This is a genomic window from Pigmentiphaga kullae, from assembly GCF_004216695.1.
In the GTDB taxonomy this organism is placed as follows: Bacteria; Pseudomonadota; Gammaproteobacteria; order Burkholderiales; family Burkholderiaceae_B; genus Pigmentiphaga; species Pigmentiphaga kullae.
Genome location: NZ_SGXC01000001.1, coordinates 1,339,770 through 1,451,734, shown reverse-complemented (window position 1 = coordinate 1,451,734; position 111,965 = coordinate 1,339,770). Strand labels below are relative to the sequence as shown.

General features: G+C 68.7%; 110 protein-coding genes and 1 tRNA gene (2 of these 111 cut by a window edge). 48 read left to right on the top strand and 63 right to left on the bottom strand.

Annotation, left to right across the window (positions count from 1 at the left end):
* From EV675_RS07145 to EV675_RS07130, 4 genes are all read left to right on the top strand, one after another.
* On the top strand, positions 1–679 hold the 3' portion of the coding sequence (locus tag EV675_RS07145) for an alpha/beta fold hydrolase (protein ID WP_130356621.1). It extends 110 nt beyond the left edge of the window; the window shows 679 of its 789 coding nt (coding positions 111–789); the start codon falls outside the window, past its left edge; the stop codon is at positions 677–679.
* Positions 680–751: 72 nt separating this feature from the next.
* Entirely contained in the window at positions 752–1,732 is a 981-nt protein-coding gene (locus tag EV675_RS07140; protein WP_130356620.1) for a tripartite tricarboxylate transporter substrate binding protein, read from the top strand.
* Between the two features lie 95 nt (positions 1,733–1,827).
* Positions 1,828–2,727, top strand: coding sequence for a LysR family transcriptional regulator (locus EV675_RS07135; protein WP_130356619.1), 900 nt, complete (start codon positions 1,828–1,830; stop codon positions 2,725–2,727).
* 183 nt (positions 2,728–2,910) lie between these two features.
* Positions 2,911–3,921, top strand: a complete 1,011-nt coding sequence (locus EV675_RS07130) for an Abi family protein (RefSeq protein ID WP_130356618.1) — start codon at positions 2,911–2,913, stop codon at positions 3,919–3,921.
* Positions 3,922–3,927: 6 nt separating this feature from the next.
* On the opposite strand, the gene EV675_RS07125 is transcribed toward EV675_RS07130, so the two are convergent.
* Positions 3,928–5,394, bottom strand: coding sequence for a 2-hydroxymuconic semialdehyde dehydrogenase (locus tag EV675_RS07125; RefSeq protein ID WP_130356617.1), 1,467 nt, complete (start codon positions 5,392–5,394; stop codon positions 3,928–3,930).
* A gap of 21 nt (positions 5,395–5,415) precedes the next feature.
* On the bottom strand, positions 5,416–6,624 hold the full coding sequence (locus tag EV675_RS07120) for an FAD-dependent oxidoreductase (RefSeq protein ID WP_130356616.1): 1,209 nt from the start codon (positions 6,622–6,624) through the stop codon (positions 5,416–5,418).
* 258 nt (positions 6,625–6,882) lie between these two features.
* Between EV675_RS07120 and EV675_RS07115 the strand changes: the two genes are divergently transcribed.
* Complete coding sequence (locus EV675_RS07115) at positions 6,883–8,586, top strand: thiamine pyrophosphate-requiring protein (RefSeq protein ID WP_130356615.1); 1,704 nt, start codon at positions 6,883–6,885, stop codon at positions 8,584–8,586.
* A gap of 14 nt (positions 8,587–8,600) precedes the next feature.
* On the opposite strand, the gene EV675_RS07110 is transcribed toward EV675_RS07115, so the two are convergent.
* From EV675_RS07110 to EV675_RS07085, 6 genes are all read right to left on the bottom strand, one after another.
* Complete coding sequence (locus tag EV675_RS07110) at positions 8,601–10,181, bottom strand: gamma-glutamyltransferase family protein (protein ID WP_130356614.1); 1,581 nt, start codon at positions 10,179–10,181, stop codon at positions 8,601–8,603.
* 14 nt (positions 10,182–10,195) lie between these two features.
* Positions 10,196–11,896, bottom strand: coding sequence for an amidohydrolase (locus EV675_RS07105; protein ID WP_130356613.1), 1,701 nt, complete (start codon positions 11,894–11,896; stop codon positions 10,196–10,198).
* Entirely contained in the window at positions 11,893–12,840 is a 948-nt protein-coding gene (locus tag EV675_RS07100; RefSeq protein ID WP_165404478.1) for a Bug family tripartite tricarboxylate transporter substrate binding protein, read from the bottom strand. The genes EV675_RS07105 and EV675_RS07100 overlap by 4 nt, the downstream gene beginning before the upstream one ends.
* Positions 12,841–12,899: 59 nt before the next feature.
* Positions 12,900–13,811 (bottom strand): Bug family tripartite tricarboxylate transporter substrate binding protein, encoded by a 912-nt coding sequence (locus EV675_RS07095; RefSeq protein WP_165404477.1) that lies wholly within the window; start codon positions 13,809–13,811, stop codon positions 12,900–12,902.
* A 282-nt stretch (positions 13,812–14,093) separates the two neighbouring features.
* The gene (locus EV675_RS07090) at positions 14,094–14,966 is read right to left on the bottom strand and encodes an MOSC domain-containing protein (RefSeq protein WP_130356610.1); all 873 of its coding nucleotides are present in this window, start codon (positions 14,964–14,966) and stop codon (positions 14,094–14,096) included.
* A 24-nt stretch (positions 14,967–14,990) separates the two neighbouring features.
* Positions 14,991–17,408, bottom strand: a complete 2,418-nt coding sequence (locus tag EV675_RS07085) for an AsmA family protein (RefSeq protein WP_130356609.1) — start codon at positions 17,406–17,408, stop codon at positions 14,991–14,993.
* A gap of 117 nt (positions 17,409–17,525) precedes the next feature.
* On the opposite strand from EV675_RS07085, the gene EV675_RS07080 reads away from it, so the two are divergent.
* Both EV675_RS07080 and EV675_RS07075 read left to right on the top strand, forming a co-directional pair.
* A complete protein-coding gene (locus EV675_RS07080; RefSeq protein WP_130356608.1) occupies positions 17,526–18,407 on the top strand; it encodes a pirin family protein in 882 nt (293 codons plus the stop codon).
* A 121-nt stretch (positions 18,408–18,528) separates the two neighbouring features.
* Positions 18,529–19,506, top strand: coding sequence for a Bug family tripartite tricarboxylate transporter substrate binding protein (locus EV675_RS07075; protein WP_130356607.1), 978 nt, complete (start codon positions 18,529–18,531; stop codon positions 19,504–19,506).
* A gap of 1 nt (position 19,507) precedes the next feature.
* Here the strand turns inward: EV675_RS07075 and EV675_RS07070 are convergent, their stop codons facing one another.
* On the bottom strand, positions 19,508–20,356 hold the full coding sequence (locus EV675_RS07070; RefSeq protein ID WP_130356606.1) for an AraC family transcriptional regulator: 849 nt from the start codon (positions 20,354–20,356) through the stop codon (positions 19,508–19,510).
* 131 nt (positions 20,357–20,487) lie between these two features.
* Here EV675_RS07070 and EV675_RS07065 point away from each other — a divergent pair, with 131 nt between their 5' ends.
* On the top strand, positions 20,488–20,844 hold the full coding sequence (locus EV675_RS07065; RefSeq protein ID WP_242621352.1) for a nucleotide pyrophosphohydrolase: 357 nt from the start codon (positions 20,488–20,490) through the stop codon (positions 20,842–20,844).
* A gap of 12 nt (positions 20,845–20,856) precedes the next feature.
* Positions 20,857–21,906 (top strand): adenosine deaminase, encoded by a 1,050-nt coding sequence (locus EV675_RS07060; protein ID WP_130356605.1) that lies wholly within the window; start codon positions 20,857–20,859, stop codon positions 21,904–21,906.
* Between the two features lies 1 nt (position 21,907).
* Here EV675_RS07060 and EV675_RS07055 read toward each other — a convergent pair whose 3' ends face one another.
* On the bottom strand, positions 21,908–22,414 hold the full coding sequence (locus EV675_RS07055; RefSeq protein WP_130356604.1) for a PRC-barrel domain-containing protein: 507 nt from the start codon (positions 22,412–22,414) through the stop codon (positions 21,908–21,910).
* A gap of 234 nt (positions 22,415–22,648) precedes the next feature.
* Here EV675_RS07055 and EV675_RS07050 point away from each other — a divergent pair, with 234 nt between their 5' ends.
* The 4 genes from EV675_RS07050 to EV675_RS07035 are packed head-to-tail and all read left to right on the top strand — an operon-like array spanning position 22,649 to position 26,047.
* The gene (locus tag EV675_RS07050) at positions 22,649–23,827 is read left to right on the top strand and encodes a 4-hydroxybenzoate 3-monooxygenase (RefSeq protein WP_130357938.1); all 1,179 of its coding nucleotides are present in this window, start codon (positions 22,649–22,651) and stop codon (positions 23,825–23,827) included.
* Between the two features lie 26 nt (positions 23,828–23,853).
* The gene (locus EV675_RS07045) at positions 23,854–24,219 is read left to right on the top strand and encodes a protocatechuate 3,4-dioxygenase (protein ID WP_130356603.1); all 366 of its coding nucleotides are present in this window, start codon (positions 23,854–23,856) and stop codon (positions 24,217–24,219) included.
* Positions 24,219–25,073 (top strand): class III extradiol dioxygenase family protein, encoded by an 855-nt coding sequence (locus EV675_RS07040; protein ID WP_130356602.1) that lies wholly within the window; start codon positions 24,219–24,221, stop codon positions 25,071–25,073. The genes EV675_RS07045 and EV675_RS07040 overlap by 1 nt, the downstream gene beginning before the upstream one ends.
* Positions 25,070–26,047, top strand: coding sequence for a Bug family tripartite tricarboxylate transporter substrate binding protein (locus EV675_RS07035; RefSeq protein ID WP_130356601.1), 978 nt, complete (start codon positions 25,070–25,072; stop codon positions 26,045–26,047). Before EV675_RS07040 ends, EV675_RS07035 begins: the two co-directional genes overlap by 4 nt.
* 32 nt (positions 26,048–26,079) lie before the next feature.
* On the opposite strand, the gene EV675_RS07030 is transcribed toward EV675_RS07035, so the two are convergent.
* The 6 genes from EV675_RS07030 to EV675_RS07005 form a co-directional block, all read right to left on the bottom strand.
* Complete coding sequence (locus EV675_RS07030; RefSeq protein WP_130356600.1) at positions 26,080–26,988, bottom strand: LysR substrate-binding domain-containing protein; 909 nt, start codon at positions 26,986–26,988, stop codon at positions 26,080–26,082.
* 51 nt (positions 26,989–27,039) lie between these two features.
* Positions 27,040–27,903 (bottom strand): isocitrate lyase/PEP mutase family protein, encoded by an 864-nt coding sequence (locus EV675_RS07025; RefSeq protein WP_130356599.1) that lies wholly within the window; start codon positions 27,901–27,903, stop codon positions 27,040–27,042.
* 12 nt (positions 27,904–27,915) lie between these two features.
* Positions 27,916–28,536, bottom strand: coding sequence for a cysteine hydrolase family protein (locus EV675_RS07020; RefSeq protein WP_130356598.1), 621 nt, complete (start codon positions 28,534–28,536; stop codon positions 27,916–27,918).
* A complete protein-coding gene (locus tag EV675_RS07015) occupies positions 28,533–29,063 on the bottom strand; it encodes a LeuD/DmdB family oxidoreductase small subunit (protein ID WP_130356597.1) in 531 nt (176 codons plus the stop codon). Before EV675_RS07015 ends, EV675_RS07020 begins: the two co-directional genes overlap by 4 nt.
* Entirely contained in the window at positions 29,060–30,337 is a 1,278-nt protein-coding gene (locus EV675_RS07010; protein WP_130356596.1) for a 3-isopropylmalate dehydratase large subunit, read from the bottom strand. The genes EV675_RS07015 and EV675_RS07010 overlap by 4 nt, the downstream gene beginning before the upstream one ends.
* Before the next feature lie 124 nt (positions 30,338–30,461).
* A complete protein-coding gene (locus EV675_RS07005; protein WP_130356595.1) occupies positions 30,462–31,247 on the bottom strand; it encodes a GntR family transcriptional regulator in 786 nt (261 codons plus the stop codon).
* A 112-nt stretch (positions 31,248–31,359) separates the two neighbouring features.
* Here EV675_RS07005 and EV675_RS07000 point away from each other — a divergent pair, with 112 nt between their 5' ends.
* Together EV675_RS07000 and EV675_RS06995 are read left to right on the top strand one after the other, a co-directional pair.
* Positions 31,360–32,370 carry a Bug family tripartite tricarboxylate transporter substrate binding protein gene (locus tag EV675_RS07000; protein ID WP_165404476.1) on the top strand — a complete coding sequence of 337 codons (1,011 nt, stop codon included), beginning with the start codon at positions 31,360–31,362 and terminating at the stop codon, positions 32,368–32,370.
* Between the two features lie 7 nt (positions 32,371–32,377).
* On the top strand, positions 32,378–33,136 hold the full coding sequence (locus EV675_RS06995; RefSeq protein ID WP_165404475.1) for a maleate cis-trans isomerase family protein: 759 nt from the start codon (positions 32,378–32,380) through the stop codon (positions 33,134–33,136).
* 42 nt (positions 33,137–33,178) lie between these two features.
* Here the strand turns inward: EV675_RS06995 and EV675_RS06990 are convergent, their stop codons facing one another.
* Entirely contained in the window at positions 33,179–34,678 is a 1,500-nt protein-coding gene (locus EV675_RS06990) for an aldehyde dehydrogenase (RefSeq protein ID WP_130356592.1), read from the bottom strand.
* Positions 34,679–34,690: 12 nt separating this feature from the next.
* A complete protein-coding gene (locus EV675_RS06985; RefSeq protein ID WP_207221923.1) occupies positions 34,691–35,899 on the bottom strand; it encodes an FAD-dependent oxidoreductase in 1,209 nt (402 codons plus the stop codon).
* Between the two features lie 218 nt (positions 35,900–36,117).
* Here EV675_RS06985 and sigJ point away from each other — a divergent pair, with 218 nt between their 5' ends.
* Entirely contained in the window at positions 36,118–37,002 is an 885-nt protein-coding gene (sigJ, locus tag EV675_RS06980; RefSeq protein WP_130356591.1) for an RNA polymerase sigma factor SigJ, read from the top strand.
* Positions 37,003–37,101: 99 nt separating this feature from the next.
* Positions 37,102–37,584, top strand: coding sequence for an LEA/WHy family protein (locus tag EV675_RS06975; RefSeq protein ID WP_130356590.1), 483 nt, complete (start codon positions 37,102–37,104; stop codon positions 37,582–37,584).
* 5 nt (positions 37,585–37,589) lie between these two features.
* Here EV675_RS06975 and EV675_RS06970 read toward each other — a convergent pair whose 3' ends face one another.
* Positions 37,590–38,234 (bottom strand): TetR/AcrR family transcriptional regulator, encoded by a 645-nt coding sequence (locus EV675_RS06970; RefSeq protein WP_130356589.1) that lies wholly within the window; start codon positions 38,232–38,234, stop codon positions 37,590–37,592.
* A 103-nt stretch (positions 38,235–38,337) separates the two neighbouring features.
* Between EV675_RS06970 and EV675_RS06965 the strand changes: the two genes are divergently transcribed.
* The gene (locus EV675_RS06965) at positions 38,338–38,766 is read left to right on the top strand and encodes a VOC family protein (protein ID WP_130356588.1); all 429 of its coding nucleotides are present in this window, start codon (positions 38,338–38,340) and stop codon (positions 38,764–38,766) included.
* A gap of 116 nt (positions 38,767–38,882) precedes the next feature.
* Positions 38,883–39,914, top strand: coding sequence for a DUF5924 family protein (locus EV675_RS06960; protein WP_130356587.1), 1,032 nt, complete (start codon positions 38,883–38,885; stop codon positions 39,912–39,914).
* A gap of 7 nt (positions 39,915–39,921) precedes the next feature.
* Here EV675_RS06960 and EV675_RS06955 read toward each other — a convergent pair whose 3' ends face one another.
* Together EV675_RS06955 and EV675_RS06950 are read right to left on the bottom strand one after the other, a co-directional pair.
* Positions 39,922–40,845, bottom strand: a complete 924-nt coding sequence (locus EV675_RS06955; RefSeq protein ID WP_130356586.1) for a DUF808 domain-containing protein — start codon at positions 40,843–40,845, stop codon at positions 39,922–39,924.
* A gap of 8 nt (positions 40,846–40,853) precedes the next feature.
* Positions 40,854–41,882 carry a porin gene (locus EV675_RS06950; protein ID WP_130356585.1) on the bottom strand — a complete coding sequence of 343 codons (1,029 nt, stop codon included), beginning with the start codon at positions 41,880–41,882 and terminating at the stop codon, positions 40,854–40,856.
* A gap of 214 nt (positions 41,883–42,096) precedes the next feature.
* Between EV675_RS06950 and EV675_RS06945 the strand changes: the two genes are divergently transcribed.
* Both EV675_RS06945 and EV675_RS06940 read left to right on the top strand, forming a co-directional pair.
* A complete protein-coding gene (locus EV675_RS06945; RefSeq protein ID WP_130356584.1) occupies positions 42,097–42,603 on the top strand; it encodes a hypothetical protein in 507 nt (168 codons plus the stop codon).
* Positions 42,596–43,906, top strand: a complete 1,311-nt coding sequence (locus EV675_RS06940) for a YfaP family protein (protein ID WP_130356583.1) — start codon at positions 42,596–42,598, stop codon at positions 43,904–43,906. Before EV675_RS06945 ends, EV675_RS06940 begins: the two co-directional genes overlap by 8 nt.
* Before the next feature lie 11 nt (positions 43,907–43,917).
* On the opposite strand, the gene EV675_RS06935 is transcribed toward EV675_RS06940, so the two are convergent.
* The gene (locus EV675_RS06935) at positions 43,918–44,877 is read right to left on the bottom strand and encodes a Bug family tripartite tricarboxylate transporter substrate binding protein (RefSeq protein WP_130356582.1); all 960 of its coding nucleotides are present in this window, start codon (positions 44,875–44,877) and stop codon (positions 43,918–43,920) included.
* 123 nt (positions 44,878–45,000) lie between these two features.
* Between EV675_RS06935 and EV675_RS06930 the strand changes: the two genes are divergently transcribed.
* Positions 45,001–45,801, top strand: coding sequence for a phosphatase PAP2 family protein (locus EV675_RS06930; RefSeq protein WP_130356581.1), 801 nt, complete (start codon positions 45,001–45,003; stop codon positions 45,799–45,801).
* On the opposite strand, the gene EV675_RS06925 is transcribed toward EV675_RS06930, so the two are convergent.
* The 3 genes from EV675_RS06925 to EV675_RS06915 form a co-directional block, all read right to left on the bottom strand.
* Positions 45,773–46,453, bottom strand: a complete 681-nt coding sequence (locus EV675_RS06925) for an isochorismatase family protein (RefSeq protein ID WP_130356580.1) — start codon at positions 46,451–46,453, stop codon at positions 45,773–45,775. The genes EV675_RS06930 and EV675_RS06925 overlap by 29 nt on opposite strands.
* 1 nt (position 46,454) lies before the next feature.
* Positions 46,455–47,072 carry a DUF937 domain-containing protein gene (locus EV675_RS06920; RefSeq protein ID WP_130356579.1) on the bottom strand — a complete coding sequence of 206 codons (618 nt, stop codon included), beginning with the start codon at positions 47,070–47,072 and terminating at the stop codon, positions 46,455–46,457.
* A 136-nt stretch (positions 47,073–47,208) separates the two neighbouring features.
* A complete protein-coding gene (locus EV675_RS06915) occupies positions 47,209–47,997 on the bottom strand; it encodes an EcsC family protein (RefSeq protein ID WP_130356578.1) in 789 nt (262 codons plus the stop codon).
* A gap of 134 nt (positions 47,998–48,131) precedes the next feature.
* Here EV675_RS06915 and EV675_RS06910 point away from each other — a divergent pair, with 134 nt between their 5' ends.
* Complete coding sequence (locus EV675_RS06910; protein WP_130356577.1) at positions 48,132–49,730, top strand: MDR family MFS transporter; 1,599 nt, start codon at positions 48,132–48,134, stop codon at positions 49,728–49,730.
* Positions 49,727–50,173 carry a MarR family winged helix-turn-helix transcriptional regulator gene (locus EV675_RS06905; RefSeq protein ID WP_130356576.1) on the top strand — a complete coding sequence of 149 codons (447 nt, stop codon included), beginning with the start codon at positions 49,727–49,729 and terminating at the stop codon, positions 50,171–50,173. Before EV675_RS06910 ends, EV675_RS06905 begins: the two co-directional genes overlap by 4 nt.
* Here the strand turns inward: EV675_RS06905 and EV675_RS06900 are convergent.
* From EV675_RS06900 to cynR, 3 genes are all read right to left on the bottom strand, one after another.
* The gene (locus EV675_RS06900; protein ID WP_130356575.1) at positions 50,170–50,622 is read right to left on the bottom strand and encodes a Fur family transcriptional regulator; all 453 of its coding nucleotides are present in this window, start codon (positions 50,620–50,622) and stop codon (positions 50,170–50,172) included. The genes EV675_RS06905 and EV675_RS06900 overlap by 4 nt on opposite strands.
* Before the next feature lies 1 nt (position 50,623).
* A complete protein-coding gene (locus EV675_RS06895) occupies positions 50,624–51,220 on the bottom strand; it encodes a PadR family transcriptional regulator (RefSeq protein WP_130356574.1) in 597 nt (198 codons plus the stop codon).
* A gap of 91 nt (positions 51,221–51,311) precedes the next feature.
* On the bottom strand, positions 51,312–52,211 hold the full coding sequence (cynR, locus tag EV675_RS06890; protein ID WP_130356573.1) for a transcriptional regulator CynR: 900 nt from the start codon (positions 52,209–52,211) through the stop codon (positions 51,312–51,314).
* A gap of 119 nt (positions 52,212–52,330) precedes the next feature.
* Here cynR and EV675_RS06885 point away from each other — a divergent pair, with 119 nt between their 5' ends.
* Positions 52,331–52,798 carry a nucleoside deaminase gene (locus tag EV675_RS06885; RefSeq protein ID WP_130356572.1) on the top strand — a complete coding sequence of 156 codons (468 nt, stop codon included), beginning with the start codon at positions 52,331–52,333 and terminating at the stop codon, positions 52,796–52,798.
* A 54-nt stretch (positions 52,799–52,852) separates the two neighbouring features.
* Here EV675_RS06885 and EV675_RS06880 read toward each other — a convergent pair whose 3' ends face one another.
* The gene (locus EV675_RS06880; RefSeq protein WP_130356571.1) at positions 52,853–53,446 is read right to left on the bottom strand and encodes a TetR/AcrR family transcriptional regulator; all 594 of its coding nucleotides are present in this window, start codon (positions 53,444–53,446) and stop codon (positions 52,853–52,855) included.
* Between the two features lie 99 nt (positions 53,447–53,545).
* Here EV675_RS06880 and EV675_RS06875 point away from each other — a divergent pair, with 99 nt between their 5' ends.
* Positions 53,546–54,286, top strand: a complete 741-nt coding sequence (locus EV675_RS06875; protein ID WP_130356570.1) for a 3-oxoacyl-ACP reductase family protein — start codon at positions 53,546–53,548, stop codon at positions 54,284–54,286.
* 55 nt (positions 54,287–54,341) lie between these two features.
* On the top strand, positions 54,342–55,874 hold the full coding sequence (locus EV675_RS06870; RefSeq protein ID WP_423213217.1) for an MFS transporter: 1,533 nt from the start codon (positions 54,342–54,344) through the stop codon (positions 55,872–55,874).
* On the opposite strand, the gene EV675_RS06865 is transcribed toward EV675_RS06870, so the two are convergent.
* A complete protein-coding gene (locus tag EV675_RS06865) occupies positions 55,793–56,674 on the bottom strand; it encodes a LysR substrate-binding domain-containing protein (protein WP_130356568.1) in 882 nt (293 codons plus the stop codon). The genes EV675_RS06870 and EV675_RS06865 overlap by 82 nt on opposite strands.
* 108 nt (positions 56,675–56,782) lie before the next feature.
* Between EV675_RS06865 and EV675_RS06860 the strand changes: the two genes are divergently transcribed.
* Positions 56,783–57,406, top strand: a complete 624-nt coding sequence (locus EV675_RS06860) for a glutathione S-transferase family protein (protein WP_130356567.1) — start codon at positions 56,783–56,785, stop codon at positions 57,404–57,406.
* Positions 57,407–57,497: 91 nt separating this feature from the next.
* Here EV675_RS06860 and ychF read toward each other — a convergent pair whose 3' ends face one another.
* The 16 genes from ychF to pth all read right to left on the bottom strand — a co-directional run bounded on the left by ychF (position 57,498) and on the right by pth (position 74,647).
* Positions 57,498–58,589 carry a redox-regulated ATPase YchF gene (gene ychF / locus EV675_RS06855; RefSeq protein WP_124687408.1) on the bottom strand — a complete coding sequence of 364 codons (1,092 nt, stop codon included), beginning with the start codon at positions 58,587–58,589 and terminating at the stop codon, positions 57,498–57,500.
* A gap of 92 nt (positions 58,590–58,681) precedes the next feature.
* Positions 58,682–59,671, bottom strand: coding sequence for a Bug family tripartite tricarboxylate transporter substrate binding protein (locus EV675_RS06850; protein WP_130356566.1), 990 nt, complete (start codon positions 59,669–59,671; stop codon positions 58,682–58,684).
* Positions 59,668–60,561, bottom strand: a complete 894-nt coding sequence (locus tag EV675_RS06845; protein ID WP_130356565.1) for an alpha/beta hydrolase — start codon at positions 60,559–60,561, stop codon at positions 59,668–59,670. The genes EV675_RS06850 and EV675_RS06845 overlap by 4 nt, the downstream gene beginning before the upstream one ends.
* Positions 60,562–60,669: 108 nt before the next feature.
* On the bottom strand, positions 60,670–61,143 hold the full coding sequence (locus EV675_RS06840) for a MarR family winged helix-turn-helix transcriptional regulator (protein ID WP_130356564.1): 474 nt from the start codon (positions 61,141–61,143) through the stop codon (positions 60,670–60,672).
* 67 nt (positions 61,144–61,210) lie between these two features.
* Positions 61,211–62,293: a porin gene (locus EV675_RS06835; RefSeq protein WP_130356563.1), complete on the bottom strand. Its 1,083-nt coding sequence runs from the start codon at positions 62,291–62,293 to the stop codon at positions 61,211–61,213.
* Positions 62,294–62,309: 16 nt separating this feature from the next.
* A complete protein-coding gene (locus EV675_RS06830) occupies positions 62,310–63,212 on the bottom strand; it encodes an ABC transporter ATP-binding protein (protein WP_130356562.1) in 903 nt (300 codons plus the stop codon).
* Positions 63,209–65,134: a dipeptide/oligopeptide/nickel ABC transporter permease/ATP-binding protein gene (locus tag EV675_RS06825; protein WP_130356561.1), complete on the bottom strand. Its 1,926-nt coding sequence runs from the start codon at positions 65,132–65,134 to the stop codon at positions 63,209–63,211. Before EV675_RS06825 ends, EV675_RS06830 begins: the two co-directional genes overlap by 4 nt.
* Positions 65,104–66,048 carry an ABC transporter permease gene (locus tag EV675_RS06820; protein ID WP_130356560.1) on the bottom strand — a complete coding sequence of 315 codons (945 nt, stop codon included), beginning with the start codon at positions 66,046–66,048 and terminating at the stop codon, positions 65,104–65,106. Before EV675_RS06820 ends, EV675_RS06825 begins: the two co-directional genes overlap by 31 nt.
* Before the next feature lie 37 nt (positions 66,049–66,085).
* Complete coding sequence (locus EV675_RS06815) at positions 66,086–67,879, bottom strand: gamma-glutamyltransferase family protein (protein ID WP_165404474.1); 1,794 nt, start codon at positions 67,877–67,879, stop codon at positions 66,086–66,088.
* 17 nt (positions 67,880–67,896) lie between these two features.
* The gene (locus EV675_RS06810; RefSeq protein ID WP_130356558.1) at positions 67,897–68,289 is read right to left on the bottom strand and encodes a RidA family protein; all 393 of its coding nucleotides are present in this window, start codon (positions 68,287–68,289) and stop codon (positions 67,897–67,899) included.
* Between the two features lie 41 nt (positions 68,290–68,330).
* A complete protein-coding gene (locus EV675_RS06805) occupies positions 68,331–69,329 on the bottom strand; it encodes a fumarylacetoacetate hydrolase family protein (protein ID WP_165404473.1) in 999 nt (332 codons plus the stop codon).
* Between the two features lie 19 nt (positions 69,330–69,348).
* Positions 69,349–70,623 (bottom strand): Rieske 2Fe-2S domain-containing protein, encoded by a 1,275-nt coding sequence (locus EV675_RS06800; protein ID WP_130356556.1) that lies wholly within the window; start codon positions 70,621–70,623, stop codon positions 69,349–69,351.
* Between the two features lie 45 nt (positions 70,624–70,668).
* A complete protein-coding gene (locus EV675_RS06795) occupies positions 70,669–72,198 on the bottom strand; it encodes an ABC transporter substrate-binding protein (RefSeq protein ID WP_130356555.1) in 1,530 nt (509 codons plus the stop codon).
* A 212-nt stretch (positions 72,199–72,410) separates the two neighbouring features.
* Complete coding sequence (locus tag EV675_RS06790) at positions 72,411–73,208, bottom strand: SDR family NAD(P)-dependent oxidoreductase (protein ID WP_130356554.1); 798 nt, start codon at positions 73,206–73,208, stop codon at positions 72,411–72,413.
* 43 nt (positions 73,209–73,251) lie between these two features.
* Positions 73,252–74,061, bottom strand: a complete 810-nt coding sequence (locus EV675_RS06785; protein ID WP_130356553.1) for a CPBP family glutamic-type intramembrane protease — start codon at positions 74,059–74,061, stop codon at positions 73,252–73,254.
* Positions 74,054–74,647, bottom strand: a complete 594-nt coding sequence (gene pth / locus EV675_RS06780) for an aminoacyl-tRNA hydrolase (RefSeq protein WP_130356552.1) — start codon at positions 74,645–74,647, stop codon at positions 74,054–74,056. The genes EV675_RS06785 and pth overlap by 8 nt, the downstream gene beginning before the upstream one ends.
* A gap of 192 nt (positions 74,648–74,839) precedes the next feature.
* Between pth and EV675_RS06775 the strand changes: the two genes are divergently transcribed.
* Positions 74,840–76,348 (top strand): AlkA N-terminal domain-containing protein, encoded by a 1,509-nt coding sequence (locus EV675_RS06775; RefSeq protein WP_130357936.1) that lies wholly within the window; start codon positions 74,840–74,842, stop codon positions 76,346–76,348.
* Entirely contained in the window at positions 76,345–76,992 is a 648-nt protein-coding gene (locus EV675_RS06770; protein WP_165404472.1) for an alpha-ketoglutarate-dependent dioxygenase AlkB, read from the top strand. Before EV675_RS06775 ends, EV675_RS06770 begins: the two co-directional genes overlap by 4 nt.
* Positions 76,993–77,054: 62 nt before the next feature.
* Here the strand turns inward: EV675_RS06770 and EV675_RS06765 are convergent, their stop codons facing one another.
* The 6 genes from EV675_RS06765 to EV675_RS06740 all read right to left on the bottom strand — a co-directional run bounded on the left by EV675_RS06765 (position 77,055) and on the right by EV675_RS06740 (position 82,303).
* A complete protein-coding gene (locus tag EV675_RS06765; protein ID WP_130356550.1) occupies positions 77,055–77,642 on the bottom strand; it encodes a 50S ribosomal protein L25/general stress protein Ctc in 588 nt (195 codons plus the stop codon).
* A gap of 141 nt (positions 77,643–77,783) precedes the next feature.
* The gene (locus EV675_RS06760) at positions 77,784–78,734 is read right to left on the bottom strand and encodes a ribose-phosphate pyrophosphokinase (RefSeq protein WP_165404471.1); all 951 of its coding nucleotides are present in this window, start codon (positions 78,732–78,734) and stop codon (positions 77,784–77,786) included.
* A gap of 118 nt (positions 78,735–78,852) precedes the next feature.
* Positions 78,853–78,929, bottom strand: a tRNA-Gln gene (locus EV675_RS06755).
* A gap of 89 nt (positions 78,930–79,018) precedes the next feature.
* Positions 79,019–79,915: a 4-(cytidine 5'-diphospho)-2-C-methyl-D-erythritol kinase gene (gene ispE, locus EV675_RS06750; RefSeq protein WP_130356549.1), complete on the bottom strand. Its 897-nt coding sequence runs from the start codon at positions 79,913–79,915 to the stop codon at positions 79,019–79,021.
* A gap of 7 nt (positions 79,916–79,922) precedes the next feature.
* Entirely contained in the window at positions 79,923–80,516 is a 594-nt protein-coding gene (locus EV675_RS06745) for an outer membrane lipoprotein LolB (RefSeq protein WP_242621350.1), read from the bottom strand.
* Complete coding sequence (locus tag EV675_RS06740) at positions 80,513–82,303, bottom strand: tetratricopeptide repeat protein (RefSeq protein ID WP_130356548.1); 1,791 nt, start codon at positions 82,301–82,303, stop codon at positions 80,513–80,515. Before EV675_RS06740 ends, EV675_RS06745 begins: the two co-directional genes overlap by 4 nt.
* A 168-nt stretch (positions 82,304–82,471) precedes the next feature.
* Here EV675_RS06740 and mutM point away from each other — a divergent pair, with 168 nt between their 5' ends.
* Both mutM and mutY read left to right on the top strand, forming a co-directional pair.
* Positions 82,472–83,293, top strand: a complete 822-nt coding sequence (gene mutM / locus EV675_RS06735) for a bifunctional DNA-formamidopyrimidine glycosylase/DNA-(apurinic or apyrimidinic site) lyase (protein WP_130356547.1) — start codon at positions 82,472–82,474, stop codon at positions 83,291–83,293.
* A gap of 176 nt (positions 83,294–83,469) precedes the next feature.
* Positions 83,470–84,540 (top strand): A/G-specific adenine glycosylase, encoded by a 1,071-nt coding sequence (gene mutY / locus EV675_RS06730; protein WP_207221920.1) that lies wholly within the window; start codon positions 83,470–83,472, stop codon positions 84,538–84,540.
* Positions 84,541–84,550: 10 nt separating this feature from the next.
* Here mutY and EV675_RS06725 read toward each other — a convergent pair whose 3' ends face one another.
* The gene (locus EV675_RS06725) at positions 84,551–85,282 is read right to left on the bottom strand and encodes a GntR family transcriptional regulator (RefSeq protein ID WP_165404470.1); all 732 of its coding nucleotides are present in this window, start codon (positions 85,280–85,282) and stop codon (positions 84,551–84,553) included.
* 143 nt (positions 85,283–85,425) lie between these two features.
* Here EV675_RS06725 and leuC point away from each other — a divergent pair, with 143 nt between their 5' ends.
* From leuC to EV675_RS06710, 3 genes are read left to right on the top strand one after another with little or no spacing between them, the layout of a single operon-like run.
* Entirely contained in the window at positions 85,426–86,832 is a 1,407-nt protein-coding gene (gene leuC / locus EV675_RS06720) for a 3-isopropylmalate dehydratase large subunit (protein ID WP_130356545.1), read from the top strand.
* The gene (gene leuD, locus EV675_RS06715) at positions 86,829–87,470 is read left to right on the top strand and encodes a 3-isopropylmalate dehydratase small subunit (RefSeq protein ID WP_130356544.1); all 642 of its coding nucleotides are present in this window, start codon (positions 86,829–86,831) and stop codon (positions 87,468–87,470) included. The genes leuC and leuD overlap by 4 nt, the downstream gene beginning before the upstream one ends.
* Positions 87,467–88,459: a tripartite tricarboxylate transporter substrate binding protein gene (locus EV675_RS06710; protein WP_165404469.1), complete on the top strand. Its 993-nt coding sequence runs from the start codon at positions 87,467–87,469 to the stop codon at positions 88,457–88,459. The genes leuD and EV675_RS06710 overlap by 4 nt, the downstream gene beginning before the upstream one ends.
* Here EV675_RS06710 and EV675_RS06705 read toward each other — a convergent pair.
* Both EV675_RS06705 and EV675_RS06700 read right to left on the bottom strand, forming a co-directional pair.
* Positions 88,456–89,619, bottom strand: coding sequence for an enolase C-terminal domain-like protein (locus EV675_RS06705; RefSeq protein ID WP_130356542.1), 1,164 nt, complete (start codon positions 89,617–89,619; stop codon positions 88,456–88,458). The two genes, EV675_RS06710 and EV675_RS06705, sit on opposite strands and share 4 nt — an antisense overlap.
* Before the next feature lie 41 nt (positions 89,620–89,660).
* The gene (locus EV675_RS06700) at positions 89,661–90,452 is read right to left on the bottom strand and encodes an IclR family transcriptional regulator (protein WP_165404468.1); all 792 of its coding nucleotides are present in this window, start codon (positions 90,450–90,452) and stop codon (positions 89,661–89,663) included.
* Between the two features lie 167 nt (positions 90,453–90,619).
* On the opposite strand from EV675_RS06700, the gene EV675_RS06695 reads away from it, so the two are divergent.
* From EV675_RS06695 to EV675_RS06660, 8 genes are read left to right on the top strand one after another with little or no spacing between them, the layout of a single operon-like run.
* A complete protein-coding gene (locus EV675_RS06695) occupies positions 90,620–91,777 on the top strand; it encodes an ABC transporter ATP-binding protein (protein WP_130356540.1) in 1,158 nt (385 codons plus the stop codon).
* Entirely contained in the window at positions 91,774–93,510 is a 1,737-nt protein-coding gene (locus tag EV675_RS06690) for an ABC transporter permease (protein WP_165404467.1), read from the top strand. The genes EV675_RS06695 and EV675_RS06690 overlap by 4 nt, the downstream gene beginning before the upstream one ends.
* Positions 93,511–93,539: 29 nt before the next feature.
* Positions 93,540–94,592: an ABC transporter substrate-binding protein gene (locus EV675_RS06685; RefSeq protein ID WP_130356538.1), complete on the top strand. Its 1,053-nt coding sequence runs from the start codon at positions 93,540–93,542 to the stop codon at positions 94,590–94,592.
* Positions 94,593–94,618: 26 nt separating this feature from the next.
* Entirely contained in the window at positions 94,619–95,623 is a 1,005-nt protein-coding gene (locus tag EV675_RS06680) for a TauD/TfdA family dioxygenase (protein WP_130356537.1), read from the top strand.
* Between the two features lie 2 nt (positions 95,624–95,625).
* Entirely contained in the window at positions 95,626–96,582 is a 957-nt protein-coding gene (locus EV675_RS06675; protein WP_130356536.1) for a D-2-hydroxyacid dehydrogenase, read from the top strand.
* Complete coding sequence (locus tag EV675_RS06670) at positions 96,579–97,760, top strand: mandelate racemase/muconate lactonizing enzyme family protein (RefSeq protein WP_130356535.1); 1,182 nt, start codon at positions 96,579–96,581, stop codon at positions 97,758–97,760. Before EV675_RS06675 ends, EV675_RS06670 begins: the two co-directional genes overlap by 4 nt.
* 33 nt (positions 97,761–97,793) lie before the next feature.
* Positions 97,794–98,828 (top strand): tripartite tricarboxylate transporter substrate-binding protein, encoded by a 1,035-nt coding sequence (locus tag EV675_RS06665; protein WP_130356534.1) that lies wholly within the window; start codon positions 97,794–97,796, stop codon positions 98,826–98,828.
* Between the two features lie 33 nt (positions 98,829–98,861).
* A complete protein-coding gene (locus tag EV675_RS06660; RefSeq protein ID WP_130356533.1) occupies positions 98,862–99,665 on the top strand; it encodes a TauD/TfdA dioxygenase family protein in 804 nt (267 codons plus the stop codon).
* 21 nt (positions 99,666–99,686) lie between these two features.
* Here the strand turns inward: EV675_RS06660 and EV675_RS06655 are convergent, their stop codons facing one another.
* A complete protein-coding gene (locus tag EV675_RS06655; RefSeq protein ID WP_130356532.1) occupies positions 99,687–100,487 on the bottom strand; it encodes an IclR family transcriptional regulator in 801 nt (266 codons plus the stop codon).
* Between the two features lie 161 nt (positions 100,488–100,648).
* Between EV675_RS06655 and EV675_RS06650 the strand changes: the two genes are divergently transcribed.
* The 4 genes from EV675_RS06650 (at position 100,649) to EV675_RS06635 (ending at position 103,379) form a co-directional block, all read left to right on the top strand.
* Positions 100,649–101,527: an SMP-30/gluconolactonase/LRE family protein gene (locus EV675_RS06650; protein WP_130356531.1), complete on the top strand. Its 879-nt coding sequence runs from the start codon at positions 100,649–100,651 to the stop codon at positions 101,525–101,527.
* A gap of 73 nt (positions 101,528–101,600) precedes the next feature.
* The gene (locus EV675_RS06645) at positions 101,601–102,548 is read left to right on the top strand and encodes a Bug family tripartite tricarboxylate transporter substrate binding protein (protein WP_165404466.1); all 948 of its coding nucleotides are present in this window, start codon (positions 101,601–101,603) and stop codon (positions 102,546–102,548) included.
* 19 nt (positions 102,549–102,567) lie between these two features.
* On the top strand, positions 102,568–102,903 hold the full coding sequence (locus EV675_RS06640; RefSeq protein WP_130356529.1) for an NIPSNAP family protein: 336 nt from the start codon (positions 102,568–102,570) through the stop codon (positions 102,901–102,903).
* A 101-nt stretch (positions 102,904–103,004) separates the two neighbouring features.
* The gene (locus tag EV675_RS06635; RefSeq protein WP_130356528.1) at positions 103,005–103,379 is read left to right on the top strand and encodes a nuclear transport factor 2 family protein; all 375 of its coding nucleotides are present in this window, start codon (positions 103,005–103,007) and stop codon (positions 103,377–103,379) included.
* A 15-nt stretch (positions 103,380–103,394) separates the two neighbouring features.
* Here the strand turns inward: EV675_RS06635 and EV675_RS06630 are convergent, their stop codons facing one another.
* The 5 genes from EV675_RS06630 to EV675_RS06610 are packed head-to-tail and all read right to left on the bottom strand — an operon-like array spanning position 103,395 to position 108,628.
* The gene (locus EV675_RS06630) at positions 103,395–104,342 is read right to left on the bottom strand and encodes a Bug family tripartite tricarboxylate transporter substrate binding protein (protein WP_165404465.1); all 948 of its coding nucleotides are present in this window, start codon (positions 104,340–104,342) and stop codon (positions 103,395–103,397) included.
* Between the two features lie 49 nt (positions 104,343–104,391).
* Positions 104,392–105,522, bottom strand: coding sequence for an FAD-dependent monooxygenase (locus EV675_RS06625; protein WP_165404464.1), 1,131 nt, complete (start codon positions 105,520–105,522; stop codon positions 104,392–104,394).
* On the bottom strand, positions 105,519–106,643 hold the full coding sequence (locus EV675_RS06620) for an amidohydrolase family protein (RefSeq protein ID WP_207221919.1): 1,125 nt from the start codon (positions 106,641–106,643) through the stop codon (positions 105,519–105,521). The genes EV675_RS06625 and EV675_RS06620 overlap by 4 nt, the downstream gene beginning before the upstream one ends.
* A 1-nt stretch (position 106,644) precedes the next feature.
* Positions 106,645–107,625 (bottom strand): VOC family protein, encoded by a 981-nt coding sequence (locus tag EV675_RS06615; protein WP_130356525.1) that lies wholly within the window; start codon positions 107,623–107,625, stop codon positions 106,645–106,647.
* A 1-nt stretch (position 107,626) separates the two neighbouring features.
* Entirely contained in the window at positions 107,627–108,628 is a 1,002-nt protein-coding gene (locus EV675_RS06610; protein WP_207221918.1) for a fumarylacetoacetate hydrolase family protein, read from the bottom strand.
* Between the two features lie 104 nt (positions 108,629–108,732).
* Between EV675_RS06610 and EV675_RS06605 the strand changes: the two genes are divergently transcribed.
* Positions 108,733–109,677, top strand: coding sequence for a LysR family transcriptional regulator (locus EV675_RS06605; protein ID WP_130356524.1), 945 nt, complete (start codon positions 108,733–108,735; stop codon positions 109,675–109,677).
* On the opposite strand, the gene rodA is transcribed toward EV675_RS06605, so the two are convergent.
* Both rodA and mrdA read right to left on the bottom strand, forming a co-directional pair.
* Complete coding sequence (rodA, locus tag EV675_RS06600; protein WP_130357931.1) at positions 109,674–110,759, bottom strand: rod shape-determining protein RodA; 1,086 nt, start codon at positions 110,757–110,759, stop codon at positions 109,674–109,676. The genes EV675_RS06605 and rodA overlap by 4 nt on opposite strands.
* A gap of 73 nt (positions 110,760–110,832) precedes the next feature.
* Positions 110,833–111,965: the 3' portion of a penicillin-binding protein 2 gene (mrdA, locus tag EV675_RS06595; protein ID WP_130356523.1), read on the bottom strand. The gene runs 769 nt beyond the window's last position; only the last 1,133 of its 1,902 coding nucleotides appear in the window; its start codon lies off the right edge, out of view; it ends in the stop codon at positions 110,833–110,835.

Below are 111,965 nucleotides of genomic sequence, written 5' to 3'. Positions count from 1 at the left end.
ATGCCAGTACGTCGTCATGGACTACCGCGGCTACGGCGCCTCGCGTGCCCTGCCCGGCCTGTGCCACCTGCGCGAAGTCGTCATCGACGCCATCCGTCTGCTGGACTACCTGGGCTGGACGCATGCCCACGTGCTCGGCCATTCGATGGGCGCGCTGGCCGCGCAGATGCTGGCGGTGGCCGCACCCCGGCGCATCCGCTCCATCGTCTCGCTGGCGGGGCTGGGCGCCCAGGGCGCCTCCCGCGATCCCGCCCACCGGCGCCTGATGAGCGAAGCCGCGCACGACCTGGCCAAGCGCGCCGCCGTCATCGACAATGGCACGGGCAAGCGCTACGGCGCCGCGCAGGTCCGGCTGCTGGCCGAGGCGTCCTGGGACGCGATGAAGCCCGAAGCCTTCGCCGCCTATGCCGCAGACGCGGCCGCCACCGACATCCAGCGCGAAGTCGACGGCAGCGCCGTGCCCTTCCATGCCATCGTGGGCGCGCACGACCCCGCCGCGAGCGAGAAGTCCACGCGGGAAACCAGCCTGCGCTGGTACCGCGACAGTAGCCTGACGGTCCTGGCCGGCGCCGGCCACTACCCCTCGATCGAAACGCCGCTGCAAGCCATCGCGGCGATCGAATCCTTCCTGCGCGAGGCCGAATCGGCCGCGCGCGAGAAAGAAAAACTGGCGGCCTGACCCAGGCATCCGACGCCGCCGGGTATCCCGCCCGGCCGGCGGCCGCCCCCATAACCAGAACGGAGACACACCATGCATGCGCGCTTGCCGCGGGCCTTCGCCCGCCTGCTTCTCTTCGCCCCGGCACTCGTCTCGGCGGCCGAGGCAACCTCCTACCCCACCCGGCCGCTGCATCTGGTGGTCCCCTTCACCAGCGGCGGCATCGCCGACATCATGAGCCGCGTGCTGGCGGAGCGGCTCAAGGATTCCCTGGGCCAGCCCGTGATCGTGGAGAACCGCCCGGGCGCCGGCACGCTGCTCGCCTCCGAATACGTGCAGCGCGCCGAGGCGGACGGCTACACGCTGATGATGGCAGCCTCGTCCCTGACGATCGCGCCCAGCGTCTATCCCAAGGGACGGGTGAAATACGACCCCGAGCGGGACTTCACGCCGATCTCGCTGGTGGCCGAGGTGCCGCAGGTCCTGGTCGTGTCCCCGTCCCTGCCCGTCGGCAGCGTGGCCGAGCTCATCCGCTACGCGCGGAAACATCCCGGCCAGCTCAACTACGCCTCCGCCGGCGCGGGTACCTCCAATCACCTGGGTGCGGAGCACTTCAAACAAATGGCCCATGTCAGCATCACCCACGTCCCCTACAAGGGCACCGTGCCGGGATTGAACGACGTCATGACGGGCAACGTGCAGATGATGTTCGCCGACCTCGCGGCGGCGGATCCGTTCATCCAGGCGGGCAGGCTCAAGGCCCTGGGCCTTACCAACGCCAAGCCCTCGGCCGCGCGCCCCGAGCTGCCCACCATCGCCCAGGCCGGCGTGCCGGACTACGACAGCAAGTCCTGGCTGGGCGTCGTGGCGCCCGCCGGTACGCCCCCGGCCATCGTGGCCCGGCTCAACGCCGGCATCGCCAAGGTCCTCGCGCAGCCCGAGGTCAAGCGCCGGTTCCAGGCCCTGAACGTCGACGTCGCGCCGAGTTCGCCGGAAGAGTTCAGGAACTACATTTCGGCCGACACGGCGCGGTGGGCCCGGATCGCGAAAGAGACCGGCGCCTCGGTCGACTAGCGGCGCCTTGACGCTCCCCTGCCGGCTGGACAGAATGAACGGCCATTGACCTATCCCGGCACCCGCCCGCGGCGGGTGCCGCCGGAGGACCAAGCGTGCGCTCCCTCGATCTCCGATTGCTAGCCGTATTCGACGCCATCCTGCGCGAGAAGAGCGTGACCGTGGCAGGCGAAAGCCTGGGCCTGAGCCAGCCGGTGATGAGCCAGTCGCTCAGCCGCCTGCGCGACTACTTCGGCGACCAGTTGTTCGTCCGCACGTCCGAAGGCATGATGCCCACGCCGCGCGCGCTGTCGCTCGCATCCAGCGTGGGCGAGGTGCTGGGCATCGTCAGCCAGCGCTTCGAGCCGCCCAAGGCCTTCGACCCCTGTACCTCCTCGCGCACCTTCAGCTTCTTCGCCACCGATTTCGCCGCCGCCATCCTGGTCCCCAGCCTGATGGCCCGCTTCCGGCCCCACAGCCCCAACCTGCGGGTGCGCGCCCTGCCGATGCGGCCCAAGGGCATGGACGAGGCGCTGGAAAGCGGCGAGGTGGATCTCGCCTTCGGCAACCTCTCGGAATTCGGCACCGGCTTCTATCAGACCGGCATCTACCACTCCGACTATGTCTGCCTGGCTCGCGGCGACCACCCCGAGATCCGGGGAACGCTGACCGTCCAGCAATACCTGTCGGCCTCGCACGCGCTCATCTCGCCCTTGCCGCCGGGCTACGACGGCCTGGAGAAATTCCTGCGCGACATGCTCGACCCCGCGCGCATCGTCCTGTGCCTGCCCAACTTCTTCACCGTGCTGACCTTCCTGCCTCAATCGGACATGCTCGTGACCATGCCCCGCCGCGCGGGCACCACCGCCGCCCGCATCATCGGCGCCCAGGTGCTGGAACCCCCGGTGAAGATCCCGGGCTTCGACGTCAAGCTGTTCTGGCATGAGCGCTTCCACAAGGACCTGGCCAACCAGTGGTTCCGCAACCAGGTCCGGGAAGCGTTCAATGACCGCTAGTCGAGCCATTCCGCACCATGGCGGTCTGACAAAACAGTCTCGCCGCGCAGATTGACCGGCTACATGGAGTAGGGAATACTCACGTCAACGCAACCCGCCACACGTGTTATCCACGGATAACGTGTCTCTTTTCGAGATCGTGCAAAAGGCGGGTTTTTCACGTCCATAGCCTGTGCGACAACAATGTCCCATGATGCACAGCCGGCGCATGCCGGTACCTCGGAACCGCCTCGCGGTGCAAAGTTGGCGTTCAGCAAGCCCCACCTCGAACCGCATGATCTGATGCGAAAGCTGATTGATCAAGGGATGTCTATCGACGAAACATCTGCCCTACCCTACCTTAGACAGGTGGGCGGATATCGCATGAAGGGCTACTGGTACCAATGGCAAGACTCCAGGACGAAGAAATTCCGCCACGGTGCTCACTTCGACCATGTCATTCGACGCTACGAGTTCGATCGCGAACTGCGCCGGGCCACCGCTGATGCCCTCGAGCGCATTGAACTCACGGTCCGCACCGTCATATCGAATGTCCTCAGCAAACACGAAGGTCCGCACTGGTTCATGAAAGCCAGGATTTTCAAGGAGTCCCGCCCTCGAGGCACCGGTAGCAACTTGGCCAGACCCGGACAGCGCAAACCGCTGCTGGACAAGGTCCGCGAAGAAGTCGAACGGATGAGAGACCGGTCGGTTTTCATCACCCACTATCTGGCTACCTACGACAACCCGGCCCTTCCCCCTAGCTGGGCAATTAGCGAATGCCTGACATTCGGGTCCTGGTCCCAAGCCTACAGGGACCTGGCCAATACCGGCTACCGCAAGGAAATCAGCCGGCGATTCAAGGTCGAAGATCCTGCCGTTTTCGTCACTTGGCTCCATGCTTTTTCCGTACTCAGAAACCTTGTCGCACATCACAATCGATTGATTGGAATACAAAGCAGCGTGACACCAGGCGACTATCGCAAGGCGGGATTGACCTTCGGGAAAAGCCGGACATTTTTCGTGAGTGCAACGGTGATCCATTACGTTTGCGGCAGCATCAAGCATGGCCCGGACTGGCGCGACAGTCTCGAGGCACTTTTCGCACGGTACGACGACCTCAACATCGAGGATCTCCTGGGATTCCCCATGGACTGGCGCAAGCGTCCCGGATGGTCCTCCAGCGCCAATCGTCCACCAATCTCAACCGCGTAGCCCCTTTCACACCAGCGAACATACATTGCGCTGCTGGCTGTAGAAGTCCAGCGAGGCCGGCCCGCCCTCGCGGCCTATGCCCGATCGGCCCAGGCCGCCGAAGGGCGTGCGCAGGTCGCGGATCCCCCAGGCGTTGACCCAGACCACACCCGCGCGCAGGCGGGCGGACACGCGCAGCGCCTGGGCGTGGTCGCGCGACCACAGGGCCGCGGCCAGGCCGTATTCGCTGTCGTTGGCCAGGTGCACCGCCTCTTCCTCGTCGTCGAAGGGCGCGATGTGGCAGCAGGGGCCGAACACCTCGTGCCGGACGATGGTGGACGATTCGTCCAGCCCGGTCCAGATCGTCGGCGCCATCCACGCCCCCTCCGCCAGGCGCCCGGCCATGGCCGGGGCCTGGCCGCCGGTGTGTACGGTGGCGCCTTCGTCGCGCGCCACGGCGCAGGCCCGCAGCACCTTGTCGCGGTGACGCCGGCTGATCAGCGGCCCCATGGTCGTGCCGGGATCCAGCGGATCGCCCATCCGCAGCGCGGCGGCCCGCGCGGACAGGCCATCGACGAAGCGCTCGAACAGCGGCCGGTGCACATAGAGGCGTTCGGTACCGAAGCACACCTGCCCCGAGTTCAGGAAGGCGGACCGCGCCGACCCCTCGATCGCGGCGTCGAGATCGGCCGATCCGAAGACGATGGCGGCGTTCTTGCCGCCCAGCTCCAGCGACACGGGCCGCACGCCCCGCGCCGCGGCCGCCATGATCGCCTCGCCCGTCCGGGTCTCGCCCGTGAACGTCAGCGCGTTCACGCCGGGATGCGCGGCCAGCAGGGCGCCCGCCGAATCCTGGCCGAAGCCGTAGACGACGTTGAAAAGGCCCTTGGGCAGCTCGATCTCTTCGATCACCCGCGCCAGCAGCGCCACCGAGGAAGGCGTTTCCTCGGACGGCTTGACCACCACGGCGTTGCCGCAGGCCAGCGCCGGGGCGATTTTCCAAACGGCCAGCACCAGCGGGAAGTTCCACGGGCAGATGATGGCCACCACGCCGTGCGGCAGGCGCGTGGTCATGTTGACGGCGCGCCTGCCCTCCGGCAGGGCCGTGACCACCACGTCGTCGCGATGCGTCCTGAGCAGTTCCGCGAAAGTCTCGAAGGTGGCGATGGCGCGCGGAATCTCGACGCTTCGGACCATGGACAAGGGCTTGCCGGTGTCGCGCACTTCGGCATCGACGAAGGCGTCGAACCGCCGCCGGATGGCGCCGGCGATCTTCAGCAGCCAGTCCGCCCGCTGATCGGCCGAAGCGGCCGCCGCGACGCCGCGCGCGGCCCGCAGGGCGGCCTGCACCGCTTCATCCACCAGCGCGGTATCGGACTCCTCGACCTCTGCGATCAGGGCATCGGTAGCGGGGTCGCGCTTCTCGAAGCGGCGCAGTTCCGGACGTGAAACATGCCTTCCATCCAGGAAGGCGGAAATGACGGGAGTGGCCATCGTCGTCTCCATGGGCAAGGGTCAGCGGATCGCGGCGGCCTGGGCCACCGAACTGATCATGGAACTGTCGCGCAGGTAGGACCTCGCCAGTTCCGGATCGCGCACCACCGTGCGCAGCTCGTCGATGTTCTGCCTGCGCACGCCGGGATCGCGCTCCTGCATGAGCCGCTTGTTGCGTATGCTCTGGCGCTGCACGTTCTCGACCGCCACGTGCCGCCGCTGGCGGTCGTAGAGATCGAGCAGCGCGCAGTCGGCCCCCGTGCAAACGGCGGCCAGCTTCTCCGACAGGTTGATCGCGTCGTGCACGCCGCCGTTCAATCCGAATCCGCCTATGGGATTGTTGATGTGGGCCGCGTCGCCCGCCAGCAGCACGCGCCCGTTGCGGAAGCTGGACGCCACGCGCTGATGGACGCGGTAGGTGCTCTGGTAGACCAGCTTGCAGTTACGCTCCCGGCCCAATACGTCGCGCAGCATGTCCTGCGCGTAGTCCTCGGCCAGCACCGCCTCTTCGGGCAGGTCGGGATCGGACGGCATGGCGATGCGCCACAGGTTCCCGACCCGGGGATCGGCCAGCCGCAGGATGACGGCCCACTTGTCCGGGTCGGCCACGTACGAGGTCTCGGCAAAGCCCTCGCCTGCCAGGTCTTCGTCCACGTTGGTGACCAGGAAGCGTTCCGGCCACGTGAATCCCTCGTAGTCGATGCCGCTGCTCTTTCTTACCGCGCTGCGGGCGCCGTCGCATCCCACCACCCAGCGGGCGGCGATCGTCTCGAACCGTCCGTCGGCATCGGCGTACCGGACCTCGACGCGTTCCCCGTCCTGTTTCACTTCCTCGACGCTCGCGCCGAACACGACCGCCGCGCGCGGCTCTCGCTCGAGCCTGGCCAGCACGTCGGCGGCCAGGTGATGCTGGGGCAGGTGGAACCGATAGGGGTAGCGGGTTTCCCCGGCCAGCATGCCGAGGTCGAACTCGGCGACGACGCCCTCTTCCTTGTCCCGTATCTGCCAGACCGGAATGCGCAGGCCCAGCGGCAGCAGGTCGTCCGTGATCCCGAAGGGCTCCAGCATTTCCAGCGTGGGGGGATGGAAGGCCGCGCCGCGCTGCTCGCGGGGCAGTTCGCGCAGCGCCTCCAGCACCACCACGTCGATTCCCGACCGCGCCAGCGCCAGCGCGGTCACCAGGCCCACCGGGCCGGCCCCAACGATCACTACCTGAGTTTCTGATGTCATGATGAATGAATGGCTGATCGATGAACATCGCCGCTCCCGACTCGCGGGGCCGGCGTCCTGTCGCCACCATACGAAGGGCCCGTGCCCGCGTCGAGAATGAGCCCCTTATGCCCGGCATGCACGATATGCATGATTCGCCGGCGGACACGCAGCGGCCGGGCATAGCGTTCGCGCATGCCGCGCATTAGCCTTCGGGGATGGCAGGCGCCCCCGGCGCGGGGCTAAGGTGGCGGCCGACCCCCACTTCCGGAAATTCCGATGGCCTTGAAAGAAAGCGCGGCCCATCCCTCGGCCGCAGCACGCCTCATCCGTCTTGCCACCCGTCTGGGCATCGAACACATCTTCGCCAATCTGGGCAGCGACCATCCCGCCTTCATCGAGGCGCTGGCGCGCCTGCGCGAAGCCGGCGAGCCGGCGCCGCGGGTCATCGTCTGCCCGCACGAAATGACCGCGCTGAGCGCGGCCCACGGCCACGCCATGCTGACGCGCCGCGCCCAGCTCGTGCTGGTGCACGTGGACGTGGGCACCCAGAACCTGGGAGGCAGCGTGCACAACGCCTGCCGCGGACGCGTGCCGGTGATCGTGGTGGCGGGCCTGTCGCCCGTGTCCGAGGACGCGGCGCGGACGGGTTCGCGCACCGAATACATCCACTACATCCAGGACACCACGCGCCAGCACGATCTCGTGGCGCCGTTCATGAAGTGGCTGTACGAACTGCGGGATCCGGCCACCACCGAGGCGACCCTGCTGCGCGCGCACCAGCTCGCGGCCTCGGAACCGCAGGGCCCCGTCTACCTGACGGGCGCGCGCGAGGTATGGGACGCCGCCGCGCCCGACACCGCGGCGGATCCGGGGCTGCGCGGCGCCGTGGGCAAGGCCGCGCTCGCGCCGGAGGCGGTCGAGAACCTGCATGCGCTGCTGGCCGGCGCCCGCCGGCCCCTGCTCATCACCACCTATGCCGGACGCGATCCGGCCACGGCCGGGAAACTGGTTGCCGTGTGCGACAGGTACGGCCTGGGCGTGGTGGAAGTCGGGCCCCAATACATGAACTTCCCCGGCGACCACCCCTGCCACCTGGGTTACCGCCGCGACTGGCTCATCGACGAAGCCGATGCCATCGTGCTGCTCGACGTCGACGTGCCTTGGCTGCCCCGCAACACCGGCCCCGCGCGGGACGCCCGCATCGTCCATATCGACGCCGACCCGGTCAAGCCCACCCTGGGCGCCTGGCACTTCGAGGCGCACGAGCGCCACCTGGCCGACAGCAGCGTCGCGCTCGACCAGCTTCTACGGGCCGGACTGCCGGTGGACGACGCGCTGAAACGGGAGCGCCTGGCGTGGATCCGGTCACGATCGCCGGCGGGTCCGGCGCCCGCGCCCGCCAGCGGCCCGCTGACGGCGCAGGAGGTGACGCTGGCCGTCAAGGAGTTGCTGCACGAACGCAGCATCGTCCTGTGCGAGGAACCGTCGAACGCCCACGTCATTGCCTCGACGCTGCGCATGAACCGGCCCGGCAGCTTCTACGCCAGCGGCGGCAGCGGCCTGGGCTGGTGCATCAACGCCGCCGTGGGCGCAAAACTGGCGGCCCCGGATGCCGAGGTCATCGCCCTGGTGGGCGACGGCTGCTATGTCTTCGGCGTTCCCGCCAGCGCCTACTGGGTCGCCCGGACCTACGACGCCCCCATGCTGACCGTCATCTACAACAACAGCGGCTGGCGCTCGCCCAAGGTCTCGACCGAACTCGTCCATCCCGCGGGCGCGGCCCATGCCGCGGATACCTACTGGGTCGCGGCCAGCGCCGGTTCGCGCCTGGCCGAGCTGGCCGCCGCGGCCGGCGACGCGCTGGCCATCCGCGTCGAAGACAGGCACGAACTGCGCACGGCCCTGGCACGGGCCCTGGCCAGCGTGCGCGCGGGACGGCCGGCAGTGGTCGAAGCGATGCTGGCGCCGGCCACCGGCTAGGAGCTGGGGGCGAATCAGACGCCCACCGGCACGCCATCCCTGCGAGGATCCGAACCCGCCGCGTAGCTCTCCCCCACCCGGACCAGGCACTGCCCGCCGCCAAACTCCATGCTTCCGGCCGGCGTCCTCGTCACCGGGTGCCCGCGCTCGCGCAACCCGGCCTCGACATCCGCCGGGAACGCCGCTTCCACTCGCACGCCCTGCCCATCGTCGTCGATGCGCCAACGCGGCATGTCGAGCGCGGCCTGGGGATTCAGGCCCAGGTCTTCCAGCGCCGAGATGACCTGCACCTGCCCCTGCGGCTGCATGTTCGCTCCGACCACGCCGACCGCTCCCCACGGCGCGCCATCGCGCAGCAGCAGGCCGGGAATGATGGTGTGAAAGGGTTGCTTGGCGCCGCCGACCTGGTTGGGATGGCCGGGACGCAGGGAGAAGCCCGACGCCCGATTGTGCAGACTGACGCCGGTGCCCGGCACCACCACGCCCGACCCGAACCCCTGGAAATTGGACTGGATGAAAGAGACCACCATGCCGCCTCGGTCGGCGGCGGCGAGGTAGACGGTGGAATGACGCGGTATGTCGCACGCCTCGTAGCGGCCCGCCCGGCGCGGATTGATGCCCCGCGCGCGCTCGGCCAGGTAGGCGGGGGCGAGCAGTTGCGCCGGATCCATCCGCATCATGGCGGGGTCGGCGACGTGCCCGTAGATGTCGGCGAAGGCGATCTTCATCGCTTCGATCTGCAGGTGCGCGCGCAGCGCGGCTTCCTGCGACGGTCCGAGATCGAAGTGGCGCAGGATGCCCAGCGCCATCTGCACCGCCAGCCCTTGCGATGGCGGCGGCATTTCATGCACCTGCAGGCCGCGGTAGTCGACGGACTGAGGCCGCACCCAGCGGGAACGATGGTCGGCCAGATCCTGCGCGGTCAGCGCCGCGCCGTGGCGACGGGCGTCGGCAACCAGGCGCCCGGCAATTTCGCCTTCATAGAAGTCACGGCCCCGGGTCGCGGCAATCCGCTCGAGCGACTCGGCCAGCTCGGGAAAGCGAAAGCGCTCGCCGGCCTCGGGCATGCGTCCTCCGGGCAGAAAAGCCTGCGCGAAGCCGGGCTGGTCCTTCAAGCGCGGGGCGTGGATGCGCCATTGGCGCGCGATGGCCGGCGATATCGGAACGCCCTCGCGCGCATAGTGGATCGCGGGGGCGAGCACGACGTCCAGCGGCAGCTTGCCGTAGCGTTCGCTCAGGTCGGCCCAGACGGCCACCGCGCCCGGCACCACCACCGATTCCCAACCTTCGTTGGGCATGCTCTCGCACCCGGCGAAACGCTCGGGCGTCCAGGCCGCGGGCGACCTGCCCGTGCCGTTCAGGGCGACGACTTCCCTGCCGTCCCACAGCAGCACCTGGGCATCGCCGCCCAGTCCGTTCATGACCGGCTCGACCGCGGTCAGCGCGGCGGCGGCGGCGATCGCGGCGTCGACGGCATTGCCGCCGCGATCGAACATCGATGCGCCGGCCCGCGCCGCCAGCGGCTGGGAAGTGGTCACCACGTTGTCGGCCAGCACCGGCTGGCGCCGCGAGCCGTAGGGCAAAGTCCAGTCCATGCACGCTCCAGTTGTCAGGCGTCGCCGCCGGGGTAGACCTGCCGCCCGCCGACCCAGGTCATGTCGGCCTCCAGCTGGCTCAAACGGGCAAGCTCCACGTCCAGCGGATTGTCCCGCAACACGAGCAGGTCGGCTTGCTTGCCGGCTTCCAGCGCCCCACGATCGGTCTCGTCCAGGCACAACCACGCGCCGTGCACCGTCGCGCAGCGCAGCGCCTGCATACGGTCGATGCGCTGCCCCGGCGCGATCACGGCCCCCGTGTCGCGATCGATGCGGGCCACGGCATGCCAGACGCAGGGCCACAGCGAGATCGGCACGTTGTCGGTCGCCAGCGAAACCGGCACGCCCGCCTCCAGCAGCGAGCGTATCGGGCAGATGGTCTCTTCGCCCGCCGGCCCCACGCGTTGCAGCGTCGCCGCCGCGCGCCGCCAGACGTAGGCGCCGGTGTGCGTGGTGACGACCATGCCATGGTCGCGGATGGCGCCGATCTGGCGCGCATCCAGCGTGGCCGGATGCGCCACTACCCAGCGCAGGCCGTCTATGGGCACGCGCTCGCCGACTTCGGCGAAGCGCTCGGCCATGCCGGCCTGGATGCCGCACACACGCAGGCCGGCGCGAGCCGCTTCTTCCAACAGTAGGCGTAGCCGCTCGGGCGGCAGGCCGCAGTCGTAGCGGAATCCGGCCCAGCCGGTACGCGGCGCGCAGGATGCACGCAGGCGGGCATCGTCCGGCTGCGTCTGCAATTCGGCAAACAGCCCTTCCAGCCTCAGCCATTCGTCACCCTCGCCCTTGCCGTGCAGGCGCGAGGCCTGTTCTCGTACCCAGGCGCGCACGTCGTCGTCCGAAGCACCGCTCCAGCCGGGGCTGAAAACCAGGCGCGTGCGCACGCTGGGCGCGCGCCGTCCACGCGCCGCGCGATAGGCGCGTATCAGTTCAGGCGCGGCACCATGCCCCTCGAACACGCCGGTGGTTCCGTAGCGGTTGTAGGCCGACATCGACGACGCCAGCGTCAGCGCTCGCTCGTCTTCGGTAAAGTGCGGCGCCTGCCGGAACACGGTGAACTCGGCCAGCGGCTGCAGGTCATCTTCATACAGGCGTCCGGTGGGCAAGCCCGCGGCGTCCGTTTCGATGCGCAGCCGGGGGGAAGGCGATACCGGATCCGGACCGATGCCGGCCAGCCGCAGCGCCGCGCTGTTGGCAATGGAAACCGTGGGCACGCGCCCCGGCCAATGCCCCCACGCGCAGCGGATCAGAACCGGGTGGGCGGCGGTGGCGCGATCCAGGTCTTCGCGGCAGGGCAGCCGCCCCTCGGCGTACATGTCGGGCGACCACAGATACTCGGGCGGCTCGCCCAGCGGCATGGTCACGATCCACTGGCCGGGCGGCGTCGCCGCCGCGATGCGACGCACCCGCTCGACCAGCTCCGCGATCGACCCGCATCCGGATAGCGACGGCAGCAGCGACTTGAGGCCTTCGCGGTCCATATGGGCATGGCCGTCGATCATGCCGGGCATGACCGTCCTGCCCCGCAGCTCGATGACCCGGGTACGCTTGCCTATCCGCGCGGACACGCCGGCATCCGAGCCCACCGCGGTCAACCGGCCGCCCGCGAAGGCCAGCGCGCTGGCCACCGACGAGCGCGCATCCATGGTCAGGACGCGGCCCCCGCGCATGACCACGTCGTCGCCGGCACCATCGATGGCGACGGCCATCATTGCCTGGCGATACCGGCAGCCTGGGTGATGCGCGCGTACTTGTCGAGGTCTTCCTTGATCACACGTCCGAAGTCCGCCGGCGTGCCGTGCACCACCTCGATGTAGCTTTCCTCGATGCGCCGCCGGATCTCGGGGTCGCCGAGCGCCTTGGCGAAAGCCGCGTTGAGTTTCCCCACGATGGGCGCGGGCGTGCCATGCGGCGCCATCACCCCATGCCAGCCGACCAGCACGAAACCGGGCAGCGTTTCGGCGATGATGGGCAGGTCCGGCAGCGGAGAACCACGTTCGGCTCGCGTAAGCGCGACCGGCCGTACGCGCCCCGCCTTGACTTGAGGCAGGGCGGTGTTGAAGAGGTCGATCATGATGTCCACCTGCCCTCCCATCAGGGCGGTGAGCGCCTGCGCATTGCCCTTGAACGGCACGTGCACGAAATCGGCCTTGGTCATGGAACGCAGCCAGTCGCAGCCGAAACCCGACAGGCCACCGCCCGAGGCGCAGGTGACCCCGCCCTGGCGGGCCTTCGCCACGATGTCGGCCACCGAGGCCGGCTTGAAATCGCTGCCTGCGAGCAACAGATAGGCTTGCGCGGTCAGCTGCACCACCGGGGTCAGTTCCTTCACCGGATCGACCGCAACGTTATAGAGCAACGGATTCGTGACCACGTTGGGCACGACGTAAAGAATGGTGTAGCCGTCGGGTTCGGCGCGCGCGACGGCCTCGTGGCCGATGTTGCTGTTCGCACCGGCCCGGTTTTCGATCACGATGGGTTGGCCCAGTTCCTGGCTCAGCCTGGGTACCAGCAGGCGCGCGATCGCATCGGCCGGGCCGCCTGCGGTAAACGGCACGATCCAGCGGATCGCGCGCTCGGGATAGGCCGAAGCGGCCATGGCGGGCGTCGATGACGCGAGCGCGACGATCCACAGCAAGGCGAACAGCGGTTTCATGCGGACTCCTCCATGAAGTGCGGTGCCCGCCTGGCCGGCACCGGTGTGGAAAGAAGGCATCAATTGACTGCGATGCCGGCCTGTTTCACGACCCCGCCCCAGCGGCGCGACTCATTGGCCACGAAGCCTCGAAAGTCGGCCGCCGAGCCGCCCGCGACCACGAACCCCTGCCTGGCGAAAAAGCCGGCGACTTCCGGCATCGCCAATACCGCCGCCACCTCGCGGTGCAGGCGCTGGACCACAGGCTCCGGGGTGCCGGCGGGCGCGAACAGGCCTTGCCAGGACAACACTTCGAAATCCTTCAGGCCGCTTTCGGCCATGGTGGGCACCTGCGGCAGGACCGGGTTGCGCTGGCGAGAACTGACCGCCAGCGGCTTGAGCTTGCCCGACCCCAGATGCGGCGCGATGACGGGTGGATCGACGAACAACGCGTCGATCTGGCCTCCCAGCAGGTCCGCCATGGCCTGGGCGCTGCCCTTGTAGGGCACGTGCGTCATGCGTATTCCCGCCGCCTGGCTGATCAGTTCGGCCGTCAGGTGCATCGAGGTGCCCGCCCCGGACGAACCGTAGGTGACCGAGCCCGGCCTGCGCTGCGCATAGGCGATGAATTCACCCAGCGTCGAAACGGGCAGCGCGGGGCTGACCACCAGAACCAGCGGCGCGGTCACCAGCAAGGCGACGGGCTCGAAATCCTGGACCGGATCGTAGGAAGGCTTGGCCGTCAGGTGGCTGGCGATGGAATGCGAGCCGGTCACGCCCACCACCAGCGTGTAGCCATCGGGAGCGGCGCGCGCCACCTGCTGGCTGCCTATCATGCCGCCGGCGCCGGCCTTGTTCTCCACCACCACGGGCTGGCCGAGCCGGGGCGCAAGCTGTTCGGCGATCCGGCGCGCGAGCAGATCGGTGGCGCCGCCCGGCGGGAAAGGAACGACGATCTTGACCGGCTGCGCCGGATAAGTCTGGGCCAGCACGGCCGGTGGTCCGGCAAGGCAGGCAACCACCGCAACAACCCGCGCACGACAAGGCAACCGCATCATGAGCACTCCCCTGAAGAATCCGCATCCCCGGCAATGCCTGGCAATCAGCTCAAACAAATCGATTTTTATTATTTTGTTCGATTATTTTTTTATATTATTTGACAATCGTTTATGTCAACAAAAATCGATTAATTAAAGATGGACGCATAAAAAAACGCGTCCCGGAGGACGCGTGCCGTGGGTTGGGCGGACGGCCTGCCGCCGCCCTGGAGCCGATCAGAAATCCAGCAGCACTTCGGCGCGGTCTCCTACCTTGAGAATCGCCCCCAGCGGCGCGCTGACGATGGCGTTCATGCCGAAGGTGACGCCGCCGGCAGGCTGGCTGCGGAAGGTCGTGAGCGTGGACATCGGCTCGGCCGCCCGCGCGCCGGTGAACTGGTCGGTATTGGGAATCTCGCAACGCACGCAGGGCTTGACCAATGCCATCCGGATGTCGCCGATGGCCACGAGCACGGTGTAGTCCTCGTCGAAGGCGCCGAATTCGCTCAGCACCACGTTGGGCCGGAACCGATCCATGCCGACGGGCGTTTCGCCCCGGGCGACCAGCTTCTCGTTCAGCTCGGCCAGCGATCCCTCGTTGGCCACCAGGATGGGATAGCCGTCGGCGAACGCGAAGATATGCTGGCGGGAAAAACCCTCCACCGCGGGATGCCCGGTCAGCCAATGATCGATCCGGTCCACGCTGGCAAGCCGCCGCGACTGAGGATGGACCTTGACCAGCCGGCACGGCGTGCCCAGCAACGCGCCGAACCACTGGGCGGCCAGGTCGCCTTCGTCCACGGCATCGACCTCGTCGCGCCAGACCCTGACCCGCGTGCGCACGCTGTCATCGTCTTCGATCACGTCGACCGGAATGTCCAGGCGCGGCTGCCCGGGCGCGGTCACGATCAGGTAGCCGTCGCGCAGCTCGGTGCGGACCCGGGCCATGGCCGGATGGCTGCGCTGCGTAAGGAAGACGCCATCGGCATCGACCACCATCCACCGGCGGTCGTTGTGCAGGCCGGCCATGCCGATGGCGGAACGTTCCAGCGCGATGCCGCCGCAGGACTTGATGGGATAGATGTAGAGGCCGGAGATGGAAATGGACATCGGCTTTCCGTGCTGAAGATGCGACTACCGGAACAATCCCTTGAGCCGGTCCTTGACCTTGCCGCGCAGCTTGTCGCCCGATTCGGACGGCTCGATGCCCAGCTCTTCCTGGAGTTTGTTCTTGACGGTGTTCCTGAGCACGTCGGTGGCGACCTTGCTCCACTGGATCGTGTAGGACGGCGACGCGAAGGGACCCGCCACGTGGACCGGCACGGTGACGTTGCGCAGGTCCGCGAGGTCCTTGCCGTCCTGGCCCGTGGAGGTGTTCACGACGGTGACCAGGGCCATCAGGTCGAAGCGTTCGCCGGGGATATCGATGCGGGCCGGTTCGCCTTCCGAGACGCGCAACAGCGGCGCCTTGACGCTCAGGCTGCGCACGGTCCCGATGCCGCTGGCGAACACCAGCTGCGCCTGCATTTCCGAGAAATCGGTCTGGAGCGCATCCTGGTGCTGCCTGGCGTCGTCCTTGCGCGCCGACAGCAGCGAGCGGAATTCGCGCAGGGACTGGGCGATGTTCACGCCCTTGACGGCGCCATCGCGCACCGCGAGGCTGGCCGTGCCGTTCAGGGCGCGCTTCATCTGCCCGACGGTCTTGCCGGTCGCGGTCAGGTTGAGCGCGACCGTCGCACGGCCGATCAGCCCGTCCTTGTGTTTCAGGTCCGACAACAGCGGCTGCAGCGACACGTTGGTGAGCGTGGGCGCGAGGCCGACGCGGTTCGTGGCCGCGTCCGCGAACACGCTGCCCGACAGCGAACCGCCGTACAGCGACGCCTTCAGGCTGCTTACGTCGGCGCGGCCCTTGGCCACGCGCACCGAAGCGGAGACGTTGCCGGCCTTGAGCCCTCGCGCGACCAGGCTTCCGACCTTGACGGTACCGCTGGCCGTGATGTCCTCGAGCACCGACAGGTCCACCGGTGGATCCGCCGGGGCGCGGGCGCCCGCGCCGGATCCACCGCCCGCCGCCCCTTGCCGGGCCGCAGGCAGCAGCTTGTCCAGATCCAGCGTATCGGCAACGACAGTGAAGGCGATGCGTGGTTCGTCGAACTGCGACACCTCGGCCGAGGCACTGAACTCGCCGCCTTCGATGGTGGCGTCGAGCTTGGCCGCCGCGTGTTCCCTCTCGAAGTTGGCGCGCACGCTGCCCTTGATGGGAATCGCCATCTGCCTGCCGGGGAGCGCGGGATCCAGGATCTCCACCTGGCCCGCGAGCTGGGACAGCGACACTTTCCTGCGGGGCAGGCTGGCATGAACCGGCGATGCGCTGGCGAGCCGGACCACGCGGTCGCCTTCCTTGAGTTCGCCATCGAGCGCCAGGCGTTCGATATCGAGCTTGTCGGCGGTGCCGGATATGCCGGACAAGGCCACGCGCAGGTCCAGGTCCCGCTTGCCATCCAGGCTCACGCGGGCGGTCAGCGCCTCCCCCTGCGCCGCTTGCGGCGAGACATGCAGCGCCGGCGCCGACAACGCCAGTTCGAAGGAATCGGCGCCCAGCTTGCCCTGGGCCGACAGCGACAGCTTCTCGACCTGCACCCGGCCCTCGGCCAGCCCGGCGTTCAGGCGCGGGGCGTCCAGCCGCAGATCCACGCCGCTCAGCGGCCGGCTGCCCGCCACGTCGCCCTGGAAGGCCACGGAAACGCCCGAGGCGTCGATGGCCTGGCGCTGGCCGTCGTAGGCAAGATCGCCCTGCGCCGTCAGCGCGGTGGCGCGGATGGAGGGCAGCACGCCGGTCGCCTTCAGGTCGAAGCCCTTGGCCGAGAAAAACCGCTGCTCGGGGTCCACCGTCAGCCGCCCCTGGACCTGGACGGTGGCATCCACGCGGGGACTCTGGCCCAGCACCCGGGCCGACAGGTCCATGTCGAACGGCGTGCGGGGCGCCACCCGTCCCGTCGTGGCGGACAGCCGCTCCACCCGCATCGACGTGCCTTTCACGTAGTCGCGCAGCGCCAGCTCGCCGCCGTTGAACTCGATGCCCGCCACGTCGAACAGCAGGGGCTTGCCGCCGGCGTCCAGTTCCCCGCCGGCCGGCTGGCCCGGGGCCTTGGGGGCCGGGCCCAGCAGATCCTCGAAATTGAACTTGCCGTTCTGGTAGCGCACCACGTTGGCCTTGAGCCCGACCACCCTGACGCGGTCGACCACGATGCGGCCGGACAGCAGAGGCAGCACCGCCACCGATACCCGCGCGGTGTCCACCGCCGCGAAGATCTGGGTGGAGCGCGGTTCGGACAGCGACAGCTTCTCGATCTCCACGCCCAGGTTGGGAAAGACGCTGAACCGGACGTTACCGTCGATGCGCAGGGTACGGTCGTAACGCTTCTTGACCGCGTCGGCGACCGGACCTTTGTAGTGATTGGGATCGACCAGCACCACCAGGGCCGTCAGTCCGATGGCCGCCACGGCGAGCAGGACAGCCGCACCGATTGCGATGCGCTTGAACCACCGCATTTAACTCGTCTCCGAAAAACCTGGATGCCCGGCATGCCGCTGCCGTTCCGCGACTGTACCCCAGGAGGACTATATGATAACGGCTCCCCCCTTACGCGCCGCATATGGAGTACTGACATGACCGCTGAGAATTCCGGTATCGAACGCATCGAGTCGCGCACGGCGCAGATCGGGGGCGGCATCAGCGTGGATCGGGTGTTGCCGGTACGGCAGCGCCGGCGCATCGGGGCCTGGTGTTTCCTGGACCATGCCGGGCCGGCCCGGTTCGAGCCCGGCGAAGGGATGCTGGTCGAAGCGCATCCCCACATCGGCCTGCAGACCTTCACCTGGCTGATCGAGGGCGAGGCCCTGCACCGCGACAGCCTGGGCAACGAGCAAGTTCTGCGCCCGGGCCAGGTCAACCTGATGACGGCCGGCATCGGCATCAGCCATACCGAGGAATCCCTGCCCGACCAGCGCGTGCTGCACGCGGCCCAGCTGTGGATCGCGCTGCCTCCCGGCAAGCAGGAGATACCCCCGGCGTTCGACCACTACCCCGATCTGCCGCGCTGGTCGGAAGCCGGCGTCGACTTCACCCTGCTGGCCGGCTCCCATGCCGGACGCACGGCGCCGACCCGCGTCCATACGCCGCTGGTCGGCATGGACCTGCAAAGCCCGACGGACGCGTCCCTGCGCCTGGCGCTCGAACCCGGCTTCGAACACGGCCTGCTGGTGCTGGAAGGCTCGGCGCAGGTCGACGGCCAGCGCTTCGCCACGAACGAACTCGCCTACCTTCCCAAGGGGCATGCGGAGCTGGCCCTGTCCGCCGAGGCCGGCAGCCGCCTGCTGCTGATCGGCGGCGAACCGCCCACCGACGACATCACCATCTGGTGGAACTTCGTCGGCAGCAAGGCCGCCATCGCCCAGGCCCAACGCGACTGGGAGGCGGGCAGCGCGCGTTTCGGCTCGGTCCGGGGCTACGAGAACCGGCGCCTGGTGGCGCCGCCCGTGCCCTGGTAGGTTTTCGCAGGGCGGAAACTCGAAAAATCCGGCTTGAGATCGGGCTGCGCCCGGTGTCTAGTGTGCATGGGCGGGCCTCGCAGGCCCGCCCAGTCCTCACAAGAACATCCGGAGACTCCCCATGCGCGTCCCTGCACCCGGACGGCTCGCGGCGGCGCTGATCGCCGCATTTGCGCTGTGCCCCCCGGCCCTGGCGGCCGACTACCCCTCCCAGCCCGTCACCTTCGTGGTCGGCTACACCCCCGGCGGCGCCATCGACCAGTCCGCCCGCCTGATCGCCAGCGAACTGGCCAAGCGCTGGAAACAGTCGGTCATCGTCGACAACAAGCCGGGCGCCAACGCCACGATCGCCGCCACCGCGGTGGCCAACGCCAGGCCGGACGGCTACACGCTGCTGGTGGCCGCAAGCAGCCACAACCTCAACAAGTTCGTGAACAAGAACCTGCGCTACGACGTGGAGAAATCGTTCACGCCGGTCGCCCTGACCGTCGAGGTGCCCAACGTGCTGGTGGTGAACGCGGCGTCGCCCTACCGGGACCTGGGCCAGTTGCTGGCCGCGCTGCGCGAGAAGAAAAAACCGTTCAGCTACAGTTCCCAGGGCATAGGCGGCGTGCCGCACCTGGCGGGGGAACTGTTCAAGATCCGCACCGGCACCGACATCCTGCACGTGCCCTACAAAGGCGCCGCGCAGGGCATGACGGACCTGATGGGCGGCGTCGTTAACATGTCCTTCCCCACGCCCGGCTCGGCCATGGGCTACATCAACCAGGGCAAGCTGCGGGCGCTGGCGGTGGCCTCCGGCGAACGGCTGGCGCAGTTGAAGGACGTCCCCACCTTCGCCGAGGCCGGCGTGCCCGATTACCTGATCAGTACCTGGCATGGCCTGCTGGCCCCCGCGGGCACCCCGCCCGAGGTCGTGGCCAGGATCAACGCCGACGTCGCCGACATCCTGCGCGACCCCGCCGTGCAGCGGGCGATGGAAGCGCAGGGCAACCTCGCGGCCAAGCCGCTGACGGCCGCGGAGTTCCGCGCCAAGCTGTCCCGCGAACTGTCGGTCTACGGCGACATCGCCTCGCGAATAGACCTGAGCGGAGGCTGATCTACGGCTTGTCCGCCAAAAGCAGGTAGATGCGGGTCTTCAGGTCGGACGGCGGGGTGGTCTTCGGGTCGTTCACGTATTCCTCGAACATCGGGAAGTCGGCCGGCTGCTCGCCGCTGGCCGGCAGCCACCCGCCGAACAGCCAGGCATAGGCCGACTCCAGTTCGCTGTACGGCCCCGTGTGCTCGAGCACCGCGCAGCGGCCGGCGGGCAGTTCCAGGCGATGCAGTGGCTCGTCCAGCGCGATGCCGGGCGGCACCTCCAGTCCGGCTTCGCTGCGCAGGTCCCGCGTGGCCACCTGCTCGGGATCGTCGTAATAGACGCCGAAGCTGCGCGGTTCGCCCAGCAGCAGGTTGCGGCTGCCCGCCAGCATGAACAGGCGGTCGAAAGTGGCGCCTATGCCGAGATAATCGCCGGCGTGCGACAAGGCCGCCAGCGAAGCGCCGGAGAATGATGCGATTTGCACGGGATACATGGTGAGCTCCTTGCTGCGATAGATGACGTCGGGAGAACGGTCCTCGCGATATCGCCCGGGCGGCATGCCGAACGCCGCGCTGAACGCCCGGCTGAACGCGGCGGTCGAGCCGTAGCCCGCCCGCCGCGCGACCTGGTCCAGCGTGCGGCCGTCCCGGCGCAGTTCCGCCGACGCCCGCATCAACCTGACCCGCTGCACCGTGGCCGCCACGGTCTCGCCCAGCATGGCGCGATAGACCCGGTGGAAGTGATACGGCGACAGACAGGCCAGTCCGGCCAGTTGATACAGGTCGGCGTCCTGGTCCGGATGCGCGGCCAGCCAGGCTAGGACTGGCTCCAGGCGCCGTTCGTAGTGGCTGCGTGTCTGCGATTTCATGAGTACCTCCGGGTACGGACTGTACGGGGGGACGTGTTGCGGATTTTGCGGTTTTGGCGTGAACAGGCCCTGGGCGGGCCGGCCGGCGGCGAGGGCTAGAATATAAACGTCCCGCCCCCAGAGGTATCAACGTGTCCGACTTCGACCAGATCAGGCGCGCCGTCCGGCGCTTCACCGAAGAACGCAACTGGGACCAGTTCCACTCCCCCAAGAATCTCGCCATGGCGCTGAGCGGCGAAGCCGGTGAACTCGTCTCCATCTTCCAGTGGATGACCGAGGAAGAATCCAAGGAACTCAATCCCATCAAGCTGTCCGAAGCCGCCGACGAGATCGCCGACGTGCAGCTCTATCTGGTCGCGCTGGCCGACAAGCTGGACATCGACATAGGCCAGGCGGTCGAGCGCAAGATGCTGAAGAACGCGATCAAGTATCCGCCCCAGGCGTTCTACGGCAGCTCCCGCAAGTACGACGAAAGCGACGACACCTGACAGGCGGCCGCCATGACTCCGTCCCGGACCGTACCTCCGCCCCACCTCGCGACGCTGCTGCAGGCCATGCCCAAGGCCGAGCTGCACCTGCACATCGAAGGCACCCTGGAACCCGAGCTGATCTTCGCGCTGGCGCGACGCAACGGCCTCGGCCTGCCCTACCCCGACATCGACAGCCTGCGCCGGGCCTATGCGTTCCAGGATCTGCAGAGCTTCCTGGACCTGTACTACGCGGGGGCCGCCGTGCTGCAACGCGAGGAAGATTTCTACCACATGGCCATGGCCTACTTCCGGCGCGCCGCGGCGGACAACGTCGTGCATGCCGAGATCTTCTTCGATCCGCAGACGCACACGGTGCGCGGCGTGGAATTCGGCACGGTCATCGCCGGCCTGGACCGCGCCCGCCGCGACGCCCGCGACACGCTGGGCGTGAGCAGCGAGCTGATCATGTGCTTCCTGCGCCACCTGCCGCAGGAATCGGCCTTCGAGACCCTGGCGGCGGCGCTGCCCTACCGCGACCGCATCCTGGGTGTCGGGCTGGACAGCGGCGAAGTCGGCAATCCGCCCGAGAAGTTCACCGAGGTCTTCCGGCGCTGCCGCGAACTGGGATGGCGCACCGTCGCCCACGCCGGCGAAGAAGGTCCGGCTTCCTACATCTGGAGCGCCCTGCGCGACCTGAAGGCCGAGCGCATCGACCACGGCGTGCGCTGCCTGGACGATCCGCGGCTGGTGGCCCACCTGGCCGAGCACCGGATCCCGCTGACCGTCTGTCCGCTGTCCAACGTCATGCTGAAGGTCTATCCCAGCATGGAACGGCACACCCTCGCGCGCTTGCTGGAGGCCGGTCTGTGCGTAACGGTGAACTCCGACGATCCCGCCTATTTCGGCGGCTACGTCAACCGGAACTACCTGGCCTGCTTCGAGGCCCTGCCCGAATTGGGCGCGCGCGACGCATACCGGCTGGCGCGTAACAGCCTGGACGCGAGCTTCGCGCCCGAAACGGACAAGCAGGCCTGGCGGCGAAGGCTGGACAAGGCCTTCGACGGCATTCCCACGGGCTAGGCTACAAGCCTTCCGAGAAACCCGTGCGCGGGGCGTTCACCACCGGCTGGTCTATGACGACCCGTTCGCCCTGGCGCTGGTGCCAATAGGGCTCCGTACCGTAGCGGCCGTGCAGCTCGGTGGCCCAGCCCGCGTCGGCGAAGCTGGGCCAGCGGTCCTTGTCGAAACCTTCGGCCTGCTTCACCACGTCGGCCGACACGCCCAGGATGAACACCTTGCGGTCGGTGTCCAGCGTCAGCGCGTTCCAAGGGATGGCCACCAGCTTGTCCCCCATGCCCAGGAAGCCGCCGCTCGACAGCACCGCATAAGCGATGCGTCCCGCCGACACGTCCAGCATGATGTCCTTGATCGATCCGACATGGACATCGTCGGCGCTGTAGACCTTGTTGCCGTCCAGTGTCGAGGCGGCCATGATGTGCGGCCCCGGCCCGGCGGCCGTCGCGCTGCCCTTGCCCACGATGCCGGCGCCGCCCTGCTGGCGCGCGGCGGTGCTGTCGATTTGTGCCATGTTGATCTCCTTCTTGGACGCCGGCGGCTTCCACGCCTGCGTCCGGGGACGAGAAACTGCGGAAGCGCCGGGATACCAGCAAGGAACGTGCCCCATGATCCGGGGTTGCTGATAGCAAACCGTTATCGAGATAAGGAAAAACTGGCTTTTCGCTGTACGCGCGGATCGTGATACTGCCGCCGGGCCTGGATGAACGGGCCCGGCAACGGAACTACGACCCACGGCATGGAAACCATCAAGACTCAAGTCGGCATCGTCGGCGCCGGCCCCTCCGGACTACTGCTGGCACAGATGCTGCATCTGGCGGGCATCGACTCGGTCATCCTCGAAAGCCGCCCGCGCTCGTACATCGAGAACCGGCAGCGCGCCGGCGTGCTCGAGCACGGCGTGGTACGGACGCTGGCGGACTGCGGCGTCGGCGCCCGCCTCGCGCGCGAAGGCATGGTCCACGAAGGCATAGACATACGCTTCGGGGAAACCCGCCATCGCCTCGACGTCAAGGCGCTGTCAGGCGGACAGTGCGTCACCGTCTATCCCCAGCATGAAATCGTCAAGGACCTGGTCGCCGCGCGCCTGCAAACGGACCGGCCGCTCTGGTTCGAGGCGCGGGTGACCTCGCTGCTCGACCTGGAAACGTCCCGGCCCCGCATCCGCTTCGAGCAGGACGGCGAAACCCGCGAGCTCGCGTGCGATTTCGTGGCCGGCTGCGACGGCTTCCACGGCATCAGCCGTCCGGCCATCCCCGGCGGCCGCATCGACAGCTACGGCAGGGACTATCCCTTCGCCTGGCTCGGCATCCTGGCCGAGGCGGCCCCCGCCTCGCACGAAGTGATCTACGCCCACCACAAACGCGGCTTCGCGCTGCAAAGCATGCGCTCGCCCACGGTCAGCCGCCTGTATCTGCAATGCCCGGTGGACGACGACGTCGAGCAGTGGTCCGACGACCGCATCTGGTCGGAACTGCACGCGCGCTTCGCCACCCATGACGGCTTCCGCCTGAACGAAGGCCGCATCGTGCAGAAGTCGCTGACGCCCATGCGCAGCTTCGTGGCCGCGCCGATGCGCCACGGCCGGCTGATGCTGGCGGGAGACGCCGCGCACATCGTTCCACCCACGGGCGCCAAGGGATTGAACAGCGCGGTGGGCGACGTGCGCGTCATGGCGGCAGCGCTGGAGGCCTATTACCGCCACGGCGATGGCGATCTGCTCGAACGGTACTCTGAGATCGCCCTGCGCCGGGTATGGAAGACCCAGCGCTTCGCCGCCTCGCTGTGCACGCTGCTGCACCGTTTCCACGACGAGCCGCGCTTCCACATGCGCATGCAGCTTGCCGAACTCGAACAGATCGTCGAAGACCCGCGTGCCGCGGAATTGTTCGCGCGCAACTACACGGGCCTGCCCTTCGACGTCTGACCGCCCACGTCCTACCAGGAGACACGATGACGGACGCATCACCCCCGCCCCGGGACTGGGGCATAGACGGCACCTATGTCTTCGACGGCGATCGCAGCCGCCGGGGCTATCCCGTCAACAAGCTGTGCATGTCGCTCACCCGGTCCGAAAACCGCGAACGCTTCCGGCAGGACGAGGAAGCCTACATGGCTTCGTTCGGACTGTCCGAGCCCCAGAAGCAGGCCATCCGCGATCGCGACTGGCTGGAACTGGTCAGGCTGGGCGGCAACATCTACTACATGATCAAGATCGGCGCGACGGTGGGAGCCGGGCTCTACACGATGGGCGCGCAGATGCGCGGCCAGAGCCTGGACGAATTCCTCGCCACGCGCCAGGACAAGGGGGCCGTCTGATGGCACGCATCGTGGCAGGCATAGGCAGTTCGCACGTTCCGTCCATCGGACGCGCCTTCGACCTGGGCAAGCAGCAGGACCCGGCATGGAAGCCGCTTTTCGACGGCTATCTGCCGGTCAAGGACTGGCTGGAGAACGAAGTGCGCGCCGACGCCGTGATCTTCGTCTACAACGACCACGGCTCGGACTTCGGCCTGGACCGCTGCCCCACCTTCGCGCTGGGCACGGCCGACAGCTATCCGCTGGCCGACGAAGGCTTCGGCCAGCGGCCGCTGCCCGCCGTCAAGGGCGACGCGGACCTGTCCTGGCACCTGGCCAATGCCCTGATCGCCGACGAATTCGACCTGACGATATGCCAGGAAATGGCGGTGGACCACGGCCTGCTCGTGCCTCTGCCGCTGCTGTGGTCCTATCAGCCCGACTGGAACATCAAGGTCGTGCCGCTGGTCGTCAACGTGATCCAGCATCCGCTGCCCACGGCTCGCCGCTGTCTGCGGCTGGGCCAGGCGCTGCGCCGCGCCGTCGAAAGCTATCCCGCCGACGCGCGCGTGGCGATCGTCGGCACCGGCGGCATGTCGCACCAGTTGCACGGGGAACGCTTCGGCCATCTGGACGAAGCCTTCGACCGGAGATGGCTGGACCTGATCGAGTCCGACCCCGCGTCGCTCGCGGCCATGAGCCACGAGGACATCATGCAGGCGGCCGGGGCCGAGGCGGTCGAACTGATCATGTGGCTGATCATGCGCGGCGCGATGACGCCGCGGGTCCGGCGGCTGCACAAGAACTACTACGCCCCGATGACCAGCGGCATGGGGCTGGTCACTTTCGTGGACGCCGAGGAGGAGACCTCATGATCCGCCTTACCCCGCCGGCATGCCTGCTGGCCCTTGCCGTAACGACCGCGGCCGCGCCCTGCGCCGCCGCGCAACCCGCCTATCCCGGCGGGCCGGTCCGCATGCTGTCCGGTTCCCCGCCGGGCGCGCCGTCGGACATCATCGCCCGGTCGCTGGCCGAACAGTTGGCCGCCTCGTTCGGCCAGACCTTCACGGTCGAGAACCGCCCTGGGGCCGGCCTGAATCTCGCGCCCGGCGAGATGCTGCGGGCCCGGCCCGATGGACACGTGCTGCTGGTCGGCGCCGACACGGTCGTCACCGTGAACCCGCTGGTCTACAAGAAACTCAGCTTCGATGCGCGCCGCGACATGGTGCCGGTATCCATGGTGGCCACCTTCAACCAGGTGCTGGTCTGCCATCCGGGCGTGAAGGTCGACCGCGCCAGCCAGCTGGTGGAGCTGGCCGGGAAGAAGCGGCTGACCTATGCCTCGGGCGGCAACGGCACGCCCGGACACCTGGCCGGCGCCATGTTCCTGCGCGCCACGGGCGCCGACATCCAGCATGTGGCCTATCGCGGCCCCGGTCCCGCGCTGACCGACGTGCTGGGCGGCCAGGTCGATTGCGGCTGGCTGGCGGGTCCGACCGTGCTGCCTCACATCAAGACCGGCAAGCTGACGGCGCTTGCGGTGTCCACCGCGATCCGGTCGCCCAGCCTGCCCGAGGTGCCCACGCTCGCCCAGGCGACGGGCGTGGACGGCCTGGACGCCACGTTCAAACAGTACGTGTGGGTGCACAAGGACACGCCGCCCGCCAGCATCGCGGTCCTGCAGGAGGCCGTCGCCCGCGCGATGAAACACCCGGCCATCATCGCCCGGCTGACCGAACTCGACATGGTGACCGCCGGCACCCCGTCGGCCGAGGCCGCCGCGATGCTCCGGGCCGATACGGCACGCTGGGAGCCCATCGTCCGCAGCCTGGACCTCCAGCTGGACTGAGGCATGCGGCCCGCGGGCAACCGCGGGCCGTTCTACCTGCCCATGCCGGCGATGATGCGGCTGCACGATTCGCACATCGCGGCGAAGGCGGCCGCGGCGGGCGTCAGCGAGGCCTCGGCGCGGCGCACCAGGCAGATCTCGAAGCTATGCGCGTGCTCGTCGAGTTCGACCGGGACCACGAGGCTGCCCAGCAGTCCCTGGTCCAGCATCACGCGCGGGACCAGTGCCAGCAGATCGGTGGAATTGACCAGGGCCATGACCTGGGCGAACGATTCGCAGCGCACCGCGGCCTTGGGCGCGGGCAGCCCGTTGTCCTCGAAGAAACGTACGATCGTGCCGCCCGGCCGTCCCGGCGGCCCCATCACCACCCATTCGCAGTCGGCCAGTTCGCGCAGCGACCGGGCATCCGCCATCGGATGCCCCTTGCGGGCCACCACGCCCAGGCGCGTCTGCAACAGGGGCGTGCTGACCAGGCCTCCGCCCGCGCCTTCGTCCGGCACCGACGTCACCGCGAAATCCACCTGTCCCAACTGCAGCGAGGGCAGGATCTGCTCGAAGAAGCCGCTGGTCAGGCGCAGTTCAACCTTGGGGAAGCGCGCGCGGAAATCCGCGACCACGCGCGGCAGCAGCAGCGCGGTCATGGACGGCCCGATCGCCACGTCCACCGTGCCCGTCTCGTGGCCGTGCATCTGCCTCACCTCGTCCTCGGCGCGCCTGGCCTCGCGGTCGATCAGGATCGCCCTGGCATACAGCCGGTGGCCGGCTTCGGTCAGGTGAACCCCGCGCCCCGAGCGGGCGAGCAGGGATCCCCCCAACGAGGATTCGAGCGCCTTCACGCTATTGGTCAGGCCAGCCTGGGAAACGTCCAGGATACGGGCGGCCTGCCTGAAGCTGCCCTGCTCCACCACAGCCAGAAAGTCGCGCAGTTGCTGTAGCGTCATCGCGGCTCCTTGTCGAAGCCGCCATGATCGCATCACATGGGGTACGCGTGCTCAACCGGAATACGAACTTCCCAGCCGCATCAGTTCCGGCGTGCCGATCAGCGCGTTCAGTTCGTCGAAATCCAGCATGCGGTCGCGCCAGGGGGAGGTCGTGCCGTGTTCGCGCAGGCTGCCGTAGTAGCCTTGCAGCACATGGGCCACCGCGCGCGCGGTGCCGCCCGGGAAGATGGCGATGCCGAAGCCGTGCCGCTCCAGTTCCGCCGCGCTCTGGATGGGGGTCTTGCCTCCCTCCACCATGTTGGCCAGCAACGGCGCCCGGCCCTTGAAGCGGCGGCAGGCCGCGTCCATCTGCTCTGGCGTCCTCAGGGCCTCGATGAACAGCGCGTCCACTCCGGTCTCCAGATAACGTTCGGCGCGCTCCAGCGCGGCCTCCAGCCCTTCCACCGCGACCGCGTCGGTACGCGCCAGGATCAGGGTGGAGGACGAGACGCGCGCGTCCAGCGCGGCCTTGAGCTTGCCGGCCATCTCGGCAACCGGCACCACGGACTTGCCGTCCAGATGGCCGCAGCGCTTGGGAAAGGTCTGGTCCTCGAGCTGTACCATCGCGGCGCCGGCGCGCTCCAGGCCGCGCACCGCGCGCATCGCGTTCAGCGCGTTGCCGAACCCGGTGTCCGCATCGACGATCACGGGCAGCGACACCCGTTCGGTGATGCGCGCCAGGGTATCGGCGACTTCGGTATAGGTGGTCAGGCCGACGTCCGAACGCCCCAGCCGGGTATAGGCGATGGACGCGCCGGACAGGTACAGGGCCTCGAAGCCGGCCTGTTCGGCGACCAGGGCGCTGAAGGCATCGTAGACGCCCGGGGCGAGCACGATGCCGGGACGGGCCAGGCGGTTGCGCAAATCGTGGGACATGGCGAGGCTCCTTCAGGCGGCCAGGCCGCGCTCGAAGCTGCGGCAGTCGGTCACGTCGGCGATGCCCGCCATGTCGGCCAGCGCCGTGGCGTGCACTTCCTCGCGGAAGGCGGCGCAGCCGTCCGCCAGCACGGCAACGTGGTACTCCCGCATGTGGGCGTCGCGGACCGTGCTGGCCACGCCGCCGTTGGTCACGATGCCGCACACGGCGACCGTATCGATGCCCGCATGGCGCAGCACCCAGTCCAGCTGCGTGTTGAAGAAGGCGGAGTACGCCACCTTGCAGACCGACACGTCCACCAGGCCGTCCAGTTCGGCGACATTGGCCTGCCCGCGGCTGCCCGGCGCGAAGTCGCCCTTGCGCAGGAACGGCCGCAGCGCCGCCAGGTGCGGGGCGATCATCGGTTCGCCGCGGCCGTCGGGCCACAGCGTGAACTGGCTGGCGACCACCATGCCGCCGGCCGCCTTCAGCGCCCGCGCCACTGCCGCCACGCGCGGCGGCAAGGCGGCCGCGGCGGCGCTGACCGCCCCGCCCCGGGCGTAGGCGCCGTCGGGCGCCAGGAAATCGTTCTGCAGGTCCACGATCAGCAGCGCGGTGCGTGCCGGGTCGGCGGGAAGGGATGCGTTCGTCATCGCGATAGATGTCCGGAGGAAGAAGTGCCGGGACCATTCCCGGCCAGGCGCTTGCGAAGCTGATTCAGCAGGCCGCCGCTGCGAGCCATGTCGACCAGGAAGTCCGGAATGGGTTCGCACGCCAGCACCCGCCCGTCCGGGGTCGCCACCTGCGGCGTCTCGCGGAACCGGATCTCGATCCGCGCGGCCTCGTCCAGCGACTCCGCCTGCGGACAGGTCAGCAGCATCAGCCCGACGTTGAAGGCGTTGCGGAAGAACAGCCCGCCATAGGACGGCGCGATCACGGCCGCCACGCCCAGGCGCACCAGCGCCGCCGCGGCCTGCTCGCGCGAGGAGCCGATGCCGAAGCCCGGCCCCGCCGCCACCACGTCGCCCGGCCGCACGGTGGCGGCGAACTCGGGCCGGACCGACTCCAGGCAGTGCGTGGCGATGACCTCGATGCCGTGCTTCATGACGTAGCCGGGCGCCAGCAGATCGGTATCGATGTCCTGCCCCAGCTTCCAGACGCGATGCGTGGTCGCGCTCATGCCAGTACCTCCCGCGGGTCGCTGATGACGCCGCGCAATGCCGAGGCGGCCACGGTATAGGGCGAACCCAGGTACACCTGGGCGGTGGGCGAGCCCATGCGGCCCTTGAAGTTGCGCGCGGTGGTCGAGATGACCGTGACATCGTCCCCCATGGGGCTGCCGTAGCCCGAGCAGGCGCCGCAGGAGGTCGGGAAGAGCTCCGCGCCGGCATCCATCAGGACCTGCAGCACGCCTTCGCCGCGCGCGGCCTCCTGGTCGCGCAGGCTGGCCGGGGCGACGATCAGCCGCACGCCCGGCGCCACCCGGTGGCCCCGCAGCACCGATGCGGCGGCGCGCAGGTCGTCGAGCTTGGCGCCCGTGCACGCGCCGACATAGGCCACATGGACCGGTACGCCATGGTAGTCGTCGACCGGCCGTGAATTGGCGGGGCTATGGGGTGCGGCCACCATGGGCGCCAGCGCGCCGGCATCGAAATCGTAGCGGGTGCAGGCGGCCCCTTCGTCCGTATGCCATCCGCTCAGGTCGGGCACCTTGGCGCCGGTGGCGGCCAGCCATTCGGCCGTAATGTCGTCGGGCGCGATCAGGCCGGCCTGGGCGCCCAGCTCGGCGCTCATGTTCGACAGCGTCATGCGTTCCTGCATGCCCAGCGCCCGCACCGCCGGCCCGCAGAACTCCACGGCCTGGTAGGCACCGCCGTTCATGCCGAAGCGGCCCAGCATGTGCAGCATCATGTCCTTGGCGGTGACGCCCTGGGACAAGACGCCGGACCAGTGCATGCGCAGGGTGTCCGGCACGCGCAGCCAGATCTCGCCCGTCACGACCACCCCAAGCATCTCGGTCGAGCCGATGCCGAACATGTAGGCGCCGAACGCGCCGCCCGTAGGCGAATGCGAATCCCCGCCCACGCAGAACATGCCGGGCAGGATGTGCCCGCCCTGCGGCACCACGACGTGGCAGATGCCCTGGCTGTCGTAGACGTGCGGCAGGTCCTGCTCGCGCGCCCACTCGCGCGCGATGCGGACGATCCTGCGGGAATCCTCGTCGCGCTCGGGCACGTAGTGGTCCATGACCAGCACCACGCGCGACTTGTCCCAGATGCCCGCGCCCAGCTCTTCCAGCATGGGCTTGAGCCGCCTCGGTCCCGAGGAGTCATGGAACATCGCGAGATCGACCTTGCAGGTCACGATCTCGCCCACGCGCACGCTGGCGCGCCCCGAGGCGCGCGCGATCAGCTTCTGCGCCAGCGTCCGGCCTTCATCCGGCGATGTAGTCAAACTGTCACCCGATATCCTCGAAGGACCCGGCCGGGCCCTTCCAATCTATTGTCCTAACAATAGTACATTTGATTCGGGTTCTTGTGTTCGTATTTGTGGCGCGCCGGATACCCGGCGCGGCGCGTCAGCGCATGTAGGCGTTGAAATCCTTGCTGACCCAGACCTTGGCGTCGATCTCGCCCACCCTCGACAACTCCATTTCGTACTCGTAGCGGTCGGGGCAGTACAGGCCCTGCAGCCAGAGCACGGGGCGGTCGTTCACGTCGTAGACCACGCGGCTGACCGACAGCAGCGCCGATCCCAGCGGCAGCCCGAGCAGCCCCGCGACGGTGGCGTCGGCCTGACGCGCGGAGATACTTTGCCGGGCCCGGCCGATCGCCACGCCCGATTCCTCGATCAGCACCAGCATGGCCTTGCGCCCGAGCTGCCGGCGGCCGAGGTTGCCCGCGAACTCGCGCGGCACCCAGGTGGTGATGCAGGAAACCGGACCCGCCTTGGTGCTGCGCACGCGAACCGCCCGCAGCACCTGCGCGCGCGGTTCGATCTGCAGCATCTGCGCCACCGGTTCGGTGGCGGACACGTACTCGTGCTCGATGACTTTGACCGTGGTGTCCAGGCTGGCGGCGATGATGTTGTCCAGGAGGCCCGCCATCCGCGGGGCGGCCGTCCCTCCCCGGGCCGCCTGGCCGGGGGGCTGGAGGCGCCGGGTGCCGCGTCCGGCCGACCGCTCGATCAGGCCTTCCTGGGTCAGATTCTCCAGGGCCTTGCGCACGGTGGCGCGCGACACGGCGAACTCGTCCATCAGTTCCAGCTCGCCGGGCACGCGGTCGTCGTACACGCCGTCGCGCAGCCTTTCTTTCAATACCAGGTAGACGCTGTGGTACTTCGGCAGGGGCAGGGTTTGCGGCATAGATCCCGATTCTGTCTTATTGTCTGTCCAATAGAACAATTTAGCTTGACTCGATGACGGAACCTGGCGGAATATCCACATGCCGTCGTACACATTTCCTTCAGGTCACGTCATGCGCAATCATATTACAGGGGAACACCGCGCCCGCCCCCGCGTGCTGAACATCTGCCGCCGCGCGTTCCTTGCAGTGGGCCTTGCCGCCGCTTCCGGCGCGGTCCTGGCCCAGGCCTATCCCGATCGTCCCATCAAGCTCATCGTGCCGTTCAGCCCGGGCGGCTCGACCGACGTCATCGGACGGCTGGTCGCCAACGCGCTGGCCGAGGAAGTGGGCCAGTCGGTCATCGTGGACAACAAGGGCGGGGCCGGCTCCATCCTGGGAACCGACCTGGGCGCCAAGGCGCCGCCCAACGGCTACACGCTGGTCATCACCAACGGCGCGGCCATCACCACCGGTCCGCTGCTGGGCCAGAAGATCCCCTACGATCCCTATCGCGACTTCACGCACATCATGCTGCTGGGCACCTTCCCCAACGGCCTGATCGTGCGCACCAACCACCCCGCGAAGGACTTCAAGGAATTCGTCGAACTGGCCCGCCAGGCCGGCGGCAGGTACAACTACGGCTCGGCCGGCGTAGGCTCGGCGGGCTTCCTGACCGGCGAAATGCTCAAGCAGAAGGCGCACATGGACATGACCCACGTTCCCTACAAGGGCACGGGTCCCGCCATGAACGACCTGCTGGGCGGACAGCTGGACGCCATCTTCAACAACATGGCGGTGGCCTCCACCCAGTCCAAGGCGGGCAACGTGCGCATCCTGGCCGTCAGCGGCCCCAAGCGCGTCCCCGCCTTCCCCGACGTGCCGACGATGAACGAGGTCGTGCCCGGCACCGTGGGCGAGGCCTGGTTCGGCGTCTCGGCGCCGGCCGGCACGCCCGCCGCCGTCGTCGACCGGCTCCAGGCCGCGCTCGGAAAGGTCATGGCCAACGCCGATTTCCGCAGCAAGCTGGCCGAACAGGGGCTGACCCCGATCGGCGCGCCGCAGGCGGAATTCGTGAAGTTCCTGCATGACGAGGACCGCAAGTGGGCGCCCATCATCAAGGCCGCCAACATCAAGCTGGATTGATGCCCGCATGGCCGTCGAATACGCACCCAAGGGGCTCATCGGCCTGCTGACCCCGCAGGCCAACACCACGGTCGAGCCCGAGTACTTCATCCTGCTGCCGGCCGGATACGCGCACATCAATGCCCGCTTGATGAGCGACAAGTCCACCATCGAGGCGCGGCTGGTCGACTACGTGGACAGGCTGGATACCGCCTGCGACCAGTTCGCCAACGCGCCCATCAAGGCGGTCGCGGTGGGCTGCACCGGCGCCTCCTACCTGGTGGGCCGCGAACGCGAGGAACAGGTGCTGGCGGATATCGAGCGCGAGCGCGGCGTGCCGGCCTTCACCGCGGCCACCGCGGTGGTCGCCTCGTTGAAGCAGCTGGGCGCGCGCCGGATCGCGCTGGCCTCGCCCTATCCCGCCGAACTCACCGCCTCCAGCAAGGCCTATTGGGAATCCCAGGGCTTCGCGGTGTCGCGCATCGCGTCGGCCGCCATGGACCACACGCAGTTCCATCCCATCTATTCGATGAAGGCGGACGCCGCCGGCGCGCTGCTGGACGACCTGGCCCGCGACGACACCGATGCCATCCTGATGCTGGGCACGGGCATGCCCACCCTGGCCCCGCTGCTGGCGGCGAACGCCCGGTCGCGCGTGCCGGTGCTGTCGTGCATGCTGTGCCTGGCCTGGATGGGCGTCTCGGCCGTGGATGGCCGGCCCGCGCCGCTGGAGCCCTGGCTGCGGGGCGACCACTGGCGCGAACGCCTCGCGCGTCAGCAGCCCTAGGCCGGCAAAAAAACGGCGCTTTCACCAGAAAGCGCCGTTTTTTCATATACCCATGCGGGGTATCGACGGTGGCACCGTGGGCAGCATGACCGTCTTCTCGAAGGTATAGAACTTCATGCTGGACTCGCCGCCCTCGCGGCCATAGCCCGATGCCTTGATGCCGCCGAAAGGGGCGCGCAGGTCGCGCGTCATGGGCGTGTTGACCCATACCATGCCGGCCCGGATCTCCGACAGCGCGCGCATCACCGTGGGCTGGTGGTCGCTCCACACATAGGACACCAGGCCGAACTCGCTGTCGTTCGCGATGGCGCAGGCCTCGTCCTGGGTGTCGAACGGAACGATGGTGGCGAAGGGCCCGAAGATCTCCTCGCGGCAGACGCGCGCCGTGTTGTCCCGCGCCAGCACGGCCGTCGGCTGGAAATAGAAGCCCGGCTCCAGCGCCTCGACCGTCGCGCCGCCGCACAGCAGTTGCGCGCCGTCGGCACGGGCGATGTCCACGTAGCCGGCCACCCGTTGCCGGTGGGCCTGGAACGCCAGCGGCCCGATCTCGGTGGCCGGGTCCAGCGGGCTGCCTATGCGCAGCCGGCGGGCGCGCTGCGCGAAGGCGTCGACGAAGCGGTCCAGCACCGGCCGCTGCACCAGGATGCGCGAACCGGCCAGGCACTGCTGGCCATTGTTCGAGAAGATGCCGACCAGCGCCCCGTCCACCGCGCGCTCCAGGTCGGCCGATTCGAAGACGATGTTGGCGGACTTGCCGCCCAGCTCCAGCGACAGCGGCTTGAGCCCTTCGCCGGCGCTGGCCGAGATCCGGCGCGCCGTCTGCGTGCCGCCCGTGAACGAGACCAGGTCCACCTGCGGATGCGCCACCAGGGCCTCGCCCGTGACGCCGCCGCGGCCGTTGACCAGATTGACGACGCCCGGCGGCACGCCCGCCTCGATCAGCAGCTCCATGAACCGCGCGACCGCCAGCGGCGTGACCTCGGAGGGCTTGCAGACGCAGCTGTTGCCGAACGCGATGGCGCCGGCGATCTTCATCGACGTCAGGGCCAGCGGCGCGTTCCAAGGGCCGATCAACGCCGCGACACCCACCGGCTCGCGCAGCACCAGCGTCAGGTACCCGTCCGTCTGGCCGTGCAGCTTCTCGGCATGCTGGCCCAGGAATTCCGCGAAGAAGCGGAAGTTGTAGGCGGTGCGGGGAATCTGCCCCTTCTGCAGGTGGCGCATGGGAATGCCGGAATTCATGCACTCCAGGTAGGCCAGTTCGTCGCGGTGCTTGTCGACGAGGTCGGCCACCTTGCGCATCACGGCCTGGCGCGCCTCGACCGGCAGCCCGCGCCAGCGCCCGTCGTCGAAAGCGGCCCGGGCGGATCGCACCGCCGCGTCGACTTCGTCCGCCGACGCCTCGACCAGGGTCGAGATGCGCCGCGCGTCGCCGGGGAAGATCACCGGCAGTTCGTGTCCGGCCGTACGCGTGTAGCGGCCTTCGATGAAGCTCGATACCTGCTCGCGGATGGGGAATTCCGCCTGCGTGGGCTGATTCATGGCGGTCCCGGCCTAGTCGATCGCGGCCGCTTCGCGCAGGCTCAAGATCATCGAGGTTTCAAGCAGGTACTCGCGGGCCAGGGCGGGATCGTCCGCCTTGCGCTTCAAGTCCTCCAGCGTCGCGCGGCGCTGCGATTCCCCGCGTTCCTGCATGCGGGCGCGGTTGCGGCCCGACTGCTGCAGCACGTGCTTGATCGCGATCGGGCGCCGCTGGCGTTCGTACTGGCCCAGCAGCGCATCGCTTTCGCCCGCGTAGATGCGGCGCAGCTTGTCCGTGAGGTTGAAGGCGTCGTGGATGCCGCCGTTCATGCCCATGCCGCCGCTGGGGCTGTTGATGTGGGCGGCATCGCCGGCCAGCACGATGCGGCCGTTGACGTAGGTGTTCACGACCCGCTGGTGGATTCGATAGGGCCGGATCTCCATCACGTCGTAGGCCTGGTCGCGCGGCAGGACATGCTGGAGCTTCCTCTGGATGGACTCGGGCTCAAGCGCGTCGTCGATCGACTCGCCTTCCCAGGGATACAGGCTGACCCGCCAGAGGCCGGGAAGCCGCAGCAGGCTGAAGGTGCCGGTCGAGGCCCAGCAATAGTTGATGTAGGACAGCGAGGGAATGTGCTCGTGGAACGGAAACCGGGTGGTGGCCAGCACCGTGGTCTCGGGAAAGGTCAGCCCCTCGAAGCTCAGGTCCAGAGCGGTCCGCACCATGCTGCGGGCGCCGTCGGCCGCGATCAGGTAGCGCCCGGTCAGTTGCTGGCGCTCGCCGCTGGGCGGCTGCACCGTGACCCGCACGGAATCCTGGTCCTGCGACACCTCCACGCACGGATGCCCCATCAGCACCCGCACCGCCGGCAGCTTCTCCCGGATGTGGGCCAGCAGCAACTCGGACAGCTTCCATTGCTCGGTCTGCAGGCGGTAGGGATGGGCGGTCTCGTCCTTGAGCGCCGACAGATCGAACTCGGCGAACTCGCCCGTCTCGTGCATGCGCACCTGCCAAGTGGGGGCGACCAGCCCGGCTTCGATCAGCCCCGGCGTGATACCGTACTCGTCCAGCATTTCCAGCGTGGGCGGATGGAAGGTGGACGCCTTCAAGGCCCGCGACACCTGTTCCTCGGCTTCCACGACCACGACCGGAATGCCGTAATGGCCCAGCCGCATCGCCGCGACCAGGCCCACGGGGCCGCCGCCTACAATAATGACCTGCTCGGGGGTCCCGGTGCTCACACGCTACCTCGCTTGGGTTGTCGACGTTTTTCGAGCCATTTCACATTTATTCTATTGACCTGTCAATAGGACAATTGAACCATCTGGTCCGGGATTCCGGACGGCGTCGCGCCGGGACGTCACAAACCGGCGGGCTCGCTCGTCATACAGCGTAGACCTTTTTTGGAGATCGCCATGAGCATCCATCTGTGGAACCGGCTCCAGGTATCGATGCACCGATGGACATGATGACGGGTGATGGCACGGAGTTCTTCGAAGCACGCCGGCGGTTCCTGTTCGGGCTGGCGTATCGCATGCTGGGCACGCGGGCGGATGCCGAGGATGCCGTGCAGGAGACCTTCATCAAGTGGATGCACGCGGATCGCGGCGCGATCGCGAATCCGGCGGCATGGCTGACCAGCATCTGCACCAACCTGTGCGTGGACATGCTGCGCGCGGCGCACCGGACGCGGGTGGACTACGTGGGTTCGTGGCTGCCCGAGCCCATCCATACCCGCGAGGACGACACCCCGGAGTCGCGGCTGGAGTTGGCATCGTCGCTGACCACGGCTTTCCTGCTGGTGCTGGAGCGGCTTACGCCCAAAGAGCGGGCCGCGTACCTGCTGCACGAGATCTTCGACACCCCCTACCCGGACATCGCCGCCACGTTGGGCATGCAGGAAAGCGCCTGCCGCAAGCTGGTCTCGCGGGCGCGCGAGGCCATCGAGTCCAGCAAGGTCCGGCATACCACGCCGGCCGAACGCCAGGAGCAGTTGCTGTCGGCTTTCCAGGACGCCATCAACGGCCGCGGCACGGGGCCGCTGGCGGCGCTGCTGTCGGACGACGTCCGCTTCTCGTCGGACGGCGGCGGCAAGGCCATCACGCTGCGGCAGGAACTGATGGGCAAGGTGTCCGTCATGCGTTTCGTCGAGCGCGGCCTGATACGGTTCTGGCAGGGCATGGACTGGATCGTGGCCGACATCAGCGGCGCCAAGGGCGTGCTGCTGCGCGAGAACGGCGTGATCATCGGCGCGCTGACCTTCGCCTACGACGAGAATGGCGCGGTATCGAACATCTACCTGATGCGCAACCCGGACAAGCTCGACTGTTTCCAGGGCCCGTGAGGCGGTTCTTGCAGGCCTTGCGGCAAGAGGTAACAAGTTTTGCGGCCCGTGCGCCACGTTCCTAAGATGAAGGCTACGCGGCTTTCACAGGCACCGATCATGCACCTGACTTCCCATGGTTTTTCGTCGCCGCGCCGGGCCGCCCTGGCGGGCCTGCTGGCCCTGGCGCTGGCCGGCTGCGCCAGCCTGCCCGGCCGCGACCCGCTCAACGTGCAGGTCGCCGGCGTCGAACCCCTGGAAGGCCAGGGCCTGGAGATGCGGATGGCGGTCAAGCTGCGGGTCCAGAACCCCAACGACTCCGCGGTGGACTACGACGGCGCCGCGCTGGAGCTGGAGTTGAACGGCAAACGCTTCGCGACGGGCGTCAGCAACGAACGCGGCAGCGTGCCCCGCTTCGGCGAGACCGTGCTGACGGTGCCGGTGTCGGTGTCCGCGTTCAGCGCGATCCGGCAGGCGCTGGGCCTGGCGGACGGTTCGCGCCTGGACGACATTCCCTATGTGGTCCGCGGCAAGCTGTCGGGCGGCATGTTCGGCACGACGCGGTTTTCGGACAAGGGCAGCCTGAGCCTGCCCGGTTACTGAGGCCCCTACAGCCCCTTCTCCACCATCTCCAGCAGCCGCTGCCCCACCTCTTCCATCTGCGCGGCGCTGAAGCTGCGCAGCGGTCCGTCTATTACCAGCATGGCCAGCCCATGCACGGACGACCAGGCCAGGTATTCGGCGGCGAAGCGGCGTTCCGGCGTCAGCAGCCCCGCCGCCGCCATGCGGTCCAGCGCGGCGCTGAGCAACTGGAACGGATCCAGTCCGCTGCGGCCGGCCTTGTCCGCGTCGGGCACCTTCAGCGGCCCGTCGGCCGGCGCGAAGGCGGTGCGGAACAGGCCGGGCTCGAGCCGGGCGAAACGCAGGTAGCCCGCGCCCACCGCGCGCAGGCTGGCGCGGGCGTAGTCGGCGGGCGGGCTGTTGCCGTCCAGTTTGTCGAGTTCGGTTTCCATGGCGCTGGCCAACGCAGACAACGCGGCGGCCCGCACCGCCAGCAGCAGGTCTTCCCGGCTGGCGAAGTGGCGGTAGGCGGCGTTCGGGACGACGCCGGCGCGGCGTGTGGCTTCGCGCAGCACGATCGCCGACGGGCCGCCCTGGCGGGCAAGCTCGATGCCCGCTTCCAGCAGGGCGCGGCGCAGGTCGCCGTGGCGGTAGGTGCTGCGCGAGGCGGGCGGGGTGACGGCGCTGGTCATGGGAACTCCATGTGGACACTGTACATTATCTCTGATAACTTATGTGTACAGCGTCCACAATTTTTCACCCACCTTCATCCAGCAGTCAGACGAGGAGACCGTCATGCATATCCAGCCCTATCTTTTCTTCGAAGGCCGGGCCGAGGAAGCGGCCGAGTTCTACGCCAAGGCGCTCGGCGCCCGGGTCACGATGATGCTGCGCTTCAAGGACGCTCCGCCAGCCGCAGGCGACAGCGACAACGAGAACTGCGCGCCGCCGCCGGGTTCGGAGAACAAGATCATGCACATGTCGCTGGAGATCGGCGGTGCCGTCGTGATGGGATCGGACGGCATGTGCAAGGGCCCCGCCGAATTCAAGGGCGTCTCGCTGGCGCTGAGCGTGGCCGACGACGCCGACGCGGAACGCAAGTTCGCGGCCCTGGGCGACGGCGGCACCGTGATCGCGCCGATGACGCCCACCTTCTTCTCGTCGCGCTTCGGCATGGTGACCGACCGCTTCGGCGTGACCTGGATGGTGCAGGTCGCCCCCTGACCGGGGTCCGGGAAGGAACGAAGCGGCACCGGGAGGAGCCGCGCGAAGCGCCGTTCTTCCCGGTGCTAACATGAGACGGCCCCTGGCATTTTTCTACATGCCCGGCTGGCTCCGCCGTGCCTATCTGGAAAACCATCCCCCTTCGCCTCATCGCGCTGGCCCAGCGCTACCCCGGCACCATCGCGGCCTTCGGCTTCGCGTCCGGGGTGGTCAGTTTCTTCACCGTCGAGCGCCACGAGGCCTTTGCGCGCGTGATCGCGGCGGTGATGCTGGTGAGCTGGATCTGGCTGATGCTGGAACGGGCCCTGCGGCGGCGCATCGAACGGCGCTTCGGCTGGACCATACCGATACCCGTGCTGCGCTACGGCACGCAGATGATCCACCAGGAAGGCCTGTTCTTCGTGCTGCCCTTCCTGTACACCGCCACGACCTGGAACAGCGGCCAGGCGCTGTTCACCGGACTGGTGGGCGCCGCCGCGCTGGTGGCGCTGGTCGATCCGCTGTATTTCCGGTGGCTGTCGACCCGCCGCTGGGTGTTCCTGACGTATCACACCTTCACGCTGTTCGCGGTGCTGCTGACCGCGCTGCCCCTGGTCCTGCACATCCCGACGGGCAACAGCTACAAGCTCGCGCTGGGTGTCGCGGTGCTGCTGTCCTTCCCCACGCTGGCCGAGCTGGTTCCGCTGGAAGCCCGCTGGCGCAAATGGGCGGTCGTGGCGCTGATGCTTGCGCTCGGCTCCGTGGGATGGCTGCTGCGCCTGTGGGTGCCCCCCGCCACGCTGTGGCTGACCGAGGTCGCCGTTTCGACCAGCATGGACAGCCTCAACATGCAGGCCGGCGAGCGCCTGCGCACCGTGACGCCCGCCCAGATGCGCGACCAGGGCATCTACGCCTACACCTCGATCAACGCGCCGCTGGGCCTGGAAGAGCACATCTACCACGTCTGGCTGCACGACGGGCGCGAGGTGGACCGCATTGCGCTGGACATCCGCGGCGGACGCAAGGAAGGCTATCGGGCCTGGACCCACAAGCAGAACTTCCCCGCCGACGCCCGCGGCCGCTGGCAGGTCAAGGTGGTGACGGACGCCGGCCAGATGATAGGCACGCTGCGCTTTCGCGTTGAGGGCGACGCGGCCCCGGCGCCGTAGGCCGGCACTATTTCCGGAGCAGCTTGCGGGCGAGCTCGACCACGAGCACGATCACCGCGCCGGCGACCACGCCGAACGCTATGTTGAGCAGCACGGGCAACACCGCCGCCGCAATGCCGCCGATCGCGGGCAGGCCGGCCGCGCCATGGGCCAGGCGTTCGATGCCGCCGTGGACGGCTTGCAGGCCGTGCGTCAGGATCGAGCCCCCCACCGCGAACATCGCCACCGTGCCGATGACCGACAGGCTGCGCATCAGGAACGGCGCGGCGCCGACGATGGCCCGGCCGACGGCGCGCGCCGGCGCGGACCGCCGCGCGCCCAGATACGCCCCGGCATCGTCCAGCTTAACCACGCCGGCCACGATGCCATAGACGCCGACGGTCATCAGCAACGCGATACCCACCAGCACGGCCACCTGTGTACCGAAACCCGCGCCGGCCACCGTTCCCAGCGAAATCGCGACGATCTCGGCGGACAGGATGAAGTCGGTGCGCACGGCGCCGCGGATCTTGTCGCGCTCGAAGGCCACCATGTCCACGCCCGGGTCCTCCAGCGCCCTGCGCCGCTCGTCGTGCCGGGCCTCCTTGTCGTGTCCGGGCAGGAATTTCCCGGCCAGTTTCTCGGCGCCCTCGAAACACAGGAAGGCACCGCCCACCATCAGCAGCGGCTGGATCGCCCATGGCGCGAAGGCGCTGATGATCAGCGCCGCCGGCACCAGGATGGCCTTGTTGCGCAGCGAACCCTTGGCGACCGCCCATACCACCGGCAGTTCGCGGTTCACCGACACGCCGGTTACCTGCTGCGCGTTCAGGGCCAGATCGTCGCCCAGCACGCCCGCCGTCTTCTTGGCGGCAACCTTGGTCATCAACGAGATGTCGTCCAGAACCGACGCGATATCGTCGAGCAAGGCGAAGAAGCTGCTTCCTGCCATCGGGGTTCCTAGAAACTGTGATTCACGCCCATGCCCACGTTGGTCCGGCTGCCTTCGCTGGATGGCCGCCCGTGGCCCAATCCGGCGTAGACCTGCGTGCGCCTGGACAGCGCATACGATACGCCGGCGCTGACGTAGTTCGTCGCGCCGCTGCGGCCGTAGCCCTGGAAGTCCCGGCCCACGCCGACCTTGAACGTAGCCGCGCCGATGCGGTGGGTGGCGGCCAGCATGGCGCTGGTGCGGCGCCGGCGGCTCTCGCCCAGGAACACCTGGCTGGCCGCCGTCAGGTCGGTCAGGTTGGCGGAGGCCATGACCCGCGTCGGGCCCGACCCGTAGGCCAGGCCGACGAAATAGGTCTTGTCGTTCACGCTGTTGCGTTCGGCGGAAACCAGGAAAGTCGCCGCGCCGTCGTCGTAGTTGACGCCGGCTGCCAGCCCGCGCTTGCTTTCGACCGTACCGTTGGCGTCGGGCACCTTGCTGCGCTCGCCGTTGGCCGCCAGGTGCACCGACCAGCCGCGCGCGACCGGCGAGTCGTAGAACACGCCGTTGTTCGCGCGGTTGTAGTCGCCCAGCGGTCCGTTGCGATAGGGATCCGTCCGGTACGCCGGGTGGTAGATCTGCCAGGCGATGGAAGCCACGCGGTCGAAGTTGTACCAGGGGTCGAACTGCCAATCGAGCGCCCACATGGGCGTCATGGCCCGCCCCAGCCGCAACTGGCCGAAGGGCCCTTTCACGCCCACGGTGGACTCGCCGTAGAACAGCGGCGCGCCGCCGCTGGCCTCCAGCCGGCCGGTGTCGATCTCGAAGCGCGACTGGAGATGGAACAGGGCGGCATAGCCGTTGCCCAGGTCCTCGATCCCCTTGATGCCCCAGTAGCTGCGCTGGATGTTGCCGATGGAGGTGGCGCCGCGCGCCAGGCGGTAAATGCCGGCGTCGACCACCCCGTACAGGGTCATGGACGACTGGGCGCATGCCGCGCTTGCCGGCACCAGCCACGCGGACAGTACGGCCAGCCAGGTGCGATGCGATCTTGTCATGTTTCGGCATGCCTGGAAAAACGAAACCCGACGCAAGTGTGGCGCGATCGGCGCCGCTTGGCAAAGCGCCGCCTACGTACAACCCCCGACGGACAAGTCGCCGCGCCCGCCCCCCACGCGCGTGCGGATCCCGGCTTAATGGCGCCTCGCCCGCTCCGCACCGGCCGGGACGCCTTCGCCATGCGGGCGAAGGAAAGCCACGCATGGGATGGCCATGACGCCACGCCACTTGGGCATTCTTGCCCCCTTCCTGCTCCTGCTTGCCGCCTGCGGCGGCCAAGACTCCGCCCCGCGGCAGCCCCGCTCCATCGCCGACCTGGAACGCCAGGGCGAGCTGCCCGTGCTGGACCGCTCCGAGGACCTGGGCGGGCCCGATGCCGACGGCAACGGCGTGCGCGACGACATCGATGCATGGATCGCCCGCCGGGGCGGAGCAGCCGCGCGGCAGGACGCGCTCAGGCAGCTCGCCCGCTCGTTCCGGGACGCCCTGCTGTCCCGAGGCGACTCCGTCGCGGCGCAGGAAGCGGCCTGGCGCACCAGCCGGGCGGTGGCCTGCGTGATGGCGCGCAGCGCTTCCGGCGCCGAGGGGGCGGACGCCGTGGCCGACATGCGCAAGATGTCCGCCAACACCCAGGCCCGGGTCCTGGCCTACCTCGATTATTCCGCCGCGCTGGACGGCGCCATCCTGTCGCTGCCCGTCGGCGACGGCTGCGATGAATAAGGCTACGCGCCGATGGGCACTGGCGCTGCTGGCGGCAGCGGGCCTGGTGGCGCAAGGCGCGAGGGCAACGGACCTGTGCCCCGCCCATACCCACACCCTGGCCTTCTTCAATGGCGTCTGGAACACGCCCGACACCGCCGCCAGCGGCGCGCGGGCGCTGCTCGGCACGCTGGACGAAGCGCTGCGGCAGCACCCCGCCCGCGCCACGTTCGCCGTCGGGGCCGAGGTGTTCTACAACGCCAGCGGCTTGCAGCGTGGAGCGCGCAAGGGCATCGAAGACCTGGTGGAAGCCTTCGCGCAGCGTGCCGCGGAACTGGACGACGCCCTGCGCCACCGCTGGGAGCTGTTCTGGGAAATCGTCGATGGCCGCCAGGACGGCTGGCGCAAGATAGCGGCGGTGCTGCCCCGGGCCTACGACCTCGCCGTCGCGCTGACCGAGGCGCGCAACGCCCGCCTGCTCGCCGACGCCACCTCGTTCGCGGCCGATCCGCCCACCGGGATCGACTACGCCGCCCATCGGCTGCGCCTGCGCGCGTTGCATGCGCTGGGTCGGGGCGTCCTGCTGGTGGGCCATTCGCAAGGCAACTTCTTCCTGAACGCCGCGTACCGGGCCCTGCCGGATCCGGCATCGCTCGCGGCCGTCCACATCGCGCCCGCGTCGGCCCGCATCAACGGCCCCCACCTGCTGTCGGGCAACGACCTGGTCATCGCGGCGCTGCGCGGCGTCGTGCCGGGCGCCCCGCCGCCGCCCAACCTCTGGATCCCGCCTTCGACCCGCGACGCGTCCGGCCATCGGTTGATCGAAACCTATCTCGACGCGGACCGCAACGGTCGGCCCGCCGCCGGCGCGCTGATGGCCGACGGCCTGCTGGCGCTGAAGGCCCCCGAGCCCCGGGCGAGCCCGGGGTTCTTCACCGCCACGCTGGCCTGGGATGGGGAAGGCGACATCGATCTCCATGTACTGGAGCCGGGCGGCGACCACGTCCACTATGGCGCGCGCCTGGGCGCCAGCGGCACCCTCGATCTCGACAACACCGCGGGCCATGGTCCGGAGCACTATCACGCGACCTGCGATCCGCAGCGCCTGCAGGCCGGCATCTTCAGCGTGGGCTTGAACAACTACGCGGCGCCCGCCGGCAGGCAGGCGATGTTGCAGATCGCCACCGCGGACCAGGGCGTGGTCCGCACGGTCCAGGTGGATGCGGGCCCGCCGCGCGGCGAGGCAGGGGACAGCTCCCCACTCATCGTCCTGCGCGTCGCGGTGGCCCGGTCCGGACCGGCCTGGACGGCAACCGTCCACTAGAAGCGCTCGGATCACTCGGCGCGTATGCCACGCTCCTTGATCACCTGGCCGAAACGCGCGTAGTCCCTGGCGAAGCCGGCCGCCGCCGAGCGGGGGTCGTCGCCCACCGGCACGAAGCCCATGGCCCGGAGCTGTTTTTCAACCTCGGCATCGCGCAGGACACGGGCGAACTCGACGTGGATGCGATCCACGATGTCCGGCGGCGTGCCCTTGGCGACGAACAGCAGCTGGAAGCCCTCGACTTCCGTGCCCGGGTAGCGGCCGGCCATGGGCCGGGCCGACGGGAACAGGAAGAAGGGCTCGGCCGAGGTCACGCCCAGCACGCGGACGGTGCCCGTGTCGACCAGGGGCTGCACGTTCGTCGGCGTGTCGATGCCGCAGTCGAGCTGTCCGGAGGCAAAGCCGGGCGCGACCTGCGAAAAACTGCGGTACGGGACGTGGACGATGTCGACCGAGGCCGCCTGCTTGATCAGCTCCAGCGCCAGGTGAGGCGGCGACCCCACGCCGTAGCTCGAACAGGTCAGCTTGCCGGGATGGGCGGCCGCGTAGGCCACGAAGGCTTCGAACGAATCCACCGGCAGGGACGTCCTGACGACCAGCGCGTAGGGCGTGCGCGCGATCCGGGTCACGGGTACGAGGTCGCGCTCCACGTCGAAGGGCAGCCGGGACAGCCAGGGGGTGATGGCCAGCGCCGAGGTCTGCATCAGCAGCGTATAGCCGTCCGGCGGCGCCGCCACGACCGCCTGGGTGCCGATGTTGCCGGTCGCGCCGGTCCGGTTGTCGACGATGACCGGCTGCCCCGTCCGGGCCTGGATGCGCTCGGCCAGCAGGCGCGCCACGCGGTCGATCGAACCGCCCGCCACGAAGGGAACGATGAGCCGTATCGGCCGCTCCGGGTAGGCGGCCGCCGCCGGGGCGAGCGGCGCCACAAGAATGGCCGCCATCAGGCCGTGCCATAACGCTCGGATCATGTGCCGTCTCCGTTGTTGTCATGTATCGTGGTGCGCGTCCGATCGCTGCACTGTAGAAGGCGGACGCCTTGCCCGCCATAGGCGCGAGGCAATGTGGCCATTGCCGGCAGGTGATGACGCGGCATGGATGGCGAGACCCACACGATGACGACCCTGGAATTGATCGCCGGCCGCTACGCCGGCCTTGCCTTTCTTGCCTGGCTGGCCGGCGCCTGCGCGCTCGGCCTGTGGGTGGGCGGACTGCTGGACGCGAGCCGGGCTTCCCCCGCCCGCCGGTCGCGCGTCATGGCCGCGCTGATCGTGGGCGGCGCCGCCGTGTTCGGACTGATCGCCGCCAACGTCGTGACCGAATCGCGGCTGGTGGTATTCGACAAGACTCTGGCCGAGACTCTGGCCGAGCGCGCCTCGCCCGCGTGGCTGCGCTTCCTGGCAGTGCTGACCGTGGCCGGCGACCGCGACTTCCTGCTGGGGCTGGGCACCCTGGTGGCGGTCGTGCTGCTGGGCCGCCGCCGCTGGCGCGACGCGGCGCTGTGGCTGGCGGGCACGCTGGGCGCGGCGGGACTGAACGTGCTGCTCAAAAGCGTGTTCCAGCGGGTCCGCCCCGAACACCTGCACGGCTTCACCCAGGAACTGGGGTGGAGTTTCCCCAGTGGACACGCCACCGGCGCGATGGCGGTCTACGGCATGCTGGCTTATCTGCTGGCAAGCAGCGCCCCGCCGGCGTGGCGCCAGGCCATGGCCATGCTGGCGGCCGGCCTGATCGCCAGCGTCGGCTACAGCCGGGTGATGCTGCAGGTGCACTACCTGAGCGACGTCATCGCCGCCTTCGCGGTGACGGCGGCCTGGCTGATGGCATGCGTGGCCGTGCGCGAGCGGACAGACCGCTCGCACGGGCTCACGCCATCAGGCCCTCGATCTCGCTGACCTCGCGCACGTCGCCGAAGTTCTGCACGAAGGTCTCCAGCGCCGCCCGGTGCTCCTCGTCGGACAGGGCCGCCAGGCAGTCCGCCACCATGATGGGAAAGAAGTCCAGCATCATCGCGTCGCGGCCGGTGGACTCGCAGCAGATGTTGGTCTTGGTGCCGGCGATCAGCAGATGGGTGATCCCCGCGCTGCGCAGCACCCGCTCCAGCCCGGACGAACCATGCGCCAGCGCGCTGTAGCGGTTCTTGGCCAGGTGGACGTCGCCCGGGGCGGGCTCCATGCCCTGCCACAACGCCTCGGACGCCGGCCGCGGCGCGTTCGCCTCGATGGTGCGGGCGCGGACGTCGGCGGCCACGAAATGGTCGTAGAAGCCGGACCAATCCGACCCCTGCCCCACCGGCAGGTTCGCGTGCGTGACCCACGCGACCAGCCCGCCCCGGCGGCGCAGCATGCGGGCCAGGGTGTTGATGTTGCCGACGATGGAGCGGGACTCGGGGACCTCGGCCGGGCTGCCGGGGGCGACGAAGGTGGGCTGCATGTCGATGACGACCAGTGCGGTCCTGGCCGGGTCCAGCCGCTCGTGCAGATGGAGGCGGCCGCGCCGGGCAATGACGCGATCGACGATGTGCTGGCGTATCGGTAGCGTATGCATGCTAGCGCCGGCCGCCCAGGAGGCTGCCACCGATCTTGATCAGGTCCTCCAGGCCTACCTGCCCGTCGCCGTTCTGGTCGAGCAGCGCGCCCAGCAGGCCCCCGCCCAGGCCACCCTGCTGGCGCGCGGCATCGCGCTCCTGGCCCAGCGTGTTGCCCAGGCTGTCCGGCGTCATTCCACCCGCCTGCACACGCTGCGCCAGGAAGGCCATCACGATGGGGGCGAGCATCTTCAGCAGATTGGCGGCATTGCCGCCGCCCAGGCCGGTGGCCTCGCCCAGCCCGGTCTCGGCGCGCTGCTGGTTCGTACCGAAGATGTGGCCCAGGATGGCGCCGCCATCCGATTGCGCCCCCGCGTTGCCGCCGCCGCCCAGCAGCGACCCCAGCATGCCTTCCAGGCCGCCACCCCCGCCGTGGTCCTGCAGCGCGCCGAACAGCGCCTGCGCGCCCTGCGGCTGGGCCGCGTTGTTGCCCATCGCGCCCAGCAGCAGGGGCAGCGCGGCGCCCACGGCCTGCTGGGTCTGGGCGGTGTCCGTGCCCAGTTGCTGCGCGAGCTGCTGCAAGGGGGCGCCTTGCAGCTGGGACATCAGTTCGTCTGACAGGGAAGAGGAGGCGTTCATGGCGATTCTCGCTGAAGACGCCGGCGCGGTGCCGGCCCAGGGGCCATCGTAGCTCGCCATGCACGAGCGCGCATGACGTTAACAGACTGATACGTCTGGCGAAAACGATTGTTTCGACTCGGCGGCAGCGGGGCGGTCAGCGTCGCGGCAGCGCGAGATACGCCTCGCGCACGGCCTCGGTCCCATGTGCCCGTTCCAGCCTCCGCACAGTGAAGTGGCCCCGCCCCATGTCCTGGAAATGATCGATGAACAGCGCATTGATCGCCCCGCCGCCGATGGCTCCTATCATCGGCACCGCCTGGGCCAGCGCCTTCTCGGACACCGCGATCGAGAAGCGCGAGGCGACCTCGGAGATCAGCCGGACCAGCACCGGCGCGCTGCCTTTGGCCGTGCCGTGCTGGGCGAGGTACTGGCTGGCCGAGGCGATGGCCTGCGCCAGCGCGGCGCGCGAGGCGAAATAGCCGGCGTCGGTCGCGTCGTCGGCCTTCGAGGAACCGCCCAGCGCCAGCACGTGCAGGCACTCCAGCCGCGATTCCGGCGTCTTCAGGTCCTCGCCCTGGCTGCGGGCGATGTCGGCGATGGAGCGCAGCATGATGGTGGTCGAGATCGGCAGTTCCACGGCCAGCCCCGCCATGCCGAAGGCGCCGCCAGCGGCGCCCGAGGCCCCGGCCGCCAGCTTGTGCCACCAGTCGGCGGCGGCCGCCGGCCGGGTCGGGTCCATGGTCTTGACCGCCACGTCCAGCGCCTTGCTGATGGAACGGCGGGCGATCTCGTCGATCATCGACGACACCCGGTCCGGCAGCGCGGCCAGCGTGCGCTCGATGGGCTTGCCGGCGATCCCCGCGATGCGCGCGGCGATGCCCGGGTGCTCCAGCAGGTGCCGGGCCCGCGCCAGTTCCTGCAGGTCGGATTCGGAAAGCGGCATGGCAAGTCCTCGGAAAACGTCCTGGTCCATGTTAAACAAAAAGTCCCTACGCCCGCCGCGGCGCGCCGGTCCCGCCCCTCCAAACGCGGGGAGGACTACAATCATTGATCAATCAATGATTTTGGCATCTTCCCATGTCCACGCTTTCCCAGCATTCCGAAGGCCAGGTCCTGCCCTTCCGGCAATCGCTGATGGCCGTCCTCGGCATGTGCTTCGTCATGATGATGGTCGCCATCGACCAGACCGTCGTGGGTACCGCGCTGCCCACCATCGTGGCCGAGCTGCGGGGATTCGACCTGTACGCGTGGGTGGCCACCGCCTACCTGCTGCCGTCGGTCATCACCGTGCCCATCTTCGGCCGGCTGGGCGACTACTACGGCCGCAAGCCGTTCGTGATCGCCGCCATCTTCGTCTTCACGCTGGCCTCGGTGCTGTGCGGCGCAGCCACCAGCATGCTGTGGCTGGTCGTGGCGCGGGGCCTGCAGGGCATAGGCGGCGGCATGCTGGTGGGCTGCGCGTTCGCCTGCATCCCGGACCTGTTCCCCGAGCCGCGCGTGCGCCTGCGCTGGCAGATCATCGTCAGTTCCGCCTTCGGCATCGCCAACGCCATCGGCCCCTCGCTGGGCGGCGTGATGACCGAGCAATACGGCTGGCGCTCGGTGTTCTACGTCAACCTGCCGGTCGGTATCCTGGGAATCCTGTTCGTCGCGCGCTTCCTGCCGCGCATCCGCCACCACACGGCCGGCAAGATACAGCTCGACTGGCCCGGCGCGCTGCTGATCGCGGTGGCGCTGGGCTGCCTGCAGATGGTCGTGGAACTGCTGCCCAAGGGCGCCGGCTCGACCACGGTGCTGCTGCTGGGAGCCGGCAGCCTGGCCGCGTTCGCCGGCCTGTACTTCTGGGAACAGCGCTGCCCGCAGCCGCTGCTGCCCATCGACATGTTCCGCAACCCGGCGCTGGCCGTGCTGTTCGTGCTGGCGACGCTGGTGGGCTTCATCATCTTCGCGCTGATGTTCTACGCGCCGCTGCTGCTGCAGGGCGGCTTCGGACTGTCGCCCCAGGAAGCCGGCCTGCTCATTACGCCCATGGCCGCCTGCATCACTGTGGGCAGCATCCTGAACGGCCGCATCATCAGCCACATCGACAAGCCCAACCGCATGCTGTACGCGGGCTTTTCCACGCTGGCGCTGGCCTGCCTGGGAGTCGTCACCACCCACCACGACACGCCGCACGCGCTCTTCGCGTTCTACATGTTCCTGGCCGGCATAGGCATAGGCTTCACCATGCCGAACCTGACGATCTTCGCCCAGCACACCGCCGACCGCACGCACCTGGGCATCGCCACCGCCACGCTGCAATCGACACGCATGGTGGGCGGCATGCTGGGCACGGCCATCGTGGGCACCATCGTCTCGCACAGCTACCTATGGCGCGTCACCGACGTGCTGCAATCGGAGAACGCGCTGCAATGGCTGCCGCAGTTGCACAATCCGCAGGTCCTGGTGGATCCGCAGGCGCAGCGCACGCTGGCCGAGCAGCTCGCCCAGCATGGCGGCCAGGCCACCGAACTGCTCGAACACGTGCGCGAGGCCCTGGTCTCGGGCATCCACAACGGCCAGATCCTCGCGGTGCTGATCGCCCTGATCGGACTGTGGCTGGTGCGGCGCGTGCCGGCCATCCAGATCGTGCGCCCCGAGCGCGGCAAACAGCCTGCCTCCGGGGACACGCCGTGAACCGCGAACAACGCGGCCTGCAGGTCATCCAGCGCCTGGGCCAGACCTACCGCGCCATGCAGGCGGGTTTCAGCGGCCGCATCGGCCATGCGCTGCCGCGCTGGCGCATCCTGCTGACGCTGTCCGAGCACGGCACCTGCCCGCAAAAGCTCCTGGCCGAACGCTGCCGCCTGGACCCGGCGTCGCTGACGCGGCTGCTCCACGCCATGGAACAACTGGGCTGGATCGCTCGGCAGGTGGATGCCCAGGACAATCGCCAGACCAACGTCAGCCTGACGGCGGCCGGACAGCAAGTGGTCGACGAGGCCATGCCCCGGCGGGCGGCTTTCCTCGACGAGGTCCTGCAAGGCCTGTCGGAGAAGGAGCTGGATGCGCTGCTGCGAACGCTGGAGACGCTGGAGGGCAATTTTCGGCGGGCGGCGGCACCGAGCCAGCCAGCCTAAGGCTGGCCGTGCGGCCGCTGAGCGTGACCGGGATCGATGCGCTCGCCGTACAGTTCCAGCCTGACGTCCCGCAACCGATACCCCAGCGCCTCGGCAGCCGCCTGGTACGTGCGCACCAGGTCGGCCTCGGGCAGCTCCACGATCTCGCCCGTCCGGACATCGATCAGGTGCGCGTGCAGCGCGCGCTGCGCCAGTTCCCAGACGGCCCGCCCCTGCGTGAACACGTGCCGGCGGACCATGCCGCGATCGTGGAACTCCTTCAGGATGCGATAGACGGAAGACAGGCTCAGCGCGGGATCCGCCTTGCGGGCGCGCATCAGCAGGTCTTCCGCCGTGGGGTGGTCGGAGGCTTCCTCCAGCGCGGCAAGCACGGCCTGCCGGCCCTTGGTGGCGCGCATCCCGGCCAGCGCCGGCGGCCGCGACGCGATCTGGCTTCGTGGCGCCAGCATCCTAACCTCCGCTGATGTCCCGGGCGGCCTTTTCCAGGACGTCCAGCACCCGCCGCGTCTCGGCCTCGTCCCAGCCGCGCGAGTGAAAGACCAGCGCCGCGCGCAGCGTGTGCATGGCCTGGTGCACCGAGCCCGGCATGGCGCGGCCGGACATCGACTGGGCGGTGATGTTCATCCGGTGCAGCACGGCATCGACCATGGGCCGGTTTTCCTGCAGGAAGGCCCGGCCTTCGTCGGTGATCTCGAACGAACGCTTGGCGCCTTCCACGCCGGCGGCGCGGATGTGCCCCTGCTCTTCCAGCAGCGTCAGGGTCGGGTAGACCGAGCCGGGGCTGGGCGCATAGACGCCGCCGAAGCGCTGCTCGAGTTCCTTGATCAATTCATAGCCCGAGCTGGGACGTTCGGCGATCAGCGCCAGCAGCACCAGCCGCAGGTCGCCCGGCCCGAAGACGCGCCCGCCCCGGCCGAAACCGCGGCCGCCATCGCCGAAACCGCCACGGCCACGGCCATCCATGTCGAACGGGTCGCGGCCGCGATGGCCGCCCCGTCCCGCCATCCACGCGGGCCAGGCGGCCCACATTCTGTGAGGGTGAAACATACGAATACTCCTTCGATACAGTTAAACGATATATCGTTTGTGTGTATCGTATAGACGTTCTTTTCGATATGCAAGCCCCCGGCGAGGCTATCTAGCCACGCTTGCGCCCGCCCCCGCCTTCGCCGTGTTCCAGCGCGAGCCGGACGAACTCACGCGCCGCCGCGGTCTGGTAGGCGCCGCGCCGCTGCATCAGCACCGCGGTTCTTTCGAGCAGGGACGGCGCGAGCGCGATCGATGCCAGACCGTCCCGGTCGCCGGCGATGGTGGCCGGCAGCAAGGTGGACAACGAAGTGCGCCGCACGATCTCGATGACGGCGCCCAGCGAATTGGCCTCCATCAGGACGCGGGGGCGCAGGCCATGCCGGCGGCAGTAGCGATCGATCTGTTCGCGCGTCGCGAACTCGGCGGTCAGCAATACCAGCGATTCGGTGTCCAGCGCCTTCAGCGGCATCCGCCGCCTGCCGGCCAGCGGGTGCCGGCTGCCGACCACCAGCGCCAGCGTCTCCACCAGCAGCCGCTGCGACGCGATCTCGGGCGAGCGCACTTCCTCGAATCCTATGCCCACGTCATATTCGTCGTCCGCCAGCAGCGCCTCGATGCGCTCCTGCGGCATCTCGCGCAGGATCAGCGAGACATTCGGATGGCGGGCGTGAAAGCGCTCGACCAGCGGTCCGACCAGATACGAGGCGAAGGTGGGCGTCACGGCCAGCCGCAACGACCCCCGGCTCAGGTCGCCCACATCGTGGATCGCGCGCCGGCCTTCCTCCAGGTCCTGCAAAGCCTTGCGGGCGTGCTTGAAATAGACGTGGCCCGCATCCGTGAGCCGCGTCGCGCGCCCCGTCCGGTCGAACAGCCGCGCCTCCAGCATCTCTTCCAGCTGCCGTATCTGCTGCGACAGCGCCGGCTGCGAGACATGCAGCGCCGCGGCGGCGCGCGTGAAGCTGCGATGCTCGGCCACGGCCAGGAAATAATGGATGGGTCGGAGCAGCATGGACGGACCTTATAAGAAGAAATTATCGAAAAGATAATAAATCCGTCTTTTACCTTATTGATCGCGCAACGTAAGATCGATGTCCTGCCATCGATCCGTCCTCATTGGGAGACAGCAACATGAACATGCCCGAGCATTTCCTGCGCATGGCGGTCGATCTCGCCCGCAAGAACGCGGAATGCGGCGGCCGCCCCTTCGGCGCGGTCATCGTCAGGAATGGTTCGGTCATCGGTACCGGCGTCAACCAGATACTCTCGTGCGCCGACCCCACCGCCCACGCCGAGCTGTCCGCCATCCGCGCGGCCTGCCGCGCGCTGGGCTCGCCGCGCCTGGACGGCTGTGTGGTGTACGCCAGCGCGCAACCCTGCCCGATGTGCCTGGCCGCGATCCACATGACCGGCATACGCGAGGTCTTCTACGCCTATTCGAACGACGACGCCGAACCCTACGGACTGTCGTCCGCGCCGGTCTACCGCGAACTGGCCCTGCCGTTGTCGGAACAGTCCATCAACATCGTCCACTATCCGATTTCGCCCGCGCCGCAGTTGTACGAATCGTGGCGCGCCGTGGTCAGCGAACGCGCCTGAAGGACGAGGCGAAGCCATCGGCGAAAGCAGCGTCCACCGCAGGAAGGTCCGGGACTACCCTGGCCAGATCGCCATTGCGGCCCGGGCCACTCGCTCCAGTTCCGCGCGCTTTACTCCATCCCGCGCCTGCAACGACATGCCCTGCACGACAGTCGTGAAATACCGGGCCAGCGTATCCAGGTCGACCTCCGGCGACAGTTCCCCATCGGCCACCCCCTGTTCCAGCCGTTCGCGCACGTGCTGGGTCGAGGCCAGCCGATGGCTCCGCAGGAACGCCGCCATGCCTTGATTGGCCGGCGTGCAGTTGGTCGCCCCCAGCACCACGAAGCATCCCTTGGGCTTGCCCGGCAGCGTCAGCGCCGTCGCGGCGGCCATCAGCATGCCTTCGACCGCCGCCCGCGCGGTCTTGCCCTTGCGCAGCGCCACGTCGGTCATCCCGCCGTCGGTGTGGCGATAGCGCTCCACGGCCTCGCGGAACAGGGCCTCCTTGCCGCCGAAGGCCCCGTACAGGCTGGGCGCGTTGATGCCCATCGCCGTCGTCAGGTCCGACAGCGACGTGCCTTCATAGCCGCGCTCCCAGAAAACTTCCATTGCCCGCTGCAAGGCCGCGTCGCGGTCGAAGCCGCGCGGGCGTCCCCGTTCAGCCATATCGCACCTTTTTTGTAACGATCGATATAAAAATTCTTGACGCTCCGTGAAGAGGTCGGGGATCATTTTATAACGATCATTATGGAAATGGAGCAAAGCATGTCCCGATTGTCAGGAAAAGTGGCCTTGGTAACCGGCGCGAGCCGTGGCATAGGCGCGGCCATCGCGCTGCGCCTGGCGCGCGAGGGCGCGGATGTGGCGATCACCTACGCCAGTTCGCCGGACAAGGCCGAGGCGGTGGCCGGCGAACTGCGCGCAACGGGCCGGCGCGCCGTGGCCCTGCGCAGCGACAGCGCCGAGCCGCACGCCCCCGCGCAGGCGGTGGCGCGTGTCGTGGAGGAATTCGGCCGGCTCGACATCCTGGTCAGCAACGCCGGGATCGGCTACTGGAAAGCGCTGGAGGACTTCACCGTCGAGGAATTCGACCGCGTGATGGCGGTGAACGTGCGCGCCGCCTTCACGGGCGCCCAGGCCGCGGCGGCGCGCATGGGGCAAGGCGGCCGCATCATCACGATCGGCAGCTGCAACGCCGATCGCGTGCCGGCCCCCGGCTCGACGCTCTATGCCATGAGCAAGTCCGCGCTGATCGGCCTGACCAAGGGCATGGCGCGCGACCTGGGCCCGCGCGGCATCACCGCCAACCTGGTCCAGCCCGGCCCGATCGACACCGACATGAACCCGGCCGACGGCGACCGCGCGGACGGCCTGCGCGCGCTGATGGCGCTGGGGCACTACGGCGAAGGCGAGGACGTGGCCGGGCTGGTCGCCTATCTGGCCAGCGCCGAGAGCCGCTTCGTCACCGGCACCGCGCTGACCATAGACGGCGGCTACAACATCTGAGCCGGACATGGAAACGACCGCCTCCACCCACCACCACGCCGACGCCGGCAAGGCCATCGTCCTGGCCGCCGTCTGCCTGGCGGGACTCATGATGCCGCTCAGCTTCACCGGTCCCGCCGTGGCTACCCCGGCCATCGCGCGGGACCTCGGCGGCAGCCCCATCGCGCTGGCCTGGATCGTGAACGCCTTCGTGCTCGCGTTCGGCAGCTTCGTGCTGGCGGCCGGCACGCTGGCCGACCAGTACGGCCGCAAGCGCATCTTCCGCCTGGGGGTGCTCGGCTTCACCCTGCTGTCGGCCGTGACCGCCTTCGCCCCCAATCTGCTGGTGCTGGACCTGCTGCGCGGCGCGCAGGGCATCGCGGCGGCGATGGCCATGGCGGGCGGCGCGGCCTCGCTGGCCCAGGAGTTCGACGGCCCGGCGCGCACGCGCGCCTTCAGCCTGCTGGGCACCACGTTCGGCGGCGGCCTGGCCTTCGGGCCGATCTGGTCGGGCCTGCTGATCGAGCACTTCGGCTGGCGGGCCATCTTCCTGTCGGGCACGGGCATCGGCCTGCTGGTGCTGTTCGTGGGCGTACCACGGATGCGCGAGACGCGCGATCCGGACGCGCGCGGCATCGACGCCTGGGGAACCGCGACCTTCACCGCCGCGCTAAGCCTGCTGATCTTCGGCATCGTGACCGGCCCCCAATACGGCTGGACCAGTCCGGCCGTGCTCGCGCTGCTGGGCGGATCGCTCGCCCTGCTGGCGGCGTTCGTCGCCATCGAGCGGCGGCAGGCGCGGCCCATGCTCGATCTGTCGCTGTTCCGCTATCGCCGTTTCGTGGGCGTGCAATTGCTGCCGCTGGCGACGGCCGTGTGCTTCGTCGTGCTGCTGATCCTCCTGCCCATAGGCTTCATCGGCGTCGAAGGCTATTCGGAGATCCAGGCCGGCCTGATGATGATCCCGCTGTCTCTGCCCATGGCCATCGTGCCGTTCCTGGCGGGGATGCTGGCGCGCAGGTATCCGGCGGGCGGGCTGTCCGCGGCGGGCCTGGTGGTGGCGGCCGCCGGGCTGGTGTGGCTGGCCGCGATACCGTTGGGCCAGCAGTCCACGGCCATCGTCTGGCCCATGCTGCTGATAGGCGCGGGCACCGGGCTACCGTGGGGACTGATGGACGACCTGTCGGTCAGCGTGGTGCCGAAGGAGCGCGCGGGCATGGCTACCGGCATCTTCTCGACCATGCGGCTCGCGGGCGAGGCGGTCGCGCTCGCGGCCGCGGCGGCGCTGCTGCTGGCGCTGACGCAGACGGGCCTGGCTCAGGCCTTGCACGAACCGGCCGCCATTGCGGCCATCGCCAACGACATGGCGGCGGGAGCGCTGGACCATGCGGCCGCGCAGCTCGGCGGCGAAGGCCGGGCCCTACTGGTGGCGGTGTACGCCGACGCCTTCCGCGCCCTGCTTCTCGTCCTGGCGGCGCTGGCCCTGGCGGGGGCGCTGGCGGCCTGGCTACTGCTCAGACCCGCTGCCTACCGCGCCTGCTCCTTGATCCAATCCACGAACGCCCCGACCTCCGGCCGCAGCGCCACGTCCGGCCGCATCACCAGGTAGTAGGCGAAGCGTGCCGGCCAGGGCTTGTCCAGCGCCTGCGCGAGGCGGCCTGCGGCGATCTCCTCGCGCGCGTACTCCCGGGGCACCAGCGCCAGCCCCTGCCCGGCCTGGGCCGCGCGGATCAGCAGATAGTCGTCCTCGAACGCCGTGCCGCGCGCGGCGCGCGGATCATCGGATTCGCCATGCGCCGCCAGCCACAGCGCCCAGTCCGCGCGGTCGGCATCCTGCAGCAGCGGATAAGCCAGGCAGTCGGCGGGCTCGCGGATCGGCGCGCCCGCCGCGAGCAGCGCGGGACTGCCGACCGGAACCAGCACCGGCGTCATCAGACGCTCCGACAACAGGTCCGGATAATCGCCCAGCCCGTGGCGGATGGCGATATCGACCCCATCTCGCCGCAGATCCGCCAGCGCCGTGGAGGCCTCGACGCGGATCTCGATGTCCGGATGGCGGGTGGTGAAGCTACCCAGCCTGGGCACCAGCCAGGAAGCGGCGAAGGAAGGCACCGTGCTGAGCGAGATCGTCTTGCGGGCGCGTTCGGTTTCCAGCATCCGCAGGGCATGCTCGATCTGGTCGAACGCGCCCCGCAGCAACGGATGCACCCGCGCTCCCGCTTCGGTCAGCACCATCTTGTGATGGCTGCGAAGGAACAACGGCATGCCGACCCGCTCTTCCAACTGACGGATCTGCTGGCTGACGGCCCCCGACGTGACCCCCAGCGATGCGGCCGCGCGCTTCATGCTGCCATGGCGCCCGACCTCCGCAAATGCGCGCAGGGCAAGAAGAGGAAACACAGGACTCATGGTTTAGATTTTCTAAATTTTAGGAGCAGCTCAAATCGTTTTGTTTTTCCTTTTCCGGTGAGGAAAATGTACGAACCCATCCCCTTTCGAGTTTAGCCCTTCTTCTTCATGATCGACCTCTACACCGACAGCTCGCCCAACGGCTTCAAGGCCACCATCGCCCTGGAAGAACTGGCGCTGCCCTATCGCCTGCATCATGTGCGCATCGACCAGGGCGACCACCGGCAGCCGGACTTCCTGGCGCTCAACCCGCATGGCCGCATTCCCGCGATGACCGACGATGCCACCGGCGTCGCGCTGTTCGAATCGGCCGCCATCCTGCTCTATCTCGCCGAAAAGACCGGCCGGCTGCTGCCGCGCGACACCCTGGGGCGTTGGGAGGCGATCAAGTGGCTGCAGTTCCATGCGTCCAGCATGGGGCCCATCATCGGACAGCGCGTGCATTTCGAGCTGTTCGCCCAGGAACGCCTGCCCACCGCCATCGCCCGCTACCAGGGCCTGACGGAAGACATCTTCGCCGTGCTCGACGCCCGCCTGGCCGGGCATCCCTACCTGGCCGGCGACGCGTACTCCATCGCCGACATCGCGACCTTCGGCTGGACGCACATCGCGCGCATCATCGGCTTCGACTTCAGCCGGCATCGGCATTTGTCGGCATGGCATGAGCGCGTGGCTGCAAGGCCGGCGGTGCGCAAGGGGGTCACGCTGCCCGCGCCGGCAACGGGGGCTTGATCGCGCACAAATGAAACATCCCCGCCCAGGGCACGCCAGGTCGGGGATGTCGAGAAACGGCCCACCCGTTCCCGGGTAGGCGCAAGCATGGTCAGACGTTGAACAAGAAGTTCATCACATCCCCATCCTTGACGATGTACTCCTTCCCTTCCGCCCGCATCTTCCCCGCTTCCTTCGCGCCCGCTTCGCCCTTGTACTGGATGAAGTCATCGAACGCGATGGTCTGCGCGCGGATGAAGCCGCGCTCGAAGTCGGTGTGGATCACGCCCGCGGCCTGCGGCGCGGTGGCGCCGATGGGCACGGTCCAGGCGCGCACTTCCTTCACGCCGGCGGTGAAGTAGGTCTGCAGGCCCAGCAGCTTGAAGCCGGCGCGGATCAGGCGGTTCAGGCCGGGCTCTTCCATGCCCATGTCGGCCAGGAACACCGCGCGGTCCTCGTCTTCCATCTCGCCCAGTTCGGCCTCGATGGCGGCGCAGATGGCGACGGTAGGCGCGTTCTGCTTGTTGGCGTATTCGACCAGCTTGTCCAGCAGGGGATTATTGGTGAAGCCGTCTTCCTTGACGTTGCCGACGTACATGGCGGGCTTGGCGGTGATGAAGCACAGGGGCTTGATCAGGGCCTTCTCTTCGTCGGACAGGTCGAGCGCGCGTATCGGCTTGGCCATGTTGAGCTGGGCCACGCACTTCTCCAGCACGGCCACGAGCTTGGCGGCGTCCTTGTCGCCGGACCGGGCGGTCTTGTTGTTGCGGTGGACGGCCTTCTCGGCGGTCTGCATGTCGGCCAGCGCCAGTTCGGTCTCGATCACCTCGATATCCGCGATGGGATCGACCTTGCCGGCCACATGGATGACGTTGGAATCCTCGAAGCAGCGCACGACGTTGACGATGGCGTCGGTTTCGCGGATGTGGGCCAGGAACTGGTTGCCCAGGCCTTCGCCGGTGCTGGCGCCGGCCACCAGGCCGGCGATGTCGACGAATTCGACGGTGGCGGGCACGACGCGCTCGGGCTTGACGATGGCGGACAGGGCATCGAGGCGCGGATCGGGAACCTCGACCACGCCGACGTTGGGTTCGATCGTGCAGAAGGGGTAGTTTTCCGCGGCGATGCCGGCTTTGGTCAAGGCGTTGAAGAGTGTGGACTTGCCGACGTTGGGCAGGCCCACGATGCCGCACTGGAGGGCCATGGGGGGAAACCTATGTTGTCGTGAAAGGAGCTGGGGGCATTGTACCGCCCCCACCCCGGTTGCAGCCCGGCCGCGCCTGCCCCCTGGCGCGCTCACTCCGCCTTGATGTCGGCCTTCTCGATGATGCCCTTCCACACGGCGGCCTCTCGCCGGATCTGGGCGCCGAACTCGGCCGGGCTGTTGCCGACCGCGGTCAGGCCCAGTTTCTCGAACTGCCGGGCGATTTCCGGCTTGGCGACGGCGGCCTTCACGGCGTCGGCCAGCTTCTGGACGATGGCGGGGTCGGTGCCCACCGGGGCGGCCAGGCCCCACCAGTTGCCGGCCACCAGGTCGGGCAGGCCTTGCTCGGCGGTGGTCTGCACCTGGGGCAGCGCGGGCAGGCGCTGCGGCGCCGCCACGGCCAGCGGCTTGAGCTTGCCGCTGGCGATGTGGCCCGCCACGGTGCTGATGCCGGCCGAGGCGAAGAAGATCTGGACGTCGCCCGCCAGCAGCGCCTGGACCGCGGGCGGCGAGCCGCGATAAGGCACGTGCACCAGTTCTATGCCGGCGGACTGCGCGTACAGCGCGCCGATCAAGTGGGGCGCCGTGCCGCTGCCCGGCGTGCCGTAGTTGAGCTTGCCAGGGTTCTTCTTGGCGTAGGCGGTCAGTTCGGGCAGGTTGTTCGCCGGCAAGCTGGCATTGACCACGATCACCGCCGGGGCGTTATTGATGACCGTGACCGGCACGAGATCCTTGGCCGGGTCGTAGCGCAGCCTGGCCAGGTACTGGTTGGTGACGAAGTTGTTGGTCGCGCCCAGCAGCAGCGTATAGCCGTCGGGCGCGGACCGCACCACGTCCTCGGCACCGATGTTGCCCGACGCCCCGCTCTTGTTATCGATGTAGAAATTCGCGCCCAGGCGGGCTTCCAATTCCTGCTGGACGATGCGGAAGGTCACGTCGCCGGCGTTGCCGGGCGCGTAGGGCACGACCACGCGTATGGGCCGCGACGGCCAGTTGTCGGCGGCGTGCGCGGCGGTGCCGACGGCGCACAGCGCCAGGGCTGCCGCGAGCGCGCGGCGGGACGTATCGGGAAGGCTGCTCATGTCGGGGTTCTCCGTTGGTCGGGGCGGGCGCCGCTCCCCTCGATCAGCTGCATGACGGCGCGATACAGGGTGCTCGACCGGTCGCACAGGTCGAGGATCACATCGAAGTGATGGCGGCCTTCGAACACGTGCTCGGAAGCCAGCAGGCCGCGTTCGCGCCAGTAGCGGGCGACTTCCCCGCTCTGGCGGCGGAACTCGTCGGTGTCGCCGCGGGCCACCGCCACCACGACCGGCGTGCGGCCGCTGGGCTCGTTGGCCAGCAGCGAGAACTCCTGAACCTGCTCGGGCGTCAGGTGCAGGCGCTGGTTGCGATACGACAGGCGCACGGGTTCGAGATGGCCCAGGCCGCTGACCAGCACGGCGCCCGCGAAGTCGTTGCCCGGCAGGCCGGCCGCCGTCCAGTCGTGGGTCAGGCACTGGGTGACCAGATGGCTGCCCGAGGAATGGCCGATCAGCACGATGCGCGAAGGATCGCCGCCATGGCGGGCGATGTTGCGCGCGACCCAGCCGACGCCTTCGCGCACGGCCGCGACCATCTCGGCGAAGGGAACCTGCGAGGCGCGGGGAAAGCCCAGCGCCACGTACATGCAGCCGTCCCGCACGAAGGCGGGCGCGGCGAAGGCGCTCTCTTCCTTGTTCTGCCCCAGCCAGGCGCCGCCGTGCACGTAGACGACGACGGGATGAGGGCCGGCGCCGGCCGGCGCATAGATGTCCAGCCGGGCATCCTGGTGCGCGCCCCAGCGCACGTCGTGTTCCGTGCGCAAGGAAACGGCCTCCTGGCTCAGGCGCGCGCCCTCGTCCAGGGTCTGGCGGAAGGTGGGGCAGTAGCGCTGGTTGTCGTACTGGTAGTCCAGCGCTTCCTGGTCGTAGTCTCCAAAGACTGCTTTCATTCATGCATTCCGATACGGGATCCGCTCAAGGTAGCAAAGGGGATTCTTTTTCGGAATTGAATTGTTCCTATAGATTGATATCAGGAATTCATGAATGCGCCATGCCCGTCAGGCGGCGGGATCCGGCTTGAACGCCGCCGCCAGTTCAGGATCGGCCAGGTTGGACTCGACCCGGGCCAGGAGACGCTCCATCAGTTCGACCTCGTCCGGCCCCATCCCGTGCAGCGCATGGCGCAGGAAGGCTTCGCGCCGTTTTTCCAGCCGCTTGTACAGGGCGCGGCCGGCGGCCGTGAGCTTGACCAGGGTCAGCCGGTTGTCGGACCGCACCAGTTCGCGCTCGATGAAGCCCTCTTCCTCCATGGGCTTGACGGCACGGGTGATGGACCAGCCATCCAGTCCGGTGTGTTCGGCCAGTTCCTTCTGGGTGGATTCGCCGCGGTTGTACAGCATGAACAGCACACGCCAGCGGACGATATGGATGTCGGTGTATTGCTCGAAGGCCGAGATGCAGGCCGCGTAGGTCCGCGCGATCTGGAGATGGACAGTCGATTGCGACGGAAACGCACGGGGGTCGGACGACATGTAGGGATACTCGCGTCTGTTGATCGATGATGCGTGCGGGCCGGCTGCGCGCCGGCCCCCGGGCGGATCAGAAGGAATGGATTATGCCTGCCGTCAACATGGTCTGTGAACGGCCGGAGGCCACGCCTATGTCCTGCATGGCGGCGAATTTCGCGTCGCCGGCGGCCCGCTGGTACTGGCCGAGCAGGTAGGCGCTGGTGCGCTTGGAGAACCCGTAGATGCCCACGAGCTTCAACTGGTTCCAGCGCGCGCCCTCGAACCGCGAATGCGTGAACGTGGCCTGGACGGTCTGCGACGGCGCGTAGGTCCAGCCGCCGCCGATGTCGACGTTGTGCTGGGTGGCATCCCCGCCCAGCGCGGACATGCGGGTGCGCGAGTACGCGACGCCGACGATGGTCGACGTCCCCCGCCACGACGTGCCGATCGCGACGTTGCGCACCGAGTCGGTCGACACGGCGACGCCTGGGGTCAGCGTGACGCCGAAGGCCTGCGTGACTCCCATGCGGCCCGCGATATCGACGGGCCGGTTGCGATGTTCCGAAGCCACCAGCGCGGTCCGCCAGGGTCCGGCGGTGTAGGTCGCGCCCACGCTCAGGTTGCGGTTACGGCGCGAATCGCCCGGCACTTCGCCGAAGCCATACTGCGCGGCCGCCTTGAACCCGCCGAAATCCGGCGTCGTATACATGACGGAATTGCCGAACTGATACTGGCTGGCGTAGTTGTCCCAGTTGCCGGGGTGCTTGGCGACGATGGCGGTCAAGGCAGGCGGGCTCAGGTACTTGGGAATGAACTCGTACATCAGGTCCGGCATCCGCCCCATGCGGAAAGACCCGAAGCCGCCGTTCAACCCCAGGCTGGCTTCGCGGTTGAACAGGCGCTCGGCCACCACTTGTTGTCCGCTCTTGGTCAGGATGCCGGTTTCGAGCCTGAAGTCCGCCTTGAGCCCGTTCCCCATGTCCTCGACGCCGCGCAGACCGAAGCGCTCGGGTTGCATGGCGCCGGAACCCAGCGACCACCGGCTGCGTCCGCCGATGTCGTCGACCACCTGTACCCCGGCATCCACGGTACCGTAGATGACGACGCTGCTTTGGCCAAACGCCGGCGCGGCGCACAGTCCCGCTGCCAGCCACAGCGCGCTGCAATGCTTCATGGATGTTCCCCCCTCGTTATCGTGGACACTCGCCGCGCGGGCGGACCGGTCCTTGTGCAGGTGTCCCGCCCCATGACGGGCCCAGGCGAGACGGTGTGCTGGCGGACATCTCGTCCGCCGGCGGTTCGAGCGGCCCGGGCTCGAGAATGGATCCGATCAATTCCCTGGTGTAGGCATGGGCCGGACGCTCGCACACCTGGTCCGCGTCGCCGCTCTCGACCAGGCAGCCGCGCCTGAGCACCGCGACACGGTCCGACAGGTAGCGCACCACGCCGATGTCGTGCGAGATCAGCAGGTAGGCCACCCGCGTCTCGCGCTGCACCGCTTCCAGCAGGCGCAGTATCTGGGCCTGGGTGATCACGTCCAGCGCGCTGACCGGCTCGTCCAGCACGATCAGCCGGGGCGACGGCGCCAGCGCGCGGGCGATGGCGACACGCTGGCGCTGGCCGCCCGAGAACTGGTGGGGCAGCTTGTCCGCGTCGGCCGGGCGCAGGCCCACCTGTTCCAGCAGCCGGGCGACGCGCCGGCTCCGTGCCGCCGCGTCCATGTCCGGATCGGCGCGCAGGGGCTCGCCGATCTGCTCGCCCACGGGCAAGGTCGGCGTCAGCGAGGCATAGGGGTTCTGCCAGACCATCTGCACGGTGCGGCGATAAGCGGGCAAGTCACGATGACGCAGAGCTCCCACGTCCCATTGCGCGACGCGGATCCGGCCCGCGGCGGGCGGCACGGCGCCCAGCAGGGTCTGGCCGATGCTGCTCTTGCCCGACCCGGATTCGCCCACCAGGCCCAGGGTCTGTCCCGCGTCCAGGCTCAGGTCCACCCCCTCGACGACGCGTACCCGCTCGCGGGGGCCGCCCAGGCGGCGGCGCCCCGGATAGTCGATCGCGAGCCCGCTGATCTCGATCAAGGGCTGGTTCATGCCATGTCTCCAGGAATGCGCACGCACCGTGCCAGGCCATCGCCGCTGGCCAGCAGGGGGACGGGATGCTCGGTGCACGCCGCCACGACGCGCGGACAGCGGGACGCGAAACGACAGCCCGGAAACTCCGCGCCGGGCCGGGGCACGTTCCCCGGCAGGCCCGCCAGCTCGCCCCGTCGTGCGGTGTTGCGCGGCACCGCTTCGAGCAGCGCCCGCGTGTAGGGATGGGCGGGGTGTTGCACGACCTGCCCGACCGGTCCCGTCTCCACGACCTCGCCGCCGTACATCACGACCACCCGGTCCGCGACGTGGCTGACGACGCCCATGCTGTGCGTGATGAGCAGGATGGACAGGCGCCGCTCGCGCCGCAGGCGGGCCAGCAGTTCCAGTACCTGCGCCTGCACGGTGGTGTCGAGCGCGCTGGTCGCCTCGTCGGCCACCAGCAACCGGGGTTCGCGCGACAAGGCCATGGCGATCATGACGCGCTGCGCGATACCGCCGGACAGCTCGTGCGGATACTGGTCCAGGCGTCTGCCGGGTTCGGTCACGCCGACCTCGGCCAACAGCGCGAGGGCGCGTTCGCGCGCCTCGGCGCGCGGCCATCCCTTCAGGCGCACCATGGGCTCGATCAACTGGCTGCCGATGGTGTGCACGGGATTCAGGCAACTGTGCGGGTCCTGGAAGATGACGCCGATCTCGTGCGCGCGCGCCTGCCGCAGTTGCGCCGCTCCCGCTCCCACCATCTGCCTGCCGGCCAGCAGCACGCTGCCACCCGCCACGTGCGCCCCCACCGGCATCAGGCCGAGCAGCGACATGGCCGTCAGGCTCTTGCCCGATCCCGATTCGCCGACGATGGCGACGATCTCGCCCCGCCCCACGCGCAGGTCCACGTCGCGCACGGCCAGCCTCGGCCCGGTGGCCGGATCCGCCACCATCACGCGCAGGCCTTCGACACGCAGCGGAACCTGCCCGGCATCCTGCGCGGGCCGCGCGGGCCGGCCCCTGCCGCGCGCCGACTCCAGCAGGCCGCCGGCCATCGTCCGGGGCCGCAGCCGGTCGCTCACGGCGTCGGCCAGCGCATTGAGCACCAGCGCCACCACGACCAGCGCAACGCCTGGCGGCAGCACCTGCCAGGGCGCGGTCAGCGACGCCGACTGCGCGGCCTGCAGCATGCTGCCCAGGCTGGACTGCGGAGGCTGTACGCTCAACCCCAGGTAGCTGAGCGAAGCCTCGACCAGCAGCGCCACCGGCAGGAAAAGGCCGACCTGGATCACGATGGCCGGATACACGCCCGGCAATACGTGGAACACCAGCAGCCGCAAGCGCGACACGCCGCCCAGGCGGGCCGCCTGCACGTGCGGCGCCCGCCGCAGCATCAGCACCTGTCCCCGCACCAGGCGGATGAAGGCCAGCGACAGCACCAGGCCCAGGGCGACCATGGAGCCGTAGAGCCCCCGGCCCAACACCGCGACCACCGCCAGGATCAGCACGATGGGCGGCAGTGACAGCGCGGCGTTGACCAGCCACATGCAGAACCGGTCGAAGCGTCCGCCGACGAAGCCGATCAGCGTGCCCGCGGGCACGCCCAACGCCGCCCCGCAGCCCACGGCGAGCAGCGCCGCCAGCAGGTCGACGCGCAGGCCGTACAGCAGCCGGCTCAGGACGTCGCGGCCCTGCTCGTCGGTACCCAGCCAGTGCCCGGCCGATGGACCGGCCAGACTGGCCAGCAGGTCCTGCGCGTCCGGGTCGTGCGGCGCCAGCCATGGCCCGATCAGGGCACAGGCGACCAGCACCGCGAACAGCAGCACCGGCCACCGCAGGCCGGACGGCACCAGGCGCCGGCTGGCGGCGTCCAGGCCCAGCCACCTCGGCAGACGCACCATGGCGGCCATCATGCGGCCCGCGTTCTCGGATTGATCCATGTGTAGGCCAGGTCCACGAAAAGATTCACGACGACGACGATCAGCGCGAACGTCATCACGCAGCCGAGCAGGACGGGCGTATCGCCGCGGAAGACCGCGTCCAGCGCCAGGGTCCCCAGGCCGTCGATGGCGAAAACCCGCTCTACCACCACCACGGTGCTGAGCTTGACCACCACCTGGAAGCCGATGATGGTGATCGCCGGCCCCATCGCATTGCGCAGCGCGTGCCGCAGCACGATGTGCATCCGGTCGAAGCCTTGCGCGACGGCGTTGCGGACGTAGTCCTCGCCCAGTTCACCGGCCAGCGCCCCCCGCAGCTGGCGGGCGATGGCCGCGGTGGATGGCAGGCCCAGCGCGATCGACGGCAGCAGGATGGATTGCAGCCAGCCCTGTACCGACACCGACGCCGGCACGTAGCCGGTAGCCGGCAGCCAGCCGAGTTGCAGCGCGAACAGGGTCACCAGCAGAATGCCCAGCCAGAAGCCCGGCACCGCCTGCACCAGCCCGGTGAACACCGCGAGGCAGCGCCGTGTGGCGGGGCGTCTCGCCAGCGCCGACGACACGCCCAGGGCCAGGCCCAGCGCACAGGCGATCGCGATCGCCAACGCCACCATGGACAAGGTGCGGGGCGCACGCACGGCGATCTCTTCCGCCACGGACGTATCCGACACGTAGGAACGTCCCAGATCACCTCGCACGGCGCCGCCCGCCCATTCGACGAACTGCGCCGCCAGCGGGCGGTCCAGCCCCAGCTCGTGCCGGACCTCGCGTACGGCCGACTCGGGGGCGTCCGCCCCCAGCCGGTGCACCTCGGGATGGCGCGGCGACAGCGCGCTCAGGCCGAAGGCCATCAGCGACACGATGACGAGCAGCGCGACCGCTCCCACCGCTTTCTCGATCAATACGGAGATCATCGTTTCTCCTGTTGGTCCGGTACGCGCGCGTCCACGCTCACCACGCCAGTGCCAGGCAGTCGCGGCGCGGATCGGCGGCGCCCAGCAGCCCCTCGGCGCCGGACTGCACCGCGCACAGCGCGCCCACGCCGTAGCTGAAGCGGGGAATGGCCTGCACGCGATGGCCGCGCCGGGACAGCTCCTCCAGCGCGGCGGCTCCCAGCGTTTCCTCGGCCAGCATCGCACCCGGACGGAACACGTGCGGGTGGAAGGAACTGGGAAAGCCCTGGCTCGCCACCCGCGGCGCCTCGATCGCCGATTGCAGGTCCAGCCCGAAATCCAGATGCTGGCAAAGCATCTGCACCATGGCCTGGGTCTGCGCGTCTTCGCCCGGACTGCCGAACGCCATTTCCGCCCTGCCATCGCGCACCAGCATCGCGGGATTGGGAGTCAGGCGCGGACGCTTGCCGGGCGCCATCGCCGACGGATGCGCCGGATCCAGCCACAGCTGGGCGCCGCGATGCGACACCACGATGCCCAGGCCCGGCACCAGCGGCGATCCCATGGCGTGGTCCGAGGGCGTGGCCGAGAACGCGTTGCCCTCGGCGTCCATCGCACAGACGTACGAGGTGTCGGGCGGCGCGACGCCGCCGGCGGGCGCGGGCACGTATCCTTCGCGGCCGGCGCGGCCCTCGTGGCGCCAGGGCGCCCCGGGCGGCGGCAGCCCGGGGTTGGCCCGGTCCAGCCGGATCAGCCGCCGCCGCTCGTCGGCGTAGGCCTTGTCCAGCAGCCCCCGCATGGGCACGTCCACGTGTCGGGGGTCGCCAAGGAAACCTTCGCGATCGGCGGCCGCCAGCTTGATGGCCTCGCAGAACAGGTGATGGAAATCCGCCGAGCCGCCCCCCATCGCCGCCAGGTCGTAGCCTTCCAGGATGTTCAGGGCCAGCCCTATCATCGGCCCCTGGGTCCAGGGTCCGCAGAAATGCACGTCGGCGCCCCGGTAACGGACCGACGGCGCGGTCTCGATGGTCGGCCGCCAGCCCGCCAGGTCCGCGCGCGTCAGGTGCCAGCCCTGCTCGGCGACGAAGGCCGCGATGCGCTCGGCGACCTCGCCCCGGTAGAAGGCGTCGATGGCGGCCTGGATCGCGTCTTCCCGCGATGCTCCGGTGGCCAAGGCGGCACGCTCGGCATCCGCGAGCGTGCCCAGCAGCCGGCCCAGGTCCGGCTGGACCATGCGCTGGCCAACGCGCGGCGGACCGCCCTGCGGCAACCACTGCGCCGCCGACGCCGGCCACCCGCGCAGCCGTTCGGCGAAATGATGGACGAACGAAGCCAGGCCCGGATACACGGCGAAGCCATCCACGCACAACTCCATGGCCGGCTCCAGCACCTCGGCCAGCGTCAGGCGGCCGTGGCGGGCAAGCGCGGTCAGCCACGAGGCCGGAGCGCCCGGCACCACCGAACGCTCCAATCCGATGGGCATGTCGCCGCCGAACCATTGCCTGTAGTCATCCAGCGCGATGTCCGCCGGCCAGGTGCCGACGCCGTCCACGGTTTCCGGCGCGGCCATGCCCGGCCGCATGACCATGATGGGCGCCACGCCGCCGAAATTGCACATGTGCGGTTCCAGCACCGCCAGCGCGATGCCGGCGGCCACGCCCGCGTCGATGGCATTCCCGCCCCGCACGGCGACGCGCTGCCCGGCCAGCGTCGCCAGATCGTGGGTGCTGCTGATGACGCAGCGCAGGCCGCGCACCGCGGGCCGGGTGTGGCGCGCGACGATGGCGGGCGGGCGGCGCTCGTCGGCGCTGGAGATGCGCGGCCTGTCGTCGGGACGGAAAGAGATCGGCATGATGGGCATCCGTCGCGTCAGGCCGCGTCCTCGACCACCGCGATGGCCTCGATCTCTATCATCAGATCGGGGTGCATCATGCCCACCTGCACGGTCGAGCGCGCTGGCGGCGCCTTGCCGAAACGGCGCGCATAGATGTCGTTGACCGTCTGGAAATGGCGCGCGTCGGTGACGAACACCGTGGTCTTGACCACGTCCTCGAAACCCGCGCCGCCGGCGGCCAGGACCTTCTCCAGGTTGTCCAGGGTCTGTTCGGTCTGGCGCGCGATGTCGCCCACGCCCACCAGGTTGCCTTCGGCATCCAGCGGGGCCATGCCGCTGCAGAACACCAGGCGGCCGGCCTTGACGCCGACGGACAGCGCCAGGCCCAGCGTAGGAATGGAATCGATCTTCAGTCTTTCTTTTTGCATGTCGTTGTTCTCTGTATGGATGGCTTGCGCGGATGAAGCGTTCAGGAAACCGCGTCGGACCCGCGCCCGTCCGCCACGATGGTGGTCTCGAGCATGCCGAGTCCGTCTATTTCGGCCCGCACCACGTCGCCGGGCTTGAGCAGCCAGGACGCCGGATCGCGGCTGAAGATGCCCACGCCCGCCGGCGTTCCCGCGGTGATCACGTCGCCCGGCTCGAAGGTGTAGCGGGCCGACCAGTACGACAGGATCCGCGCGCAGCTGAACAGCGCCGCGCGCATCGACTCCCGCTGCCGCAGTTCGCCGTTGACCCACAGGCGCAGTTCGCGGTCGTCGGGATCGCCCAGTTCGTCCAGGGTCACCAGCGCGGGCCCCAGGGGGCAGAAACCGTCGAAGTTCTTGGCCAGGAAAGGATTTCCGCCCGAGCGGAACAGCAAGTCCCTCAGGCTGTAGTCCACGGCGATGGTCAGCCCCGCCACGTGTTCCGCGAAGGCCTCGGGCGCCACATCGGCGCAGCGCCGGCCGATCACGAACGCCAGCTCGACCTCGTAGTCGAGCTGGCTGCCATGCCGGGGCAGCACGATGGAGGCGCCGTGTCCCGCCAGGGCGCTGGCTACCTTGCCGAAGCCCAGCGGCTCGGCGGGCGCCTCGGGTACCGGCTGGCCCGCGGCCCGGGCCTCGGCGATGTGCGAGGCGAAGTTCAACCCCACGCATACGACCTTGCCCGGACGCCGCACCACAGGCAGGAAGCGCACAGCGTTGCGCGGCAGCACGACCTTGCCGTCCAGCAGCGGCTGGCGCGCGGCGGGATCGGCCCAGCACCCGCACGCCCGGTCCAGCGCGGCGCGCGCACCGTCCAGGGCCGGTTGGCCCTGGGCGAGGAAGGCCGCCATGTCGCCCGCCTCGGCGGCAGCATCGCCGCCCTGGTCCCGCGCGGCGCCCGACCAGGCCCGCGTGCGGGCCAGGTCCAGCACCGGCGCGTCGGGTTCGGCGCCCAGCAGCACCCCCAGCCGGGCCGGCCCGTCGGGTGCGAGAAAGCTCACCAGCCGCATCGCGTGGCCTTCACGAAACCAGGCTGGCGGCCACGGACTTCTGCTCCAGCAGCCGCGCGTATTCTTGCGCATCGACCATGCGCTCGCCGGTGCGCGGCTTGACCACCGTATCCGGAGCCAGGTCGCGGAAGGTGCCCGGAGGATCCCCGCCTTCCTGCACGCTCATCGCGGCGTCCAGGTAGAGCTGGCGGATCATCGCGAGCCCGTGGTCGGCCGTGGGCAGCAGATTCTCGTTCTCGTGGTCGATGACGGCGCCTATGCTTTCGACGATGGTCGCGTCCTCGCGCGATGCGCCCGGCGGCACCGTGTGCCCGAGCCTGACGGCGTCCTGCGAAGGCGCCTCGCGGTACTCCTGGTACGGCTCGGCGCGCGTGGCCACCCACGGCAGGTCCCAGCGCTCGTCGTCCGCGCACTCGCGCCAGTCGCCGGCATGGCCCGCGGGTTTGTACATGATGCGGAACATCAGGGTGTGGGTATCGTCCACCGGCACCGCCCAGCGCGCGGTGATGGGCGGATCGTCGCTGCCCGCGGCGCCGGAGATCCAGCGGTCCGTGTTGCCGCTATGGCTGATGGCCGGCAGCAGCAGGTTGTGGACCCGTATGCCGAAGCGGCCGTCCTTGCCCGGCACCGGCCGCGCCGACACATAGGCCACACCCAGATCGTGCTCTTCGAACCAGACCTCGGGCTCTGCGCGCAGGTCCTTGAACGACGGTGCATGGGTGAAGCTCAGATGCAGCGGATCCATCGCGTTCTCGATGGTCGGCATCCAGTTGCATTCGGCATAGCCGGTGACCTTCACGACGCGCTCGCCCGGATCGACCAGGAAGTTGAACGGCGGCAAGGCCGGCGCGGGCCGAGGGCCGAGGTAGGCGAAGACGATGCCGCCCAGTTCCTGGACCGGATAGGCAGGATGCCGCACCGAGTCCTTGAAGGACTTGTCCGGCTCGCCCGGCGTGGCCTTGACCCGGCCTTCGGCATCCATCAGCCAGCCGTGATAGCGGCATCGGATGCCATCGTGCGCGACGTTGCCGAAACAGAGATTGGCGCGGCGGTGCGGACAGCGCGACCCGACCAGTCCCAGGCGGCCCTGCTGGTCGCGATAGAGCACCAGTTCTTCACCCAGCAGCTTGACCAGCGTGGGCTTGTCGTTCAGGTCGGCGGAGATGCCGACCGGCCACCAGTAGCGGCGCAGCAGTTCGCCCATGGGCGTGCCCTTGCCGGTCTGGTTCAGGATCAGGCTTTCCTGCGCGGTGTTGTTGCGGGTGCGGGTGATGCGCGACGTCATGATGCTGAGCTTCCTTGTGTATAGGCGATGAAGCGGTGCGTCGTCCTACTTGACGACGATGTTCCGGGGGTCCGGCAGCCCCGCCGACGCGAAGGTCTGCGGACCCGTATCGATGCCCCGGCGCACGGCGGCGACGATGTCCGCGTGGACGACGGGAAAGACCACGGCCTCGGTGGCGATCATCCGGCCGAACAGCGCGCCGTACAGGCGGCCGGCCTCGGAAGGCGGCTGGCGCGCGGCGTCCTTGGCCAGACTTTCCAGTTCGGCGTACTTCAGGCCGAAGGGGTTGTATCGGCCGCTGGGAGACAGCAGCGAGGCGTAGAGCGTTTCGGGCATCGCCGTCTGGTGGGCAAAGATGCCCAGCGGCGACTGGCGATGCTGGACCGCGGCCTGGAACGATCCCGTGTCGGGCATGGTCTTCAGGTTCACCTTGATGCCGACCTTGGCCAGTTCGCCCGCGACGGCCGCGGCGAAGCGCGCATTGTTGGTCTGCACCACCGCGTCCACCGCGAAGCCGTCCACGCCCGCCTCGCGCAGAAGCTGGCGCGCCTTCGCCGGGTCGTACGAGGGCGTCCGGTCCAGCGCGGGATCATGCCCCGCCGTGCCTTCGGGAAAGAAATTCAGGGCTGCCGTTCCCCGGCCGCCGAAGATGACCTTGAGCACGGCCTGACGATCGATGGCCAGGCTCATGGCCCGCCGGACGCGCACGTCGGCCAGCGGCTTGACCACGCTGCCGCCCGCATCCCAGACGGCCATCAGATAGTGCACCCGGTTCGCCGCCGCGATGCGAAAGCCCAGCTTCTCCAGCGCGGCGGCCTGGTCCTGCGGCACCGCCGCCACGTCGAGCTGGCCGCTGCGCAGCGCATTGACGCGCGCGGCCGACTCGGTCATCTGCTGGATGACCACGGTGTCGACGCGCTGTGCCGCCGGGTTCCAGTAGTCCTTGTTGCGCGCGAATACATATTGCGTCCCATGCACGCTGCGCTGCCCATCCAGCAGCCATCCGCCGGTGCCGACCGGCTGGCGGGCCAGGGCGGTCTCATCCTGGAACGCCTTCGGGCTGACCATCATGCCGGGCATGTTCGCCAGCGATTCGAGCAGCGCGGGGTTGGGTTCGACGAGCTGCAACTCGACCCGGCCCGACCCCGCGACCGTGACGCGTTCGATGTTCCGGTAGACCGCCGCCCACGGACTGCCCTCGATGCGGCGGCCCCGTTCCAGGTTGGCCTTGACCGCCTCCGCGTCGAAGCGCGTGCCGTCCGAGAAGCGCACGCCGTCGCGCAGCGTCAGCGCCAGCTTGCGATTGCCGTCGGAGAACTCCCATGCCGTGGCCAGACAGGGCTCGAAGCGGTCTATGCCCAGGCGCGTGACCAGGGTGTCGTAGACCGGCCGAAGGTAATCGACCGTCTGCGGCGTCGCGCGCACGGGATCGAAGGTGCTCATGCCCACGCCCGAGGCCATGCGGACCTGCGGCGCCGCCAGCAAGGGCCCTCCGGTGGCCCCCTGCGCGACCAGCAGGATGCCGGCCCACAAGGTGGAATGCGCCAGGCGGCGGGCTTGAGAAAAAGCAACCATGGACACTGTCTCCTCGACGGCCGGGTCTTCGCTTCGGCCTTTATTTATTGCAGCAGCAATCTTTGCATTAGTTAATGCTTGCACTTGCAAGCGTTAATTTAAGCAAGCCATCGAGGAATGGCAACAGAATTCACCCGTACCTAGGGATGGTCCTAGGAATCGTTGCAGGAGGAGAAAGGGGAAAACCAGGCGCCGCGCGCTCGCGGCCCGGCTCAGATGAAAGGCGAGGCGCAGCCGTCCATCGGGATGACGGCACCGGTGACGTAGCTGGCGAGATCGGAGGCCAGGAACAGCGCGACGTTGGCGATTTCCTCGGGCTGCGCGAGCCGGCCCATGGGAATGCCCGCAACCTGTTCGGCCAGCACCTCTTCGCGCGGCCGGCCGCTGGACTGCGCCGCCACGGCCAGCCCTTCCTCGACGCGGTTGGTCCGGGTCATGCCGGGATTGATCGCGTTCACGCGCACGCCGCGGCCGGCATAGGCCTGGGCATAGCCCACCGTGGCGAGCATGAGCGCCGCGTTGGCGGCCCCGCCGCCGATGTGGAAGATGCCGGGCGACTTTCCGCCCTGACCGACGATGTTGACGATGCTGCCGCGCCCCCGGCCCGCCATCAGCTTGGCGACGGGATCCTGGATGTGCATGTAGCTGAAGTACTTGGCGTCCATGGTCTGCCGGAACGCCTCGGGCCCCAGTTGCTCGGGCGCGTACCGGCGCGCCGCGCCCGCCGAATTCACCAGCACCGCGATGGGGCCGCACTCGCGCTCGGCCCAGTCCACCGCCGCCTGCGCCGCCGCCGGATCCGACAGGTCGGCGGCCTGGACCCGCATGTCCAGGCCCTCGGCCTGCAAGGTCCGCCGCGCGGCGTCCAGGTTCTCCTGGCTGCGCGACACGCCCGCCACCACCGCCCCCGCCCGCGCGAAGGCGCGCGCGCAGGCCAGGCCTATGCCCTTGCTGGCACCGGTGACCAAGACGACGGAGCCGTCGAACGACAGCGTGGGAGCTTGCTTCATGTCGGGTCCTGTTGCGGGTTCGTGATCGTTGCGGAAAGGGCCATTATCCATCCAAGAGGTCGGGCGCATGGTTTTGCAGGATCCACAGCAAGGCCATCGGCCCCGCGTTGAAACAGGCGTGCAGCGCGATCGAGGCGCCTATGCCGAAGCGCACGCGCATCCAGCCCAGCACGAGGCCGCAAGCCCATTGCGGCAGGACCAGCAGCGGCAGCAGCAGCCAGCCGCTCTCGCCCAGCCGGAAATTGGCCAGGTGCAGGAACGCAAACGCCAGCGTGGCCAGATGAAAGACGAGCGGGAAGGCCCCGACGTAGCGCCGCAGCCATTTCCATGGCCAGCGATGGCCGCGCCACGCCAGCACGGCGGCGATCGCGCCGCAGGCCAGCGCCACGCTCGCGCCCGCAGCCAGGCTGGGCCGCATCAGCATGGCGGAAACCAGCACGGGCAGCAGCCAGAGCGCCGGAGCGGGCCGCCGCAGCCCGTAGCGGAAAACCATTTCCTCGATCACCGGCGCCCAGAGGACGACGTGGAACCACGACAGATGCAGCGCGTCCAGCCTGCGTTCGGCCCCCGAGGCCGTCGCAACCGATGCCGCCAGGGGGCCCAGCACCAGCAGGTTGATGCCCCACAGCACCAGCACCCAGCTCAGCAGGTGCGGTCCGCCCAAGCCGCCCAGCCATTCCTGTGAACCATGGCGCGGCGCGCCGGCCTGGCCGCCGTGCCATCCGCGCGGCATGCGCGGCCCCAGCCGCGGCCGCCTGACGAAGGCCAGGAAATCCGCGAACTCCTGGCGAAAGGCCGGCCTGCCCCGCCCCGGCGCCGCCCCGGCCGCGCAAGGCAGGCGGGCCTCAGGCATTGCCGCTGTGCAACTGCTGTATGGCCTGCTCGAACTCGCCCCGGAGCACGGCGGGAATGATGGCGCGCGACCGGTCCAGGGTCTCGTCTATGCGGGCCTGTTCCTCCTTGCGCGGCGGGTGCAGCACGAAGTCCACCACCTGCTGCGCCAGCCCCAGCGAACGCGGATGCCCGATCCCCAGCCGCAGCCGCCAGAATGCCTGCGACCCCAGCGCCGCCTGGATGTCCTTCAGGCCGTTGTGCCCCGCATGGCTGCCGCCCTGCTTGAGCTTGGCCTGCCCGGGCAGCAGGTCGAGTTCGTCGTGCGCCACCAGGATCTGCTCGGGAGCCAGCTTGTAGAAACGCGCCAGCGCGCCCACCGCCTGACCGGAACGGTTCATGTAGGTCATGGGCTTGACCAGCAGGATGGCCGCCCCTTCGAAACGGGCCTTGGCCACGTGGCCGAAGAAGGGCTTCTCGTTCGTGAACGATACGCGCAAGTCGTCGGCGATCTGGTCCAGCAGCCAGAATCCCGCGTTGTGGCGGGTGCGTTCGTAGTCGGGGCCGGGGTTGCCCAGCCCGGCGATGAGGCGTATGGGTTCGGACATGGAGATGCAAGGCGGGATTCGGGAAGGCCCGATATCTTAGCCTGCAAATGAAAAGTGACTGGCTGATCCCGTGATGCGGATTTGCCCGGCGGATACCGCATGTCGACTTCCAGGCCGCGTACTGCCAGGACGTACGGGTCACATGTCCGAAAATGGCGAGCCACGCCAGCGATCGGAATGTACGATGCCCCCATGCCTGTCATTGACGCCCCCGAAAGCGATGCCTGCTACCTTGCGCTGAAAGCGCGCGACGCGCGCTTTGACGGCTCCTTTTTCGCGGCCGTAACCAGCACGGGGATCTATTGCCGTCCGGTGTGTCGCGTGAAGACACCGCGTCGTGAAAACATCCGCTTCTACCACCATGCGGCGGAGGCCGAGGCGGCGGGTTTCAGGCCCTGTCTGCGCTGCCGCCCCGAACTGGCCCCGCGCGCGGCATCATGGAGCACGGAAGATGCATCGCGTATCCTGGCCTTGCAGGCAGCGCGGCTGATGGACGAACCCGATACCTGGAAACACGCGACCTCCACGGCCTCGGCCGGGGCGCCATCCGTTGGCGGCCTGATGGCCGGAATCGCTCGGAAGCTGGGCGTCAGCGATCGCCATCTGCGCCGCCTTTTCGAGGCCCATTTCGGTGTCTCTCCCCTGCAGTACCAGCAAACGCGGCGGCTGCTGGCAGCCAAGCAATTGATTGCCGATACCCGACTGCCCATGGCCCAGGTAGCGTTGTCCAGCGGGTTTGCCAGCGTACGGCGTTTCAACGACGCCTTCTCGCGTCACTATGGCTTGAACCCCAGCGCCCTGCGGCGCGCCAGGTCCGTGCCGGATGGCCAGGGGATCAGCGTGCGGCTGGGCTGGCGGCCTCCCTATGACGTGGATGCGATGCTGGACTTCTTGCGCTTGCGCGCGATACCCGGCGTGGAACAGGTGGCCGATGGTGAATACACGCGTACGCTGCGCCTCGCGCAGGGCGAGCAGACCCGCGTGGGCTGGCTGCGGGTGCGCTTCGACAAGGATCGCGCCCTGGCCGTCCTGACGGCCAGCGACTCGCTGGCTGCCGCCTTGCCCACGTTGATCAACCGCGTGCGCGCGGCACTCGATCTCGACGCCGACCCCATCGCCATCCATGCCGCCCTGCACACTGCCTTCCCGTCCAGCGACGGCGTGCGCGTACCGGGCACACTGGATGGATTCGAACTGGCCGTGCGCGCCGTGCTGGGCCAGCAGATTACCGTCGCCGCGGCGCGCACGCTGGGCAAACGCCTCGTTGCGGCTTTTGGCGATCCCATCGAAACCCCTATCGCGGGCCTGGACCATCTCTTCCCTACCCCTGGCGCCCTGGCGGCCGCGACAGGTGATGAGCTGGGTCGGCTGGGCATCACGCGCCAACGCCAGGCCGCGCTGCACGCGCTGGCACAAGCCGTGCTGGCCGGCCGCATCGCCTTGCATCCCGGCGTGGACGTCGCGGCGACTTGTGCGGATTTGCGGGCCCTGCCCGGCATCGGCGACTGGACGGCACAGTACATCGCGCTGCGCGCCCTGCGCTGGCCCGATGCCTTTCCCGCCGGCGACGTAGCGCTGCAAAAAGCCCTGGGCGTCGGCAGCGCCCACGCCGCCGCACAAGCCGCCGAAGGATGGCGGCCCTGGCGCGGCTATTCGGTGCTGCGCATCTGGCATGCCATGGAACGCGGCACCTCGACATGAACACATGCACCCTGGACCCGATGTCCACCCAGAGCGATCTGTTCGAACGCAGCGCCCGCTTCTCGATAGATACATCCTTTGGAACGGCCAGGCGTTTCGCTCTCGACGATCATTCCTGGATTGAAATCGTGCCCGGCTGGATGTCGGGGGCATCCCTGCTCTATGAGCAGTTGCGCAACGGCGCTCCCTGGCGCGAGCATGAACGACGCATGTTCAACAAGGTATTCCTTGAGCCGCGCATGACGGCAAGCTACCGACACCTTGCCGATGTGCCGCAGCAGGATCTCCTGCAAGCCGTTCGCGCGCTCTCGAGCCACTACGGCGTGGCTTACGACGGCTTGTGGATGAACCTCTATCGCAACGGGCAGGACAGTACCGGCTGGCACCGCGACCATCGCTCCTGCCGGAAGCTGGAATACATCGTGCCCGTCCTGACACTCGGAACGACCCGGCGCTTCCTGATCAGGCCGAACAAGGGCGGCAGTTCCATGACGTTCAAGCCCTCCTCCGGAGACCTGGTGGTAATGGGAGGACGATCCCAGCAGGACTGGGTGCATTGCGTGCCCAAGGAACCGGACATCGCGGGCGCGCGCATCAGCGTCAATTTCATGAGCTCGGCGCAAGGCGTGCGCGATCGCGCATGACGAATGAAAAAAAGCCCCGACCGTAACCGATCGGGGCTTCTTCAGACAGGGCGGCGGTGGACCTACTCCGCAGCGGTTTCCTCGGCGGCGGCGCCACCGGGCTTGGCGATGGCGGTCGCGATGACGATGTCGCTGGCACCGGGGAACGTCACGCCCTTGGGCGCCTTGACGTCGGCCAGGTGGATGGACGCGCCGGCGATGATGTTGCCCAGGTCCACTTCGATGAACTGGGGCAGGTCGTTCGGCAGGCAGGTCACTTCGACTTCGGTCAACACGTGGTTGATGATCGCGCCGCTGAGCTTGACGGCGGGCGAGGCTTCGGCGTTGACGAAGTGCAGCGGCACCTTGGTGTGCAGGGCCTGGCCGGCGGCGACGCGCTGGAAGTCCACGTGCAGCACTTGCTGCTTGTAGGGGTGCCATTGGACGGCGCGCAGCAGGACTTGCGAGCTCTTGCCTTCGAGCTGCATGCTCAGGATGGACGAGTGGAACTCTTCCTTGCGCAGGGCATGGTAGATCTCGTTGTGATCGAGCTCGACCGACAGGGGCGCTGCGTCGCCGCCATAGACGATGGCGGGAACACGGCCGGCGCGGCGCAGGCGGCGGCTCGCACTCGAACCCTGGACGCTACGCGAAGTGGCGTTGAATTGCATGGTTTTCTCCAAAATGCGGCGGGCGATATGCCCGCTCGCGGTGCACGGAACGCGACCATCGCATTCCGTCCGGCAGCGCCGCGACCAGCGCTTCCGGCTCGCCCCGCCGCCCTGCGCGAGGCAGGGCGGCGAGAGCAGAACTTATTCGACGAACAGCGAGCTGACCGAGTCGGCCCGCGAAATACGCAGCATGGTTTCACCGATCAGGGCCGCGCACGACAGCTGGCGGATGCGGCTGCAATCCCGGACCTCGTCGCTGGCGGGGATGGTGTCGGTGACGACCAGCTCGTCCAGGTCGGATTCGGCGATGCGGCCCACCGCGCCGCCCGACAGCACGGCGTGCGTGCAATAGGCGTAGACGGCCAGCGCGCCGCGCTGCTTGAGGACCTGGGCCGCCTTGCACAGCGTGCCGGCGGTATCGACCATGTCGTCCATGATGATGCAGGTGCGGCCTTCGACGTCGCCGATGATGTTCATCACCTCGGACACGTTGGCGCGCGGACGGCGCTTGTCGATGATGGCCAGGTCGACCTCGAGGCGCTTGGCCAGCGCCCGGGCGCGCACCACGCCGCCCACGTCGGGCGAGACCACCATCAGGTTGGACAGGTTGCGCTTCCAGATGTCGCTGAGCAGGATGGGCGCGGCGTAGATGTTGTCCACCGGGATGTCGAAGAACCCCTGGATCTGGTCCGCGTGCAGGTCCATCGTCAGGATGCGGTCCACGCCCACGACCTGCAGCATGTTGGCCACGACCTTGGCCGAGATCGCCACGCGCGCCGAACGGGGGCGGCGATCCTGCCGGGCGTAGCCGAAATACGGCATCGCGGCGGTGATGCGGCCGGCCGAGGCCCTGCGCAGCGCATCGACCATGACCATGATTTCCATCAGGTTGTCGTTGGTCGGTGCACAGGTGGGCTGGAGCACGAAGACGTCCTTACCGCGGACGTTCTCGTTGATTTCCACCATGACTTCGCCGTCGGAGAACCGACCGACGCTCATCTTGCCCAGTGGTATGCCGAGGTGACTCGCGACGTCCGCCGCCAGCTTGGGGTTGGCAGTCCCCGTGAAAATCATGAAGCTTTCTTGCGCCATGACGCATTGCCCGTGGCTGTGGCCCGGTGACCTGTAACCGAGGCCGATCGACAAAACAACAAAGCTGTTGATCCTGCGAAACGCTGACAGGCATCAACAGCTTTTAGGTCAAAGACTTTGGCTGGGGAGGAAGGACTCGAACCCTCGCATGCCGGAATCAAAATCCGGTGCCTTAACCAACTTGGCGACTCCCCAACTCGTTGCCCCCGCAGGAACTGCGTGAGCATCGAAACTTGCTGCGCTGGCGTCCGGCTGCGGCGGAACGCCCTCGATTCGGTGGCCGCTTACGCGGCCCAGTCCAGCAGCGGATGCGCATCGAGTCCGGCACATGCCAGGTTCACTCTCAACGCCGACAGCCCGCTGGGCTGGTCTTGCATTGTAGCGGCGATTCTATCCACCGCGCCATCGGCCTGCGCCTGCGTGTCGCATTCGACAAATAGGCACGCGCCCGATCCGGACATCCTGACCCGGGCGCCGTCAAGGGCCTGGGCAAGCACCGCCGCGATCCGCCCCACTTCCGAAAAGCGGGCAAAAACGACGGGTTCCAGATCGTTCCCGCAGGAACATTCAAATGTTCCCCGAGGAAAGTCCGCTATTTTGACGCGTGGCGTATCTCTTGTCAATTCAGGTGCGCGGAATACGTCGGCGGTCGGCACGCTGGCGTCCGGCTGGACCACGACGTACCAGCGCGGCGGCAGGTCGATCGCGGTCAGTTCCTCGCCCACGCCCTCGGCGAAGGCGTTGCGGCCGAACACGAACACGGGCACGTCCGCGCCCAGGGGCAGCGCGAGCCGCATCAGCTCGCGCCGCGACAGGCCGGTGCCCCACAGGCGGTTCAGCGCCAGCAGCACCGTGGCCGCGTCGCTGGATCCGCCGCCCAGGCCGCCGCCGGCGGGTATCCGCTTCTCCAGGCCGATCTCGGCGCCCTGCGCGCAGCCGGTAGCCTGCTGCAGGGCGCGCGCCGCGCGCACGACCAGGTCGGCATCCTCGGCCACGTCGGGCAGGTCGTAGGCGCGGACGATGAGGCCGTCCGAGCGGGCGCGGAAATGCAGCGTGTCCTGGAGGTCGATGAAACGGAAGGCGGTCTGCAACAGGTGGTAGCCGTCGGGGCGGCGTCCGACCACGTGCAGGAACAGGTTGATCTTCGCGGGCGCGGGGACGTCGCGCAATTCGGCGGTCATGGCGGCCCTAGGGATTGATGACCAGGCGCAGGTCCACGTCCTGCCCGCCTTCGTTGCGCGCCATCTGCAGCCGCGTGGGGCCCAGCGCGTCGTACTGCCGGGCGGTCACGCGCCAGCCCGCCTGGTCGAACACCAGCGGACGGCCTTGTTCGTCGCGCTCGACCACGTCGGCGGGCGGCTGGGCCGCCAGGCGGCCGTGCAGCCAGTCGCGCAGGCCGGATACCGGGATATCGCTGCCCAGCACGACCGCCACCAGTTCGTCGGGATCGGCGGCCCGGGTTTCCTTGCCGTTGGATTCGCGCAGCAGCGCCTCGCCCGGCACGGCCTCGACCCGCGCCAGGGTCGCGCCCAGCGGCGACACGAGGTCGAGCGCGAGGCGGCTGCCGTCGTCGCGCCAGGCGAAGCTGCCCTGCACCGCGTTCTGCTTGCCGCCCGCTTCCTCGATACGCAGCGCGAACCGGCCCACCCGCGACAGCGAGCGGCTTTCGTCCGCGCCCTGGGGCGCGGGGATGGGAACCGGCACGGCACAGGCCGCCAGCATCGCGGCCAGCGCGCCCGCGGCGGCCACGCGGGCCAGGGCCAGGCTTGGCAGGCGGATCACAGCGTCACGTCGAGGCGCGCCAGGGTGCCCCGCAACGCGGCGTTGGACGGGTCCTTGGACTGGACCTCGCGCCACAGCTGGCGCGCGCGGGCCTGCTGGCCCGAAGCCCACAGCACCTCGCCCAGGTGCACGGCGATCTCGGCGTCGGGCCGGATCTCGTAGGCGCGCTCGAGGTAGGACAGCGCCTTGGCGTTGTCGCCCATGCGGTAATGGACCCAGCCCATGCTGTCGATGATGAAGGGATCGTCGGGGGCCAGGTTCATGGCCCGCTCGATCAGCCGCCTGGCCTCGGGCAGCCTGACGTTGCGGTCGGCCAGCGAATAGCCCAGGGCGTTGTACGCATGGGCATGGTCGGGCTTGATCGCGATGATCCGGCGCAGCCGGTTTTCCATCTCGTCGATCCGGTTCTGCTGCTCGTACAGCATGGCCAGGTCGTACATCAGGTCGGGCGCATCGGGGTAGCGCTGGTTGGCCGCCTCGAGCACCTTGACCGCCTCGTCTCGGTCGCCGGCATTGCGCAGGATCTGCGCCTCGGTCAGGGCCACCTGGCTGCCTTCGCGAACGTCGCGCGGGTCGATCAGGCCCAGGATGCGGCGGGCGTCGTCCACGCGGCCCTGCTTGCCGCGCAGGACGGCCTGGCGCAGGCGCGCCGGCAGCGCGGCATCGGGATCGTCGACCTTGGCCAGCAGGTCGAAGGCATCGTCGTAGCGCTGCTGGTCCTCGGCGATCTGCACGCGCAGGAACAGCGCGTTGTCCGCCTCGGGCAGCGGCGCGGCGCCCTTGGCCGTGCGCTGCTCGTGCACGTCCAGGTATTGCCTGAGATAGCCGTCGGCGTCCGAGGGGCGCTGCGACTGGTAGGCCAGCACGCCCTGCATGTACAGGATCTCGAAATCCTCGGGGTTGGCGCGCGCCAGGGCCTGCAACTCGTCGCGCGCGCCGTCGTAGTCCTTCAGCGAGGCCAGCGCGCGCGCCAGCAGCACGCGCAGGTTGCGCGATTCCGCATGGGTGGCGATGAAGGCGCGCGCCCGCGCCACCGACTGCTCGGGCTCGGTTTCCACGCCCATCTGCAAGGCCAGCATGGCGGCCGCTTCGGAATCGGGCTGGGCATCGAGCGCCGCGCGGGCCTCTTGCAGCGCGCGCGGCTTGTCGCCGGCCGCCGCGGCGACGCGCGACAGGGCCAGATGCGCTTCCGGCAGGTTGCGTACGTCGGTCAGCGCCTCTTCCAGGATGGACAGCGCCTTGCGCTTGTCGTCCAGGCGGGCGACGACCCGGCGGGCATCGACGATGGCGACGGACTTGTCGGGAGCGGCCGCGATGCGGGCCCGCAGCGCCGACCCCATGCCTTCGACCCGCCCCGCCGCGGCGGCCAGCGACAAGGCGGTCTGCCGCGCCTCGACGTCGGCCGGGTCCAGTTCGGCCCAGGCCTGGGCGGCATCGAGCGCGCGCACCAGGTCGCCGCCGGCCAGCGCGAACTCGACCGCGCGGCGCGCCAGGCGCGGATCGCGCGTTTTCTCGGCCAGGTCCAGCGTCGTGCTGGTGGCGGGCCCGAAGGCGCCGCGCTGGGCGGCCACTTCCGAGGCAAGCACCTGGAACAGGATCTCGGCCGACAGATCGACGTTGGGGAGTGCCCTGGGCCCGATCGCGCGCCCCATGGGGGACAGGCTGAGGCCCGGAACCAGCAACTCGTCGGACGCCGGGGGCGCGTTCTGGGCGGACACGGCCGATACGGCCGTCGCCAGCCCGACCCATGCGGCCGCCAGCTTCAAACGATGAGCGTTAAACAACATGGCACAATTCCTTGGCGTATCGCCGACGCCGTCCATATTCGTTGATGTTAGCACTGCGCTTACTACCCGACGGCCGGCGGCGACAGGCGCGGATACGCTGGAACCCAGGCTTTACTCATCGGACTGCCGGCCGCGCCAACAGTTCATCGCGCGCAAGCAGCAAACGCCATGCCCGAACTTCCCGAAGTAGAAACCACCCGCCGGGGCATCGCGCCCACGGTGGAAGGGCGCGAACTGCGCCGCCTGATCGTGCGCGAACCCCGCCTGCGCTGGCCCGTTCCCGCCGGTCTCGCCGCCCTGGTCGAGGGGCGCCGCGTGCTGGCCACGGGCCGGCGCGGCAAATACCTTTTGATGCAATTCGAGCATGGCTGGCTGATCGTCCACCTGGGCATGTCAGGCTCGCTGCGCCACGTGCATCCGGACGAGGCGCCGCGCAAGCACGACCACGTCGACTGGGTGTTCGACCAGGCGGTCCTGCGCCTGCACGACCCCCGGCGCTTCGGCGCGGTGCTGTGGCACGACGCGGCGGCCGGACCGGTGGAAAGCCATCCCCTGCTGGCCAGCCTGGGCATCGAGCCTTTCGATGACCGCTTCGACGGCGGCTGGCTGTTCCGCCACACCCGCCGCCGCAGCGCCCCCATCAAGCAGGCCCTGTTGATGGGCGACATCGTCGTCGGGGTCGGCAACATCTATGCATCGGAAAGCCTGTTCCGCGCCGGCATCCACCCGCGCACCGCCGCCGGACGCATCTCGGCGGCCCGCTACGACAAGCTGGCGGCAGCGGTGCGCGCCACGCTGGACGACGCCATCCGGGCCGGCGGCAGCTCGCTGCGCGACTACGTGGGCGCGGGAGGCGAATCGGGCTATTTCCAGATCGACGCGCGGGTCTACGACCGGGCGGGCCAGCCCTGCCGGGTGTGCGAGACGCCGATCCGCAGGCTGGTACAAGGACAACGGGCGACCTATTACTGCCCTAAATGCCAAAGGTGACCCCCCCTACGCGCTTCGCGCGCCCCCCAGGGGGCGATGCGAGTGGACCGGCGGAGCCGGATCCACCGCATCCTGGGGAAACAATAGGCTGGCGCCAACTGGCGTATTTGCCGTGGCATGGCGTAGCCGGTGGCCGTACACTCCGGGGCGCGCAGCAGCTAGATGGAACACATGACATGATTGCTTTTTCCCGGCGCGTGGCGCAGTGGCAGCGCCAGAACGGGCGGCATACGCTGCCCTGGCAGAACACGCAGGATCCGTATCGCATCTGGCTGTCGGAGATCATGCTGCAGCAGACCCAGGTCGCGACCGTGATTCCGTATTACGAGCGCTTCCTGGCGAAATTTCCCGCGGTGGCCGACCTGGCCGCCGCCGACGAAGGCGAGGTCATGGCCTTGTGGGCGGGGCTGGGCTATTACACGCGGGCGCGGAACCTGCACGCCTGTGCCCGGCAGGTCGTGTCGGACTGGGGCGGGCGGTTTCCGCCCACGGCGGCGGACATCGAGACCCTGCCCGGCATCGGCCGCTCGACGGCGGCGGCGATCGCCGCGTTCGCCTATGGCGAGCGCAGCCCCATCCTGGACGGCAACGTGAAGCGGGTCTTCGCGCGCCATTTCGGCATCGAGGGCGACCCCACCAAACGCGCGGTGGAACAGCGCATGTGGGCCATCGCGCATGCCGAGGTGCCGGCCGACGGGCCCGGGGCGGCCGATGAAATGCGGCGCTACACGCAGGGCCTGATGGACCTGGGCGCCACGCTGTGCACGCGCGGGGATCCGGACTGCGGGCGCTGTCCCGTGCGCGAGACCTGTGTCGCGCTGCGCGAGGCCAGGCAGCACGAACTGCCCACGCCGCGCGAACGCAAGGCCGTGCCCGAGCGGCATACCGGCATGCTGGTGATCGAGAAGGCCGGCGAGATCCTGTTGCAGCGCCGGCCTTCCCCGGGCATCTGGGGCGGCCTGTGGAGCCTGCCGGAATTCGCCGACGGGGATCCCGCGCAAGCCTGCCGCATCCTGGGGGTGGCGCCGGCCGAGACCATCCGGCTGCCGGTGTTCTCGCACACCTTCACTCACTTCAAGCTGCACGTGGAGCCCTGGCACGTGCAGGCGGGTTCGCTGGCCCTGCGCGAAGGGGACCATCCGCAGGTCTGGCTGCCGCACGGCGAACTGGCCGACGCGGCGCTGCCCGCGCCGGTGAAGAAACTGCTGAGCGGACTGTTCGGCCGCAACGACCTGTTCCAGGCCTGAGGACCAGGAACTACCCGCGCATCGTCACGCGCATCTGGTAGCGGTCGGACGGGCCCAGCACGTGCTGGTACTCGATTGCCCGGCCGTGCCGGTCGAACGCCACGCGCCGCACGTCCACCAGCGCCGACCCGATGGGCACCTGCAGATCGCGGGCCAGGACCGGATCGGCCAGCGCCGCGCCCGCGGCCGCTTCTATCCTGAAATAGGGAAAGCCGGCCCGCGTCATCAATTCGCTCAACGCCTGCCGGGAAAAGTCCCCGGGCTGGAAATGTGCGGCGATGTCCACCGGCAGCCAGGCCGTGCTGTGCAGGATGGGCAGGTTGCCGCGCGTGCGCAGGCGCACGAGCTTCATCACGCGTTCGCCCGGTTGCAGCATCAAGCCGGTCTGCACCTGGAGCGGCGCCTCCACTTCCTGGAAGGACAGCAGCCGCGGCGTGCTGAGCGCGCGGCTTTCCGCGACCTGGGCCATGAAGCCCGACAGCGGCGTCTGCAAGGACACCACCGCCGCCGATTCGGCCACGAAGGTGCCGTCCCCCTGGCGCCGCTCGATCAGCCCCTGCTCTTCCAGGCCTTGCATCGCCCGCCGCACCGTGATGCGCGAGACGGAAAAGAGCCTGCACAAGGCGTCCTCGGTCGGCAGCCGCTCGCCGGGCTGGTGGCGTCCGTTGGCGATGCCGTCCTTGATGACGGCGGCGATCTGGTGGTGGAGCGGGGTTCCTAGGCTTCGGCTGAGTTTCTGCATGGGTGCGCGGGGCCACGGGTCATGCCGTGGAGCGCCATTGTGGCACGCCGGTCGCATGGGACCCGCTTTGCACAAAATTTGTTATGTTGTCATAATGATTATACGATTTCACCCCTGGATGGGGATGGGGAAAGATGGTGCCGATGCCGCGTACGCTCTTCGACAAGATCTGGGACGACCACGTGGTCGCCGATCTGGGTGACGGCTTCGCGCTGCTGCACGTGGATCGGCACCTGATCACGGACGCGGGCAGCAAGGCACTGGTCGACATGCGCCGGCGCGGCCTGCAAATGCGCAATCCGGAACTGGCCTTCGCCTCTCCCGACCATTCCGTCTCCACCCTGCCGGGGCGCGCCAGCCCGACGCCCCAGGGCGTGCGGCTGCTGGGCGACCTGCGCCGCGAAGCGCAGGCGCGCGGCATCCGGGTCTTCGACGTGGGCAGCGGCTCCCAGGGCATCGTCCATGTCATGGGGCCGGAACAGGGACTGACGCTGCCGGGCGCCCTGGTCGTGTGCGCCGACAGCCATACCTGCACCCACGGCGGACTGGGCGCGCTGGGTTTCGGCATCGGCGCCAGCGAGTTCGTGCACGTCGCCGTCACCCAGACCCTGGTCCAGGCCAAGCCGAAGAACATGCGGATACGCTTCGCCGGCCAGGCCGCCCCGGGCGTCTCGGCCAAGGACATGATCCTGCATGCCGCCGGGGTGGTCGGCACGGCCGGCGGCACCGGCCACGCCATCGAATACGCGGGCGAGGCCGTATCCGCGCTGGACGTGGAAGCCCGGCTGACGCTATGCAACCTCTCGGTCGAACTGGGCGCGAAGATAGGCATGGTCGCCCCCGACGAGAAAACCTGCGCCTATCTGCGCGGCAAGCCCTACGCTCCCGCGGGGCGGGACTGGGAAGCCGCGGTCGCCTACTGGCGCACGCTGCGCTCCGATGCCGACGCGCGCTTCGACCGCGAGGTGCTGATCGACATGGCCGGCATCGCGCCGCAGGTCACCTGGGGCACCAGCCCCGAACAGGTGGTGGCCATCGACGGCATCGTGCCCGACCCCGCCGGCATCGACGATGCGCAGCGCCGGCACGCCGTGCAGGCCGCGCTCGACTACATGGGGCTGAACCCGGGCCAGCGCATCGCCGGCACGCCCATCGACCGGGTCTTCATCGGCTCCTGCACCAACGCCCGCCTGTCGGACCTGCGCAGCGCCGCCGCCGTCGCGCGGGGCCGCAAGGTGGCCGCGCACGTCGAGGCCTGGGTCGTGCCCGGATCCGAACGCGTCAAACGGGCCGCCGAGGCCGAAGGCCTGGACGGAATCTTTCTGGCAGCCGGCTTCCAGTGGCGCGACCCCGGCTGTTCCATGTGCCTGGCCGCCAACGGCGACCTGGCCGCGCGCGGCCAGCGGGTCGTCTCGACATCGAACCGCAACTTCGTGGGCCGCCAGGGCCCCGGCGCGCGGACCCACCTGACCAGCCCGGCCATGGCCGCGGCAGCGGCCGTCGCCGGAGCGATCTGCGACGTCCGCGACTTCGAGGCAAGCCTGGCATGACGCCCTTCGACCGCCTGGAATCCGTGGCCGCGCCGCTGCTGCGCGACAACATCGACACCGACCTGATCATCCGGGTCGAGCCCCTGTTCAACGGCGTCGCGCGCGACGAACTGGGCCCGTATTGCTTCGAGTCCCTGCGCTATCGCCCGGACGGCACGGAAGATCCGGATTTCGTCTTCAACCAGCCGGCCACCCGGCATGCGCGCATCCTGCTGGCCGGCGCCAACTTCGGCTGCGGCAGCTCGCGCGAAGGCGCGGTCTGGGCCCTGCTGGCGCTGGGCGTGCGCTGCGTCATCGCGCCCAGCTTCGGCGATATCTTCTACGGCAACTGCTTCCAGAACGGCCTGCTTCCCGTGCGCCTGCCGCGCGCCGACGTGGAGTCGCTGGCGGCGCAGGCGCGCAGCCACCCCGGCGCCCCCATGACGGTGGACCTGCGGCAATGCTTCGTGGCCGGCGCCGACGGCGCGCGCATCGGTTTCGACATCCAGGCCCTGCGCCGCGAGGCCCTGCTCGAAGGGCTCGACCCGATCGCGCAGACCTTCAAGCGCAAGGACCTCATCGACGACTTCCAGCGGCACGACGCGTTGCGCCGGCCATGGATACACCACCTTCCCTTCACGCCCAAGGAATCGACATGACGACCTCGTCCTGTTCGCCGGACATCCGGCGCCGCCAGTGGCTGGCCGCGACGGCCGCCCTGGCGCTGTCGCCCGCGCTGCGCGCGCAGGCCACCTATCCCCAAAAGCCCGTCAGGATGATCGTGCCCATGCCGCCGGGCGGCGCCACCGACGGCATGGCGCGGCTGATCGCGATGAAGCTGGGCGAACGCTGGGGCCAGAGCGTCGTGGTGGAAAACCGCGCCGGCGCGGGCGCCATCATCGGCACCCAGGCCATCGCGCGGGCCGCTCCCGACGGCTATACGTTCGGACTGGTCATCAGCTCGCACACCATCAATCCCGCGCTGCGCAGCACGCTGCCCTACGACACGCTGAAGGACTTCACGCCGCTCACGCAGCTGGGATCGGCAGTGATCGCGCTCGTGGCCCATCCATCGCTGCCCGCCAGCGACGTGCCGGGACTGGTCAAGCTCGTGCGCGCCGAACCGGGGCGCCTGGAATACGCCTCGCTGGGCATAGGCACGGCCACCCACGTCGCCGGGGAACTGCTGAAGGTGAAGGCCGGCCTGGACATGCCCCACGTGCCCTACAACGGCAGCGCGCCGGCCTACAACGACCTGCTGCCTGGGCGGGTCAAGCTGGGCTTCGTCATCCTGGAGTCGGCGCTGCCCCACATCCAGTCGGGCAGGCTGAAACTGCTGGCCATCGCCAACGGCCAGCGCAGCCCCGCGCACCCGGACTTCCCGACCATAGGGGAAAGCGTGCCGGGCTACGCGTACGAAAGCATCTTCGGTTTCGTGGCGCCGGCCGGCCTGCCCGTCGACGTCGCGCAGAAACTGTCCGCCGACCTGATCGCGACCATCAAGCGGCCGGACGTCGTGCAGCAGATGAACGCCTGGGGCACCGACGTGGTCGCATCCACGCCGGCGCAGTTCGACGCCTTCATCCGCCGGGAAATCGACAGCACCCGCAGCGTGGCCAAGAGCGCCGGGATCAAGCTGATGGACTAAGGCCAGGGCCGCAGCCATTCCTTCTTCAGGTCGATGCCGAAGCCGGGCGCATCCGACGGCCTGACCTTGCCGTCCACCGGCACCTGCACGCCCGGCAGGCGCATGGCCTCGGCCAGCGGCACGCCCACGTCGGATCCCAACCAGTATTCCGCGAGCTGGGTTTCCGGCATGGCGAAATGGAAATGCTGGCCGAAGGGCAGGCTGGCGCCCGAATGCGGGAAGGTCGACAGGCCCGCGGCCTCGGCCAGGGTGTAGACCTTCAGCGCCTCGGTCAGGCCGCCGAACCAGCGCAGGTCGGGCTGCAGCACGTCCACGCAGCGGCGGTCTATCAGTTCGCGGAAGGCGTGCCGGCCCTTGTGGTCTTCGCCGGTGGCGATGGGCAGCGTGGGAACGGCCCGCTTCAATTGCGCGAGGCCGTCGGTATCGTGCGGCATCAGGGGCTCTTCGATCCAGCGCAGGCGATACGGCAGCAACCGCTCCATCAGCCGCACCGCGAAATCGACGTTGAAGGACATCACCGGATTGAGCATCAGGTCGGCGTTCGGCCCGACCGTCTCGCGCGCCTTGGCCACCTTCTCTTCCAGGCGATTGATGCCTTCGGTGCCTTCTTCGTAGTGGACCGGATTGCTGATCTTGAAGGCCTTGAACCCCAGCTCCATCGTCCAGTCGAGGTCGTCGCTGGTGCAATAGCAGTCTATCCACTCGCGGCAGGGACCGCCGATCAGGCTGTACACGGGCAACCCCAGCAGCTTGCCCTTCAGGTCCCATAGCGCGAGGTCGATGCCGCTGCGCGCCACCGAGGCCAGCCCGGTCGCGCCGAAGCGCTGGCACGACCGCCACATCAGATCGTTCAGGAACTCGGTGGCCAGGCAGTCTCGGCCTTCCAGCAGCGGCGCGAAGTGCCCGCGCACCAGCGGCGCGATCAGCGTCCCCCAGTGGCACAGGCCCACGCCCCACGTGCCGTCCTCGGCCGTCACCCGGATCCAGGCCTCGTCGGCGACCTCGCCCGGGATCTTGCGCAACTGGCGCGGGAACTCCGGGTACTTGTTGATCGGGAAGGCGCGCCGGGCCGTCTGGTTATAGCTGGGCCGCCGCGGCGGGGTCGGCAAGGTCCGGGGAGGCAGTTCGAGTTTGCATATCTCCACCGATTGGATCTTCATGCAGGCACTCCTTGGTGATCGCCCCGGACCGGAACACGGGCCTAGAGCAGGTGCGAAATCAGCTCCGCCGTGGCCAGCGCCTCGCCGGCATCCTTCTTCAGGGCTTCCATCGAGCGCCCGCTTACGCTGAGCGCGCCCACCGGGAAATCGTTGCGATCCAGCAGCGGCACGCCTATGCAGTTGGACGTGGGCGAGTTCTCGCCCTGCTCGGTCGAATAGCCGCGCTCGCGGATGGCGGCTAGTTCCTTTTCCATGGCGGGGATGGTCGTGATCGTGTTGGGCGCGCGCGCGACCATGGGGCGCGCCTCGAGCAGCGCGCGCGCCTGGTCGGGCGGCATGAACGCGAGCATGGCCTTGCCCAGCGCGCAGCAATGCAGCGGCACCGAACGGCCGAAGCGCGAATAGATGGTGGGCAGGTTGGGTTTCTCGGTGCCGCCGATGATCAGCACCTGACCCCTGTGCAGGATGCCCAGGTTGACCCGCTCGTTCATCTTCTGGGCCAGGGCCTGCAGGTGCGGCAGGGCCTCCAGCCTGAGCCGGTTGTTGTCCAGCAGCGAGGACGCCAGGGGCAGCACGGCGAAGCCGATGCTGACCCGGGCATCGTTGGCGTTCTGCTGCAGAAAGCCGGTGCCGACCAGCGTCTGGACCAGCCGGTGCACGGTCGGCCGCGCCAGCCCCACCACCGCCGCCAGCTCGCCCACGGTGGGCGGATGTTCGCACTGCGCCACCGCTTCGAGCACGGTCAGGGCCTTGCCCAGTGTCTTGACGGCGCTGGGCGTGGCGTCTTCGCCCTGGCTCCGGTCGCCTTGGATCTTGCCTGTGACTGCTGACACACTTCCTTCCTTTGTCCACATTTTGGACAGATAGTCTAAATTTACACCATCAAAGCCATTTTTTATTTTTTCTGTTCAATATTTTTTTGTTTTCGTGATAGATTGAACAAACAACCAAAAAGACTGGTGGCGACTGTAGCGCGACACCCGATCTGGAGGAAGACACCTTGGCCTCAGCGACAGGACTCCCTGCCGGGAGCGATGCGATCGTACGAGTCAGCGGGCTGACCAAGACCTATCCGGGCGACCGGAAGGGACATGGCGGCGTGCTGGCGGTGGATGGCGTGGACCTTGCCGTGCGGCGGGGCGAACTGGTGGTGCTGCTGGGCCCCAGCGGCTGCGGCAAGACGACCCTGCTGCGCTGCATCGCCGGGCTGGAACAGCCGGCGCGGGGCGAGATCCGGATCAACGGCCGCACGGTCTATTCGTCGCGCGACAAGGTGTTCGTCGCGCCCGAGCATCGCCACATCGGCATGATGTTCCAGTCGTACGCATTGTGGCCTCACATGACGGTGTTCCAGAACGTGGCCTACCCGCTGGCCTCGCTCGAGGGCATGGGCAAGGACGACGTGCGGGCGCGCGTGGCCGACGTGCTGGAACGCCTGGGCGTGGCGGGGCTGGACCACCGCTACCCCGGCGAACTGAGCGGCGGGCAGCAGCAGCGCGTGGCGCTGGCGCGCGCCCTGGTCGGTTCGCCATCGGTGATGCTGTTCGACGAACCGCTGTCCAACATCGATGCCAAGGTCAGGCGGCGGCTGCGCCGCGAACTGCGGGAACTGAAGGCGCAGGCGGACTTCTCCGGCATCTACGTCACCCACGACCAGGAAGAGGCCATGGAGCTGGCCGACACCCTGGCGGTGATGGAGAGCGGCCGCATCACCCAGCTGGCCAGCGGGCGCGAGGTCTACGAGCACCCCGCCTCGCTGTACGTGGCCGAGTTCGTCGGCGAAATCAACCGCGTGCAGGGCCGGGTGGAAACGGTCGCCGGCAACGGCGCGACCGTTTCCACGCCGCTGGGCAGCCTGCCCGTGGCCGGCGTGCCTCCGGGCGCCCGGCCGGGCGACGCGGGATGGCTGACGATACGGCCGGAACGCATCGCCGTCGTGCCCGCCGGATCGGCGCCCCCCGCTGGCGGGCCGCGCTTCTCCGGCATCGTGCGGGACGCCATCTATTTCGGCGCCCGCCAGGAACTGCGTTTCGAGATCGCCGGCATCGCCATGACGGCCTGGACCGCGGGACGCGGACCGATGGGCGCGCCCGTGCGGCTAGGCGATGCGATCGACGTCACCCTGCCCACCGACGGGCTGCGATGGTTCCCGGCATGAGCGCCTACATGGCCCAGGAGCTTGCGCGGCCGGCCGCCCGCGCTCGCTACCGCGTGCCGGCCGCCTGGCTGATGGCGCCGCTGCTGCTGGCGCTGGGCGCAATCGTCTTCTATCCCATCATCCTGATCGTCGTGCGCGCCGTCGCGCCCGGCGGCCACCCGGACTGGGCCTTGTGGGCCGACACGCTGTCCGCCCCCGGCCTGCTCGCGGCCGTGCGCAACACCGTCATCCTGGCCGCCACGACGACCGTGATCGGCGTGCCCGTGGGAGTGTTCTTCGCGTGGCTGATCGAGCGCACGGATGCCCGCTGGGGCAGCCTGTCCCGCCTGCTGCCGGTCATCCCGCTCCTGCTGCCCCCGGTCGCCATGGCCATAGGCTGGCTGTTCCTGGCCGACCCGCGCGCCGGCTTCCTGGCGCGCCCGCTGATCGAGGCAATGCAGGCGGCGGGCATCGCCGTCGAGGCCGACCGGGTCGCCATCCAGAGCTGGGCCGGCCTGATCTTCCTGTACGCGCTGTGGGCGGTGCCTCACGTGTACGTCATCGCCGCCGCCGCGTTCAGCGGCCTGGACCCGAGCCTGGAAGAAGCGGCACGCATGTGCGGCAAGGGCCGCCTGCGCTGCTTCGCGCAGGTCTCGCTGCCGGCCATCCGCCATGCCGTGGGCTCGTCGGTGCTGGTCTGCGTCATCTCCAGCATCGGCCTGTATTCGATCGCGGCACTGATAGGCAGCGCCGCGCGCATCGAGGTGCTATCGGTCTACATCTACCGCCTGCTGAATTTTTCCTATCCGCCCAAGACCTCGCAGGCCGTCATCATCGGGCTGCTGTTGATGGTGGTGATCGCCTCGATCTGGCTGCTTCAGCGGCGCATCGCCGCGCGCACCGGACATGCGCAGATAGGCGGGATGGGCGTGCGCCCCAACCTGCTGGCGCTGGGCGGCTGGCGCTGGCCGGCCCGGCTGGCCGTGCTGCTGTACGTGCTGCTGACCTCGGTGCTGCCGCTGCTGGCGCTGATCGTGGTCGCGCTGCAGCCGTTCTGGCGTTCGCGCATCGTGCTGGCCGATCTCGCGTTCGACAACTTCGCGGAATTCGGCGCCTCGTCCGCGGCGCGCGACGCGATCTGGAACAGCACGATGCTGGCCATCTGCGCCGCCACCGCCGCGGTCCTGGCCGCGGGGCTGATCGCCGTGGTGGCGCGCCACGCCGGCGGCCGGCGCGAACAGGCGCTGGGCATCGTCACCAAGGTGCCCGCCGCCATCCCGCACATCGTCTTCGCGGTGGGCGTGCTCGTGGCCTTCGGCTTCGCGCCCTTGCGCCTGGGCGGCACCTGGCTGATCCTGCTGCTGGCCTACGTGGCCATCTACCTGCCCACGGCCTCGATCGCTTCCGAAGCGTCGGTGCAGCAGGTCGGCAATCAATTGACCGAAGCCTCGCGCATATTCGGCGCCTCGCCCACGCGCACGTTCCGCGCCGTCCAGCTGCCGCTGATCCTGCCCGGCCTCGCGGCGGGCTGGGCCTCGATCTTCGCGCTGGTGCTGGGCGAACTGAACGCGGCGGCGATCCTGTCGGGCCCGCGCAACCCGGTCATCGGCTACCTGATCCTCACGCTGTTCGACAACGGCACCTATTCGCAGCTCGCCGCCATCGGCAGCATCATCGGCATCGTCTCGGCCATCGCCGTGTCCGCCGTGCTGCTGTTGGGGCGCCCTCGTTTCGCCCGCTCCGCGACCGCCTAGCGGCATTCCTTCAGGAAGGAGACACGATCATGCCGGACTCCGCATCCACCCTTGCCCGCCTGTTTCCGCGCGCCGCCGGCGGACTCGCCCTGGGCGCCGCCCTGGCCCTGTTCCAGCCGGCGGCGGCGCAGGGAACACAGGACGTGGAACAGCCCGCCGCCCTCGTCAAGGCCGCCCAGGCCGAAGGGCAGCTCATGATCTATTCCTCGTCGGACGAGAACCAGAGCAAGACGCTGCTTGCCGCCTTCGAGAAGCGCTACGGCATCAAGGGCGGCTTCATCCGCTTTCCCACCGGCCCGCTGATGCAGCGCTTCTCCACCGAGTACGACGCCAAGGACGTGCGGGCGGACATCGTCAGCGTCAGTTCCCCCGTGCCGTTCGAACAGCGTCCCGAGCGCTTCGCCAACGTCGACAAGTCGGTGCTGCCCAACCTGGGCAAGTGGCCGGACTTCCGCACGGCCGGCAAGCATTTCGTCTGGACCACCGACCTCGTCGCGCTGGCCTACAACACCGAACAGCTGAAACCGCAGGACGTTCCCAAGACCTGGTCCGACCTGGCCGATCCGAAATGGAAAGGCAGGTTCCTGCTGACCGACCCGCAGGTGGCCGACAACTACATGGGCTGGCTCGATGCCGTCGAACGGGCCCAGGGCATGGAGCTGCTGCGCAAGCTGGCCGGGCAGAACTACAAGATCACGCAAAGCGGCGCCTCGGGCGCGCAGATGGTGGCGGCGGGCGCCTACATCTTCAACGCGCCCACCTTCGCGTCCTTCTCCGCCCGGCTGCTGGAGAAGAAGGCGCCCATCGCCGTCCAGTACCTGGAAGGGCCGGCCATCGTGTCGCCCCGCAGCATCGCCATCGTCGCGGACGCCCCGCATCCGAACGCGGCGCGCCTCTACCTGAACTGGCTGCTGTCGGAAGAGGCGCTCAAGCTGACCTGCTCGATCAGCCCCACCTCGCTGGCGATGGCGCCGGACAACAGCCGCGGCTGCATCGCCGTGCGCGAAGGCGTGGAGATGCGCTTCAACGTGCCCGAGGAACGCAAGCGTGCCCTGGCCAAGGCCCTGGGCGTCGCCCACTGAACTGCCACGACGCGGAAGGAGGCGCCATGACACCGATCTGCCAGACTTTCATCGACCACCCCGCCGCCTGGACTGCGCGCGAACTGGGCAGCCGCCGGGCCCTGGAACGTCCGTTCAGCCAGGCCGAGCTGGACGCCCTGTCCCGGCTGCTGGACCAGACCGCCGGCAAGGCGCCGCAGGCCGTCGCGCGCGACGACGTCAGCCAGCCCGCGCTGGTGGCGCTGCTGGGCGAACTGCGCGAGACCATCATGCGCGGACGCGGCGCGGTGCTGCTGACCGGACTGGATCCGGCCCGCCACGGTCCCGAACGGCTGGAGCGCATCTACTGGGCGCTGGGCACGCACCTGGGCGAGGCCGCCGTGCAAAGCCATGCCGGCGACAGGCTGGGCCGGGTCGAACGCGACGACAAGGATCCGGTCGCGCGCGGCTATCGCAGCGCGGGCGAGCTGGTGATGCACACCGACTCGTACGAAGTCGTCGGCCTGCAATGCATACGCTCGGCGGCACACGGCGGGCAGAGCGCGCTGGTCAGTTCGCTGGCCATCCACAATGCGCTGCTGCGCGAGCATCCCGACCTGCTGCCGGCCCTGTACGAAGGCTATTACCTAGCCATTCCCGAGGCCCGGCTGGGCAGCAAGCCGGTCACCGACGAGAAGATCCCGGTCTTCTGCTGCGTGGACGGCCAGGTCAGCTGCATGTACGCGGGCAGCTTCATGCGCGAAGCCGCCCGGCAGAAGGGTACGCCCCTGCCCGGCCGGCTGGCCGAGGCGCTGGAAGCATTCTCGCGGACCGCCGAACGCGAGGACCTGGCGCTGCGCTTCATGCTGGCCCCGGGCGAGATCCTGCTCTGGCACAACTTCACCAACCTGCACTCGCGCACCGAGTTCGAGGACGACGCGCGGCACAGGCGCCTGCTGCTGCGTCTGTGGCTGACGGTTCCCCATGGACGCCCCGTCGCCCCCGAATTCGGCGTGCGCGGCGCGGCCTATGCCCGCGTCTATCGCGAACGACTTTCCTCCGGAGCCGCCTGACCATGCGAGTCATCTTCAGCACCACGATCGCGCGCGAACCGGTGCAACGCGCATTGAAGGCCTTCCACGACCTGGACCTGGTGATCTGCGAGGACCTGGCCGACGTCGCGCCGCTGGCCGCCCAGGCCGACGCCCTGGTCCTGTCCGATCCGCGCGGCGCGCCGGGCCGGGCCATCGCCGAGGCGATGAGGCAGCCCGGCAGCAAGGTGCGCTGGGTACAGCTGCTGTCGGCCGGCGCGGCCGGCCTGCTGGCCCATGGCGTGCCGCCGGGCGTCGTCATCACCAACCAGGGCGGCGCCGTGGCGCCGGCCGTGGCCGAGCACGGAATGGCCATGATCCTGGCCATGGCCCGCCGCATCCCGGCCATCTGCGACCGCTCGCTGCGCCACGAATGGAACAAGGCCTTCGATCCTCCGCTGGTGTCGATGGAGGGCAAGACGCTGGCCATCGTGGGCTTCGGCAACATCGGCGCGCAACTGGCTCGCCGCGCGGCCGGCTTCGACATGAAGATCGTGGGCCTGTCCCGGTCGCTGACCTCCAGCCCGCTGGCCGAGATGCGTCCCATGGAGGCGCTGGACGACGTGTTGGCCGAAGCCGACGTCGTGGCCGTGTGCATCGCCGCGCTGCCCGCCACCCGCCACATCATGGACGCGCGGCGCTTCGCCGCGATCAAGCCGGGCGCGCTCCTCATCAACCTGTCGCGCGGCGAAACCGTCGACCAGGCCGCGCTGCGTACGGCGCTGGAAACCGGTCGCCTGCGCGGGGCCTTCATCGACGTCACCGAGCCCGAACCCCTGCCGGCGGCCGATCCGCTGTGGCAGGCCCCCAATCTGTTCATCTCCCCGCACACCGCCGGCGCCGGCAGCATCCACACCGGCCGGCGCATCGCCGAGGTGGTCGGCGAGAACCTGCGGCGGTTCATGCGCGGCGAACCCCTCCTGCACCAGCTCAAGTCATGAAGATCGCCCGGGTCGAGCAATTCCACGTGGATGGCGGCTGGGACGACTGGTCGTTCCTGAAGCTGACGACCGACGACGGCCTGGTCGGCTGGTCCGAATTCAACCAGTCGCGCGGCCGGCGCGGACTGGCCTCGGTGGTGCGCGGCATGGCCGACCTGGTCATGGGCGAAGACCCGCGCGGCGTCGGACGCCTGTCGGCCCGGCTCTATGCCCTGACCCAGATGACCGCCGGCGGCCTGCAGGCGCTGGCCATCGGCGCCTACGAGAACGCCTGCCTGGACCTGAAGGCCAAGGCCCTGGGCATCCCGGTATGCGAGTTGTTCGGCGGCGCCCTGCGCAGCGAGCTGCCCGTCTACTGGTCGCACTTCGGCATGTACCGGGCGCGCAACCTGGACCTGTTCGAGCGCGTCATCGGACAGGCCCCCGTGCGCAGGCTGGACGACCTGAAACGGCTGGCAGAAGAAGCCGCGCGGCGCGGCTTCCGGGCGCTCAAGACCAACCTCCTGGTGTTCCAGGACGGCAAGCCGGCGACCATAGGCCGGGGCACGGGCGCGTTCGAGCTGAACATCGACCATGCCATCGAGCAGCGCGTCGTCGACCAGCTTGCCGCGCTGCGCGAAGGCGGCGGCCCCGGCATGGGCCTGATGATGGACCTGAACTTCAACTACAAGACCGAGGGCCTGCGCCGGCTGGCCCGCGCGGTCGAACCGCTGGCCCTGACCTGGCTGGAGATGGACAGCCACTATCCGGACGCGCTGGGCCTGATCCGCCGCACCACGTCCACGCCCATCGCGTCGCTGGAGACCGTGTTGGGCCGGCGCGCCCTGAAACCCTACCTGGATGCGCAGGCGGTGGACGTGGGCATCGTCGACGTGGTGTTCAACGGCATGGCCGAGTCGGTGAAGATGGCCGCGCTGCTGGACGCCTGCGAGATCAACGTGGCCGCGCACAACTCCCACGGCCCGCTGGGATCGCTGATGAGCGCCCATTTCTGCGCCGTCGTCCCCAACCTGCGTTTCCTGGAGTACGACGAAGACGAAGTGCCGTGGCGCCGGGAACTGCTGACCCGGCCCTGGACGATGCGGGACGGCAACTTCGTGCTGCCCGAAGGCCCCGGCTGGGGCGCCGATATCGACGAGGAAGTGGCCCGGGCGCACGCCGCCGATGCGTCGGCGTAGCGGCCCGATGGCCCGATCAAAGGAGACGACATCATGGCAATGAGCGCAGTGGACAAAGGCCGGAACGAGGCGCGCCGCCGGTTCCTGCTGATTTCGGCGGCGGGCCTGTGCTGCGCCGCGTCGGCGCGCAAGGCATGGGCCGCCACGGCGCTGCCGCAGGCCACCATGCTGGTCGGTTCGCCGCCCGGCGGGGCTACCGACAAACTGGCCCGGATGTTCTCCGAAGGCCTGACCGGACGCTACGCCGACCGCTTGATCGTCGAGAACAAGGCCGGCGCGGGCGGCGCCATCGCCTACGCCCACGTCAAGAACAGCGGCATCCGCGACGGCAGCCTGATGTTCTTGTCGCCTGCCTATCCCATCGTGATCTCGCCTCACGTCGTCTCCACCCTGCCCTACGACCCCCTGCGCGACTTCGCCCCCGTGGGCGTCGCGGGGCGGTCGATGATGACCTTCGCGGTCGGCCCCGCCGTCCCGGCCGGCGTGAAGACGCTGGCCGACTACCTTCAGTGGTGCCGCGACCATCCCGACCGGGCGCTATATGCCGCGCAGACCGGATCGAGCCAGCACCTGGTGGGCACGAGTTTCTCGCAGGCCGCCGGCGTCAAGCTCGACAACGTCTCGTACAAGGGCGATGCCCCGGCCCTGCAGGACCTGCTGGGCGGCCACGTGCCGGCCATCATCCTCCCCGTCGCCAGCGCCATTGCGCAGCAGCAGGCGGGCGCCATCCGGGTGCTGGCGGTAACCGGCAGCAAGCGGTCGCGCTTCCTGCCCGATATCCCGACCACCGGCGAGCTGGGCTACAAGGACATCGTGTTCCAGGACTGGCTGGGCGTCTTCATGCTGGCCGGCACGCCGGCCCCGGTGCTGGAACGGATGAACACGGCGATGAACGCGATCACCGGCTCCAGCCAGGGACAGCAGGCGCTGGCCAATCTCGGCTTCGAGCCCGAGCAGGTGACGCCCGAGGTCTTCGCCGGCATGGTCAAGGCCGACTACGAACGCTACCGCGGCATCATCGAGCGGACGCGCTTTCGCGAAGTATTCGACAAGTCGTTCGGCCGCTGACCGGCCACCGACGGTTCCACGGAAAATCCAGACATGCGCATCGCACCGCTCAACCCCTACGTCGGCGCCGAGATCGACGACGTCGACCTGTCCGCCGAACAGGCGCCCGAGATCTACCGCCGCATCCGCCAGGCCTTGATCGACCACGGGGTCATCTTCTTCCGCGACCAGACGCTCACGTCCGAGCAGTACGTCGCGCTGGCCCGCCGCTTCGGCCACCCCACGGTGCCGACCAGCGGCATCATCCCGCCCATCCCCGGCTCGGAGGAAATCGCCGAGGTCACGAAGGAGCCCGGCCAGGAACGCAACATCGGCGGCAGCTGGCACACGGACCAGGCCTACCGCGAATCGCCCAGCTGGGGCACGATGCTGCTGTGCCGGCAGGCGCCGGCCTCCGGCGGCGATACGCTGTTCATCAGCATGGCCTCGGCCTACGAGCACCTGTCCGAAGGACTGAAACGCACGCTCGAACCGCTGCGCGCGGTCCATTCCAATGCCCGCGTGCAGTCCCGCATGAAGACGGGACGGGCGCCGGATCCGGACGTCACGCACCCCGTGGTCGTGCGGCACCCCGAGGGCGGCAAGCCCATCCTGTACGTGAACCCGGCCTACACGGTGCGCTTCGAGGGCTGGACCGAGGCCGAGAGCCGGCCGCTGCTCGAGTTCCTGTACCAGCACGCGCAGCAACCGGCGCTGGCCTGCCGCTTCCGCTGGCGCGTCGGCTCGCTGGCGTTCTGGGACAACCACCAGACCTGGCACTTCGCGGTCAACGATTACGCGGCCGGCGAACGGCTCATGCACCGCATCGTGGTCGACGGGCCGGTATTCGGCGGATAGATACCCACCGGGCCGCGCCGCTCAGGCGCCGTGCCCCGCCTGGACGAACTCCTCGGCGATCAGCGCCGCCGCCTCGGACAGGCGGCCCAGGCACGCCCGCTCCATTTCCGGCGTCAGCAGTTCCGCGGGAAACGCCCGCGCCAGGCTGCCTATCACCTTCTTTTCCCCCGGCAGGAAGATGGGCACCGCCACGCCGGCCAGGTTGGGCGTGATCTGGCTGCGGCTGGTGGCATAGCCGCTGCGCCGGATCGCGGCCAGGGCGCCGCGGAATTCCTCCCAGCTGCGCCCCAGACCCGCCTGGGCGATCTCGTCGGCGCTGCGCAGGTAAGCCTGCCGGATACGATGGGGGGTGAAGAACGCCAGCATGGCGAGCGAGGCCGCGCCGCGGAACAGCGGGAACGGCATGCCGCGCGAGCGCCTCACCGCGATGGACTCGCCGCGGTATTCCAGCGAATCGGGGCCTTCCTTGTAGATGCACAGCACCTTGTCGCGATACAGGTTGTGCAGCAGCAGCACGCTGCCGGGCTCGCGCACGGCCGGCAGCACCTTGCGGCCCGCCAGGTACAGCGGATCGGTCAGCACCAGCATGCGTTCGAGTTCGACGATGCGGGGCCCCAGCGCATACATGCCGCCCGAGGACGGCGCCAGCACGCCCGCGTCGCACAGTTCCTTCACGTACCGGTAGGCCGTGGAGCGGGTATGGCCCAGCCGCGACATGACGTCCTCGACCCGCAGCAGCGGGTGCTCGACGGACAGCAGCTCCAGCACTTCGAAAGCGCGGGCGAGCGTGGAAGCCGGACGGGCGTTATCGGATGCGTTCACGGGGCGTTTGGGGCGGGATGGTGGCGCGGATTATACCGGGCATGCTCGCTCAATTCTATTAATCCTAAATAATGGGATGTTTGACGAATCCTGAATTACGGAATAATCTGCAAAAAAATGCCCCCGACATCGCGGGGCACACAAGACCGAAGGAGACAACGGTGGCCGGCAAGATCGAATGCGTGGTCCAGGGGGCCGACATCCTGGGCGAAGTCCCGCTCTGGTGCGACCGCAGCCAGCGCCTGTGGTGGGTGGACGTGCGGCGGCCGGCCCTGCAGTCGTATGAACCCGCCACCGGCCGGCATCGCGCGCAAAGGCTGGCGCCCGAACTGCTGGTGGGCAGCATCGCGCTGCGCGAGACGGGCGGCTTCCTGCTGGCCACGAACCACGGCCTGTACCTGTACGACCCCGACACCGGTCAGGCCCCCCAGCCCCTGCTGAACCCCGAGCCCGACCAGCCCGACAATCGCCTGAACGACGGCAAGTGCGACCGCCGCGGCCGCTTCTGGGTGGGCAGCATGCCCGATACCCGCCGCACGCCGGAAGGCAAGCTCTACCGCTTCGATCCCGACCACCGCTGCCACGTCATGCTGGACGACGTCGTGCTGCCCAACTCCATCGCCTGGAGCCCCGACGACCGCACGATGTACTTCGCCGATACGCACCGGCAGGTCATCTGGGCCTTCGACTACGACCTGGACGATGGCGTCATCTCCAATCGCCGCGTCTTCAAGGACTGGACACACCAGGCCGGCCGGCCCGACGGCTCGACCGTGGACGTGGACGGCTGCCTGTGGAACGCGATGGTCGCCACCGGCCAGCTGGTCCGCCTCACGCCCGAAGGGCGCGTGGACCGCATCATCCAGATGCCCGTCACCAACCCGACCTGTCCCGCCTTCGGCGGCAGCGGGCTCGACACCCTGTACGTCACCAGCCACTCGCAGCGCGTGCCCGAGCTGGCCCGGGAACCGCTCGCCGGCGGACTGTTCGCGCTCGACGTGGGCGTGTGCGGCCTGCCCGAACCACGCTTCCGGGGCTGAACGCGGCACCCCGGTTCCAGCATCCGCTCCGCGTCGTCCACGACCATGGCGCAGCGCCATGGAGGAGATCTTCATGCAACGAGTTCGAAGCTTGCTGTTCATGCTGTCGTGCGCCGTCTCGGCCCCCTCGCTGGCGGCCGACGTCGTCAAGCTGGTGGTGCCCTTCGCCGCCGGCGGCCCGGTGGACCAGGTCGCGCGCATCATCGCGCCCGGCCTGACCGCGGCGCTGGGCAAGACCGTGGTGGTCGAGAACCGCGGCGGCGCGGGCGGCGTGGTCGGCGCGAACTACGTCGCCAAGTCGCCCGCGGACGGCGCGACGCTGCTGGTGGCGACATCGGGCTACGTGATGTCGGCCGGCACGATGACGCAGCTACCCTACGACCCGCGCAAGGACCTCGAACCCGTGGCGCTGATCGGCCAGGTCCAGACCCTGATGATCGCCCGCCCCGACCTGGGCGTGCGCACGCTGCGCGAGCTGGTGGACAAGTCCAAGTCCGGGGCGCGCATCAGCTATGGATCGTCCGGCGTCGGCTCCACCATGCACATAGGCGGCGAGATGGTGAACGTCTACACGGGCTCGAAGATGCTGCACGTCCCCTATCGCGGCGCGGCCCCGGCCATCGCCGACCTGCTGGCCGGCCAGATCGACGCGCTGAACGCCGACGTCACCATCCTCGCGCCCTACGTGCGCGAGGGCAAGGTGCGCGGCCTGGTGCTGTTCGACACCCAGCGCTCGAAGCAATTGCCCGACGTGCCGACCTCGGTCGAGGCCGGCTATCCCGACCTGCAGATGAGCAACGCCTACGGCATCCTGGCGCCGGCGGGCACCCCCGCGGCCACCCGCAGCCAGCTGGAACAGGCCATCCTGAAGGTGGTCCGCTCGCCGGAGGTGTCCGAGCGGCTCGGCGGCATGGGCTTGAACGGGCCGATGAACACCGGGGAATTCAAGGCCAAGCTGGCCAGCGACTTCGACCGCTGGATCCCCTTCCTGAAGAAAACCGGCATCCAGGTCCAGCCCTAGCAACACGAGGAACCCCCGCATGATCGTCGAGCACCGCACCTACACGCTCAAGCACGGCACCATGGACGACTACCTGCAGCGCTACCGCACGCACGGCCTGCCCGTGCAGATGCGGCACCTGGGCGGGCTGGTCGGCTTCTATGTGAGCGAGATCGGTCCGCTGAACCAGGTCGTCCACATCTGGGCCTACGCCAGCCTGGCCGAGCGCGAACGGCGGCGCGGGCATCTGGAGGCGGATCCCGAATGGGCCGCGTTCAGGCAGATGAACCGGGGGTCGTTCGTCGCCCAGGAGGTGAAGATCATGAACGTGGCGCCGTTCTCGCCGCAGCCCGCACTGCCGAAGGAGCAAGGCTGACCATCCATCGTCGGCGCGAATGGCCAGGCATCCGTACGATGCATTTGTCCCCCCGCCGCGATGCGCCTAGGCTGTAGCCTTCATGCACCCCGGAGGCATACATGCAAAGGCTGGAACTGCTGCGGCGCATCTACGCGAAGGACCGCGACGCCCTGTACGGCAACCTGCATATGGATTTCGTCTGCCACACGCCCGGCTCCAGCCAGATCGCGGGCAGTTTTCGTGGGGCCGAGGGCATGCGCTGGCATGTCCAACAGATGCAGGAATTGACTGGACAGACCTTTCGCCCACGTCACGAGGACGTCTTCATGCTGGCCGGCGACTGGGCAACCGTGCCCGTGCGGCTGGCCGCGTTCCGCCAGGGTAAGACGCTCGACATGCGCGCGTTCGGCATCTGGCGCTTCGCCGACGGCCTTCTCGCCGAACACTGGGAGATGCCAGTGGACCTGGCGGTGTTCGACGAGTTCTGGCGCTAACCAGCCGCCCCTCCGCTATTGGGTCAGGTTCAACGCAGGAATGAGCTGGCCCTTGATGCGATAGTCCGCGGCGATGCGACCGGTGAATGCCCGGCGATCCAGATACTCCGACATCTGGAACTGTTTTTTCGCGAGATCCTGGTAGTCGGGATCGTGCACGGCCTTGCCGCAGGCCGACTCCAACCTGTCGATCACGTCGGCGGGCGTACCCTTGCGCACGAACAGCCCGCCATAGCCGGAAGGTTCGATGGGATATCCCAGTTCGGCGCTGGTCGGCACGTTGGGAAACTCCGGCAGCCGCCTGGAGGCGAACACCAGCAGCGGCTGCAACTTCTGGGTGACGACCATCGCCGTGGTCACAGCCCCCAGGGCGACCTGCCCGCTGAGCAATTGCGGCGCCATCTGCGCCTCGCCCTGATAAGGCACATCGCTCAGTTCCAGGCCGGCGGCCCGCCAGAGTTCGAGTGCCGACAGATGCGGAGACGAAGCGGCTCCGGGGTGACCGTAGGTGATCATGCCCGGCTGGGCGCGCGCGGTGGCGCGCAGAGACTCGAAGTCCTTGTAGGGAGACTTGGGGCCGGCGGCGATGAAGAAGGAGTTCTCGAACGTCTGGCATACCGGCACGATGTCGGCCGGCGAGAACGGCATGCTCTTCATGCGATGAGGCTGCACGGTCAGCGGCGTCACGACGCTATAGGCCAGGGTATGCCCGTCGGCCGGCGCGCTGGCCAGCGAGGCCATGGCGACCACGCCGCCCGCGCCGGCCCGGTTGACCACCACGACCTGTTGTCGAAGCTGCTTGCCTAAGGCTACGGCGAAGCCCCGCGCCATGATGTCCACCACGCCCCCTGCCGTGAACGGCACGAGTATCTCCGCCGCCTGGCCCGGCGACTGGGCCTGCGCGGCTCCGGCCAACAGGCTCGCGCCCGTCGCACAGGCCAGGATATGTCGCATCGTATTCATGTCTCCACTCCTTCTCATGCATCTCAGGATAGGCCGGCCCATGCCGGCGTCAAATGGGGGCGGCCATTGCCTGCCTGGCTTGCCCCAGCAAATCGAAAAGATCGAGGCCGGGTTCGCGTCCCTGTTCGAACTCCCCGATGCGGAACGAGGCATCCTGGATGAAGGTGGCCCGCTCGAATCGGCGCCGCATGTAGGCATCGGTCAGCACGCGCCAGGGCAGCCCTTGCCGCACCAGATCCCCCAGCACGACCGCATCCTCGATGGCCATCGCGGCGCCCTGCCCGAGATGGGGGGTGGATGCGTGCGCGGCATCGCCGATCAGGACGACTCGTCCGCGGTGCCAGGGGGGGCCCATCATCACGACCTCGAGCGGCCTGTAGACCACCTTGGCCGGATCGTCGATGGCAGCCAGCAGGCCAGGCACCACGCCACCGAAATCGGCCAGCCGCTCTTTCAGCAAGACATGCAGCCTTTGAGCGGGCATCACGGTCCCCGGCTCCTCCTGAGTAACCAGCAGCAGATACATCAGCTCCCGGCTGATGGGAATGAAGCCGGCCTTGCTGCGCGGCCCCACCATCATCGCGCCCCAGGTCATCGCCTCCGGCCTCGGCATCATGACCCGCCACACGCTCTGGCCGGTGGGGCGGGCGCGCAGGTCCACTCCGAACACATTGCGCCGCAGCCAGGAATAGATGCCGTCGGCGCCGATCACCGTCGCATAGCGCTCCCGCCTGCCGTCGCTCAGGACGACGCTCGCTCCGTCTTCGTCCTGCGCCAGCGAATGGATGGCGCATCCGGCACGCAGCACCGCCCCGGCTTGGCGCGCGGCGGACACCAGGATCTCCTGCAGCGCCCGGCGGGCGATGCCGTTGTAGGCGGGGCGGTCCGGGCCCGCCACCTTGGGGCCCGGCACCTCCTGCAACAGCACGCCTTCGGCTGTCATGTAGCGGTAGCTGTCATAGCCGAACCCCTTGGCCAGGCACTGCCCGGCCACCCCCAGCTCATCCAGCGCGCGCAAAGCATTGGCGGGCTGAATGATGCCCACGCCAGCCACTTCCCAGGCGGGCTTGATCTCGAGCACGTCGACCTCGCACCCTGCCCGGCGCAGCGCGATCGCGGCCGCCAGCCCGCCGATGCCGCCACCGGCCACCAGGACACGGGAATAGTCCGTGCGTTTCATGCGTTCGCTCCCAAGAGACGCGCGCGGGCCGCGGCCAGCGCGGGATGATCGGCAGGCAGGCCCAATAGCTCGATCGCATTGGCGCCGAGCACGCATGCGATCTCGGCCGGACTCAGTCGCGTGCCCCGCAGCAGCTCGTGCAACGCGTACTCCCCCATGTCGAAGGGGTAGTCCGTTCCCGCGACGATGCGCCGCACACCCGCCGCCTGGGCCAGTTCATCGAGCGCTCCGGCCCGGAACACGACGGTGTCGAACCAGATCCGGCGCAGATAGTCGCTGGGCGCGACCCGGCAGGCGCCCGCCTCCGGCCTTACGCCGTAGGCGTGGTCGGACCGTCCGACGGCGTAAGGTAGGTAGCCCCCACCGTGGGCCGCGCAGAGCCTGAGGTCGGGATAGCGATCCAACACGCCGCCGAAGATCAACTGCGACAGGGCGACCGTCGTCTCCAATGGCTGTCCGATGACATTGGCCAGGTAGTACCGGTCGACACGCTCGCCCAAGGACGTCCCCAGAGGATGCAGGAACACCACGCACCGCAAGCGCTGCGCCTCGGCCCAAAATGGCTCCAGGGCGGGATCGTCCAGGCCGCGCCCCGTAGGATCGGACGAAATCTCGACTCCAAGCAGTCCGTGCCGCTCGACGGCATCGCGCAGTTGGGACACCGCCAGCGCCGGATGCTGTAAGGCTGCCGCCCCCAGGCCGAGGAAACGCTCGGGATGCCCGGCGCACGCCCGGGCGATGCCCGCGTTCTGCGTTTCCACCAGATGCACCGCCAGCGCCTCGTCGGCCCACGGGTAATACTGGGTGGGCGACGGACTCAGTACCTGTATGTCGATGCCCAGGCGATCCATGTCCTCCAGGCGCCGGCCGACGTCGCACAGGCGCTCGCCGATCTGCTCGCGCATGGCCTGGTTGTGGGCGTAGGAAGCCTGGCCCAGCAGCGCGGCCTGCAAAGCCGGTTCGCGTCGCTTTTCCTCGCGCTCCGCGACCAGCTCTTCGACCTGGGGGACCAGCAGATGGCAGTGCATGTCCACGGTAAGGTAGGGAAAACGGGCGACGGGCCGCGATCCGCCGACGCCGACTCCCGGCCGGTGGTGGCCGCAACAATGGCACAGCATCATCTCAGGTATCCTTCCGGCGGCGATACGCGGCCAGATCGGGGATATCGACGTCGTCCTCGGAAGCCAGGACCCGGACCAGCGGGGCCGCCGGCTCCTGCATGAACGCCGGCAGGTTGGAACACCAGCTGATGAAGCCGAATTTCGGATCCCACTCACGCGGCTGCCAGTGGTCGTCCAGATAGTCGGTGTCGGCGCCGTACTCGATCTCTCCGCCGGCGGGACAGTCCAGGTAATAGAACAGCGCGGAAGCGATGCGGTGGCGGCCGACGCCCAGCTTGCTGCGGTATCCGCGGCGAGCCATGTGGTTGGCGCCGGCCATCAGTTCGTCGATGTCCTCGACACCGAAGCAAGCGTGCAGGAAACCCGCCGAGCCAGGTGCGTGATAGTGACAGTTCTGAAGAAACAGCGTGTGATGTTCCGGCGCCCCGTCGGCGCGCAGGAACACGCCCAGGCCGCGCGAATGGTCGGACAGCCGGAAACCCAGGCGATGGCGGAAGAAGTCCCACGAGGCCTTGTAGTCGTCGACGCCATACACGACGTGATTGATGGTCCGGGGCAGAGCCCGTTCGCGCCATTTGCGCCAGGTATCGAGCCGCCGTACCCGTCCGGGCGCGTTGATCGGATCCGGCGCGCACATGACCGGCCGCCGGTCGAAGAGCGCCAAACCCATCGTCATGCCGCAGTCGGAATCGAACCAGCAGGTGCCATCGCCATCGCACTCGACCGGCCGATCCCGGGCCAGCCCGGCAACCAGCGCATCCAGGCTGGCGCGCGTGTCGACTCCCCAGACCGTCCGCACCCCACCGCCGGCGGGCGGCGCCGATACCCGGCGCAGCGTCACGCCGGCGCCATCGGGCACCGCGAAACGAATGTCCGCATCGCCCGAAGCCACCGGCACCAAGCCGAACTCCTGCATGAAGGCGGCACAGGTGCCCAGATCCTCCACGTGATAGATCAAGGAATGAATACCGACGATGGCCATATCAGTCTCCTTCCGCCACGCAACGGTTGCGCTGGGTGCCCATGCCGGATATGTGGCCTTCCATGATGTCGCCGTCCCTCAGGAAGCGGCGATGGTGCATGCCGTTGCCCGCCGGCGATCCCGTCGCCAGCAGGTCGCCCGGCTGGAGGCGGACATAGGCACTGACATACTCGATCTGCCGCGCCACGTCGAACAGCATGTCCGCGGTACTTTCCGACTGCATCACGTCGCCATTGAGGCGGAACTCGATGTGCAGATCCTGGGGGTCCGGCACGTGGCGCGCCGGCAGCAGAAAGGGGCCGCAGGGCATGAAGCCCGGACCACTCTTGGCGCGCAGCCAGTCGGACCCCAGCGACTTGATGTCCGGCCGGTAGACCAGTTCCCGGCGGGTGAGATCGTTCACCACCGTATAGCCCGCCACGACCTCCAGCGCCTTGTCGCGGGGCACCCGCCACGCCTGGCGGCCGATGACCACGCCCAGCTCCAGTTCCCAGTCGAACTGCTCGGCATCGCGCGGAACCACCACCGGATCGAACGGACCGCACAGGGCACCTCTCAACTTGGGAAAGGCATAAGGAATGCCTCGACGCGCCCGTTCATCGGTTCGGCGCGCGACATGCTCGCGCCGTTGCTCGACCGTCATCCCTTCCGTATCCGTTCCAGCCCCCTGGGCCACGACCAGATCGATCACATGCTTTCGGTAGTTCGCGCCGGTACAGACGATCTGGCCGGGGGCAAGCGGCGCATGGACGCTCAGCCTGTCCAGGGGCAGCCCGGCCGGCAGGACCGGCAGACGCGCAAGGACCTCATCGATGGCCGCCAGGCCTTCGTCCCAGTTCGCCAGCAATTGGGCCACCGAAACCGCGCTCCAGGGCAATCCGGCGGCGCGGGCCAGCGTCGGCATGGGATGAACCATGGACTCGTCCAGGACGAGTCCGACGAACGTCTCGTCGCCCGACCCCGTGAAAGTGCCCAGGGCATAAGCGGGCAGGTTGGCATGCATTTTTTCTTTCCATTGGAACGACGTATTGCCGTCATCCTAATGACGCGCTTAACATCTAACCAATGAATTCGTTGAATCCAATCCATCCATAAAACAGATAGATCATGCGCTACCACAAACTCGACCTGAACCTGCTGGTGGCGCTGGATGCGCTCCTGGGGGAAGGCAGCGTGTCCCGGGCCGCCGAACGGATCTATCTCAGCCAGCCGGCCATGAGCAGCGCATTGTCGCGACTGCGCGAACACTTCGACGACCAGTTGCTGGTGCCGATCGGCCGCCGCATGGTGCTGACCGAGCGGGCGCAGGCGCTGCGTGGGGAAGTGCGAGAGATCCTGCTGCGCATCCAGCAGGTCACGCAGCCCCTGGGCGGCTTCGATCCCGCCAGCGCGGAGCGCACCTTCTCGATCGCCGCGTCGGACTACTTCTCGGTGGTGGTACTTCCCCACCTGCTGGCCTATTGCGGCCAGCACGCCCCCGGCGTGCACCTGGACGTCTACCCGCTCAGCCCGCGGCTGTCCGAGGGCCTGGAGCGCGGCGACATCGACCTGTTGATCGTCCCGAGCATCTACGCCTTGCCCGACTATCCCCAAACCACGCTGTTCGAGGACTCGTGGGTCGGGGCGGCATGGTCGGACAATCCGCTGGTGGGTGACGTGCTGGACGAAGATCTGTACTTCGCGCTGGAACACGTCATCAAGCGGGAGAACCACGCGATGTTTCCGCCCCTGGACGAGCGCGCGCTGAGCGGACTCAAGCGTCGGCGCAAGGTGGCCAGCAGCGTGCCGCAATACAGCCTGCTGCCCATGTGCCTGCCGGGCACGCCATATCTGGCCACCGTGCAGTCGGGACTGGGCCGGCTCTACGCGCAATGGCTGCCATTGCGGCTCATGGCGCTGCCGCTGACGATCCCGCCGCTGGTCGAACTCATGCAATGGCCGCACCACAAGATCGGCGACCAGGGAATCCGCTGGCTGCGGGAAAGCGTGGCCCAGGTCTGCGCAGGCCGATTCGCGCCGGGCTCCTCGTGCGGAGCTTGCGTCCAGCCCTAGCTCTGCACCAGCGCCCGGTGCCTCTGTATCCCCATCAGGATGCCCGCCGCGCAGCCCAGCGTCAGCAGCGCCGTGCCCCCGTAGCTCATGAAGGGCAGCGGCACGCCCACCACGGGCAGGATGCCGCTGACCATGCCCATGTTCACGAAGGCATAGACGAAGAACACCATGGTCAGCGCCCCCGCCAGCAGGCGCGAGAAGACCGACGGGGCGTTCGCGGCGATGGTCAGCCCGCGCACCAGCAGCAGCAGGTACAGGAACAGCAGCAGCAAATTGCCGACGAAGCCGAATTCTTCGGCGAAGACCGCGAAAATGAAGTCGGTGGTGCGTTCGGGAATGAAGTCGAGATGGGTCTGGGTGCCCTGCATGTAGCCCTTGCCCAGCATTCCGCCCGACCCGACCGCGATGGCCGACTGGATGGTGTGGAAGCCCTTGCCCAGGGGGTCGGAAGCGGGGTTGAGCAGCGTGCAGACGCGGTGCTTCTGGTAGTCGTGCAGTACCACCCAGTCCAGGCCGTCGGTGCACAGGGTGTCTTCCAGCGAGACCAGGGTGCCCAGCGCGATCACGCTTACCAGCGTGATGGGCACCAGCAGGCGGAACGACAGGCCGGCGAAGAACAGCACGAAGAACCCGGCGCCGAACACCAGCAGCGCGGTGCCCAGGTCGGGCTGCAGCACGATCAGCGAAAACGGCGTCAGCATCAGGATCGCGGCCACGATGAAGTCGCGTATCCGCAAGGTGCCCTGGTGTTTGTGGAAGTACCAGGCCAGCATCATGGGCACGGCGATCTTCATCACCTCGGAGGGCTGGATGCGGGTGAAACCCAGGTTCAGCCAGCGCGTGGCGCCCTTGCTGGTCTCGCCGGCGAACTCCACGCCGAACAGCAGGACCAGCCCGATCAGGTAGACCGGCACCGCCAGCCGCATCAGCGTCTGGGGCGAGAGCTGCGCCAGCAGCCACATCGCCAGCAGCGCGATGCCGTAGTTGCGCAATTGGTCGGCGAAGCGGCCGTCGAAACCACCGCCGGCCGAGTACATGGACATGAGCCCGATGCCGGCCAGGGCCATCAGGATCAGCAGCATGGGAACGTCGAACACCGCGACCGTGCGCAGCAGGACGGTGCGCCAGGTCAGGCGGTTGAACAGGCCCGGTCCGTCAATCACCGGAAGCCTCCACAGGTTGGGGTGGCGTATCGGGCACGGGCCCGCCGGGGCGCTTGCCCAGCAGCCAGAAGTCGAATACCTGGCGCGCCACGGGCGCGGCCACGGTGGCGCCCCAGCCGGCGTTCTCGACGATCAGGGCCACCGCGATGCGCGGATGGTCCAGCGGCGCGAAGGCCATGAACAGGGCGTGGTCGCGCAGCCGCTCGTCGATGCGGCTGGCGTTGTAGCGTTCGCCCGTGCGCAGGCTGTAGACCTGCGCCGTGCCGGTCTTGCCCGCCGCGACATAGGGCGCGCCGGCGAAGGCCCGCGCCGCGGTGCCGCTGCGCGTGACCGAGGCCATGGCCTGCTTGATCATCTTGATGTTCTCGGGCTTGAGCGCAATGCGGTAGCTTTCGTGGGGAACGGTCAGGGTCTGTTCGCCGGTGGCGCTGTCCTGCAAGGACTTGACCAGGTGGGGCTTCATGTAGACGCCGTCGTTGGCCAGCACCGAGGTGGCCTGGGCCAGTTGCAGCAGGGTAAAAGCGTTGTAGCCCTGGCCCACGCCGATGGATATGGTCTCGCCCGCGTACCAGCGCTGCTGCTCGGGCTTGGAATAGGCCCGCCGCTTCCAGGCGGTGGACGGCAGGATGCCGGTTTTCTCGCCGCCCAGGTCGATGCCGGTGATCTGGCCGAAACCGAAGGGTTTCATGAAATCGTGGATGGCATCCACGCCCAGGTCGGCGGCCAGCGAATAAAAGTAGGTGTCGGACGAGACTTCCAGCGCGCGGCGCATGTCTATCGTGCCGTAGGCCCGTTCCCCGGAGTTGCGGTAGCGCCGGTCGCCGAATTCGAAATAGCCCGGGTCGTACATGGTGCCGGTGAAGGTCCGCTTGCCCAGCTCCAGCCCGGCCAGCGCCATGAAGGGCTTGTAGGTGGAGCCGATGGGATAGGTGCCGTACAGCGGCCGGTTGATCAGCGGACGATCGGGCGATTCGTTCAGCGCCTTCCAGTTGTCCACGTCGATGCCGTCGACGAACAGGTTGGGATCGAACGACGGGCGGGACACGAAGGCCAGGATGTCGCCGGTGGACGGTTCGATCGCCACCAGCGCGCCGCGCCGGTTGCCGAACGCCGTCTCGGCGATCT

Bases quoted from the DNA above. Each gene is read 5' to 3' on its own strand.
- EV675_RS07140 (WP_130356620.1), top strand. From the start codon at position 752: ATGCATGCGCGCTTGCCGCGGGCCTTCGCCCGCCTGCTTCTCTTCGCC.
- EV675_RS07130 (WP_130356618.1), top strand. From the start codon at position 2,911: ATGTCCCATGATGCACAGCCGGCGCATGCCGGTACCTCGGAACCGCCT.
- EV675_RS07125 (WP_130356617.1), bottom strand. From the start codon at position 5,394: ATGGCCACTCCCGTCATTTCCGCCTTCCTGGATGGAAGGCATGTTTCA.
- EV675_RS07120 (WP_130356616.1), bottom strand. From the start codon at position 6,624: ATGACATCAGAAACTCAGGTAGTGATCGTTGGGGCCGGCCCGGTGGGC.
- EV675_RS07115 (WP_130356615.1), top strand. From the start codon at position 6,883: ATGGCCTTGAAAGAAAGCGCGGCCCATCCCTCGGCCGCAGCACGCCTC.
- EV675_RS07110 (WP_130356614.1), bottom strand. From the start codon at position 10,181: ATGGACTGGACTTTGCCCTACGGCTCGCGGCGCCAGCCGGTGCTGGCC.
- EV675_RS07105 (WP_130356613.1), bottom strand. From the start codon at position 11,896: ATGATGGCCGTCGCCATCGATGGTGCCGGCGACGACGTGGTCATGCGC.
- EV675_RS07100 (WP_165404478.1), bottom strand. From the start codon at position 12,840: ATGAAACCGCTGTTCGCCTTGCTGTGGATCGTCGCGCTCGCGTCATCG.
- EV675_RS07090 (WP_130356610.1), bottom strand. From the start codon at position 14,966: ATGTCCATTTCCATCTCCGGCCTCTACATCTATCCCATCAAGTCCTGC.
- EV675_RS07085 (WP_130356609.1), bottom strand. From the start codon at position 17,408: ATGCGGTGGTTCAAGCGCATCGCAATCGGTGCGGCTGTCCTGCTCGCC.
- EV675_RS07080 (WP_130356608.1), top strand. From the start codon at position 17,526: ATGACCGCTGAGAATTCCGGTATCGAACGCATCGAGTCGCGCACGGCG.
- EV675_RS07075 (WP_130356607.1), top strand. From the start codon at position 18,529: ATGCGCGTCCCTGCACCCGGACGGCTCGCGGCGGCGCTGATCGCCGCA.
- EV675_RS07070 (WP_130356606.1), bottom strand. From the start codon at position 20,356: ATGAAATCGCAGACACGCAGCCACTACGAACGGCGCCTGGAGCCAGTC.
- EV675_RS07060 (WP_130356605.1), top strand. From the start codon at position 20,857: ATGACTCCGTCCCGGACCGTACCTCCGCCCCACCTCGCGACGCTGCTG.
- EV675_RS07055 (WP_130356604.1), bottom strand. From the start codon at position 22,414: ATGGCACAAATCGACAGCACCGCCGCGCGCCAGCAGGGCGGCGCCGGC.
- EV675_RS07045 (WP_130356603.1), top strand. From the start codon at position 23,854: ATGACGGACGCATCACCCCCGCCCCGGGACTGGGGCATAGACGGCACC.
- EV675_RS07040 (WP_130356602.1), top strand. From the start codon at position 24,219: ATGGCACGCATCGTGGCAGGCATAGGCAGTTCGCACGTTCCGTCCATC.
- EV675_RS07035 (WP_130356601.1), top strand. From the start codon at position 25,070: ATGATCCGCCTTACCCCGCCGGCATGCCTGCTGGCCCTTGCCGTAACG.
- EV675_RS07030 (WP_130356600.1), bottom strand. From the start codon at position 26,988: ATGACGCTACAGCAACTGCGCGACTTTCTGGCTGTGGTGGAGCAGGGC.
- EV675_RS07025 (WP_130356599.1), bottom strand. From the start codon at position 27,903: ATGTCCCACGATTTGCGCAACCGCCTGGCCCGTCCCGGCATCGTGCTC.
- EV675_RS07020 (WP_130356598.1), bottom strand. From the start codon at position 28,536: ATGACGAACGCATCCCTTCCCGCCGACCCGGCACGCACCGCGCTGCTG.
- EV675_RS07015 (WP_130356597.1), bottom strand. From the start codon at position 29,063: ATGAGCGCGACCACGCATCGCGTCTGGAAGCTGGGGCAGGACATCGAT.
- EV675_RS07005 (WP_130356595.1), bottom strand. From the start codon at position 31,247: ATGCCGCAAACCCTGCCCCTGCCGAAGTACCACAGCGTCTACCTGGTA.
- EV675_RS07000 (WP_165404476.1), top strand. From the start codon at position 31,360: ATGCGCAATCATATTACAGGGGAACACCGCGCCCGCCCCCGCGTGCTG.
- EV675_RS06995 (WP_165404475.1), top strand. From the start codon at position 32,378: ATGGCCGTCGAATACGCACCCAAGGGGCTCATCGGCCTGCTGACCCCG.
- EV675_RS06990 (WP_130356592.1), bottom strand. From the start codon at position 34,678: ATGAATCAGCCCACGCAGGCGGAATTCCCCATCCGCGAGCAGGTATCG.
- sigJ (WP_130356591.1), top strand. From the start codon at position 36,118: ATGGACATGATGACGGGTGATGGCACGGAGTTCTTCGAAGCACGCCGG.
- EV675_RS06975 (WP_130356590.1), top strand. From the start codon at position 37,102: ATGCACCTGACTTCCCATGGTTTTTCGTCGCCGCGCCGGGCCGCCCTG.
- EV675_RS06970 (WP_130356589.1), bottom strand. From the start codon at position 38,234: ATGACCAGCGCCGTCACCCCGCCCGCCTCGCGCAGCACCTACCGCCAC.
- EV675_RS06965 (WP_130356588.1), top strand. From the start codon at position 38,338: ATGCATATCCAGCCCTATCTTTTCTTCGAAGGCCGGGCCGAGGAAGCG.
- EV675_RS06955 (WP_130356586.1), bottom strand. From the start codon at position 40,845: ATGGCAGGAAGCAGCTTCTTCGCCTTGCTCGACGATATCGCGTCGGTT.
- EV675_RS06950 (WP_130356585.1), bottom strand. From the start codon at position 41,882: ATGACAAGATCGCATCGCACCTGGCTGGCCGTACTGTCCGCGTGGCTG.
- EV675_RS06945 (WP_130356584.1), top strand. From the start codon at position 42,097: ATGACGCCACGCCACTTGGGCATTCTTGCCCCCTTCCTGCTCCTGCTT.
- EV675_RS06940 (WP_130356583.1), top strand. From the start codon at position 42,596: ATGAATAAGGCTACGCGCCGATGGGCACTGGCGCTGCTGGCGGCAGCG.
- EV675_RS06935 (WP_130356582.1), bottom strand. From the start codon at position 44,877: ATGATCCGAGCGTTATGGCACGGCCTGATGGCGGCCATTCTTGTGGCG.
- EV675_RS06930 (WP_130356581.1), top strand. From the start codon at position 45,001: ATGGATGGCGAGACCCACACGATGACGACCCTGGAATTGATCGCCGGC.
- EV675_RS06925 (WP_130356580.1), bottom strand. From the start codon at position 46,453: ATGCATACGCTACCGATACGCCAGCACATCGTCGATCGCGTCATTGCC.
- EV675_RS06920 (WP_130356579.1), bottom strand. From the start codon at position 47,072: ATGAACGCCTCCTCTTCCCTGTCAGACGAACTGATGTCCCAGCTGCAA.
- EV675_RS06915 (WP_130356578.1), bottom strand. From the start codon at position 47,997: ATGCCGCTTTCCGAATCCGACCTGCAGGAACTGGCGCGGGCCCGGCAC.
- EV675_RS06910 (WP_130356577.1), top strand. From the start codon at position 48,132: ATGTCCACGCTTTCCCAGCATTCCGAAGGCCAGGTCCTGCCCTTCCGG.
- EV675_RS06900 (WP_130356575.1), bottom strand. From the start codon at position 50,622: ATGCTGGCGCCACGAAGCCAGATCGCGTCGCGGCCGCCGGCGCTGGCC.
- EV675_RS06895 (WP_130356574.1), bottom strand. From the start codon at position 51,220: ATGTTTCACCCTCACAGAATGTGGGCCGCCTGGCCCGCGTGGATGGCG.
- cynR (WP_130356573.1), bottom strand. From the start codon at position 52,211: ATGCTGCTCCGACCCATCCATTATTTCCTGGCCGTGGCCGAGCATCGC.
- EV675_RS06885 (WP_130356572.1), top strand. From the start codon at position 52,331: ATGAACATGCCCGAGCATTTCCTGCGCATGGCGGTCGATCTCGCCCGC.
- EV675_RS06880 (WP_130356571.1), bottom strand. From the start codon at position 53,446: ATGGCTGAACGGGGACGCCCGCGCGGCTTCGACCGCGACGCGGCCTTG.
- EV675_RS06875 (WP_130356570.1), top strand. From the start codon at position 53,546: ATGTCCCGATTGTCAGGAAAAGTGGCCTTGGTAACCGGCGCGAGCCGT.
- EV675_RS06865 (WP_130356568.1), bottom strand. From the start codon at position 56,674: ATGAGTCCTGTGTTTCCTCTTCTTGCCCTGCGCGCATTTGCGGAGGTC.
- EV675_RS06860 (WP_130356567.1), top strand. From the start codon at position 56,783: ATGATCGACCTCTACACCGACAGCTCGCCCAACGGCTTCAAGGCCACC.
- ychF (WP_124687408.1), bottom strand. From the start codon at position 58,589: ATGGCCCTCCAGTGCGGCATCGTGGGCCTGCCCAACGTCGGCAAGTCC.
- EV675_RS06850 (WP_130356566.1), bottom strand. From the start codon at position 59,671: ATGAGCAGCCTTCCCGATACGTCCCGCCGCGCGCTCGCGGCAGCCCTG.
- EV675_RS06845 (WP_130356565.1), bottom strand. From the start codon at position 60,561: ATGAAAGCAGTCTTTGGAGACTACGACCAGGAAGCGCTGGACTACCAG.
- EV675_RS06840 (WP_130356564.1), bottom strand. From the start codon at position 61,143: ATGTCGTCCGACCCCCGTGCGTTTCCGTCGCAATCGACTGTCCATCTC.
- EV675_RS06835 (WP_130356563.1), bottom strand. From the start codon at position 62,293: ATGAAGCATTGCAGCGCGCTGTGGCTGGCAGCGGGACTGTGCGCCGCG.
- EV675_RS06830 (WP_130356562.1), bottom strand. From the start codon at position 63,212: ATGAACCAGCCCTTGATCGAGATCAGCGGGCTCGCGATCGACTATCCG.
- EV675_RS06825 (WP_130356561.1), bottom strand. From the start codon at position 65,134: ATGGATCAATCCGAGAACGCGGGCCGCATGATGGCCGCCATGGTGCGT.
- EV675_RS06820 (WP_130356560.1), bottom strand. From the start codon at position 66,048: ATGATCTCCGTATTGATCGAGAAAGCGGTGGGAGCGGTCGCGCTGCTC.
- EV675_RS06815 (WP_165404474.1), bottom strand. From the start codon at position 67,879: ATGCCGATCTCTTTCCGTCCCGACGACAGGCCGCGCATCTCCAGCGCC.
- EV675_RS06810 (WP_130356558.1), bottom strand. From the start codon at position 68,289: ATGCAAAAAGAAAGACTGAAGATCGATTCCATTCCTACGCTGGGCCTG.
- EV675_RS06800 (WP_130356556.1), bottom strand. From the start codon at position 70,623: ATGACGTCGCGCATCACCCGCACCCGCAACAACACCGCGCAGGAAAGC.
- EV675_RS06795 (WP_130356555.1), bottom strand. From the start codon at position 72,198: ATGGTTGCTTTTTCTCAAGCCCGCCGCCTGGCGCATTCCACCTTGTGG.
- EV675_RS06790 (WP_130356554.1), bottom strand. From the start codon at position 73,208: ATGAAGCAAGCTCCCACGCTGTCGTTCGACGGCTCCGTCGTCTTGGTC.
- EV675_RS06785 (WP_130356553.1), bottom strand. From the start codon at position 74,061: ATGCCTGAGGCCCGCCTGCCTTGCGCGGCCGGGGCGGCGCCGGGGCGG.
- pth (WP_130356552.1), bottom strand. From the start codon at position 74,647: ATGTCCGAACCCATACGCCTCATCGCCGGGCTGGGCAACCCCGGCCCC.
- EV675_RS06775 (WP_130357936.1), top strand. From the start codon at position 74,840: ATGCCTGTCATTGACGCCCCCGAAAGCGATGCCTGCTACCTTGCGCTG.
- EV675_RS06770 (WP_165404472.1), top strand. From the start codon at position 76,345: ATGAACACATGCACCCTGGACCCGATGTCCACCCAGAGCGATCTGTTC.
- EV675_RS06765 (WP_130356550.1), bottom strand. From the start codon at position 77,642: ATGCAATTCAACGCCACTTCGCGTAGCGTCCAGGGTTCGAGTGCGAGC.
- EV675_RS06760 (WP_165404471.1), bottom strand. From the start codon at position 78,734: ATGGCGCAAGAAAGCTTCATGATTTTCACGGGGACTGCCAACCCCAAG.
- ispE (WP_130356549.1), bottom strand. From the start codon at position 79,915: ATGACCGCCGAATTGCGCGACGTCCCCGCGCCCGCGAAGATCAACCTG.
- EV675_RS06740 (WP_130356548.1), bottom strand. From the start codon at position 82,303: ATGTTGTTTAACGCTCATCGTTTGAAGCTGGCGGCCGCATGGGTCGGG.
- mutM (WP_130356547.1), top strand. From the start codon at position 82,472: ATGCCCGAACTTCCCGAAGTAGAAACCACCCGCCGGGGCATCGCGCCC.
- mutY (WP_207221920.1), top strand. From the start codon at position 83,470: ATGATTGCTTTTTCCCGGCGCGTGGCGCAGTGGCAGCGCCAGAACGGG.
- EV675_RS06725 (WP_165404470.1), bottom strand. From the start codon at position 85,282: ATGCAGAAACTCAGCCGAAGCCTAGGAACCCCGCTCCACCACCAGATC.
- leuC (WP_130356545.1), top strand. From the start codon at position 85,426: ATGCCGCGTACGCTCTTCGACAAGATCTGGGACGACCACGTGGTCGCC.
- leuD (WP_130356544.1), top strand. From the start codon at position 86,829: ATGACGCCCTTCGACCGCCTGGAATCCGTGGCCGCGCCGCTGCTGCGC.
- EV675_RS06710 (WP_165404469.1), top strand. From the start codon at position 87,467: ATGACGACCTCGTCCTGTTCGCCGGACATCCGGCGCCGCCAGTGGCTG.
- EV675_RS06705 (WP_130356542.1), bottom strand. From the start codon at position 89,619: ATGAAGATCCAATCGGTGGAGATATGCAAACTCGAACTGCCTCCCCGG.
- EV675_RS06690 (WP_165404467.1), top strand. From the start codon at position 91,774: ATGAGCGCCTACATGGCCCAGGAGCTTGCGCGGCCGGCCGCCCGCGCT.
- EV675_RS06685 (WP_130356538.1), top strand. From the start codon at position 93,540: ATGCCGGACTCCGCATCCACCCTTGCCCGCCTGTTTCCGCGCGCCGCC.
- EV675_RS06680 (WP_130356537.1), top strand. From the start codon at position 94,619: ATGACACCGATCTGCCAGACTTTCATCGACCACCCCGCCGCCTGGACT.
- EV675_RS06675 (WP_130356536.1), top strand. From the start codon at position 95,626: ATGCGAGTCATCTTCAGCACCACGATCGCGCGCGAACCGGTGCAACGC.
- EV675_RS06670 (WP_130356535.1), top strand. From the start codon at position 96,579: ATGAAGATCGCCCGGGTCGAGCAATTCCACGTGGATGGCGGCTGGGAC.
- EV675_RS06665 (WP_130356534.1), top strand. From the start codon at position 97,794: ATGGCAATGAGCGCAGTGGACAAAGGCCGGAACGAGGCGCGCCGCCGG.
- EV675_RS06660 (WP_130356533.1), top strand. From the start codon at position 98,862: ATGCGCATCGCACCGCTCAACCCCTACGTCGGCGCCGAGATCGACGAC.
- EV675_RS06645 (WP_165404466.1), top strand. From the start codon at position 101,601: ATGCAACGAGTTCGAAGCTTGCTGTTCATGCTGTCGTGCGCCGTCTCG.
- EV675_RS06640 (WP_130356529.1), top strand. From the start codon at position 102,568: ATGATCGTCGAGCACCGCACCTACACGCTCAAGCACGGCACCATGGAC.
- EV675_RS06635 (WP_130356528.1), top strand. From the start codon at position 103,005: ATGCAAAGGCTGGAACTGCTGCGGCGCATCTACGCGAAGGACCGCGAC.
- EV675_RS06630 (WP_165404465.1), bottom strand. From the start codon at position 104,342: ATGAATACGATGCGACATATCCTGGCCTGTGCGACGGGCGCGAGCCTG.
- EV675_RS06625 (WP_165404464.1), bottom strand. From the start codon at position 105,522: ATGAAACGCACGGACTATTCCCGTGTCCTGGTGGCCGGTGGCGGCATC.
- EV675_RS06620 (WP_207221919.1), bottom strand. From the start codon at position 106,643: ATGATGCTGTGCCATTGTTGCGGCCACCACCGGCCGGGAGTCGGCGTC.
- EV675_RS06615 (WP_130356525.1), bottom strand. From the start codon at position 107,625: ATGGCCATCGTCGGTATTCATTCCTTGATCTATCACGTGGAGGATCTG.
- EV675_RS06610 (WP_207221918.1), bottom strand. From the start codon at position 108,628: ATGCATGCCAACCTGCCCGCTTATGCCCTGGGCACTTTCACGGGGTCG.
- EV675_RS06605 (WP_130356524.1), top strand. From the start codon at position 108,733: ATGCGCTACCACAAACTCGACCTGAACCTGCTGGTGGCGCTGGATGCG.
- rodA (WP_130357931.1), bottom strand. From the start codon at position 110,759: ATGCTGCTGATCCTGATGGCCCTGGCCGGCATCGGGCTCATGTCCATG.